This window comes from Bifidobacterium dentium JCM 1195 = DSM 20436, from assembly GCF_001042595.1.
GTDB lineage: Bacteria > Actinomycetota > Actinomycetes > Actinomycetales > Bifidobacteriaceae > Bifidobacterium > Bifidobacterium dentium.
Map to the genome: position 1 here is coordinate 403,701 of NZ_AP012326.1, position 115,343 is coordinate 519,043.

92 protein-coding genes, 8 tRNA genes and 1 pseudogene (2 of these 101 cut by a window edge) are annotated in these 115,343 nt (G+C 61.1%); 81 read left to right on the top strand and 20 right to left on the bottom strand.

Features of this window, described 5'->3' with window-relative positions:
- The 3 genes in view from BBDE_RS01560 to coaD are tightly spaced (at most 2 nt apart) and all read right to left on the bottom strand, a layout consistent with a single transcriptional unit that may run on beyond the window.
- Positions 1-370, bottom strand: partial view of a YceD family protein gene (locus tag BBDE_RS01560; protein WP_003837558.1) — the 5' portion only. It extends 251 nt beyond the left edge of the window; 370 of the gene's 621 nt are visible here — the first part of the coding sequence; it begins with the start codon at positions 368-370; its stop codon lies beyond the left edge, outside the window.
- Positions 371-372: 2 nt separating this feature from the next.
- On the bottom strand, positions 373-1,116 hold the full coding sequence (locus tag BBDE_RS01565; protein WP_003837557.1) for a hypothetical protein: 744 nt from the start codon (positions 1,114-1,116) through the stop codon (positions 373-375).
- Positions 1,113-1,607, bottom strand: a complete 495-nt coding sequence (coaD, locus tag BBDE_RS01570) for a pantetheine-phosphate adenylyltransferase (RefSeq protein ID WP_003837556.1) — start codon at positions 1,605-1,607, stop codon at positions 1,113-1,115. The genes BBDE_RS01565 and coaD overlap by 4 nt, the downstream gene beginning before the upstream one ends.
- A 164-nt stretch (positions 1,608-1,771) precedes the next feature.
- Between coaD and BBDE_RS01575 the strand changes: the two genes are divergently transcribed.
- A complete protein-coding gene (locus BBDE_RS01575; RefSeq protein ID WP_003837555.1) occupies positions 1,772-2,092 on the top strand; it encodes a DUF3039 domain-containing protein in 321 nt (106 codons plus the stop codon).
- Between the two features lie 147 nt (positions 2,093-2,239).
- Here the strand turns inward: BBDE_RS01575 and BBDE_RS01580 are convergent, their stop codons facing one another.
- A complete protein-coding gene (locus BBDE_RS01580) occupies positions 2,240-3,250 on the bottom strand; it encodes an aldo/keto reductase (protein ID WP_033489133.1) in 1,011 nt (336 codons plus the stop codon).
- Positions 3,251-3,406: 156 nt separating this feature from the next.
- On the opposite strand from BBDE_RS01580, the gene BBDE_RS01585 reads away from it, so the two are divergent.
- Positions 3,407-3,829 carry a MerR family transcriptional regulator gene (locus BBDE_RS01585; protein WP_012901853.1) on the top strand — a complete coding sequence of 141 codons (423 nt, stop codon included), beginning with the start codon at positions 3,407-3,409 and terminating at the stop codon, positions 3,827-3,829.
- Between the two features lie 182 nt (positions 3,830-4,011).
- Here BBDE_RS01585 and BBDE_RS01590 read toward each other — a convergent pair whose 3' ends face one another.
- Positions 4,012-5,334, bottom strand: a complete 1,323-nt coding sequence (locus BBDE_RS01590; RefSeq protein WP_003845120.1) for a nicotinate phosphoribosyltransferase — start codon at positions 5,332-5,334, stop codon at positions 4,012-4,014.
- A 281-nt stretch (positions 5,335-5,615) separates the two neighbouring features.
- Between BBDE_RS01590 and rph the strand changes: the two genes are divergently transcribed.
- Both rph and BBDE_RS01600 read left to right on the top strand, forming a co-directional pair.
- Complete coding sequence (gene rph, locus BBDE_RS01595; RefSeq protein ID WP_003837546.1) at positions 5,616-6,380, top strand: ribonuclease PH; 765 nt, start codon at positions 5,616-5,618, stop codon at positions 6,378-6,380.
- Between the two features lie 43 nt (positions 6,381-6,423).
- Entirely contained in the window at positions 6,424-7,113 is a 690-nt protein-coding gene (locus BBDE_RS01600) for a non-canonical purine NTP pyrophosphatase (RefSeq protein ID WP_003837544.1), read from the top strand.
- A gap of 60 nt (positions 7,114-7,173) precedes the next feature.
- Here the strand turns inward: BBDE_RS01600 and BBDE_RS01605 are convergent, their stop codons facing one another.
- From BBDE_RS01605 to BBDE_RS01615, 3 genes are all read right to left on the bottom strand, one after another.
- The gene (locus BBDE_RS01605) at positions 7,174-8,181 is read right to left on the bottom strand and encodes an AEC family transporter (RefSeq protein WP_003837543.1); all 1,008 of its coding nucleotides are present in this window, start codon (positions 8,179-8,181) and stop codon (positions 7,174-7,176) included.
- A 107-nt stretch (positions 8,182-8,288) separates the two neighbouring features.
- Positions 8,289-8,369, bottom strand: a tRNA-Leu gene (locus BBDE_RS01610).
- 42 nt (positions 8,370-8,411) lie between these two features.
- Positions 8,412-8,487 (bottom strand) — tRNA-Thr (locus tag BBDE_RS01615).
- Positions 8,488-8,635: 148 nt separating this feature from the next.
- Here BBDE_RS01615 and BBDE_RS01620 point away from each other — a divergent pair.
- The 7 genes from BBDE_RS01620 to BBDE_RS01650 all read left to right on the top strand — a co-directional run bounded on the left by BBDE_RS01620 (position 8,636) and on the right by BBDE_RS01650 (position 16,577).
- The gene (locus tag BBDE_RS01620; protein WP_003837542.1) at positions 8,636-9,784 is read left to right on the top strand and encodes a mannose-1-phosphate guanylyltransferase; all 1,149 of its coding nucleotides are present in this window, start codon (positions 8,636-8,638) and stop codon (positions 9,782-9,784) included.
- 239 nt (positions 9,785-10,023) lie between these two features.
- Positions 10,024-11,721: a glucose-6-phosphate isomerase gene (gene pgi, locus BBDE_RS01625; RefSeq protein ID WP_003837541.1), complete on the top strand. Its 1,698-nt coding sequence runs from the start codon at positions 10,024-10,026 to the stop codon at positions 11,719-11,721.
- Positions 11,722-11,991: 270 nt separating this feature from the next.
- Positions 11,992-12,357, top strand: coding sequence for a 50S ribosomal protein L19 (gene rplS, locus BBDE_RS01630; protein WP_003837538.1), 366 nt, complete (start codon positions 11,992-11,994; stop codon positions 12,355-12,357).
- 20 nt (positions 12,358-12,377) lie between these two features.
- A complete protein-coding gene (gene lepB / locus BBDE_RS01635) occupies positions 12,378-13,124 on the top strand; it encodes a signal peptidase I (protein WP_012901855.1) in 747 nt (248 codons plus the stop codon).
- Entirely contained in the window at positions 13,124-13,828 is a 705-nt protein-coding gene (locus BBDE_RS01640) for a ribonuclease HII (protein ID WP_003837535.1), read from the top strand. The genes lepB and BBDE_RS01640 overlap by 1 nt, the downstream gene beginning before the upstream one ends.
- A 398-nt stretch (positions 13,829-14,226) precedes the next feature.
- Positions 14,227-15,072 carry an ABC transporter ATP-binding protein gene (locus BBDE_RS01645; RefSeq protein ID WP_012901856.1) on the top strand — a complete coding sequence of 282 codons (846 nt, stop codon included), beginning with the start codon at positions 14,227-14,229 and terminating at the stop codon, positions 15,070-15,072.
- Entirely contained in the window at positions 15,069-16,577 is a 1,509-nt protein-coding gene (locus BBDE_RS01650) for an FtsX-like permease family protein (protein ID WP_003837530.1), read from the top strand. The genes BBDE_RS01645 and BBDE_RS01650 overlap by 4 nt, the downstream gene beginning before the upstream one ends.
- 19 nt (positions 16,578-16,596) lie before the next feature.
- Here the strand turns inward: BBDE_RS01650 and BBDE_RS01655 are convergent, their stop codons facing one another.
- The gene (locus BBDE_RS01655) at positions 16,597-17,541 is read right to left on the bottom strand and encodes an AEC family transporter (RefSeq protein ID WP_003837528.1); all 945 of its coding nucleotides are present in this window, start codon (positions 17,539-17,541) and stop codon (positions 16,597-16,599) included.
- Positions 17,542-17,682: 141 nt separating this feature from the next.
- Here BBDE_RS01655 and dapE point away from each other — a divergent pair, with 141 nt between their 5' ends.
- The 12 genes from dapE to rplA all read left to right on the top strand — a co-directional run bounded on the left by dapE (position 17,683) and on the right by rplA (position 29,902).
- Positions 17,683-18,888 carry a succinyl-diaminopimelate desuccinylase gene (dapE, locus tag BBDE_RS01660; protein WP_012901858.1) on the top strand — a complete coding sequence of 402 codons (1,206 nt, stop codon included), beginning with the start codon at positions 17,683-17,685 and terminating at the stop codon, positions 18,886-18,888.
- 307 nt (positions 18,889-19,195) lie between these two features.
- Entirely contained in the window at positions 19,196-21,976 is a 2,781-nt protein-coding gene (locus tag BBDE_RS01665) for an Rne/Rng family ribonuclease (RefSeq protein WP_012901859.1), read from the top strand.
- 144 nt (positions 21,977-22,120) lie between these two features.
- Positions 22,121-22,429, top strand: a complete 309-nt coding sequence (gene rplU / locus BBDE_RS01670) for a 50S ribosomal protein L21 (RefSeq protein ID WP_003837518.1) — start codon at positions 22,121-22,123, stop codon at positions 22,427-22,429.
- 40 nt (positions 22,430-22,469) lie between these two features.
- On the top strand, positions 22,470-22,721 hold the full coding sequence (gene rpmA / locus BBDE_RS01675) for a 50S ribosomal protein L27 (RefSeq protein WP_003807757.1): 252 nt from the start codon (positions 22,470-22,472) through the stop codon (positions 22,719-22,721).
- A 98-nt stretch (positions 22,722-22,819) separates the two neighbouring features.
- Positions 22,820-24,511 carry a GTPase ObgE gene (gene obgE / locus BBDE_RS01680; RefSeq protein WP_003845136.1) on the top strand — a complete coding sequence of 564 codons (1,692 nt, stop codon included), beginning with the start codon at positions 22,820-22,822 and terminating at the stop codon, positions 24,509-24,511.
- A gap of 107 nt (positions 24,512-24,618) precedes the next feature.
- Positions 24,619-25,752, top strand: coding sequence for a glutamate 5-kinase (gene proB / locus BBDE_RS01685; RefSeq protein ID WP_003837512.1), 1,134 nt, complete (start codon positions 24,619-24,621; stop codon positions 25,750-25,752).
- Positions 25,753-25,836: 84 nt separating this feature from the next.
- Positions 25,837-27,060 carry a pyridoxal phosphate-dependent aminotransferase gene (locus BBDE_RS01690; protein WP_003837510.1) on the top strand — a complete coding sequence of 408 codons (1,224 nt, stop codon included), beginning with the start codon at positions 25,837-25,839 and terminating at the stop codon, positions 27,058-27,060.
- Positions 27,061-27,291: 231 nt separating this feature from the next.
- Positions 27,292-27,367: transfer RNA gene (locus BBDE_RS01695), tRNA-Trp, on the top strand.
- A 32-nt stretch (positions 27,368-27,399) separates the two neighbouring features.
- Positions 27,400-27,627, top strand: a complete 228-nt coding sequence (gene secE / locus BBDE_RS01700) for a preprotein translocase subunit SecE (RefSeq protein ID WP_003842708.1) — start codon at positions 27,400-27,402, stop codon at positions 27,625-27,627.
- A 23-nt stretch (positions 27,628-27,650) separates the two neighbouring features.
- The gene (gene nusG, locus BBDE_RS01705) at positions 27,651-28,463 is read left to right on the top strand and encodes a transcription termination/antitermination protein NusG (RefSeq protein WP_003837508.1); all 813 of its coding nucleotides are present in this window, start codon (positions 27,651-27,653) and stop codon (positions 28,461-28,463) included.
- Positions 28,464-28,763: 300 nt separating this feature from the next.
- Positions 28,764-29,195, top strand: coding sequence for a 50S ribosomal protein L11 (gene rplK / locus BBDE_RS01710; RefSeq protein ID WP_012901861.1), 432 nt, complete (start codon positions 28,764-28,766; stop codon positions 29,193-29,195).
- 14 nt (positions 29,196-29,209) lie between these two features.
- A complete protein-coding gene (gene rplA / locus BBDE_RS01715; RefSeq protein ID WP_003837505.1) occupies positions 29,210-29,902 on the top strand; it encodes a 50S ribosomal protein L1 in 693 nt (230 codons plus the stop codon).
- Between the two features lie 130 nt (positions 29,903-30,032).
- Here the strand turns inward: rplA and BBDE_RS01720 are convergent, their stop codons facing one another.
- Positions 30,033-30,812, bottom strand: coding sequence for a PucR family transcriptional regulator (locus BBDE_RS01720; RefSeq protein ID WP_003837502.1), 780 nt, complete (start codon positions 30,810-30,812; stop codon positions 30,033-30,035).
- An 85-nt stretch (positions 30,813-30,897) separates the two neighbouring features.
- On the opposite strand from BBDE_RS01720, the gene BBDE_RS01725 reads away from it, so the two are divergent.
- Both BBDE_RS01725 and BBDE_RS01730 read left to right on the top strand, forming a co-directional pair.
- On the top strand, positions 30,898-32,961 hold the full coding sequence (locus BBDE_RS01725) for a DUF6020 family protein (RefSeq protein ID WP_003837499.1): 2,064 nt from the start codon (positions 30,898-30,900) through the stop codon (positions 32,959-32,961).
- 174 nt (positions 32,962-33,135) lie between these two features.
- Positions 33,136-33,993, top strand: a complete 858-nt coding sequence (locus tag BBDE_RS01730; RefSeq protein ID WP_003837498.1) for a biotin--[acetyl-CoA-carboxylase] ligase — start codon at positions 33,136-33,138, stop codon at positions 33,991-33,993.
- A 79-nt stretch (positions 33,994-34,072) separates the two neighbouring features.
- Here the strand turns inward: BBDE_RS01730 and BBDE_RS01735 are convergent, their stop codons facing one another.
- Positions 34,073-34,654: a biotin transporter BioY gene (locus BBDE_RS01735; RefSeq protein WP_003837497.1), complete on the bottom strand. Its 582-nt coding sequence runs from the start codon at positions 34,652-34,654 to the stop codon at positions 34,073-34,075.
- 166 nt (positions 34,655-34,820) lie between these two features.
- Here BBDE_RS01735 and BBDE_RS01740 point away from each other — a divergent pair, with 166 nt between their 5' ends.
- The 12 genes from BBDE_RS01740 (at position 34,821) to BBDE_RS01795 (ending at position 58,731) form a co-directional block, all read left to right on the top strand.
- Positions 34,821-36,683 (top strand): ATP-binding protein, encoded by a 1,863-nt coding sequence (locus BBDE_RS01740; protein WP_003837496.1) that lies wholly within the window; start codon positions 34,821-34,823, stop codon positions 36,681-36,683.
- Positions 36,680-38,281 (top strand): acyl-CoA carboxylase subunit beta, encoded by a 1,602-nt coding sequence (locus tag BBDE_RS01745; RefSeq protein WP_003837494.1) that lies wholly within the window; start codon positions 36,680-36,682, stop codon positions 38,279-38,281. Before BBDE_RS01740 ends, BBDE_RS01745 begins: the two co-directional genes overlap by 4 nt.
- A 66-nt stretch (positions 38,282-38,347) precedes the next feature.
- On the top strand, positions 38,348-47,701 hold the full coding sequence (locus BBDE_RS01750) for a type I polyketide synthase (RefSeq protein WP_012901864.1): 9,354 nt from the start codon (positions 38,348-38,350) through the stop codon (positions 47,699-47,701).
- A gap of 233 nt (positions 47,702-47,934) precedes the next feature.
- A complete protein-coding gene (locus BBDE_RS01755) occupies positions 47,935-48,390 on the top strand; it encodes a holo-ACP synthase (protein ID WP_003837489.1) in 456 nt (151 codons plus the stop codon).
- Positions 48,391-48,539: 149 nt separating this feature from the next.
- Positions 48,540-50,354, top strand: coding sequence for an alpha-amylase family protein (locus BBDE_RS01760; RefSeq protein WP_003837488.1), 1,815 nt, complete (start codon positions 48,540-48,542; stop codon positions 50,352-50,354).
- Positions 50,355-50,443: 89 nt separating this feature from the next.
- A tRNA-Gly gene (locus BBDE_RS01765) sits at positions 50,444-50,517 on the top strand.
- Between the two features lie 135 nt (positions 50,518-50,652).
- The gene (locus tag BBDE_RS01770; RefSeq protein ID WP_003837486.1) at positions 50,653-51,339 is read left to right on the top strand and encodes a hypothetical protein; all 687 of its coding nucleotides are present in this window, start codon (positions 50,653-50,655) and stop codon (positions 51,337-51,339) included.
- A gap of 147 nt (positions 51,340-51,486) precedes the next feature.
- The gene (rpsO, locus tag BBDE_RS01775) at positions 51,487-51,756 is read left to right on the top strand and encodes a 30S ribosomal protein S15 (RefSeq protein WP_003807806.1); all 270 of its coding nucleotides are present in this window, start codon (positions 51,487-51,489) and stop codon (positions 51,754-51,756) included.
- A gap of 230 nt (positions 51,757-51,986) precedes the next feature.
- Positions 51,987-54,629: a polyribonucleotide nucleotidyltransferase gene (locus BBDE_RS01780; RefSeq protein ID WP_012901865.1), complete on the top strand. Its 2,643-nt coding sequence runs from the start codon at positions 51,987-51,989 to the stop codon at positions 54,627-54,629.
- A gap of 172 nt (positions 54,630-54,801) precedes the next feature.
- A complete protein-coding gene (locus tag BBDE_RS01785) occupies positions 54,802-55,365 on the top strand; it encodes a LemA family protein (protein ID WP_003837481.1) in 564 nt (187 codons plus the stop codon).
- An 87-nt stretch (positions 55,366-55,452) separates the two neighbouring features.
- A complete protein-coding gene (locus BBDE_RS01790) occupies positions 55,453-57,738 on the top strand; it encodes a DUF2207 domain-containing protein (RefSeq protein WP_003837479.1) in 2,286 nt (761 codons plus the stop codon).
- Between the two features lie 129 nt (positions 57,739-57,867).
- Complete coding sequence (locus BBDE_RS01795) at positions 57,868-58,731, top strand: aldo/keto reductase (RefSeq protein WP_003845103.1); 864 nt, start codon at positions 57,868-57,870, stop codon at positions 58,729-58,731.
- A gap of 98 nt (positions 58,732-58,829) precedes the next feature.
- Here BBDE_RS01795 and BBDE_RS01800 read toward each other — a convergent pair whose 3' ends face one another.
- Positions 58,830-59,489 carry a LysE/ArgO family amino acid transporter gene (locus BBDE_RS01800; protein WP_003837477.1) on the bottom strand — a complete coding sequence of 220 codons (660 nt, stop codon included), beginning with the start codon at positions 59,487-59,489 and terminating at the stop codon, positions 58,830-58,832.
- A 228-nt stretch (positions 59,490-59,717) separates the two neighbouring features.
- On the opposite strand from BBDE_RS01800, the gene BBDE_RS01805 reads away from it, so the two are divergent.
- Both BBDE_RS01805 and BBDE_RS01810 read left to right on the top strand, forming a co-directional pair.
- A complete protein-coding gene (locus BBDE_RS01805) occupies positions 59,718-61,247 on the top strand; it encodes an aminotransferase-like domain-containing protein (RefSeq protein WP_003837474.1) in 1,530 nt (509 codons plus the stop codon).
- 105 nt (positions 61,248-61,352) lie between these two features.
- Positions 61,353-62,621, top strand: coding sequence for an APC family permease (locus tag BBDE_RS01810; protein ID WP_003837473.1), 1,269 nt, complete (start codon positions 61,353-61,355; stop codon positions 62,619-62,621).
- A gap of 42 nt (positions 62,622-62,663) precedes the next feature.
- Here the strand turns inward: BBDE_RS01810 and BBDE_RS01815 are convergent, their stop codons facing one another.
- Positions 62,664-63,629, bottom strand: coding sequence for a GlxA family transcriptional regulator (locus BBDE_RS01815; RefSeq protein WP_012901868.1), 966 nt, complete (start codon positions 63,627-63,629; stop codon positions 62,664-62,666).
- Positions 63,630-63,853: 224 nt separating this feature from the next.
- Here BBDE_RS01815 and BBDE_RS01820 point away from each other — a divergent pair, with 224 nt between their 5' ends.
- From BBDE_RS01820 to BBDE_RS01895, 16 genes and pseudogenes are all read left to right on the top strand, one after another.
- On the top strand, positions 63,854-65,398 hold the full coding sequence (locus BBDE_RS01820; RefSeq protein WP_012901869.1) for a peptidase U32 family protein: 1,545 nt from the start codon (positions 63,854-63,856) through the stop codon (positions 65,396-65,398).
- Between the two features lie 56 nt (positions 65,399-65,454).
- Positions 65,455-66,471: a polyphenol oxidase family protein gene (locus BBDE_RS01825; protein ID WP_003837468.1), complete on the top strand. Its 1,017-nt coding sequence runs from the start codon at positions 65,455-65,457 to the stop codon at positions 66,469-66,471.
- Between the two features lie 81 nt (positions 66,472-66,552).
- Complete coding sequence (locus BBDE_RS01830; RefSeq protein ID WP_033489419.1) at positions 66,553-67,404, top strand: IspD/TarI family cytidylyltransferase; 852 nt, start codon at positions 66,553-66,555, stop codon at positions 67,402-67,404.
- Between the two features lie 57 nt (positions 67,405-67,461).
- Positions 67,462-68,151 carry a pyroglutamyl-peptidase I gene (locus BBDE_RS01835; protein WP_003837464.1) on the top strand — a complete coding sequence of 230 codons (690 nt, stop codon included), beginning with the start codon at positions 67,462-67,464 and terminating at the stop codon, positions 68,149-68,151.
- Positions 68,152-68,295: 144 nt separating this feature from the next.
- A complete protein-coding gene (locus BBDE_RS01840) occupies positions 68,296-69,780 on the top strand; it encodes a hypothetical protein (RefSeq protein ID WP_003837463.1) in 1,485 nt (494 codons plus the stop codon).
- A 146-nt stretch (positions 69,781-69,926) separates the two neighbouring features.
- The gene (locus tag BBDE_RS01845) at positions 69,927-71,267 is read left to right on the top strand and encodes a C1 family peptidase (RefSeq protein WP_033489420.1); all 1,341 of its coding nucleotides are present in this window, start codon (positions 69,927-69,929) and stop codon (positions 71,265-71,267) included.
- A gap of 147 nt (positions 71,268-71,414) precedes the next feature.
- Entirely contained in the window at positions 71,415-72,551 is a 1,137-nt protein-coding gene (locus tag BBDE_RS01850) for a 3-deoxy-7-phosphoheptulonate synthase (protein WP_065468781.1), read from the top strand.
- 214 nt (positions 72,552-72,765) lie between these two features.
- A complete protein-coding gene (locus BBDE_RS01855; RefSeq protein ID WP_033489423.1) occupies positions 72,766-73,950 on the top strand; it encodes a 3-deoxy-7-phosphoheptulonate synthase in 1,185 nt (394 codons plus the stop codon).
- Positions 73,951-74,015: 65 nt separating this feature from the next.
- The gene (gene mtnN, locus BBDE_RS01860) at positions 74,016-74,723 is read left to right on the top strand and encodes a 5'-methylthioadenosine/S-adenosylhomocysteine nucleosidase (protein WP_003837455.1); all 708 of its coding nucleotides are present in this window, start codon (positions 74,016-74,018) and stop codon (positions 74,721-74,723) included.
- Between the two features lie 223 nt (positions 74,724-74,946).
- The gene (locus tag BBDE_RS01865) at positions 74,947-76,317 is read left to right on the top strand and encodes a sensor histidine kinase (RefSeq protein WP_003837450.1); all 1,371 of its coding nucleotides are present in this window, start codon (positions 74,947-74,949) and stop codon (positions 76,315-76,317) included.
- Positions 76,317-77,021 (top strand): response regulator transcription factor, encoded by a 705-nt coding sequence (locus tag BBDE_RS01870; protein WP_003837449.1) that lies wholly within the window; start codon positions 76,317-76,319, stop codon positions 77,019-77,021. The genes BBDE_RS01865 and BBDE_RS01870 overlap by 1 nt, the downstream gene beginning before the upstream one ends.
- Before the next feature lie 162 nt (positions 77,022-77,183).
- Positions 77,184-78,311, top strand: a complete 1,128-nt coding sequence (gene pstS / locus BBDE_RS01875) for a phosphate ABC transporter substrate-binding protein PstS (protein ID WP_012901871.1) — start codon at positions 77,184-77,186, stop codon at positions 78,309-78,311.
- Between the two features lie 147 nt (positions 78,312-78,458).
- Positions 78,459-79,412: pseudogene (gene pstC, locus BBDE_RS01880) on the top strand (phosphate ABC transporter permease subunit PstC).
- Complete coding sequence (pstA, locus tag BBDE_RS01885; protein ID WP_003837444.1) at positions 79,409-80,407, top strand: phosphate ABC transporter permease PstA; 999 nt, start codon at positions 79,409-79,411, stop codon at positions 80,405-80,407. Before pstC ends, pstA begins: the two are co-directional and overlap by 4 nt.
- Positions 80,408-80,478: 71 nt before the next feature.
- Positions 80,479-81,258 carry a phosphate ABC transporter ATP-binding protein PstB gene (gene pstB / locus BBDE_RS01890; protein WP_003837442.1) on the top strand — a complete coding sequence of 260 codons (780 nt, stop codon included), beginning with the start codon at positions 80,479-80,481 and terminating at the stop codon, positions 81,256-81,258.
- 340 nt (positions 81,259-81,598) lie between these two features.
- On the top strand, positions 81,599-82,504 hold the full coding sequence (locus BBDE_RS01895) for a metal ABC transporter solute-binding protein, Zn/Mn family (protein WP_003837440.1): 906 nt from the start codon (positions 81,599-81,601) through the stop codon (positions 82,502-82,504).
- 184 nt (positions 82,505-82,688) lie between these two features.
- On the opposite strand, the gene BBDE_RS01900 is transcribed toward BBDE_RS01895, so the two are convergent.
- Positions 82,689-84,077, bottom strand: a complete 1,389-nt coding sequence (locus BBDE_RS01900; RefSeq protein WP_003837437.1) for an NCS2 family permease — start codon at positions 84,075-84,077, stop codon at positions 82,689-82,691.
- A 460-nt stretch (positions 84,078-84,537) separates the two neighbouring features.
- Between BBDE_RS01900 and rplJ the strand changes: the two genes are divergently transcribed.
- From rplJ to BBDE_RS01930, 6 genes are all read left to right on the top strand, one after another.
- Positions 84,538-85,059 carry a 50S ribosomal protein L10 gene (rplJ, locus tag BBDE_RS01905; protein WP_003837432.1) on the top strand — a complete coding sequence of 174 codons (522 nt, stop codon included), beginning with the start codon at positions 84,538-84,540 and terminating at the stop codon, positions 85,057-85,059.
- A 111-nt stretch (positions 85,060-85,170) separates the two neighbouring features.
- Complete coding sequence (gene rplL, locus BBDE_RS01910) at positions 85,171-85,551, top strand: 50S ribosomal protein L7/L12 (protein ID WP_003836061.1); 381 nt, start codon at positions 85,171-85,173, stop codon at positions 85,549-85,551.
- Positions 85,552-85,799: 248 nt separating this feature from the next.
- The gene (locus BBDE_RS01915; protein WP_171843658.1) at positions 85,800-87,110 is read left to right on the top strand and encodes an MATE family efflux transporter; all 1,311 of its coding nucleotides are present in this window, start codon (positions 85,800-85,802) and stop codon (positions 87,108-87,110) included.
- 151 nt (positions 87,111-87,261) lie between these two features.
- Positions 87,262-88,731, top strand: coding sequence for an FHA domain-containing protein (locus BBDE_RS01920; RefSeq protein ID WP_228369740.1), 1,470 nt, complete (start codon positions 87,262-87,264; stop codon positions 88,729-88,731).
- A gap of 8 nt (positions 88,732-88,739) precedes the next feature.
- A complete protein-coding gene (locus BBDE_RS01925) occupies positions 88,740-92,363 on the top strand; it encodes a helicase (protein WP_003837427.1) in 3,624 nt (1,207 codons plus the stop codon).
- Between the two features lie 62 nt (positions 92,364-92,425).
- Complete coding sequence (locus BBDE_RS01930; protein ID WP_175279300.1) at positions 92,426-92,632, top strand: hypothetical protein; 207 nt, start codon at positions 92,426-92,428, stop codon at positions 92,630-92,632.
- 57 nt (positions 92,633-92,689) lie between these two features.
- Here BBDE_RS01930 and BBDE_RS01935 read toward each other — a convergent pair whose 3' ends face one another.
- From BBDE_RS01935 to BBDE_RS01945, 3 genes are all read right to left on the bottom strand, one after another.
- Positions 92,690-93,331 (bottom strand): flagella basal body P-ring formation protein FlgA, encoded by a 642-nt coding sequence (locus tag BBDE_RS01935; protein WP_003837424.1) that lies wholly within the window; start codon positions 93,329-93,331, stop codon positions 92,690-92,692.
- Between the two features lie 113 nt (positions 93,332-93,444).
- The gene (locus tag BBDE_RS01940) at positions 93,445-93,627 is read right to left on the bottom strand and encodes an FmdB family zinc ribbon protein (RefSeq protein WP_003842662.1); all 183 of its coding nucleotides are present in this window, start codon (positions 93,625-93,627) and stop codon (positions 93,445-93,447) included.
- A 130-nt stretch (positions 93,628-93,757) separates the two neighbouring features.
- Positions 93,758-94,402 (bottom strand): 5-formyltetrahydrofolate cyclo-ligase, encoded by a 645-nt coding sequence (locus BBDE_RS01945; RefSeq protein WP_003837419.1) that lies wholly within the window; start codon positions 94,400-94,402, stop codon positions 93,758-93,760.
- 95 nt (positions 94,403-94,497) lie between these two features.
- Here BBDE_RS01945 and BBDE_RS01950 point away from each other — a divergent pair, with 95 nt between their 5' ends.
- The 3 genes from BBDE_RS01950 to groES all read left to right on the top strand — a co-directional run bounded on the left by BBDE_RS01950 (position 94,498) and on the right by groES (position 96,895).
- On the top strand, positions 94,498-95,124 hold the full coding sequence (locus BBDE_RS01950; protein WP_003837417.1) for a GNAT family N-acetyltransferase: 627 nt from the start codon (positions 94,498-94,500) through the stop codon (positions 95,122-95,124).
- Positions 95,125-95,392: 268 nt separating this feature from the next.
- Positions 95,393-96,385: a hypothetical protein gene (locus BBDE_RS01955; protein WP_230454331.1), complete on the top strand. Its 993-nt coding sequence runs from the start codon at positions 95,393-95,395 to the stop codon at positions 96,383-96,385.
- 216 nt (positions 96,386-96,601) lie between these two features.
- Positions 96,602-96,895, top strand: a complete 294-nt coding sequence (gene groES, locus BBDE_RS01960; protein WP_003842657.1) for a co-chaperone GroES — start codon at positions 96,602-96,604, stop codon at positions 96,893-96,895.
- Positions 96,896-97,000: 105 nt separating this feature from the next.
- Here the strand turns inward: groES and BBDE_RS01965 are convergent, their stop codons facing one another.
- Positions 97,001-98,245, bottom strand: a complete 1,245-nt coding sequence (locus BBDE_RS01965) for a trans-sulfuration enzyme family protein (protein WP_003837411.1) — start codon at positions 98,243-98,245, stop codon at positions 97,001-97,003.
- 179 nt (positions 98,246-98,424) lie between these two features.
- On the opposite strand from BBDE_RS01965, the gene BBDE_RS01970 reads away from it, so the two are divergent.
- The 8 genes from BBDE_RS01970 (at position 98,425) to dapC (ending at position 103,332) form a co-directional block, all read left to right on the top strand.
- Positions 98,425-98,506, top strand: a tRNA-Tyr gene (locus BBDE_RS01970).
- A 1-nt stretch (position 98,507) separates the two neighbouring features.
- Positions 98,508-98,579, top strand: a tRNA-Thr gene (locus BBDE_RS01975).
- Between the two features lie 5 nt (positions 98,580-98,584).
- Positions 98,585-98,658: transfer RNA gene (locus BBDE_RS01980), tRNA-Met, on the top strand.
- 51 nt (positions 98,659-98,709) lie between these two features.
- On the top strand, positions 98,710-98,880 hold the full coding sequence (gene rpmG / locus BBDE_RS01985; protein WP_003807891.1) for a 50S ribosomal protein L33: 171 nt from the start codon (positions 98,710-98,712) through the stop codon (positions 98,878-98,880).
- 60 nt (positions 98,881-98,940) lie between these two features.
- On the top strand, positions 98,941-100,140 hold the full coding sequence (locus BBDE_RS01990) for an FAD-binding protein (protein ID WP_012901874.1): 1,200 nt from the start codon (positions 98,941-98,943) through the stop codon (positions 100,138-100,140).
- Between the two features lie 83 nt (positions 100,141-100,223).
- Positions 100,224-101,723 carry an amino acid permease gene (locus BBDE_RS01995; RefSeq protein ID WP_003837407.1) on the top strand — a complete coding sequence of 500 codons (1,500 nt, stop codon included), beginning with the start codon at positions 100,224-100,226 and terminating at the stop codon, positions 101,721-101,723.
- 32 nt (positions 101,724-101,755) lie between these two features.
- The gene (gene fdxA / locus BBDE_RS02000; RefSeq protein WP_003837405.1) at positions 101,756-102,076 is read left to right on the top strand and encodes a ferredoxin; all 321 of its coding nucleotides are present in this window, start codon (positions 101,756-101,758) and stop codon (positions 102,074-102,076) included.
- A 107-nt stretch (positions 102,077-102,183) separates the two neighbouring features.
- Positions 102,184-103,332, top strand: a complete 1,149-nt coding sequence (dapC, locus tag BBDE_RS02005; RefSeq protein WP_003837402.1) for a succinyldiaminopimelate transaminase — start codon at positions 102,184-102,186, stop codon at positions 103,330-103,332.
- On the opposite strand, the gene dinB is transcribed toward dapC, so the two are convergent.
- Entirely contained in the window at positions 103,329-104,621 is a 1,293-nt protein-coding gene (gene dinB, locus BBDE_RS02010) for a DNA polymerase IV (protein WP_187287359.1), read from the bottom strand. The genes dapC and dinB overlap by 4 nt on opposite strands.
- Before the next feature lie 135 nt (positions 104,622-104,756).
- Between dinB and BBDE_RS02015 the strand changes: the two genes are divergently transcribed.
- The 9 genes from BBDE_RS02015 to rpsI all read left to right on the top strand — a co-directional run bounded on the left by BBDE_RS02015 (position 104,757) and on the right by rpsI (position 113,429).
- Complete coding sequence (locus BBDE_RS02015) at positions 104,757-105,674, top strand: EamA family transporter (RefSeq protein ID WP_003837399.1); 918 nt, start codon at positions 104,757-104,759, stop codon at positions 105,672-105,674.
- Between the two features lie 181 nt (positions 105,675-105,855).
- A tRNA-Ser gene (locus tag BBDE_RS02020) sits at positions 105,856-105,943 on the top strand.
- A gap of 39 nt (positions 105,944-105,982) precedes the next feature.
- Entirely contained in the window at positions 105,983-107,512 is a 1,530-nt protein-coding gene (locus tag BBDE_RS02025; protein ID WP_003837397.1) for a CapA family protein, read from the top strand.
- A 78-nt stretch (positions 107,513-107,590) separates the two neighbouring features.
- On the top strand, positions 107,591-108,580 hold the full coding sequence (locus tag BBDE_RS02030) for a D-2-hydroxyacid dehydrogenase family protein (protein WP_003837396.1): 990 nt from the start codon (positions 107,591-107,593) through the stop codon (positions 108,578-108,580).
- 34 nt (positions 108,581-108,614) lie between these two features.
- Positions 108,615-109,253, top strand: coding sequence for an IMPACT family protein (locus BBDE_RS02035; protein ID WP_003837394.1), 639 nt, complete (start codon positions 108,615-108,617; stop codon positions 109,251-109,253).
- Positions 109,254-109,287: 34 nt separating this feature from the next.
- On the top strand, positions 109,288-109,959 hold the full coding sequence (locus BBDE_RS02040; RefSeq protein WP_003837392.1) for an AbrB family transcriptional regulator: 672 nt from the start codon (positions 109,288-109,290) through the stop codon (positions 109,957-109,959).
- Between the two features lie 77 nt (positions 109,960-110,036).
- On the top strand, positions 110,037-112,199 hold the full coding sequence (gene malQ, locus BBDE_RS02045) for a 4-alpha-glucanotransferase (protein WP_012901876.1): 2,163 nt from the start codon (positions 110,037-110,039) through the stop codon (positions 112,197-112,199).
- Positions 112,200-112,467: 268 nt separating this feature from the next.
- Positions 112,468-112,917, top strand: coding sequence for a 50S ribosomal protein L13 (gene rplM / locus BBDE_RS02050; protein ID WP_003837389.1), 450 nt, complete (start codon positions 112,468-112,470; stop codon positions 112,915-112,917).
- A gap of 20 nt (positions 112,918-112,937) precedes the next feature.
- On the top strand, positions 112,938-113,429 hold the full coding sequence (gene rpsI, locus BBDE_RS02055; protein WP_003837387.1) for a 30S ribosomal protein S9: 492 nt from the start codon (positions 112,938-112,940) through the stop codon (positions 113,427-113,429).
- A gap of 70 nt (positions 113,430-113,499) precedes the next feature.
- Here the strand turns inward: rpsI and glgX are convergent, their stop codons facing one another.
- Positions 113,500-115,343, bottom strand: partial view of a glycogen debranching protein GlgX gene (gene glgX / locus BBDE_RS02060; RefSeq protein ID WP_012901877.1) — the 3' portion only. Its footprint extends 607 nt past the window's final position; the window shows 1,844 of its 2,451 coding nt (coding positions 608-2,451); its start codon lies beyond the right edge, outside the window; it ends in the stop codon at positions 113,500-113,502.

Here is a 115,343-nt window from a genome sequence, read left to right on the forward strand (position 1 = left end):
CTTCGCCCGCAACGATGTCGACTTCCTCCTCGGAGGCCTTGGCGCCATTCTTGCCGCCCTTGACGGCGGTTTTGTCTTCATAGGGGAAGAAGGCGGTGACGTTCACGTCCCAGTTGCGCTGAATCGGCTTCAGGCAACGAGTGCACTCCGCATGTACCGGTGCGCTGATGCGCGCCGAAAGAATCAGACCGTCGACGATCGAATCGAAGGAGCCGACGACCTGCACATCCGCACCCTCGTCAACGCCGACGATTTCATCGCCGATGCCGCTGGGAGCGGGGAACATCGCGTCGAGCGGTTTGCTCTGACCTGCGCGGGATGCCACCTGCGCCACGGAAACCGCCCAAGGGGAGTCTTCGATACGTGCCATATTCAGCCTTCCGGATAGTCGTTCGATTCAAGGTGGGGCAGGTGCTCGCCGGCCTCGCGCTGGCGGTCGTACAGCACCCGCAATCCCGCTTGAACATCATGGTCAAGCTTGCCGAGCTGCTGCTGCAGCGACTCCATCACCGTGGAACAGTACTTGTCGGCGCCCTGCGTGAGATGATCCGCCTTCGCCTGCGCCTGGTCGAGAATATCACGCGCCTTCCGCCGTGCGATTTCGGTGACGTTCTCTTGCCCGGCCAGGAACTGCGCCTGCTCATTCGCCTCACGTACCGTATCGGCCGCTCGCGACTGCGCGGAGGCCACGATCGCATTCGCCTGCGTCTGCGCGCTCTCCAACCGACGTTCGGCCTCGCGCATCAGCGCCGATGCGCGCTCGAGCTGTACCGGAAGCATCTTCTTGAGCTGATCGAGCTGGTCGGTGAACATCTCACGATCCACCTTGACCACGCTGGGAGCGAACAGGCTCGGTTTGGCCTCCGTCAATGCGGCCTCCATATTGTCGATGATGTCGTACACCGTCGTGAACTCCTCACGACTGTGTCCGGTCGGGCCCTCGGCGGAAGCGTCCGGATCGAGGGTCTCGCGCAGATCCGGCAGATCCGACATCGAGAAGGACGGCTTGCCGGAGGTCCGTGCGGCTACGGAAGCGGCCTGCACCGGCTGCTGCGAAGTCTGGTCGTCATCATCGGCCTGCGCAACGTCATAGGGTTGCGTTTCGTCTGTCATCATGCTCTCTTTTCGTTCTTCAGCGCCTCGCCAAGCAGCGGAATCACGCAATCCGGCACCATGCCGGTGACGTCGCCGCCGTGACGCGCCACGTCCTTGACGATGGAACTGGAGATATGTTCCAGATCCGGCGCGGCCGGCAGGAACAGCGTCTCCACGTCGGCGAGCTTGCGATTGACCAAGGCCATGCCCAGTTCGGCCTCATAGTCGCCGTTCTGACGCAGTCCCTTGACGATGACCGTGGCTCCGACCCGCTTACAGTAGTCGGTGATCAGCCCGGTGGTCGAAGCGACCTTGATATTGCGGCAACCGCGCTCTTTCAGCGCCTGGCGGATGATATCGACACGAGTGTCTTCCGAAAACATCGGTGTTTTCGCCGCGTTCACCGCGACCACCACATGCACTTCGTCGAAGAAATGCGCGCACCGCTCGATAACGTCCAGATGGCCGGCGGTGACGGGGTCGTACGACCCGGGACATACTGCAATCGTCATAGTCTTAAGGGTACCGCGCGCGGGCGAAGAAGCTGAGCATCTCCTTTATATATGAACGGTGCGTGGTTTACGAGGTTATGATAGAGGACAGTTGATGGCAGCGTATTGCATGGGATTCCGGCTGCGGGGTCCGCTGCCGAGGTTTTGTAAGGACGGAGCACACCATGGCTTGGCATGCGATTGTTGATGGCGTCTATGATGACGCCGACCCGGTTTCGCCGCTTTCCGACCCGGATGCGGGCACCGGCACTGCGGTGCTGGAGCGTCCGGAGGAAAAGACGCAGCTTGATGACGGCGGCAACGGTGATGCCGACCGTTTCGCGCATTACGTGTCGCGCGACCGCATCCAGGAATCGAAGCTCACCGGTCGCCCGGTCGTGGCGCTGTGCGGCAAGGTGTGGGTGCCTAAGCGTGATCCTTCCCAGTATCCGGTGTGTCCTGATTGCAAGCGCATCTATGACGAGATGATGAATTCCTCCTTCTGACGAGCCTGTGGCGTCGGCGGATCCGCAGAGGTTCCGTGAAAGCGGGCAAAAGCGGGCGCATGCGGAGGACATATACGGGGGTTCGCGCAGTCTTGCGTGAGCCCCCGTATGCGTGAATCCCGTGTTATGCCGAGTCGATGTGGCAGATCAGCGTGACGAGATTTCGTCGATGCGACGTAGCTCCTCGTCGGTGAACGTGATGTTCCGCAGCGCGCCGATATTGTCGAGCAACTGTTGCGGGCGGGAGGCGCCGACCAGTACCGAAGTCACCATGCCGTCATGCAGCAGCCATGCGAGTGCCATCTCCGCGAGCGTCTGCCCGCGTTCGGCGGCCAGACCGTTCAGGTCGCGAATCTGCTGCAGCTTTGCCGGGGTCAAGGCATTCTCCTGCAGGAACCGCCCATCGTGCGCGATTCTGCTATCGGCCGGAATCCCGTTCAAATATCGGTCGGTCAGCAATCCTTGATCGAGCGGTGAGAAGGTGATCAGGCCCTTGCCGAGGCGATGTGCGGTCTCCTTCAATCCGTTGCGTTCCACGGTGCGGTCGAAGATGTTGTAGCGGTTTTGGTTGATGATGAACGGCACATGCAATTCGTCCAGGATGGCGGTGGCCTGTTCGAGCGTCGGGCCGTCGTAGTTGGACAGGCCCACGTAGAGCGCCTTGCCGCTGTGTACCGCGGTGGCCAGTGCGCCCATGGTCTCTTCGAGCGGAGTGTGTGAATCCATGTGGTGATGGTAGAAGATGTCCACGTAGTCGAGACCGAGGCGTTCGAGGCTTTGGTCGAGCGAGGCGAGCAGGTATTTGCGGCTTCCGAGGTCGCCGTAGGGGCCGAGCCACATCTCGTAGCCGGCCTTGGTGCTGATGATGAGTTCGTCGCGGTGATGGTGGAAATATTCGTGCAGCAGTCGTCCGCAGTTCTTTTCGGCTGAGCCGGGTTCCGGGCCGTAGTTGTTGGCCAGATCGAAGTGGGTCACGCCGTTGTCGAATGCGGTGAACACGATCTGCCGCATGGTGTCGTATGGGGTGATGTCGCCGAAGTTGTGCCAGAAGCCGAGGGAAACGGCCGGCAGTTTCAGGCCGCTTGCGCCCACGTGGTTGTAGGTCATGCTGTCATAGCGTGCAGGCGATGGCGTGTAGACGGTGGTTGGTTCGAGCAAGGTTCCTCCTTGAAAAAACGGGGCTGTTCGCCGCGATGCGTTGCGCGGCGCCGTTGAATCCATCGTCGCACTTCAAGTAAACTTGAACGCAAATCGTGGCAGGTGATGCACCTTCTGCCATGAGGGAATCTCAGGAAAAGGATTTGAGGAGGGGAGATGGGCTCGTACACGATTCGCGAGATGGCGAGGAAGTTTGGCATGCAGCCGTCCACGTTGCGGTACTACGAAGATCAGGGATTGCTGACCGACGTCGGCCGCGACGATGCGGGGCGTCGTGTCTATGGCGACGAGCATATCGGGCAGCTGGAGGCGATCGCCTGCTTCAAGCATGCGGGCATGAGTATCGACGAGCTCAAGCGGTTCTTCGCCTATGAAGGCGACGAACGTACGCATATTTCGGACATGGTGGAGCTGTTGGAGAATCGCCGTGACGTTATCGTCGAACAGCGTGCCTCGTTGGAGGAGGCGTATATGCACGTGTTGCGCAAGCTGCATCTGTACAAGGATCTGCAGAGCAGTTATGAGAATGGTACGCAACCCCCGGATTGGGCCGATTACGACGGCAAGGACTTCCGGTAACGCCTCTTCTCACCGTCGGCAGTTATAGGCACTTCCTCAATCTACCGACGCTGAATGGTTGTAGGTGTCGGTGGTTTGGTTGGTTGCTCAATCTACCGACGGTGAGTGGTTGTGAGCGTCGGTGGATTGGGTGGTTGCTCAATCTACCGACGCTGAGTGGTTGTGAGCGTCGGTAGATTGGGTTAGAGGACGGTGACCTCGGTCGGGATGACCGGATCGCCCTTCATGAGGCTCTGTGCGCCGATTGGCAGTTCGGCCAACGCCTTCGCACGGTAGTTGTGCGCGTTGACGATGGCGTCATGGCCCTGATATTCGGTGTGGTTCTCGCCATTGGTCACATAATCGACCAGCAGATCCTTCCAGCCTTCTTCCGGCTGGTAGGCGGCCAGCTTTTCTTCGGAACCGGAGATGACATGCTCGCATTCGGCCAGCGAGTATTCATAGGAACGATAGGCGAGCTTGCGGCCCGGAACAGTGGCCTTGTCCTTCGACTTCTTGGCGACCGGCTGCATGTCGCCCGCGGAATTCTCGCGCTCGGTGAGCTTGTAGACCATCGCGCAGGTCGGCGCGCCCGAGCCGGTGACGAGCATGGTGCCCACGCCGTAAGAATCGACCGGAGCGGTCTGCAGGGAAGCCAGCGCGTACTCGTCGAGGTCGTTGGTCACGGTGATCTTCGTATTGGTGGCACCCAGCGCATCCAATTGGTTGCGTACACGCTGGGCCAGGGAGGCGAGGTCGCCGGAGTCGATGCGTACGCCGCCCAATTCCGGTCCGGCCACTTCGACGGCCGTCTTCACCGCCTCTTCGATGTTGTAGGTGTCGACCAGCAGAGTGGTGTTCCTGCCGAGTGCGGCGATCTGCGATTCGAAGGCGCTGCGCTCGTCGTCATGCACCAGCGTGAAGCAGTGCGCGGCGGTGCCGATGGCCTTCAGGCCGTACATTTGCGCGGCCAGCAGGTTCGCGGTGCCCTTGAAACCACCGACCACCGCGGCGCGTGCGGCCGCGACGGCGGCCCATTCGTTGGTACGGCGGCCGCCCATGTCCATGCACGGACGATCCTTTGCGGCGCTGACCATGCGGGAGGCTGCGGAGGCGACGGCGGAATCATAATTCAGGATGCTCAGCAGCAACGTTTCCAGCAGCGTGCATTCGCCGAATGTGCCTTCGACCTGCAGGATGGGGGAGTTCGGGAAGAACATCTCTCCTTCGCGATAGCCCTTGATGGAACCGGAGAAACGGAAATTCTCCAACCATGCGATGGTTTCGGGGCTCACCACCTTTCGGTCGGAGAGAAACTTCAGGTCGTTGTCGTCGAGATGAAAGTGTTCAAGCGCATCGAGGATGCGGCCCTGACCGGCGACCACGCCGTAGTGACGGCCCAGCGGCAGATGGCGGGTGAAGATCTCGAATACGCATTTACGGTTGGCCGTACCGTCTTTCAGGCATGCGTCAAGCATGGTGTATTCGTACATGTCGGTCATCAGGGCAGGTGAATAATCCAGCATTTCCAAAGCCTTTCTTGACTTTTGGTGAAACTGACCATAAGTGTAGTCCGGACGGTGACCAATTACCGCTTGCATATCATCATACGTGCATCGTCTTGGCTCTCCGGTCCGAATCTTCGCTCTGACGGGACTGACCGACGGAACAAGCCGACGGACGGACACCATCTTGTCCCTGCCTCGGCAGGCTCCATCTGCGGCGTGACTCCAAGGAGGGCAAGAGGACGGATGGTGATAGTGTCTCTTGGTAGGAAATCCGAGATTATCGACACGAAAGCAGTGCAATGGTAGCGATTAAAGACATGCTGGGCGAGCAGACCGTGATTCGTGCGGACGGGCGCAAGGTGGACGAACTGCGTCCGGTTCGCATTACCCGCCGTTTCACGGACGTTCCGGAAGGTTCCGTACTCATCGAATGCGGCAATACGCGCGTGATGTGCACCGCCACCTTCACCTCCGGCGTACCGCGTTGGCGCAAGGATTCCGGCCTGGGCTGGGTCACTGCCGAATACGCGATGCTGCCACGTGCCACCGCCGACCGCACCGACCGCGAATCCGTACGCGGAAAGATCGGCGGCCGTACGCATGAGATCAGTCGACTGATCGGCCGCTGCCTGCGCGGCGTGGTCGACATGAAGGCGTTGGGCGAGAATCAGGTGCAGATCGATTGCGATGTGCTGCAGGCCGACGGCGGCACCCGCACCGCCTCCATCACCGGTGCATATGTGGCACTGGTGGACGCAATGCGTTGGGCCGAGCGGCACAGGCACATCAAATCCGCCGACAGGGTGCTCAAAGACTGCGTTTCCGCAGTCTCCGTGGGTGTGATCAATGGCAAGCCGATGCTGGACCTGCCGTATATCGAAGACAGCCAGGCCATGACCGACATGAACGTGGCCATGACCGGTTCCGGCGAATTCATTGAGATTCAGGGCACCGCCGAGCACCGTCCGTTCAGCCGTGCCGAACTCAACGCCCTGCTCGATCTCGCCGAACAGGGCAACAAGGAGCTGCAGGCCGCACAGCGTGCCGCACTCGCCTTGGATTGATTGAATCCTGGTCATTGATGAGGGCGCAGACTGAAAGGAAACCATGAAAATCATCGTCGCCACCCACAATGAGGGCAAGCTGGTGGAAATACGCCGCATTCTGGAGGAAAGGCTTGGCGCCGGCGCAGCCGATGCGGAGCTCGTCTCCGCAGGCTCGTTGAACCTGCCCGATCCCGTGGAAGATGGCGTGACCTTTCAGGAGAACGCGCTGCTCAAGGCCCGTGACGTGGCCGCACGTACCGGCTGCCCGGCAATCGCCGACGACTCCGGCCTGATCGTGGACGTAATGGGCAACGCTCCGGGCATCCTGTCTGCCCGCTGGGCCGGCAGGCATGGCGATGACAAGGCCAACAACGCGCTGCTGCTCGCCCAGATCGCCGACATTCCGGAGGCCAGTCGTACCGCGCGATTCCGTTGCGCCGCCGCACTTGTGGTGCCGGGCGCCAAAAGGGAAGACGATACGGCCGAATCCGCCGGCAAACCGTATGCCATTACCAGTGAGACCGTGGAGATCGGTGAGATGCCGGGTGTGTTGCTGCATGCTCCGCGCGGCGAGCACGGTTTTGGCTATGATCCGCTGTTCGTGCCGGACGACCAGCCGACGCGTGCCGTCGAAGCTGGCGTGAGGCTTACCTCGGCCGAGATGGAACCTGCCGAAAAGAATGCCATCTCCCACCGTGGCAAGGCCTTGCGTGCGCTCGTGCCGGCCGTGGAAGCCCTGCTCAGGCAGTAGGCGGACGGCTCGCTCCCCATAGGATCGCGCAGGATTACCGCGACATCACAAGAAGCGAATTCACGCGAGCGCTGTGACCAGAACATGGGTGCCGGTCATCATGATGAGGCTGATGATCGCGCTGATCGACAGGGAGAAGCCGGCAAGCTTCGCATTGCCGAGCACCTTGTCGGTGAACAGCGTGGAGAATACGGCGATCGGCGCCAGGCAGCACATGGCCACGGCTTCGCGGATCGAAGCGTCGAACGGCAGCATGAGCCAGGCCGCGGCCGCGAATGCGATGCCGAACGGCAGTCTCCAGCCGATCACCTTGAGCAGCTTCATGACGTCCGCACGACCGGCGGGCAGATCCATAAGCATGCCGACCATGAGCATCGCGCAGAACGAATTCGCGTTCGACAGCGGTTGCGCCAATGTGGCGATTACGGCGGGAATCTTCACGTCCGCAAGCGTCAGCACGATCATCAGCAGGTAGGTATCGAACGGTACCGAGCCGAAGAATCCCTTGAACACGTTCCGGAACAGGGCCTTGCGGGCGAGTCTTTTCGCGTCCCTGTCCTTCGGCTTTACGTAGGGCAGGGTAGGCGCATGGCCCTGATACTGCTCGCCAAGCGTCTTGCCGGGCTGAATGTGCAGCAGGGTCTGCGTCATGACGTTCGTGCCGGCGGCCACCATCACGCAATTGCCGATATCGAACATGGCGGCCGGGACGATCGCGGCCGTGCCGAGAAAGGCCTGTACCACGGGAAAACAGAAGCATCCGACATTGAAGCCGGAACCGTTGAGCATGGTGAAGGCGCGATCCTGCACAGGCCGTTTGCGTGATGTCAGAAAGATGATGACCGGCGGAATGAAGGCGACGACAAAGCCGAACACGGAGATCCATAGCATGCTGGAATCATGCGGATTCGTGGCGAACGAGTAGACGATTGCGCCCGGTAACACCAAATCGAACATGGCGGTCTGCAGAATGCGGTAATCACGATCCTTGAATCTGCCGGCGCGTTTGAACAGATAGCCGGTAAGGATGATCAGCAGCAGCGCAATGGGTTGAATCAGCGCGGACATGGGGCTTCGGACTCTCTTCGCTTCGTTATGTACTCACTCTCTGCATGCTATCTTAGAGGCTGGGGTGGCGGTCGCTCCTTCGCGACGCCACATTCTGGAGATCAAAGTGCGCGAGATGGGACTTGAACCCACACGTCAAAGACACAGGAACCTAAATCCTGCGCGTCTACCAATTCCGCCACTCGCGCGTGATATGCAAAACCCTAGACGTGCACACACATCTAGGGCAATGGAGCCACTTGACAGAATCGAACTGTCGACCTGCTCATTACGAGTGAGCCGCTCTACCGACTGAGCTAAAGTGGCGCAATGCCCGGGAAGCATACGCTAGCCGCGCACAAGACAGCAATCATAGCGGAGATGTTCGATTTGCACAAATCGATGAAGTCGGAAGTGTCACGGCCGGCGGCGACCTGCGATTTGCGAGACGGTCGATTTGCGAGACAATGGGCACATGAGCAGCGACACTGGTTTCGACGACTTCCATGCGATTATTCCCGCCGGCGGCACGGGCACAAGACTGTGGCCGCTGAGCAGACGTGACCGGCCGAAGTTTCTGTACGACCTGCTGGGGCAGGGGCGTACGCTCATCCAATCCACTTACGACCGGCTGGAGGCGATCGCCGGCAAGGGCAATGTGTACGTGAGTACGGGTGTCGGGCATGTGGGGGCCGTGCGCGAGCAGCTGCCACAGCTCGATGCGGACAATATTTTCGCCGAGCCGATTCCCCGGGATTCCACCGCGGCCATCGTACTGGCCACGGCGGTGATCGCGCGGCGTTGCGGCGAACGTTGCGTGGTCGGTTCGTTCGCCGCCGACCATGTGATTCGCGGGCGTCAGTCCTTCGCCGAATCGGTGCGTCAGGCGGTGGCGACAGCCCGTGCCGGCTACGTCACGACCATCGGCATCGCCGCCTCGCGCCCCTCGACCGCGTTCGGTTACATTCATCAGGGTCGTTCGTTGGCGGCCGACGTTCCGGACGCACCTGCGGCGCGGTTGGTGGAACGGTTCGTGGAAAAACCGGATGCCGCGACCGCGCAGGCCTATCTGTCGACGGGTGAGTACCGTTGGAATGCCGGTATGTTCGTGATGCGCGCCGACGTGCTGCTCGATCACATCAGGCGTGCGAAGCCGCTGATGTACGAGGCGATTTCGCGTATCGCCGACGCCTACGAATCCCCCGTGCGAACCCGTGGGGCGGCCGTTGAGCGGGCGATGGCGCGAGATTGGGCCGGCATCGAGAAGATAGCCTTCGATTATGCGGTGGCCGAACCGCTGTCGGTGGCGGGCGGTGTGGCCATGATTCCGGGCGATTTCGGATGGGATGACATCGGGGATTTCAATTCGGTGGCCGCCTTGCTGCCGAGCGCCAACGAGCGCAATATCAAAATCCTGGGGGATGCGGAATCCGTGGCGTATCTGGATTCCGCGGGCGACGTGGTCGTGCCGGAAAGTGGGCGTACCATCGCCCTGCTCGGTGTCAATGACATGGTGGTGGTAGATACGCCCGACGCGCTGCTCATCGCGCCGCGCGCCCGCAGTCAGGAAGTCAAAAGCATGGTCGCTCATCTCGACAGGCTCGGGGCCGAAGACATTCTCTGATCTTCACGTTGCGGATTGCATACGATTGCATCGTCACGGATTGGCGTGTTCGTGTATGGTGATGGCATGAAAACGGCAATATCAGGCGAATCCGTACGTGAGCGGCGGTCTTCGGATTGTTTTTGTGTTGTTCTGTCTGCTTTTGTGAGTATCTTGTGAGGTGAAGAGATACGGTGCGTCGCGCTGGAAACGGACGTTGCGCGCCGCTTCACAGTGATGATGAAAGGACCCTATCAACCATGGCCATCAATCCTCCCGTTGACGCCACCAAGACCCCGGAGTGGGCCGCCCTGCAGAAGCACTATGACGAGCTGCAGTCCGAAGGCATCAGCCTCAAGCAGTGGTTCGCCGACGACGCCGCCCGCGTCGAGAAGCTGAGCTTCGATGCCGGCGACCTGCATTTCGACCTGTCCAAGAACCTGATCAAGCCGGAGACCCTGCAGCTGTTCGCTGACCTCGCCAAGGCCGTCAAGCTCGACGAGCGCACCAAGGCCATGTACACCGGCGTGCATATCAACAACACCGAGGACCGCGCCGTGCTGCACACCGCACTGCGCCGCCCGATCGAGGACGAAGGCAAGTACATCGTCGACGGTCAGGACACCGTCAAGGATGTGCGTGAGGTGCTTGACCGCATCTACGCTTTCGCCGACAAGGTCCGTTCCGGCGAGTGGACCGGCGTGACCGGCAAGAAGATCGAGACCGTGGTCAACATCGGCATCGGCGGTTCCGACCTGGGTCCCGTTATGGTGTACGAGGCGCTGAAGCCGTACGCCGACGCCGGCATCGCCGCCCGCTACATCTCCAACATCGATCCGAACGACCTGGCCGAGAAGACCAAGGGCCTCGATCCGGAGACCACCCTGTTCATCATCGTTTCCAAGACCTTCACCACTCTGGAAACCCTGACCAACGCCCGCGAGGCCCGCACCTGGCTGCTTGAGGAGCTCAAGGCCTCCGGCGCCATCGACGGTTCCGACGAGAAGAACGCCGAAGCCATCAAGAAGCACTTCGTCGCCGTTTCCACCAACCTGGAGAAGGTCGCCGAGTTCGGCATCGACCCGAACAACGCCTTCGGCTTCTGGAACTGGGTCGGTGGCCGTTACTCCGTCGACTCCGCCGTCGGCACCTCCCTCGCCGTGGTCTTCGGCCCGGCCCGCTTCGAGGAATTCCTGCACGGCTTCCACGAGATCGACGAATATTTCGCCAGCACCCCGTTCGAGAAGAACGTCGTCGTGCTGCTTGGCATGCTGAACGTGTGGTACCGCAACTTCTTCAAGGTCGCCTCCCACGCCGTGCTGCCGTACGACCAGTACCTGCACCGCTTCCCGGCCTACCTGCAGCAGCTGACCATGGAATCCAACGGCAAGTCCGTGCGTTGGGACGGCACCCCGGTCACCTCCGAGACCGGTGAGATCTTCTGGGGCGAGCCGGGCACCAACGGCCAGCACGCCTTCTACCAGCTGATCCACCAGGGCACCCAGCTGATTCCGGCCGACTTCATCGCGTTCGTGAACACTCCGAACCCGGTCAAGGACGGCGATCAGGACGTGCATGAGCTGTTCCTGGGCAACTACTTCGCCCAGACCAAGGCGCTGGCCTTCGGCAAGACCGCCGAGGAAGTCCGCGCCGAGGGCACTCCGGAAGAGATCGTTCCGGCCCGCGTGTTCACCGGCAACCGTCCGACCACCTCCATCTTCGGCGTGGCTCTGACCCCGTTCGCGGTCGGTGAGCTGATCGCCCTGTACGAGCACATCACCTTCGTCGAGGGCACCGTGTGGGGTCTGGACTCCTACGATCAGTGGGGCGTCGAGCTGGGCAAGCAGCTCGCCAAGCAGATCACCCCGGCCATCTCCCAGGATGACGAGGCCCTGGCCGCTCAGGACGCTTCCACCCAGTCCCTGATCAAGTTCTACCGCGCCAATCGTGAGTTCTGATTTTCGATTGAGAGCGTAACCGAATACCTCATCCGTGTCTCGCGGATGAGGTATTTTTATTAATTGCTGTGCCGAAAGGCGGGACGCCGCATAATCCTGCTTTTCCTTGGGTCCAGCCGGAACAATCGCAAGATTGCATCTTTCCGGCGGATTGGCAATCCTGCGCAGGCAGACCTGCGCAGAACATGACAGGCTGATGTGGCAATCGCAAGAATGTCGCAAAAGCCCTTACCTGTGCGCTGATATGCGGCGGCGACTCGAGGAAACACAATGGTTAACGCTATTGAGGCATTTGACGCCAAGCACATGAAGCCGGCCGAGGAGATCCCTGCTTTCCGTCCGGGTGACACCGTTGAAGTCAACGTGAAGATCAAGGAAGGCAACAACTCCCGTATCCAGGCCTTCACCGGCGTGGTGATCGCCCGTCAGGGCGGCGGCGTCCGCGAGACCTTCGTGGTCCGTAAGATCAGCTTCGGCACCGGTGTCGAGCGTCGCTTCCCGCTGCACTCCCCGATCATCGACTCCATCAAGCTGGTTCGCAAGGGCCGTGTGCGTCGCGCCAAGCTGTACTACCTGCGCAAGCTGCGCGGTAAGGCCGCTCGCATCGTCGAGCGTCGCGACAACTCCGCCAAGTGAGTGCGATGCGCGAATAAAGCGTGAAATCGGCCCGGCAACTGCATGGTTGTCGGGCCGATTCCTATATTCGACGCTATGATAAAGGCCATTGCGTTCGTAACGAGACAACCGAAGGACCCAACATGAAGCATGCCGCAAACACAGGCGCCGATAACGGCTTCGATTGGCGCGATACCCTGATATGGTGCGGGGTGCCGGTAGCCATCGTACTGCTGGTCCGTATGTTCCTCGTCGGCTTCTATGTGATTCCCTCCGGCTCCATGATGGACACCATCGAACCGGGCGATCGCGTAATCACCACCAAGCTCACCCCGAAACTGTTCTCGTTGCGACGCGGCGATGTGGTGGTATTCAAAGATCCGGACCACTGGCTGCAGGAGGAGAACAGCGGGAGACTCGGCGGCGACTTTCTCATCAAACGTCTGATCGGGCTTCCGGGCGACACCGTGGCCTGTGAGGGGCCGGGCCAGCCGGTCACCGTCAACGGCGTGGCCATCGATGAATCCTCGTACATTCGCTCCGGCGTGGACCCGAGTTCGTTCGCTTTCAAGGTGAAGGTGACGGCCGGCCACATATTCGTATTGGGCGACAATCGCGCGAATTCCGCCGATTCCCGATATCATCAGGATGACTCCTCGCATGGTCTGGTGCCGATCGACGACGTGGTGGGCGTCGGCTTGGCCACCTACTGGCCGTTGAACCGCATCGGTGCGTTGGACGCGCATCATGATGTGTTCAAGGATGTGCCGGAAGGATCGGCGGGCTGATGGCGGTTTCCACGGTGCCTACGTTGCAATTGGAACGTGAGATTGCAGCGCGGGGGTACGATGTGATCGTCGGCTTCGACGAAGTCGGACGTGGCTCGTTGGCTGGGCCGGTCATGGTTGGTGCCGCTGCGATCCGGACGGCAGATCTGGACGGCCCGGATGCCTTGGATGTGCCGGAAGGCGTGGCCGATTCCAAAATGCTGACGGAACATCGCCGTGAAACCATCTTCGAATCCCTGAAATCATGGAGCGCCTCATGGGCCGTCGGAGCGTCCAGCAATGCGGAAATCGACGAATGGGGCATCTCATACGCATTGGGCGTGGCCGCGTTGCGCGCGCTGGATGAAGTGGAACGTGAGCTGGGAATCGCCGATGACGGGCGGCCGATACGGGTCGGTGCCATTCTCGACGGACCGAACGACTACATCACCAAGGCTTTGGGTACTTTCGATGCGCCCGACGTGCCGGTTCCCGCAACGGTCACCACCAAGGTGAAAGGCGACCGTTATTGCGCGACCGTAGCCACGGCTGCCGTCATCGCCAAGGTCACGCGAGACCGGCTCATGATTGAACTGGGTGAGCGTCCCGAATATGCGATCTACGAATGGCAGCGTAACAAGGGCTACGGTTCCGCTGCGCATCGTGAGGCCATCGCTGCGCACGGGCCGAGCGACCTACATCGGATTTCCTGGCATTTGGGGTAGGCGCATATCGGGTATGCCGGGCCTCCGCCTCGGATCGTCGGATGGGATTGGTTCGCCGTCAGTGAAATCTGCCATGCCTGTATGCCGATGAGCATGCACGACTGCATACGGCAATGGATTTTGGGAATCGTGCACGAGAACATCACCCAAGGGGGTATTGGCTCTTCTGGATTCAGGGTTCGAATGCGGGAATTAGCCCCCCTTTCCGTGGATTGCTCCGCACGATTCTTCAAACAGGTCTCTTTCGCATGTCGTGCATGAACGCAGGGGAGATGGATACGCCTGCGGAACGTTCGCCTGAAGCATGCATGCCCCTAATCCCTGCGGATGAGGACGATCGGAAGATTCATCCTGCCGCAGGATGGTCGTGACGGTGCGGTTTCCGTAGCGTATGAACCATGGAAACCACAACACATCATGTACTTAGGGCATCCGATCTGGTCATGGACTACGCAGCTCAGCCTGGCACTGCGAAACCCGTTGCCTCCGCCATGCATATGCTGGCGCTCAACCATGTGAACTTCGCCATCCGCGCCGGCGAAAGCATCGCCGTCATGGGGCCGTCGGGCTCCGGAAAATCAACCCTGTTGCACGTATTGGCCGGCATCGTCAGGCCGACTGCCGGAAACGTGAGCTTCCGCGGCACCGACTTGGCGAGGCTGCCCGATGCGGATTGCACCAAGCTGCGCCGCAGTGCCTTCGGATTCGTATTCCAGTCCGGCCAGTTGCTACCGGAATTGCCGGCCGTCGAAAACATCGCCCTGCCGATGATGCTGGGCGGTGCACGCTACCAGCAGGCCGCCGATACGGCCATGCTGTGGCTGGAACGATTGGGATTGCGTCAACTTGCGGCCCAACGTCCCGGTGAGATGAGCGGCGGCCAGATGCAACGCGTCTCCATCGCCCGCGCACTCGCCGTGCAGCCGGCCGTCGTTTTCGCCGATGAGCCGACCGGCGCGCTCGACCAGAGTACCGGCCGCGACATCATGGGTATCCTCATGGATGCCTCCCGCGCCAACGGAGCAGCCGTAATCGTGGTGACGCACGATCCGAACGTGGCCGCCTTCTGCGACCGTACGCTCATCATGCGCGACGGCCAGCTGTACGACGAAGGTCCGCACCCGCAGCCGACGCAGGCAGAGCTGGCGGCCGCACACGGCCCCGGTGCGCAATGGCCGCAACCGGTCACCGGTGCGCACGGCGTTCCGATGTACGGCAATCCTCCGCAGGGAGGCATGCGATGAACACGTTTGCGCTTTGGCGGCTATTCCACCGTCCCGGCACGCGCGGCACCGCCGGCCACACCTCGGTGCTGGCCGTGGTCGCCTTCGCGGCCGCGACCACGATCTTCCTCACCGTGCTCGGCGGCGTGCACGGTTTCATCTGGCGAGCCTCGGCCGACCATACCATCGGCTGTATGATCAACCCCGGTCCGAGCAATTGCGCGCCCGGTACGTATGAGGCCTGGTCGAAAACCCTGGAAACGGGCAACAGGCTCATGATTCATGGCAGCGGCCATTGGACGGCGGCACAATCCGCCGCCGTTATGAACACCTACGCCGGAGGCTACGTACTATTGGCCGGATTCGCCTGCATGCTGCTCATCGTGCCGTTCGTGGCGCTCGCCGGTTCAGCCGCCCGTCTGGCCGCCTCCCGTCGGGACGCCCGTCTGGCCGCACTGCGCCTGGCCGGTGCCACCACGGCGCAGGTCACGAAATTGACTGCGCTCGATGCGGCCTCCCAGGCTCTGCTCGGCTCCCTCATCGGCATTCTCGGCTATGTTGCGGTGATGCCGTTGATCATGCTGCTCAACTTCCAGAACAGGCGTTTCACCTTCGAAGAGCTGTGGGTCGGCTCGTTGGCCCTGATCGCCGTAATCGCAGGCGTTGCGGTACTGGCACTGGCCTCATCCCTGATTACCCTGCGCCGCGTCGCCATCACCCCGCTCGGCGTGATGCAACGTACTTCGCCGCCTCTGCCGACCAAGTGGCGTGTGTTGATCTTCGCGGTGATCATGGCGGTCGGGTATATGGTGCTGAGCAACCTGCAGTCATTCGCCCGTTTCGGTGAGGGCACGGTCTACGCGATGGTGTTCGGCATCATCTTCCTGTGCTTCGCCTTGGTGAATCTCGTGGGTACGTGGGTGGTGACGTTCCGCGCCAAGTTGCGTGCCCGCCGACCGAAGGATGCGGCGACCATGATCGCCATGCGCCGTATTCTCGACAATCCCAAGCGTGCCTGGCGTAACGTGTCCGGTGTGGCATTGGCGGTGTTCATCGCCGGCATGACGTCCGTGTGCGGATTGGTGGCCAGCGGCATCAACGGCAATGTCGACCCGCTTGACCCGAGCATGCTGTACGCACGCGACATCAGCACCGGCGGATTCCTGACCCTTGCTTTCGCGGCCGTGCTTGCCGCCGTCAGCTCCGGTGTGATGCAGGCCGGCAGCGTCTACGATCAGGTCGGTGAATACCGCATGCTTACGTTGGAAGGTACCGATAAGACCACACTCGACAAGGCGCGCATGATGGAAGTGATCACGCCGCTCAATACGGTGGTGGCCGTTTCCGGTGGCTGTTCGCTGCTGCTGCTGTTCCCGATCATGGCGGCGGCACTGTTCAGGCCGGCCACGCTGATGACGTTGGTCGCAGGAATCGCCTTGTGCTACGCCCTGATCGCCGTGGGGGCCATCGCCGCCAATCATGTGGCCCGTACCCTCAATCTCGCCGATTATCGCGCCGACGATTGAGTGCGGCCGGACATGACGATTAGCTGAGCAGTGCGGCGATGATTGCGATGAAAACCGGCGAGGTGAGCGTCGAGAAGAGGATGCCGTCACGTGCGAAGGAAAGGCCCACGTTGTAGCGTGCCGCATAGTTGTAGACGTTCTGACCGGTCGGCAGGGCGGCAAGCACCACGCACGCGTATAGCGTGGGGCCACGGAACCCCATCACGAAGTAGCTCAGCAGGAATGCGATGATCGGCATCACGATGTTCTTCAGCGCCGCCACCGTGAACGTCGCCGGAATGTCGGCCTTTTCCTGCAACGGCTTCGTGCCATGCAACGACATGCCGAACGCCATCAGGATCATCGGCACCGCGGAATTGCCGATCATGTTGATCGGATCGAAGATGCAGCTCGGCACTACGAAATGGCCGGCCTTCGCGGAGATCGCGGAGACGACGATGCCTAGCAACGAACCGATGAGCAGCGGTTGATGCAACGGCTGCTTGAGGATTTCCTTCGCGGAGACCCTGCCTTTCGTGGTGACGTCGAGTACGGTCAGCCCGATCGGGGTGAACACGGCCTGCTGCATGACCAGGATCGGTGCCACGAGTGCGGGGTTGCCGAGAATGTAGGTGGCGATCGGCAGGCCGATGTTATTCGAGTTGAGATACAGCGAGTTCAGTGCGCCGATGGTCGCATCCGCCGGCTTCATGTGGAAGAACAGACGGTTGAGAATCAGGAAGACGGCTCCGACGAGCATGGCCGAGAAGAACGCGACGATGATGGAGGAGTGGAAGATCTCGAAGATCTTCTCCTTCGACAGAATCGCGAACATCAGGCATGGGCTGGACACGAAGAAGCTGAAGCGGTTGAGCACCATCTGCGCGGTCGGCCCGCCGATACGCAACCGTGCGGCCGCATAACCGGTGCCGATCACGATGCCGATGACGCAGAAGCCTTCCATCGCGCTTAACAGACCCGGCATGCATTCGTCCTTTCCCTGCTTCCCGTGGTGATTGAGCCGTCAATCAAGCCAATCATCAGTGTGGCACTGTGCGGGCGAGATTCGCCGGTTCATCTCAAAAGCGGTATTCCGATGCCGTGATATCGGTCGGTCTGGCGGATAATGAGACGCATGAGTGAACTTGAGATTGGATTCGATGCCTCCGCCGGCAAGCAGGCCGCACTGAACACGTTGATGGAACAGATCATGGGCAGCTATTCCGTCAGTGATGACGAAGGTCCGCTGACCGATGCCGTTGAGACGTTCCTGACGATGCAACCGCACCTGACCGTGCATCGTCATGGCGATACGCTGGTCGCCTCCACGGATTTCGGTCGTGCGCAGCGGGTGATTCTCGCAGGTCATCTCGACACGGTGCCGGTAATCGACAACTTCCCGCCGAAATGGCTGGAACCGGGCGATCCGCTGATTCGTGAGGATGTCGCTGCCGGGCATGAAGGCGAACGCGTGATCTGGGGTCGTGGAGCCACTGACATGAAGGGCTCCGACGCCGTGATGCTCTACCTGGCAGCCACGTTGACGGACGCCAGATATGACCTGACGTATGTCTTCTACGACCATGAGGAGGTCGCAGCCGAGAAGAACGGCCTGCGCAAGGTGGTTGAGGCGCATCCCGACTGGATTGCCGGCGATTTCGCCATCATCGGCGAACCGACCGACTGCGGCATCGAAGGCGGTTGCAACGGCACCATGCGTTTCGATGTGGTCACGCATGGCGTGGCTGCGCATTCGGCGCGTGCCTGGATGGGCGAGAACGCCATCCACAAGGCGGCTGAGATCCTGAACCGTCTGAACGCATACGAGAATCGCGCCGTCGAAGTGGATGGGTTGACTTACCAAGAGGGATTGAACGCCACGTTGATCTCCGGTGGCAAGGGAACCAACGTGATTCCCGACGAATGCCGCGTGCACGTGAACTACCGGTTCGCGCCCGATAAGACGCTTGCCGAGGCGAAGGCGTTGATGATCGGCGTCGGCGCGGGTGCCGAACTCGGCAATGGCGAGCATATGGCCACCGGCGGCGTGTTTGCGGGCTTCGGCATTGAAATGAAGGACGAATCGCCTTCGGCGCGACCGGGACTGAACTCTCCGTTGGCCGCTTCGCTGGTGGACCTTGTCAGGGATCGCACCGGCCGCGACCCGCTCGCCAAGCTCGGTTGGACGGATGTGGCGCGTTTCGCCATCCTAGGCATTCCGGCCGTAAATCTCGGTGCCGGCAGTCCGCTGCTCGCCCACAAGCATGATGAGCAGCTGCCGGAATCCGATCTGGTGCTGATGGCCGACCTGCTCGAGGACTGGCTGCGCTGATGACGTATGTGCTCCGACGGGTTTCGCGCTCCTTCCTGTGGTGGGAGCGCGGGTGAATTCGGAAAATTTTCCGTTATGTCACGTCCCGTTGTTTTTTGTGTCATACTTGTAGACGGTGGTTCTGCAAACCGCCGACGCATCCGATGGCGTTGATCCCCTCGCGTGAGATTCCTTTGTGTCCGCGAGCGCCGGTGTCCGCCGTCGCATGATGAAGACTTTTGACGGAAGTTGCTTCCTACGGGCGCCAAGATGCGCGGTCACGGTGAGAGCGTGATGTGAGGACCGTACGAAGCCGTGTAAGCAGGCGATGCGATTGCAGCGTGTCGCAAGGAGCATAGTGCCCAGTAATACCAGTGAGGGCTTCGATGAGATCGAAGCCGTAGTGTCAGCAAATGCAGATTCCACCGTTCCGGCTCCGCGTCGCCGTCGTGGCGGCCGTCGTGTGGTGCGTGGCGTCGGAGCTGCGGGTGCCTCCCTTGAACTCAAGGTCGAGGAGCATGCCCCGGCCCCGTTGTTCGAGGAGCCGAAGCTGCCGACATCCAAGCCGGAGTCCGAGGATGCGGAGTCTCGGGACGAGGCCGAGCCGGTGCGTCCGGTTCGCCGTCGCCGTCGTGCCGCGGATGCCGAGGATGAGGTCGAATCCCGTCCGGTTCGCCGTCGTCGCGCGGATGATGACGATGAACGTGATGATTATGAGGCTCCGCGTCGTCGTGCCGTGGATGACGATGACGACCGTCCGGCCCGTCGTACGCGTGGCCGTCGTCGTGCCTCCGCCGACGTGGAATTCCGCGACTCGCGTGACGAGCATGGCGAGGAATCGACTGACGAACGTGCGCTGGATGCCGTTGAGATGTTGCCGGAGGGGCATGTGCAGCGTCGCGGTTCGCGTCCGATGACGTCGTTGCTGTTCCAGGAGCCGGTGCTGCCCGCCGTTCCCGCGCCCCGTGAGGATGCCGATCGGGATGATTCGCACGATGCAGATGGGTCCGTGGACGTTCAGGAGGAGCGTTCGTCGCGTCGCCGTCGCCGTCGCTCCCGTGATGCCGAGCAGGATGAGCAGAGCCGTCGTGACGAGGACGATCGCAATGATCGCAATGATGCTTCGGGAGACGATGAGGAGGGATCGTCCCATCGTTCCCGCCGTTCGCGCCGACTGAATGCGCAGGAACGTCGTGCCGCGGCGGAAGTCGAACAGATCGAAGAGGATCTGGTGCTGGATGACATCACCTACGCTCCCATCGATGACGAATCGCGCAGCGGCAAGGACGACGATGACGAGGGCGAGGCGCCGACGCGTACTCGTCGCCGTCGCCGTTCGCGCGGCAATCATGAGGATGCCGACGAACAGCAGGGTGCGGATGAGCAGTCGGGCAACCGTCGCCGTGTCCGTGATGAAGATGACGACGAGGATGGCGCCGTCACCCGTCGCCGTCGCCGTCGCCGTGGCGGGGCGAAGTCCGAGGACGCCGAGGAGCCGCTGGTCCGCCGTTCCCGCAAGCAGCAGTACATCGATGAGATCACCGATGTGGAGGGTTCCACGCGCCTTGAGGCCAAGAAGCAGCGTCGTCGCGACAACCGTCGTGAACGTAGCCGTCAGAGCCAGCTCATGGAACAGGATTTCCTGGCGCGCCGCGAGCATGTGGACCGTCTGATGGTGGTGCGTGAGCGTGAGCGCCATACGCAGATTTCCGTGATTGAGGACAACGTGCTGGTGGAGCATTACGTTTCCGACATCCAGGAGGTTGCGACCGTCGGCAACATCTATCTCGGCCGCGTGCAGAACGTGCTGCCGAGCATGGAGGCCGCGTTCGTCGACATCGGCCAGGCGCGCAACGGCGTGTTGTATGCCGGTGAGGTGAACTGGGATTCCGCCCGTCTGGAGGGCCAGCCGCGCCGTATCGAGCTCGCGTTCAAGTCGGGGGACCCGGTGCTGGTGCAGGTTACCAAGGATCCGATCGGGCATAAGGGCGCGCGCCTGACCTCACAGGTCACGTTGGCCGGCCGTTTCCTGGTGCTTGTGCCGTCCGGCGGCATGACCGGCGTGAGCCGTAAGCTCAGCGAGCGTGAACGTTCCCGTCTCAAGGGCATTGTCTCGAAGATCGCCCCGAAGGATATGGGCGTGATCATCCGTACCGCCGCCGAGGGTGCCTCCGAGGAGGCCATCACCAAGGATCTGGAAAGCCTGGTCCGCCAGTGGGAGCGTATCAGTGCCAAGCGTGACGAGTTCCTGCATGGCAAGCGTCCGAAGCTGCTGCAGGGTGAACCGGACGTGGCCATTCGCGTGGTGCGAGACATCTTCAACGACGATTTCGGCAAGATGATCGTCGAGGGCGAACGTGTGTACGGCCGTATCGAGGAGTATCTCGACACCATGGCTCCCGATCTGAAGGATAAGCTCGAGAAGTGGGATCCGGCCGAGCATGAGGGCAAGGATGTGTTCGACAAGTGGCAGATCGACTCCCAGCTTCGCAAGGGCATGGAACGTCAGGTCTATCTGCCGTCGGGCGGTTCGATCGTGATCGACCGTACCGAGGCCATGACCACCATCGACGTGAACACGGGTCGCTTCATCGGCCGCGGCAAGAGCCTCGAGGAGACGGTTACGCGCTGCAACCTCGAAGCCTCCGAAGAGATTGCGCGCCAGCTACGTCTGCGTGACATCGGCGGCATGGTGATGATCGATTTCGTCGATATGGTCATGCCGGCCAACCGCGATCTGGTGTTGCGCCGACTGGTCGAATGCCTGGCCCGCGACCGTACCAAGCATCAGGTGGCCGAAGTCACTTCGCTCGGTCTGGTGCAGATGACCCGAAAGCGTATCGGCCAGGGTCTGGTCGAGGCGTTCTCCGAGGAATGCCCGACCTGCAAGGGCCGTGGCTTCATCCTTCACGATGAGCCGACCGTGTCCGCCGACTATGACGACCCGTACGCCTTGAAGGGCGGCGATCCGTTCGTCAAGACGAACAAGCACGGTCATGGAACGGACGTACAGGTGCCGAAGGGCTCCTCGCCGGACGTGAAGGCCAAGCTCGCGCAGATCGCAGCGGCCGCCGTGGCCGCGAATAATGCGGAACCGGACGAAGAATAAGTGATCGCGCCGGTATGTCAACCTGACACGCCGGTGGCGGACTTGCGGTTGTACGTGGGTGTGTGTAAATTAGATTGCTGGTGTCTGGCCGCGAGGCTCGAACGTGCCGGGCAGTAAGCTTTCCAAGTTAATAAAGGAACGGATATGTACGCGATTGTGAAGGCCGGCGGCCATCAGGAAAAGGTCGAGGTCGGTGACGTCATCCTCGTCAACCGTCTCAAGGCTCAGAAGGGCGAAACCGTGGAATTCCCGGTTGCTCTTGTGGTGGATGGCGCCAACGTCATCCTCGGTGCCAAGGATCTCGCCAAGCTCAGCGTCAAGGCTGAGGTGATCAACGACGAGGCCAAGGGTCCGAAGATCAACATCATGAAGTACAAGAACAAGACCGGCGTTGCTCGTCGCAAGGGCCATCGCCAGCAGCTGACCGCTGTCAAGATCACGGCTATCGCCTGATTGACGCAGGGGTTGGAGTCAAGGACCGAAAGGAACAGACATGGCACATAAGAAGGGCGCTTCCAGCTCGCGCAACGGTCGCGATTCAAACGCGCAATACCTCGGTGTGAAGAAGTTCGGCGGCGAAGCCGTCGTGGCCGGCAACATCATCGTTCGTCAGCGTGGCACCAAGTTCCACCCGGGCGAGAACGTCGGTATGGGCAAGGACCACACCCTGTTCGCCCTCAAGGACGGCAGCGTGAAGTTCGGTGTGCGTCGTGACCGCAAGGTCGTCGACGTGATTGCCGCCTGAGATACGCGCAATTAACGCTTTAGGAAGCCGCGCCCATGTGGACGCGGCTTTTCTTTTTCCTTGCCAACCCTGTCCCGCGTAACAACGAAAGTAGATACATGAGTGATTTTGTCGATCGCGTGACCGTCCACGTCAAAGGCGGCGACGGCGGTAACGGTTCCGCCGGCATCCGTAGGGAAAAATACAAGCCGTTGGCAGGTCCGAACGGCGGTAATGGCGGTAATGGCGGCTCCGTGATCTTCCTAGCCGATCAGAACGCCAACAGCCTGTTGGATTATCGTTTCATGCCGCATCGCGAGGCGGGCAGCGGCACCATGGGTCTAGGCGACACGAAGGACGGCTCCAAAGGCGCCGACCTGATTCTGCCCGTGCCCGTCGGCACCGTGATCTTCGAAGCCAAGGGGCCGCAGGGCGCACGCAAGTATCCGGGCGAACAACTCGCCGATCTGCGTCATGTGGGCGACAGGTACGTGGCCGCCGCTGGCGGCAATGGAGGCCTTGGCAACGCGGCGCTGGCCAACCGCACCCGTCGTGCCCCGGGCTTTGCGCTGTTGGGTGAACCAGGTGAGGAACGCGACGTGATCCTGGAGCTCAAGTCCATCGCCGACGTGGCGCTCGTGGGCTTCCCCTCCGCAGGCAAATCCAGCCTCATCGCCGCGATGAGTTCCGCCAAGCCGAAAATCGCCGATTATCCGTTCACCACACTGGTGCCGAATCTCGGCGTGGTCATGGCCGGCGATTCGCGTTACACCATCGCCGATGTGCCGGGTCTGATTCCGGGCGCCTCGCAGGGCAAGGGACTCGGTCTGGAATTCCTGCGTCATATCGAACGCACGGAAATCATCGCGCACGTCATCGATTGCGCGACGCTTGAACCCGACCGCGACCCGATGAGCGATTACCGGGCGCTGGAACATGAATTGGCCGAATATGCCGACAAGCTGGAATTGCCGCTGGGCGCGATTCCGATTCCGGAACGTCCGCGCATCGTCATCCTCAACAAGGTCGACATGCCGGAAGCCAAGGAACTGGCCGAATTCGTCAAGCCGGAATTCGAAGCGCTGGGACTGAAGGTCTTCATCATCTCCACCGCCTCGCATGAAGGCCTGAAGGAACTCAACTGGGCCTTGGCTGGTCTGGTGGCCGATATGCGTAAGGAAGTGGCGAAGCGCGAGCAGGCCGAAGAAGAGGCGCGTGTGGTCATCAAGCCGCTCGAAGAGACAAAGAACCGCCGCCGTCGTAACGACGAAAGCGGCAGTGCGCTCGAATTCACCGTGGAACGCAAGGAATCCGGCAACGGTGACGTCTGGTACGAAGTGCTTGGCGGCAAGCCGGAGCGTTGGGTCATGCAGACCAATTTCGACAACGACGAAGCCGTGGGCTACCTTGCCGATCGCCTGGCCAAGCTGGGTGTGGAGGATGAGCTGCGCCGCAAGGGTGCCAAGCCGGGAGACGAAGTGCGCATCGGACGCGGCGATCGTGCGGTGGAATTCGATTGGGACCCGACCATCGCGGCCGGTGCCGAAATGCTCGATGGCGCGCAGCTGGGCGCTCGAGGCGTGGATCTGCGACTGCAGGGGCAGGACGGGCGGACACAGCGCCGTACGAACTCCGAGCGCCGTCGCCAATACCATGAGATGATGGACGCCCGTCAGGCGGTACGTGAGGCCATGATGGCCGAACGTGCGGCCGGCCACTGGGCCGATCCTTCCGTGGATGACGACCGCCACGACGAAAACAGCCTGTTCGGACGCGGCGAATCCGCCGATACGGACGACGTGAAAGAATAGAGACCATACCAAGCCCGCTGATGTGCCGATAGCAGCACATCGGCGGGCTTTTCAGTGGTATGCCAATGGTATTCGAATGACCGGTACGCATAGACCGGGAGGGACATATGAACACGCCATCGCAGGCACAGGTGCGCAGGGCCATCGCTGAGGCGCAGACCATCGTGGTGAAAGTGGGCTCCAGTTCGCTGACCGAACCGAGTGGCCACCTCGATCCGGAACGATTGAACGCTTTGGTGGCGGCTTTGGCGCGGGTGCGGCTGATGGGTGGGCGTGTGGTGCTCGTGTCCTCCGGCGCCATCGCCGCAGGCTTCGGTTCGCTGGGGTTCGACGCCCGCCCGACCGACGTCGCTGACCAACAGGCCTGTGCGGCAGTGGGACAGGGACTGCTGATGGCGCAATACGAAGCCGCTTTTGCACGGTACGGCTTGCGTGTAGGGCAGATTCTCATCACCGTTTCCGATACGATCGCCCCGCAGCAGTACCGCAATGTGCGCCGAACGCTGGAACGGCTGCTCGACCTGGGTGCCGTGCCGATCATCAACGAAAACGATTCCCTGGCCTCCAATGAGATTCGCTTCGGCGACAATGACCGGCTGTCCGCGTTGATCGCCAATATCGTGGTCGCCGATGCCCTGGTGCTGCTCACCGACGTGGACGCGCTGTATACCGCACCGCCGAGTGAGCCGGAATCCAAGCGCATCGCGTACGTGCCGAATGTGGAGGACGCTTTGGAAAAGGTGCAGGTCGGCGGAACAGGCTCGAACGTCGGTACCGGCGGTATGGTCACCAAGATGGAGGCCGCGCGCGTGGCGGCCGTCTCCGGTATCCCGTCCGTACTCACCTGCGCCGCCAATGCCGGACCGGCCATGATGGGCGATCCGGTGGGCACGGCGTTCGCGCCGATTCACGACCGCGGATCGTCGCGCCGACTGTGGATCGGCTTTGCGGCACATCCATTCGGCACGTTGGTGGCCGACGCGGGCGCCGCCAAGGCCGTACGCGGAGGAGCGGCCAGTCTGCTCGCCGCGGGCGTGTTGGAGGTCAGAGGCGAGTTCGCCGCGGGAGACGCCGTATGGATCGACGACGAGGCCGGCAACCATCTGGCCAAGGGTCTGGCCGGCTTCGATTCCGAGGAAATCCCACAGATGCTTGGACGCAATACCGCTCAGCTCAAGCGGTTCCTGGGAGAGGAATACGCGCATCCGCTCGTACACCGTGACAATCTCGTACTCGTCTGAAGCCGACCGCGCGCCGGGTATGCCGGCGCGGCCCCCGCATGACGCGTGTCGCGAGGGTTCCGTTTTTCGTGTGGCGGGTCTAGCATGACAGACATGACTATGGCTGACTGGCAGACTCTTTCCGACCGTATCAATCGCGTGGCTCCGAGCGCCACCCTAGCCGTCGATTCCAAGGCAAAGGCGATGAAGGCCGCCGGCATCGACGTCATCGGGTTCGGCGCAGGCGAGCCGAACTTCCCGACCCCCGCACCGATCGTCGCGGCCGCGGCCTGCGCGGTGCAGGATCCCAAGAACTATCGGTACACGCCGACTGCGGGCCTGCCGGAACTGCGCAAGGCAATCGCCGACAAGGTGTCGCGCGATTCCGGCTATGAAGTCGACCCGAGTCAGGTCGTCGTGACCAACGGAGGCAAGCAGGCCGTCTACGAAGCCTTCCAGATCCTGCTCGACGAGGGAGACGAGGTCATCATCCCCGCCCCGTACTGGACCAGCTATCCGGAGGCCGTGAAGCTGGCCGGCGGCGTACCCGTCGAGGTATTCGCCGGCGCCGACCGCAACTTCGAACCGGATATCGACGCCATCGAAGCGGCGCGCACCGAACGCACCAAGGCCATCATCGTGACCACGCCGAATAATCCGACGGGTGCCGTATGGAAGCCGGAAACCGTCAAGGCCATCGGCGAATGGGCCTTGGAGCACCATGTATGGGTCATCTCCGACGAAATCTATGAGCATCTCAACTATGACGGTGCGAAGACCACGTACATCGGTGCCGTGGTGCCGGAAGTGCGTGGCCAGCTGCTCGTGCTCAACGGCGTGGCCAAGACCTACGCCATGCCGGGCTGGCGTGTCGGCTGGATGGTCGCTCCGGCGGAAGTGGCCAAGGCCGCCTCCAAGCTGCAGGGTCATATGACCTCCAACGTGAACAACATCTCCCAGCGTGCCGCCATCGAAGCCGTTTCCGGCCCGCTTGACGCCGTCTATGACATGCGTGCCGCGTTCGACAAGCGCCGCCGGACCATCGTGACGGCACTGAACGACATCGAAGGCGTGAACTGCCCAACCCCGACGGGTGCGTTCTACGCGTTCGCCGATGTGACCGCATTGCTGAACAGGCCGCTCGGCCCGAACAGGACCGTGTTCGCCGATACCACCGAACTGGCCGCGGCCCTGCTTGACGAAGGCCATGTCGCCGCCGTGCCGGGTGAGGCGTTCGGTGCTCCCGGCTACCTTCGCTTCTCCTACGCCTTGGCTGACGACGACCTCGTCGAAGGCATGAAGCGCATGAAGGCATGGGCGGAGGCATAGGCGGACGGCCCGATACCGTTGACTGGAAAATGGATTCGCACCCCGGTGACATGCCGAGGTGCGAATCTTTTTTCGTTGGAAAATAGCGGTTTTTTGACTGTTGATGGAAAAACGATTGGACGAAGTCGCAATTACCCGCTATTATTTCAACTTGGCGGTTTTGCCGTTTACTTCTTGCGTGGTTTTTCGCATAAAATCCTCGCCGGCAAGTAGAAATGGCAGAGTACACCTAGGGAAGTGGCGCAATTGGTAGCGCAACGGTCTCCAAAACCGTAGGTTGTGGGTTCGAGTCCCGCCTTCCCTGCCAAGTTCTTACAACAAGCCAAGCGGAGGATCATAATGGCGAAGGCAAGCAATCGCGAAAAGGCCGTCAAGCCGAACATCTTCATGCGCATTGGTTTGTTCATCAAGCAGATTATCGACGAACTCCGCAAGGTAGTGACCCCGACCAGCAAAGAGCTGTTCTTCTGGGCCCTCGCCGTGTTTATCTTCGTGCTGTTCCTGATGGCACTGGTCACCGGCATGGACTTCGGTCTGGGCAAGCTCACGTTGTGGATCTTCGGCTGACAGACACGTGAAGGTGAAGGTGCATGACTGACGAAGTGATTTTCGACAACCTCGACGAAGCTCCCGAGGCTACCGAAGAGGCTGTGGCTGCCGTTGAGGCGTTGCCGGAGGCTGGGGAGACCGAGGTCTCCGAGGAACCGGCCGCCGAGGAAACCGCCGAGCAGGTCGAAACCGAAACCTCTGCCGATGCCGCCGTTGAATCCGAACAGGATGAGCGTGATGCAGGTACCAAGGCAGTCGAGGAATTCTCGAAGAATCTGCGCACGCTTGAGGGCAAGTGGTACGTGTTGCACACCTACTCCGGCTATGAGAAGCGCGTGAAGACCAACGTTGAATCCCGCGTGGCCAGCTTTGGCTTGGAAGACAAGATCTTCCAGATCGAAGTGCCGATGGAGGAGGTCGAGAAGCACACCGAAAAGGGCAAGAAGATCATCACCCGCGTGCGTGTTCCCGGCTATGTGCTGATCCGCATGCTTCCTGATGAGAACGCCCGTCGCATCGTGCGCGAGACCGAAGGCGTCACCGGCTTCGTCGGACCGACCAAGGAACCGGCGCCGCTGTCGCGCAAGGAAGTCGTATCCATGATGGCGCCGATGATCGCCTCCGAGGCGCTCAAGAAGGCTGGCGACAAGCCGGCCGCGGCCAAGAAGCGTACCCTCGAGGTCTCCTACGCCGTCGGCGATCAGGTCACCGTCACCGATGGTCCGTTCACCACCATGGCCGCCGTTGTCTCCGACGTGGAGCCGACCACCCAGAAGCTCACCGTGCTCGTGTCCATCTTTGGTCGTGACACTCCGGTGGAGTTGGGCTTCAACCAGGTCGAAAAGCTCGCCTGACGTCCCGTGACGGTGTGCCTTGACGTCACACATGTTCCGGAAGTCGGGAATCAATCGTGAGGAACCTGAAACTTCGAACCCCGCAGCGATGCGGGGTTCTTCGGTATTCACGCAATGTCGCGACGCAATGTCGTGGCGGGTAGGCATAATGGGAAAGCTTGTGTCTGGAGGGTTTCGTATGCCCGAAACGAGCTCGTGGCCCGCTAGCACAGCACAGCAATATACGTTGCGGAAGGAACCGGTTATGGGAAACCACATCCGGTGCCGCTAACACCGCTTCATAGAAAGAAGAACCATACAATGGCTCCTAAGAAGAAAGTCTCGGCGCTGATCAAGCTCCAGATTCAGGCCGGCAAGGCCAATCCGGCCCCGCCGCTGGGCCCGGCTCTGGGTTCCCATGGCGTGAACATCATGGACTTCTGCAAGGCATACAATGCCCAGACGCAGGACAAGATGGGTCAGGTCATCCCTGTCGAGATCACCGTCTACGAAGATCGTTCCTTCACCTTCATCCTGAAGACCCCGCCGGCGGCAGCTCTGCTGAAGAAGGCCGCGGGCATCCAGAAGGGTACCGAGAACCCGCTGACCCACAAGGTCGGCTCCGTCACCAAGGCTCAGGTCCGTGAGATCGCCGAAATCAAGATGGCCGATCTGTCTGCACGTGACGTCGAAGCCGGCATGAAGATCATCGAGGGCACCGCCCGCTCGATGGGTATCACGGTTACCGACTGAGAGGAGAAGGACAAATGGTAAAGCGTTCCAAGAAGTATCGCGAAGCGGCCGAAAAGGTCGATAGCAACAACCTTTACACCGCCAACGAAGCCATCGCTCTCCTCAAGAGCATGCCGGAGTACAACTTCGACCAGACCGTTGAAGCCGTGCTGCGCCTGAACGTGGATCCGCGCAAGGCCGATCAGCTGGTTCGCGGTTCCGTGAACCTGCCGAACGGCACCGGTAAGACCGCCAAGGTCCTCGTCTTCGCCCGTGGCCCGAAGGCCACCGAGGCTCTCGAGGCCGGCGCCGACATCGTCGGTGACGACGACCTCGTCGAGAAGGTCGCCGGCGGCTTCCTTGACTTCGATTCCGTCGTGGCCACCCCGGACATGATGGGCAAGGTCGGCCGTCTCGGCCGCGTGCTCGGCCCGCGTGGCCTGATGCCGAACCCGAAGACCGGTACCGTGACCATGGATGTCACCAAGGCCATCAAGGACATCAAGGGCGGCAAGGTCGACTTCCGTGTCGATAAGAACGGCAACCTGAGCTTCCTCATCGGCAAGCTCTCCTTCACCGAGCAGGCTCTGGAAGAGAACTTCAAGGCTATCGCCGACGAAGTCAAGCGTCTGAAGCCGTCCACCGTGAAGGGCCGTTACGTTACCAAGGCGACCATCACCTCCACGATGAACCCGGGCGTCCCGGTCGATCCGGCGATTCTCGCCTGATTGCACGCCTGGCTGTAATCAACGCCTGACAAGACCCGCACCTGTCGATTGACGGATGCGGGTCTTGTCGTATGCGGAACCATGCGGAATCAGGAGGGAGGGATTCCGAACAGCCGCAATCGAGTGCGGCTCAGTGCTCACGCATGCGGCCGATGGCAAGAGCGGTGGTGAGCACATAGGCGTCGCGCGGGTCGGTGGCATCCCAGCCGGTGGTCTCCGCGGCGCGCTTGAGTCGGTAACGCACCGTGTTCGGGTGCACATTAAGCTCCTTGGCGGTATTCTCCAACGAACTGCCGTACCTGAGGAACGTGGAGACCGTCAGATAGGTCGGGTCATCGGGATTGTCGCCGCGCAATACACGGTAAACGTTCCGATACAGTTCTTCGCGGGCGTAATCGTCACCCAGCAGCGCACGTTCCGGCAGCAGTTCATCCGCACGCAACGGGCGCGACTGCGTCGATAGGGCCGGTGCCGCCTGCAATGAGAACAACGTCTCCCGCAGGGCATGCGAGGCACCGGCGACACCGGAACGTACCGGACTCAGATACACGGGATCGGATTCGGCGAATGCCGGCATCACCGAAGTGCAGGTGACCTCCGGAGTGGCCGCGCCAATCTGCCGCACCAACATCAGCAGAAAACTGCCATATGTGCCAATAATCGCGTTCTCACCGCCTAAATCGCGTACGGACTTGCGGGCGGCCAGCGAAGCGGCCATCGGATTGGAAGCCGGCACCCCGCCGATGGCGAAGCAGTCGAATGCGCCGCGCCATGCGAGCACATTCAGCAACGAAGTGACGCGTTCGTCGGCGATGCCGTTCATCAGGCATTCGAACGCGAGCCGTTCGATGGTGGAATCGTCGGTATGACCTGACAGCAGGTCAAGAATGTCAGCCTGATCGGAATTCATACTCGTCAAGTCTAGTCGGTGACGCCATGAATTGCGGTGGGTCGCGTGCGACGGGTGCATCGCGCATTCGGGCCGTAACGGTAATATGCCGGATATGACCGAAGTACGAAAATCCAGGAGCCGCGGTGCGCGACTCTCCGGCTTTTGCCGTTGGACGCTGGCCGTATTGGCATGTCTGTGGCTGGCATGGTGCTGCGCCATCGGGCCGCTGTACTGGTACAACGTGGGATTGGACGGCTTCGGCTGGGCCAACATGCTGATTCTGGCGCTTTCCTTCGCCGTGTTTTTCGCCATCGTCGTGGCACTGGTCAGATTCGGACGGGGCCAGCGCGTACTGCCGAGGTATTTCACACGACGGCATGAGCGGTTGCATGAAGAAGTCGAGGGCACGCCGACCACCATTCTCGGCATCGTGCTGAAGCATGTGCACGATGCCACGCATAGCCGTCCGGGGCGTGCCGTGCATGCCGTGGTCATCTGGGTCGGACGCAAGCTGACGCGTTGCACCGACTGCTGGTGGAAGCTCATGCTGGTGTTCGTGATCGGCTGGCTGTGGATTCCGACCACATTGCTGGCTGCGTACGGTGCCGACATCCGTTCGCAGATCCGTGAGTTCAGCTGGGCCTGGAACCAGTGGACCGGGCTCAAACAGCCGTATATCGGTTTCTTCTCGTTCGTGCCGATGGACATCTATCCGACCGCGCACTACATGTGGCCTGCGAACCCGACCTATCTGACCGATCAGCACAATATCGTGCTGACGGTGTTCTACGGCGCAGTAGCCGCAATCTCACGCTATTTCACGGATTCCAATGATGCGGGCATCGTGACGCTGGCGGCGTTGCAGTGGCTGTTCGCCGCCTTCTGCTGCGCGGCCACCGCAAACCGTTTTTTCAACCTGCCTTGGCGCAGACTTGGCGTCGGTTCCTTCGATTTCTCCCATCCGGAACGTCATGACTGTTGGAATCAGCGTGATTTCATGCATCCGGAAGCCGGTGTGGTCGCGCGCCCCTCCCGTTTGCGCGCCGGTGCGAAGACGCGTTTCGTGATACTGCTGTTCTTCATGGTGTGCCCGTTGGCCGTGTTCGCCACGATCTCACTAACCAAGTCGCCACTGTTCGCCTTCGCGTTCGTATGGTGGTTCGGGGTGTGGTACGAACTGCATATGACACATATCAAGGCATTGCCGACCATCAACGGCAAGCCGACGCGACTGCGCAAGCGTTCCATGCTCGCATTCTTCATGTCGAGCGTGGTGATGCTGATCAGCGCGAAATACGCCTGGTACATCATCGTGCTGGCGTTGATTCTGGCGTTGCTGAACGACCGCAAGCGCTGGAAGACCTATGTGGTCACCCTGCTGCTGCCGACCGTGCTCATCCATGGCGGCATCGTATTCCTCGCGGATTCCGGTGCGATCATCAGCGGTGACCCCATCGAAAGCCGAGGCATTCAGCTGCAGCAGATCGCGCGCGTGGCGAAATACAATCCGCAGGGCATTCCGGCGGACGCGGCCTCGAAGCTCGAGCCGATCTTCAACCTCGACCAAATGGCCGACGCATATTACCAGCAGGACGCCGACCCGGTGAAATCCTCCGGCATCCAATCCAAAAAGGTGAGCTACAAGTGGCGCACCGTCACCAAAGAGGACATGGAGAACTTCAACAAGGCGTGGCTGGAAATCGTCAAGGCGAATCCAGTGATTGCGCTGGACGCCTTCTTCGCCGAATGCTTCGGCTACTTCGATGTGACCGACCTGCCATACGTCTCGATGGACTATTACGTGAACAACGATTATGTGCAGGAAGATAACGACTGGATTCACCTGTACAACCATGAGTGGCGCGACAAAGTGGCCGACTTCGCCAAACAGTGGGGGAAAATCCCGGTGTTCGGCTGGTTGGTGCATGGCAACCTGTATGTGACGCTCACGCTACTGATCGGTGCGGCCGAGGTGGTGCTGCGTCGCTGGCGTTCGTTGTCGTGGCATCTGCCGTTGCTGCTGCTCATGGGCGTGATGATCACCGCGCCGGCGAATAATTTCGAGCGTCACATGCTGCCCGTTGCCTTCGTGTTCGGGTTCCTTTGCTTGCAGTTCTGGCGTGAGTCGCGCCGGCAACGGCATACGGCGGTGCCGACCGGCTCCTGATGCCCCTTAAAGGGCTACCTGCCCGCTGTGTGAGCGCTTTCACGCGGTGAGGGCGTCGGAGGTTTGCCGCTGGGTGTGATAGCCGCTATTTTCCAACGGTCTGTTTTTGGGTTAGGTTTGAAGCCGTGCGAAGATGCTCACACGGCGGGCAGATAGCATGTCAGGGGGTATTGGATGGGATTGATGGATTCGGCGTTGACGATGCCGGGCACCTGTGTTGCGGCCGATTGCGTGTTGTCCTTGGATTCGGTGGGCTCTACCAACACCTACGCCGCCGATTTGGTGCGCTCCGGTGAACTGTACGGTGATGCTCGGCGTGGAGGTGAGATCGCCGTGGTGTGTGCCGATGCGCAGACCGCCGGCCGAGGTCGCCTCGACCACCGATGGACCAGTAGGCCGGGGGAGTCGTTCACCGTCAGTTTCGTGGTGAATGTGCCCGTGTCGATCGTGCGCGACGCATCAATCGGCGGTTGGTTGCAGATGATCGCCGGATTGGCCGTATTGGAGGCGATTCGCGGGGCTTGCCCGCACCGGAGCGCCGAGCCGCAGCTCAAATGGCCGAACGATATCGTTGTCGGCGGCAGGAAACTCGGGGGCATTCTCGCCGAAATGGTGCCGATTCCCGATTGCGGCGAACGTGTGGCGATCGTGTTCGGCGTTGGCCTGAACCTCAACGTTCCCGTCGACCGTTTGCCTACGGAGAATTCAATCTCCCTGCAGATGCTCACAAGCGACCTGCCGGACCCAACCGCCTTGCGGGATGAATTGGCCGCCCGAATAGTGCGAGATCTCAGGTTGCGTCTAACCGATTTCGAGGCCGACCCTCAGCGCGAGGCCAAACGTTGCCTGGAAGCCATGAATGTGGTCTGTTGGACTTTGGGCAAGCCCTGTGAAGCGCATTTCACCGACGGTTCCGCCCTTCAAGGCCGGGCGATCGCCCTTAACCCTGATGCCTCCCTCACCATGCGGGATCGATTTGGGGCGCTTCACCGAGTCACCACCGCCGACGTGGGCGTACTCCAAAACCGGTGATTCGACGAACGGAAGGCGTATCATGCCCTCACGGTGAGGCGAAGGGCGGCATGCGTCAATGGGTGATGCGTTCCGGTCCCTACCGAAGCTTCGCCAATCCGGCAGCCACTGCCGAGGCGACGACGGCCTTGATGACGTCGCCGAACACGAAGCCCATGGAAGCGACGGCCACGACCGGCAGGGATACGCTCGTGACGGCGGACTGAATGATGAATCCGAAGAGATAGTCCACGGCGACGCAACCCACCAAGGCCGCGCCGCAATACCGTGCCGCGGTCAGCATGCTGCCTTTGGCCGAGTCGGTGCGCGCTTCGCCCTTGAGCAGAGAGGTGATGACGGCGGCGGGCAGGAATCCGAGCAGGAACCCGGCGCTCGGTCCGACCAGCGCCAGGGTGGAGGCGCCACCGGCGAATACCGGCAGTCCGAGTGCGCCGGCGGCCAGATACAGGGCGATGGCTGCGCCGGCCTGCCGCCAAGGCAGCATGAGGGCGGCGAGCATGATCACAAAGGTCTGCAGAGTGATGGGCACCGGGGTGCCGGGTACGGGAATTTCGCCGGCGGCGGAAGCGGCCCATAGTAGGAGCGCAAACAGCACCGGTTTGAATATGGAGCCGAATTTGCCGTTGGACAGCGATTTGATGGTGAGGATTGCGTGGTACATGAAATCTCCTTGAAATAGCGACGAAAGAACGTGATTCGTCAACCGACGGGCTTAATCGTAGAAAAATGAAGTTACGACTACGTTTGTGGAGCCGTACAAAAAGACCGCGTCACTTTTGTGGAAAACGAGTGTTCGTGCAGCCGCAAAAGCGAGCAATGTTGACAACATGCCTAAAAACGTCAACACACTCTTGGTGGCCAATCGTGGTGAGATTGCGCTACGTGTAGTGCGCACCGCCCGCGAAATGGGGATTCCCACGGTGGCGGTGTATGCCGAACAGGACCGTCATGCGCAATATGTGCAGATGGCCGATGACGCGTATCTGCTGTCGGGCGACACCTACAAAGACACGTATCTCAACGAGGATCTGCTCATCGACATTCTGCACCGCAGCGGCGCCGATGCGGTGCATCCGGGTTATGGCTTCCTTTCCGAGGTGGCGAGTTTCGCGCAGAAGGTGATTGATGCCGGCGCGACATGGGTCGGCCCGAATCCGAAGGCGCTGGTCGATCTGGGAGACAAGATCACCGCACGGCGAGTGGCGACCTTCGCCAAGGTCCCGCCGGTGCCGGGCATCTCGCATTCGATTTCCGACATGCGCCTGCTGCTCGACTTCGCGCATACGCACGGCTATCCGCTGATGTTGAAGCGCACCGACGGCGGTGGCGGCCGCGGCATCACGCTGGTGCGCAACGACGATGAGCTTCGCGGATTCTACATGAATCATGACGCGCTGCAGGGCGGCGACCTGAACGAATACTTCGTGGAACGCTTCATCGACAAGGGCCGTCATGTGGAGACGCAGTGCGGCCGCGATACGCATGGCAACTTCACCGTGTATTCCACGCGCGACTGCTCCGTGCAACGCCGCAATCAAAAGCTGGTCGAAGAGGCCCCGGCGCCGTTCCTGCCCGACACCGTGATGGAACAGCTCGCCCGTTACTCCCGCAACCTGTTCGAAGCCGTGGGCTACGTGGGTCTGGGCACCTGCGAATTCATGGTGACCGAACAGGGCAAGGTGTACTTCCTGGAGGTCAATCCGCGTCTGCAAGTCGAACATACCGTCAGTGAGGAGGTGTGCGGGCTTGATCTGGTGCGCGAGCAGCTGACGATTGCGAACGGCGGTGAGCTGACGGTGGAGCATCCGATTCGAGGCCATAGCTTCGAGCTGCGCCTCACCTGCGAGGATCCGGCCAAGAACCTGACGCCGAGCTCCGGCACGCTCACCGCGTTGCGTTGGCCGTCCGGTCCGGGCATCCGCGTGGATTCCGGTGTGCTTGAAGGCGACACCATTTCGCCGAAGTTCGATTCGATGATGGGCAAGCTCGTCGTTACCGCCTCCGATCGGGCGAACGCCGTGGCCCGCGTGCGTCGTGCGTTGGAGGAGCTGAGCATCGAGGGCGTACCGACGCCGGCCAGCCTGTTCGAACGAATCTTCAACGATGATGAATTCACCGCCGAGCATGGTGCCGCGTATGACGTGAGCACGAAGTGGCTGGAACGTAAGTACCTCAATAAGGAGGCCGCCTCCTCGCACGGCGGCCAGCCGGCCTCGCTGAGCGGTGCCGCCGACGAAGGCAAGGATATCGAATCCAGCGAGACCTTCGTGATCGAAGTCAACAACCACAGGGTGTCGCTGACGGTACCGACCGACATCGTGGCGAACCTGACCGGTTCGGCCAAGGCCCGCGACGCCAAACGTGCCATCCAGCCGCTGCGCGGGCAGGGTCTGCATCACGTCAAACGGGGCCCGCAGGCCAGCGAAGGGCAGTCCGGCATCATTGCCTCGCCGATGCAGGCCGTGGTCACGCGCATCAACGTGGCCGAGGGGCAGGAGGTCGCCAAGGGCGATCTGCTGGTGGTGCTCGAATCCATGAAGATGGAGAACTACGTGTACGCGCCGGTCAAGGGCACGGTAACGAAGATCTTCGTCGGTCCGGCCAACGGCGTGGAGGCGGGGGAGACGTTGCTCACCATCAACGTGGCGGGCACAACCCCCGAATCCAAGGACGAGGAGGCCGAGCAATGACCGATATTCTCACCAGCCCGGCCGTGCAGGATGCCGTGGATCATGTCGAAGGCTCGCAGCCGATCCGTCCCGCGGTGTTGCGTGCCGCGCAGCTTGCGCACGAGGCGGAGGACCATGCCCGCGACCGTCAGCATGTCAAAGGCAAGCTGACCGCCCGCGAACGGCTCGATCTGCTGCTCGATACCGGCACTTTCGAGGAAATCGGCAGATTCTGCGGCGGCGACATCAACGGAGGTCAGGCGGGTGCCGCCGTCATCACCGGCTTCGGCGAGATCCACGGCCGCAAAGTGGCCGTCTATGCGCAGGACTTCTCCGTCAAGGGCGGCACATTGGGCGTGGCCGAAGGTCGTAAGATCTGTCGGCTGATGGATCAGGCACTGAATCTCAAGGTGCCGATCATCGCATTGATCGATTCCGGCGGCGCGCGCATCCAGGAGGGCGTGGCCGCGCTCACGCAGTACGGTCACCTGTTCACGAAGACCTGCGAGGCAAGCGGATTCGTACCACAGCTTTCGCTGATTCTCGGTCCGTGCGCCGGTGGTGCCGTGTACTGCCCGGCGTTGACCGATCTGATCATCATGACTCGCGAGAACTCCAACATGTTCGTCACCGGTCCGGATGTGGTCAAGGCGGCCACCGGCGAGGTGATCAGCATGGAGGATCTGGGTGGCGGCCATGTGCACAACACCACCTCCGGCGTGGCCCACTATCTGGGCGAGGATGAGGCCGATGCAATCGACTATGCGCGCACGGTGCTCGCCTACCTGCCGTCGAACTCCGATCTCACACCGCCGACCTACGCGTATGCGGCGACCAGGGCCGACCGGGACGTAGCCAGAAGGCTTGCCGACGTCGTACCGGAAAACGACCGGCAACCCTACGACGTGCTCGATGTGATCCGTTGTGTCGTGGACTATGGCGAATTCGTGCAGGTGCATGAGCTGTTCGCTTGTTCCGCAGTGGTCGGCTTCGCCTGCATCGACGGGCATCCGGTGGGAATCGTGGCCAACCAGCCGAATGTCAATGCGGGCATCCTCGATGTGGACTCCTCCGAAAAGGTGGCGCGATTCGTGCGTCTATGCGATGCGTTCAACCTGCCGGTCATCACGTTCGTGGATACACCCGGCTACAAGCCGGGTGCGCAGCAGGAGCATGCGGGCATCATCCGCCGTGGTGCGAAAGTGATCTATGCCTACGCCAATGCGCAGGTGCCGCTCGTCACCGTGATTCTGCGCAAGGCCTTCGGCGGCGCCTACATCGTGATGGGTTCCAAGTCGATTGGCGCGGATCTCAACTATGCATGGCCGTCCAGCCAGATCGCAGTGCTCGGTGCCACCGGTGCGGTGAACATCATCCATCGCAAAGACCTGCAGAAAGCCAAGGATTCCGGCAAGGACGTGGAGGCGCTCAGGGCCAAATACACGGCCGAGTACGAACGCACCACCGTCAATGCGAACCTGTCGCTGGAAATGGGCGAGATCGACGCGATGATCGATCCCGAGCAGACCCGCGAAACCATCGTCGACGCGTTGCGACTGCTCGCCAGCAAGAAGCGCGCCCGCAAAACCACCAAGCATCACGGCAATCAGCCACTCTGACCCCTGTAACGCTGCCCCTGGTAGGGGAGCATCAACGAAGTTTTTGCAATAGAAGTAAGGAACATCATGAACGCCTTTTTTCTCGATCGACTGAACAGCGAGCCGCACGCGCTCGCCTTCGCCGGCCAGTCCACGCCGTGGCCCGTGGCGCTTGCCGACCAGAGCACCAATCCGGTGCTCGACGGTGAGCTGCACGCTCATGCCGCTGCGGCACAGGCCCTGCTCTACCCGGTGGCCGCGGACCTGCTGGCCACCACGGGACGTCCGGTCGACCTGTTCGGCTTCGAGGCGAATCCGGCCCGTCTTGGCGACGCCGCATCCGCGGCGGCCAGCGTTCCGGGCATTGCGCTCACCCAGTTGGGTGCGCTGATCGACGCCGCCGAACTCGGCTACAATCCGGCCAAGGCCAAGCCGATCGCCGTGCTTGGCCACTCTCAGGGCGTGCTTGCCGTACATATGGTTCAGGCCATCGAACAGGCCGGTTCCATCGCGGCGGCCACCGCGCAGATCGATGAGATTCTTGCGATCGCTACGCTGATCGGTGTTGCCGGAACCCGCCAGGCCCGTCAGTTGGGGCTTGCCGCCCGTCATGGCGAGGCGACTCCGATGCTGTCGGTCAAGGACATCACCCGTGCCCAAGTGGATGCGCTGATCGCACGTGTTTCCGGCGTGCACGGTCCGATCGCCGTGGCCGTGGCCAATTCCGCCACGCATTACGTGCTGTCGGGCTATCCCGAAGATCTTGCCGCATTCGGCGTGGAGGTCGCCAAGGAGCATAGGCGTCAGGCCAAGCTGCGTGAGGAGAAGGTGCGCGGCGGTCGTGTGTTCGATCCGGTGCTCGAATATCTTGACGTGACCCTGCCATTCCACAGCCCGCTGATGGCCGAAGCTGTTTCACAGACTGTTTCATGGGCGCAATCCTGCGGCATTGATGCCGATCATGCCCGTGAGCTTGCCGCCGAGGTGCTGTTCAACCATGTGGATTGGGCCGCCCGTGTGAGCGCCCTGATGAAGTCCACCGATCCGAGTGCCTTGTGGGTACTGGACTTCGGTCCCGGCGCCACCGTGGGCAAACTGTTCTCCACCGTGGCCCAAGGTACGGGCGTCGGTGTGGTGGAAGCCTTCACCACGGCCGATCGCGGTGCGCTGTCCACCTTGGAGACCTCACCGGAACGCACCCAGAATTGGACCCGTTTTGCGCCGAGCGTCATCCATACCGCTGCCGGCGACAAGGTACGTACCGCGTTCACCGAGCTCACCGGCAAGGCTCCGGTGTTGCTCGCCGGCATGACCCCGACCACCGTGGAGCCGGAAATCGTCGCCGCTGCCGCCAACGCCGGCTACTGGGCGGAACTCGCAGGCGGCGGCCAGGTGACCGCCAGTGTGTTCGACCGCCATGTGGCCAAACTCGAGGAGGAGCTCGAGGAAGGTCGCACCGTCGAATTCAACGCCATGTTCATGGACCGCTATCTGTGGAACCTGCAGTTCGGTTCCCAGCGCATCGTGCCGAAGAAGCGTGCCAGCGGCACCCCCATCGACGGCGTGGTCATCTCCGCCGGCATTCCGGAATTCGATGAAGCCGTGGAACTCATCCACAGCCTCAATGCCGATGGCTTCCCGTATGTGAGCTTCAAGCCGGGCACCATCGACCAGATTCGTCAGGTCGTACGCATCGCCAAGGCCGTGGCCCCCACCAAGGTGCTGATCGAAGTCGAAGGCGGCTCCGCCGGCGGGCATCATTCCTGGGAGTCCCTTGACGATCTGCTGCTGAGCACCTATGCCGAAGTGCGTGAACAGTCCAATCTCGTGCTCGTGGCCGGTGGCGGCATCGGTACGCCGGAACGTGGCGCCGACTACATCACCGGTGAATGGTCCACCGAATACGGTCGTCCGCTCATGCCGGTGGACGGCGTGCTTGTCGGCACCGCCGTCATGACCGCCAAAGAGGCCCACACCAGTGCGGAAGTCAAGCGGATGCTCGTCAACACTCCGGGCATCGACGCCAAGGGAGCCGCCGGCGATCCGTTCGCCCCGCTGGGTGAGCAGTGGGTGCCGAGCGGCCAGGCCTTGGGCGGGGTGACCTCCGGACTGAGCCACCTGCATGCCGACATCTACGAGCTGGAGAACTCCTCCGCCCGCTGCGGCCGTCTGTTGGTGCGCGTCATGAAGCATCCCGAGGAGCTGGAAAGCCGTCGCGAAGAGATCATCGAAGCGCTGAACGCCACCGCCAAGCCGTATTTCGGTGATTTGAAAACCATGACCTACCTTCAGTGGGCCCAGCGTTTCGCCGACCTTTCCTTCCCATGGGCCGACGAGACCTACGCCGACCGTTTCCTGCACCTGCTGCAACGCATCGAAGCGCGCGTCACCGAGCAGGAAAGCGGTGAGTTCACGTCGCTGTTCGCCTCCCGCGCCGACGTGCAGGCCGATCCGCACGCCGCCATCGCCAAGCTGGGCGAAGCCTATCCGCAGGCCGATGAGCTGACCGTCACCCCGATGGACGAGGCCTGGTTCCCGACCTTGGTGCGCGAGTATCCCAAGCCCATGCCGTTCGTGCCGGTCATCGACAACGATCTGTTGCGCTGGTGGGGTCAGGACCAACTATGGCAGTCGGAGGACCCTCGCTACTCCGCCGATTCGGTGCGTATCATTCCGGGTCCGATCTCCGTTGCCGGCATCACCACCGTCGACGAGCCGGTGGCCGACATCCTTGGCCGGTTCGAATCGGCCATGGTGCAGCGTGTCGCCGCGCATGACGTTGCGAAAGACCTGAGTGCCTTCGCGCAGCTGGGTGCCGCGACTTGCGCCGAGGAGTTCATCCGCAAGTCGCCGAACATCTCCTGGGTCGGCCATCTTATGGCCAATCCGGCGTACGGCACCGATAACGGCGACGCCGATTATGAAATCCGTAAGGTCGGCACGAACGGCGACGTCGAACAGTACGATCTCGACATCCACCTCGACACCTACTGGGACAACGATCCGGACGGCGGCGCCTCCAAGCATGCCGTGCGTGACATCGTGATCCCGCTCAACGTCAACGGCACCGAAGCCGGTCTGTTCCCGGTCGTGGACCGCGACCGCCTGCCGGAACATGTGTATCGCATGCTCGCCGACACCGCAGGCATCGGCAACATCGCCATCACCGGCGACAAGCTCACCGCCATGCCGACGATCGAACGAATGGAAGACGCCGCCGACCGTCCGTTCGGCGAAGCGCACACGCAGTATACGTTGTCGGCCAACCTCGGCTTCGACCATGAAGCGGCCACCGGTGGTGCGCTGCCGAACGACCTTGTGCCGTCCCGCATCGCCCCCGATGCGCTTGTCGGGCCGGCATGGCCGGCCATCTATGCGGCCCTCGGTTCCGTATATGTCAAGGGCTTCCCGGTCATCGAAGGCCTGCTCAACGCCGTGCATCTCGACCATCTTGTGGAACTCGAAGTGAACGAGGACGAACTCCTCGAACACACCGGCGAAACGATCGCCCTCACCAGCTGGGCCGAAGACTACTTCGAGTCCGCTTCCGGACGTGTCGTGACCATCCACGTCACCCACACCGCCGAAGACGGCACCCTGCTGGCCAATGAAACCGAGCGTTTCGCCATCCGCGGCCGCGCATACTCCGACGCATTGCCGCCGGAAGCGCCGGATTACGGCGGGCTCGATGCCGAAATCGAAAGCACCCCGCGTCGTCTGCTACGCCGTGTCACGGTGACCGCCCCGCACGAGATGACCGCCTTCGCGCGCACCTCCGGCGACTTCAATCCGATTCACACCTCCCATCGCGGCGCCGCAGTCTCCGGCTTGACGGCCCCGCTGGTACACGGCATGTGGCTGTCCGCGACCGCGCAGTACGCGGTGCAGGCGCTCGACGACAAGGGCGCACATTATGAGATCGCCGGCTGGACCTACAACATGTACGGCATGGTGCAGCTTGACGACGAAGTGGAAATCTCCATTGAGCGTGTGGGTCGTGTGGCCCACTCAGGCATGGTGCTGGAAGTGACCAGCCGCATCGACGGCAACATCGTCTCCCGCGCGACCGCCATCGTGCGCGCGCCGAAGTCCGCCTTCGTCTACCCCGGTCAGGGCATCCAGAAGCAGGGCATGGTGCTCGATGAGCGTGCCAAGTCCGCTGCCGCCCGCGACGTATGGGAGCGTGCGGACAAGCTCACCCGCAGCAGGCTCGGCTTCTCGATTCTCGCCGTCGTACGCGATAATCCGAAGGAGCTGACCGCCAACGGCGTAACCTACCGTCATCCGGAAGGTCTGCTCAACCTTACCCAGTTCACGCAGGTGGCGCTCGCCACCGTGGCCTTTGCCCAGACCGCGCGTCTGCGCGAAGCCGGTGCCGATATCTGGCCGGCCTATTTCGCCGGTCATTCGCTGGGCGAATACAATGCGCTGAGCTCCTTTGCGAACGTGATCCCGCTGGAAACCGTGCTTGAGCTCGTGTTCCACCGTGGTTCTACCATGCACCATCTCATTCCTCGCGATGAGAAGGGCCGTTCCAACTACCGCATGGGTGCGCTTCGCCCGAATCAGTTCGGCGTGGGCGACGACGGCGTGCGTGAGTACGTCGAGTCCATCGCGAAGGCCTCGGGTGAGTTCCTTGAGATCGTGAACTACAACCTTGCCGGACAGCAGTATGCCGTGGCCGGCACCATCGCGGGCTTGAAGGCACTGCAGGCCGATGCCGCCCGCCGCGTCGCCGAATGTGGAGGCAAGCCGGCGTTCATGCTGGTGCCGGGCATCGACGTGCCGTTCCATTCCACGCTGTTGCGCAAGGGCGTGCCGGAATTCCGCGACAAGCTCGACGCATTGCTGCCGGCGCATATCGACTATCGCGGCCGCTTGGTCGGTCGCTATATCCCGAATCTGGTGGCTGCCCCGTTCGCGATGACGAAGGAATTCGCGGCCAGGATTCTCGAGGTTGTACCATCCGAACGGATCAAGGCCGCGCTCGACGATCCGCAGGTGTGGGATTCCTACGCCGAGGACGATCAGAAGCTCGGCCGACTGCTGCTCACCGAGCTGCTGTCGTGGCAGTTCGCTTCGCCGGTACGTTGGATCGAGACGCAGGCCCTGCTGTTCTCTTCCGTGGAGCAGGGCGGTTGCGGTATCGAGGAATATGTTGAGGTCGGTCTCGGCAATGCCCCGACGCTTGCCAATCTTGGTGCCAAGACCCTGCGACTGCCGCAGTTCTCGGGTCGTGACGTGACCGTCTATAACGTCGGTCGCGATGAGGGCCGCGTATACATGACCGATTCCGATTCGCTCGTTGCGCAGGATGATGCCGACGATTCCGCTGTTGCCGAGGCGGTCGTACAGACGGCCGCGCAGGCTGCCACTCAGGATGCTTCCCCGGCTCAGCCTGCCGCCGCACCTGCATCGGTTGCAGCCGCTCCGTCGGCTCCCGCCGGTGCCCCGTCCGGTGCGAACGTCGCCGACATGCCGTTCAAGGCGGCCGACGCCATCGCCATGTTGCTGGCCTATTCCGCCAAGGTGCGCCCGGACCAAATCGGCGATTCCGATACCACCGACACCCTGACCAATGGCGTTTCCTCTCGCCGTAACCAGTTGCTTATGGACATCAGCTCCGAACTGGGAGTGGCTTCGGTCGACGGTGCCGCCGAGGCGACCGTCAAGGCGCTGAGCGCTCTGGTGAACAAAGTGGCGCCGAACTATAAGGCTTTCGGGCCGGTACTTGCCGACATCGTACGCGACCGTGTCCGTGGCCTGTTCGGCGCGGCCGGTGTAAAGCTCGGTCAGATCACCAAGCGTGTGACCGACACCTGGCAACTCGGCGAAGGATGGGCCAGCCATGTGGTGGCCGCTCTCGTGCTCGAGACCCGCGAGGGTGCCAGTTCGCGCGGCGGTGATCTTGCCTCGCTGACGGCCGCCGCGGCTTCCAATGCCGCCGAGGCCAATGCGCTGATCGATGCGGCCGTGCAGAAGGTCGCCTCCGACAGGGGTGTGGCTGTGTCCATGCCGAGCGCCGGTGGTGCGTCCGGTGGCGCAGTGGTCGATTCCGCGGCTCTGGACGCATTCGCGGCCAAGGTGACCGGTGCCGACGGCGTGCTCGCCTCCACCGCCAGATTCGTGTTGGACCAGCTGGGTGTTGCCGCGCCGGTGGCCGACGAACCAGCTGATGAGGGTTCGGCCGTGGTCGCCGCCGTCGAAGCCGAGCTTGGCTCCGACTGGCCGAAGCAGGTCGAACCACGGTTCGATGCCCGCAAGGCCATACTGTTCGATGACCGTTGGGCCTCCGCACGTGAGGATCTCGCCCGTGCCTACTACGACAACGACGCTTCCATTCTGGACGGCGGTTTCGTCGGGCTTGGCAAGGCCATTGCCGCCGAAGCCGATTGGTATGCGGACAGGATCGCGTCCGAGGGGGAGACCACGCGGTCCGCCCTCGCCACGGCCTTCCGGCATGTGGCCATCGAAGCGCTCAACGGTATCTCCGATGACGCTTCCGCCAGCAGGTTCGCAGGCGATGTCGCCGTCGTGACCGGTGTGGCTCCGAACTCCATCGCCGCTCAGGTCGTCAACGGCCTGCTTGCCGGTGGCGCGACCGTCGTCGCCACTTCGCACAGTTTCAAGCCGAGCGTGAAGGCGTGGGCCAAGCAGACCTATCGTGAACATGCCGCAGGCGACGCCAGGCTGTGGCTGGTGCCGGCGAACCTCTCCAGCTACCGCGATGTGGACGCGCTCGTGCAGTGGGTCGGCAACGTGCAGAAGAAGACTTCCGGCGCAACCACCACCATCCTCAAGCCTGCCTACGAGCCGAGCCTGTTCTTCCCGTTCGCCGCGCCGCCGGTGCATGGCACTTTGGCTGACTCCGGCGAGTTGTTCGAATCCCAGGCCCGCCTCATGCTGTGGGGCGTGGAACGTGCGATTGCCGGTCTTGCCAAGATCGGCGCCGACACCGACGTGCAGCACAAGCTGCATGTGATTCTGCCGGGTTCGCCGAACCGTGGCATCTTCGGCGGCGACGGCGCGTACGGTGAGGTGAAGAGTTCGTTCGATGCGATCGTGAACCGTGCCCGTGCCGAAAAGGCGTGGTCCGGCCGGGTCACATTCGCCCATCCGAAGATCGGTTGGGTACGCGGCACCGGTCTGATGGGTGGCAATGATCCGTTGGTCGCAGTGGTGGAACGTCACGGTCTGAAGACCTATTCGACCGCCGAGATCGCGGTGAAACTGCTCGATCTGGCCACTCGCGAATCTCGTGAGGAAGCCGTCAGGGCTCCGCTCGACGTGGATCTGACCGGCGGCCTGGGTGCCGAACCGATCGACATCAGGGCGCTTCGTGCCGAAGCCATGGCCGATGCCGAGGCCAAGGCCGCCGAGCAGATTGGATCGCAGGATGCAGACGGTTCCACGCCTGAGGGAGCCATGCTGATCAAGGCACTGCCTTCCCCGCGTGCCCCGCGCCAGGCGGCGGTCGATCTGAAGGATTGGCAGAACGTCACCGCACGTCCGGAAGACGAAATCGTCATCGTTTCCGTGGGTGAACTGGGCCCGTGGGGCTCCGGCCGCACCCGCTTCGAAGCCGAACTCGGCATCCATGCCGACGGGCGGGTCGATCTGTCCGCGGGAGCGGTGCTCGAACTCGCTTGGAACATGGGTCTGCTGACTTGGAACGACAGTCCGAAACCGGGTTGGTACGATGCCGACGGCAACCTGGTTCCCGAAGAGGACATCGCCGAACGCTACCACGACGAAGTCGTGGCCCGTTCCGGCATCCGTCCGTTCGACGAAGGCATGGGCGGCGATTATCAGGGCGGTACCGACGAGGAGGAGGCCGAAGTCTTCCTCGATCACGATGTGACCTTCGCAGTGCCGACCCGCCAGATCGCCGAAGAGTACGTCAAGCTCGACGAAGCCCACACTTCCATCGCAGCCGATGCCGAGTCGGGCGAATGGAACGTGACCCGTCATGCCGGCTCCATGATTCGCGTGCCGCGGCGCGCAGCCATGACCCGTACGGTCGGCGGCCAGTTCCCGAAGGGCTTCGATCCGGTCAAGTGGGGCATTCCGGCCTCCATGGTCGGCGACGTCGACAAGATCGCCCTGTGGAACATCGTCACCACCGTCGACGCCTACCTGTCCGCCGGCTTCACGCCGACGGAGATTCTCGAAGCCGTACACCCGTCCATGGTGGCCTCCACGCAGGGTACCGGGTTCGGCGGCATGGCCTCCATGAGGAAGCTCTATCTGGATCGTTTCCTCAACCATGAGATTCCGACCGACATCCTGCAGGAAGCCCTGCCGAACGTCGTTGCGGCACACGTGATGCAGTCCTACATCGGTGGCTACGGCAATATGATCCAGCCGGTCTCCGCCTGCGCCACCGCCGCCGTCTCCTTGGAGGAGGGCGCCGACAAGATCGCCCTCGGCAAGGCCGACTTCGTGGTCACCGGCGCAATCGACGACATCGGTGTGGAATCCGTGATTGGATTCGGCAACATGAACGCCACCGCCAATTCAGAGGAAATGTACGCCAAGGGCATCGACGCGCGCTTCTTCTCGCGCGCCAACGACCGTCGTCGCGGCGGCTTCGTGGAATCTCAAGGCGGCGGCACCATCCTGCTGACCCGTGGCGACGTCGCGTTGAAGCTGGGCCTGCCGGTCGCCGGCGTAATCGGATTCGTGCACTCCTATGCGGACGGCGCGCACACGTCCATCCCGGCTCCGGGACTGGGAGCGCTTGCTGCCGGCATGGGTGGCAAGGATTCCAAGCTGGTGCACGATTTGGCCAGACTCGGCGTGACCCCGGACGACATCGCCGTGGTCTCCAAGCATGACACGTCCACCAACGCCAACGATCCGAACGAGTCCGAGCTGCATAACACACTGGCTCATGCCATCGGCCGCACGGACGGCAATCCGTTGTTCGTGATTTCGCAGAAGTCGCTCACCGGCCATGCCAAGGGCGGTGCCTGCATCTTCCAGGTCAACGGGCTGACGCAGCTGTTCAAGTCCGGCGTGGTTCCGGCGAATGCGGCGCTCGACTGCGTCGATCCGAAGCTCGAGCGCGACGATCACATGGTCTGGCTGAGGGAACCATTGAAGATCGGTGCCGTCAAGGCGGGTCTCGCCACTTCGCTGGGCTTCGGCCACGTGTCCGGCTTCGCCGCAATCGTGAATCCGGGCGCCTTCGAAGCCTCCGTGGCGTACACCGCAGGTCGTGAGGCCCTGAAGACATGGCGTGAGCGCGCCAACGCACGTCTGGCCGCCGGTCAGCGCCGCCTCGAGGAAGGCATGATGGGTCGTGCTGCGCTCTATGAGCCGATCGACAACCGTCGCTTCCATGAGGACGGCCGCGGTTACGACGCCCACGAGGTCGAAAAGGCCATGCTTCTCGACCCGAACGCCCGTCTGGGAGCATCCGGCTACTTCGAGGCGTGAAGGTCGGGCTGGCTTGCACAGGCAGGCCAGCCGTCCTGTCGAAATGATTGACGAAAGCCGCCGTCGGCGGGTCGTCCGAGCCGCATTGCGGTACCGTGACGACCCGCCGTCGGCGGGTTGCCGTATTGCGTAGGGAATCTCCCATTGGTTCGGCGATTGGGGGTTCCTACGATTGATGTGCGCAGGCAGCGGTCGTCGGAACGTTGCGGTTGAGGTATGAAAGGGATCGTTCAATGCTGGGCTTGGGACATGACGTGGTTGACGTGGGCGCGTTCGACGAACAGTTGGGCTTGTCCGGCTCGCGCATGCGCGGATTGTTCTCCGCGCGCGAACTACGCCAAGCGGCGCAACGTGCGAAGGCCAAGAACGACGGTGAGACGGTGCATCTCGCCGTCCGCTGGGCCGGTAAGGAGGCTTTCCTCAAGGCTTGGTGCGAGGCGTTGGCTTTCGTGGCGGAACGTGATGCCGCCACTCCCGCACGCCCCTACACCATTGACGCTTTCCCTTGGCCGGACATCGAAATCCTTGACGATTCGCATGGCGTGCCCCATGTCTGCCTGCCCCCGGAAGTGCGGTGCAAGTTGCGGGAATCCCTGGGATCGCCGCAATGCTATGCGATACACATCTCCTTGAGTCATGACGGAGCCATCGCATCGGCGGTGGCGTATATCACTGCCGACAGGGGGTGATGGGCGGCCATCAAACGTTTGAGAGTAAGTGAGAGCACGCGTCGAACCGGTTTGGTAAACGCAATGAGCCGCGCTACACTGAGTGGCAACGCAGCAACGGGAGCTGCGTAAAGACTCACAACAACGAAGTTTCCCAAAGGAGTCCGCCCATGGCCGCACGTTCCAAGTCCGACGAAGCATTCGCAAATCGTCTCGCGCAACATGGCGAGGAGCTGGAGGAACTGTTCACGAGCCTGTATGGCGATGCCGAAGCGTTGGAAAGCCTGCGAGAGCTCATGAATGAGGCCCATGCGGCCCGACCGGCCGATCTGAAGCGTCTCGACACCAAACGCGTGGCCGATCCGGAATGGTACAAGCGCGGCAACATGTTCGGCATGACCATGTATACCGACCTGTTCGCCGGAGATCTTAAGAATCTCGCCGAGAAGGTGCCCTATCTCAAGGAGCAGAAGCTTACCTACCTGCATCTGATGCCGCTGCTGAAAATGCCGCATCCGCAGAACGACGGCGGCTATGCGGTGGAGGATTTCGATTCGGTCGACCCGAGCTTGGGCACCAACGAGGATCTGGCTGCGCTCACCAAGAAGCTACGCCGCGCCGGCATCAGCCTGTGCCTCGACTTCGTGATGAACCATACCGCATCCAGCCATCGCTGGGCCAAGGCCGCACAGGCGGGCGACCCCGAATATCAGGGCTATTACTATTGCTACGACGACCGCACCGTCCCCGATCAGTATGACGCCGTCGTGCCGGAGGTCTTCCCGGCCACCGCACCCGGCAACTTCACATGGAACGAAGACATGCACAAGTGGGTGCTCACATCGTTCTATCCGTTCCAGTGGGACCTGAACTACCGCAGTCCGAAGGTGTTCATCGCCGTGATGAAAAGCGTGCTGGGACTCGCGAACCTCGGTGTCGAGGTATTCCGCATCGACGCCGTGCCGTACATCTGGAAGGAGCTTGGCACCAACTGCCGCAATCTGCCACAGGTGCACACCATCGTGCGCATGCTGCGCATCGTGCTCGAATGCGTCTGCCCGGCAGTGGTGCTCAAGGGCGAGGTGGTGATGGCCCCGAAGGAACTCGCCGCCTATTTCGGCACTCCCGAACATCCCGAATGCCACATGCTGTACAACGTGTCCATCATGGTGAATCTGTGGAGTGCACTCGCCAGCGGTGACGTGCGCCTGCTGAAGGACCAGCTCGACAAGCTCGACGCGTTGCCGGGGAACTGCTGGTTCGTGAACTATCTGCGTTGCCATGACGATGTCGGCTGGGGCCTCGACGAGCCGGAGGAGCTTCGCCTTGGCATCGATCCGCTGAAGCATAAGGAGTTTCTGTATCACTTCTATGAGGGTTCCGTACCCGGCAGTTGGGCTATGGGCGAGCTGTACAACTACGACGAGGCGTCGAAGGATGCGCGCAGCTGCGGCACCACGGCCAGCATGTGCGGCGTGGAACGTGCGCTGATCACGCACGACAGGCCGTTGTTGGACATTTCGATGAAACGCGATCTGATGATGCATTCGGCCATGGCGTTCCTGCGAGGCTTCCCGATGCTGAGTTGCGGCGACGAGATCGTGCAGCTCAACGGTTGGGAATACAAGGAGGATCCGGATCGCGTCGAGGACTCCCGTAATCTGCACCGCAGTCCGTTCAATTGGGAGAATGCCGAGAAGCGCAAGCAGGCCGGCACCCTGCAGAAGCGGATGTGGGACGGTCTGAAAGGCATTCGCGAGATGCGCGACGATCCGTGTTTCGGTCCGGATGCATGGGTTACGACGTGGGATGCGCACAATGATGCCGTATTGGCGATGGTGCGCCATGTGGAAGGACGCACGGTGCTGGGACTGTTCAACTTCTCGTCCGCACGCCAGACCGCCTACCTTGATTCCGACGGCGACATCATGCTGCCCGCCGAGGTTACCCTCGAACCCTATCAGGTCTGTGTGGCCGAAGCATAGGACAGACAGGGGAGACTTGCGATTGTTGGGGGAGTGTGTATAATGGCTCGAGTCGTTTCGTGTCGGCTCGGGCCGACGCAAGGCGGTACGCGGATGTAGCTCAATGGTAGAGCCTCAGTCTTCCAAACTGATTACGCGGGTTCGATTCCCGTCATCCGCTCCATAACGGGCTTAAGAGAAGAAGCAAGGCGTGCCTGATGGCACGCCTTTTGCATACCTGCCGTGCGATTGCGTGACGTGCCGGGTATGCTATAACTGCTGCGAGACGACGCGATGGTCGCAGGAATCGCATGTATAAATGGAGCGGAACATGGCACAGGCGAAAAGCAACAAGGCTGCGGAAGCCGTTGACGGCGCGGTTGAGACGGTCGACGTTTCCAAGCACCCGACCGCATCCATCGAACAGTCCGACCTGTCCTTGGCCGACATCGAGCGCCGCGAATCGCATCCGGGCCGTTGGGTGCTGTTCATCGTGCTGGTGCTGGCGGCCATGATCGCGCCCTACTGGTGGGGCCGCGCCATCGCGGTGAAGGACGCCACCTGGCTGGTCGCGCATCTGAGTTTTCTGAATCCCCGCGGCGTCGCGCTGATTTCGTGGACCGTCACCATCATGACGATGGCCGGCCTGGGGCTTATGGTCGCCGACGCGAAGAAATGGCTGTGGGGTACGATCTTCGTCATCGGCCTGGCCGCCGAACAGTTCGTGGCCGGCCTGTGTCTGCTGAGCTTCAACTTCTGGAATGCCACCTATGTGATGTACGGCAATGCCTCGGGGCTGGCGAATGCCGCCAATCTCGGCATCATCGCGGCCGGCTTCGGCGTGGCCGTCTATGCCGTGCTGTGGGTGGGGCTGCTGGTGTGCATCAAGAAGGAATCGAAGCTGAACGTATTGACGCGCAGCTGGGCCTCGTTCATCCTGTTTTTCGTGATCGAGCTGGTCGCGCTGGGCGTGGTGCTGTTCGGGGGGCTGCTCACCGCCGTCTGACATCGGTCCGTCCGATTCCGCGGATTCGCATCATGATGATTTGGTCCGGGCTTCGTGTATGATTGCCATTTGGCGTGTTTCGCCCGCGGATAGAGAGCGCGCCGGTATTGGGCCGGCAGCACCGCGCAGCAACATAAGGAGGATGCCGTGGCACTTACGGCTGAGGAAAAGCAGGAAATCATCAAGACTTACGCTACCCACGAGGGTGACACCGGCTCCCCGGAGGTCCAGGTTGCTCTGCTGACCAAGCGCATCGCTGATCTGACCGAGCACCTCAAGGAGCACAAGCACGATCACCATTCCCGTCGTGGTCTGCTGCTGATGGTCGGTGACCGTCGTCGTATGCTTGACTACCTCAAGCGCGTTGACATCAACCGCTACCGCTCCCTGATCGAGCGTCTGGGTCTGCGCCGATAGTATAATCTTCCGCCCGAGCGTCATACGGCGCCCGGGCGTTTTTGCATGACAGCCGCGATGAGGAAAGACAGTATGAAGGCCCAACGGTTTGGGGCGTAAGAGGTCTAGAATCAAGGATTGAGGAAAGCGACGAAGGTACCGTCGCGTCACGCATGTTGAAATCGGTGGACGTCCGCTGAAGAGGACAACCGATAGTTGGTTAAGTAAAGTACAGAAAAAGGAGGAACCCTATGGAGGGTCCCGAAATCAAGGCTGTAGAAGCCGTTATCGATAATGGTTCATTCGGCAAGCGCACGCTGCGCTTCGAGACCGGTCGTCTCGCCCAGCAGGCGGATGGTGCCGTCGCCGCCTATCTTGATGATGATTCGATGATTCTGTCGACCACCACCGCCGGTTCCAGCCCGAAGGAGAACTACGACTTCTTCCCGCTGACCGTCGACGTGGAAGAGAAGATGTATGCCGCCGGCAAAATCCCGGGCTCGTTCTTCCGCCGTGAGGGCCGCCCGAGCTCCGAGGCCATTCTCGCCTGCCGTATCATCGACCGTCCGCTGCGTCCGTTGTTCCCGCACACCCTGCGCAATGAGGTGCAGGTCGTCGAAACCGTACTCGCCGTCAATCCGGATGATGCCTATGACGTCATCGCACTGAACGCGGCTTCCGCCTCCACCATGATTTCCGGTCTGCCGTTCGAAGGCCCGGTCTCCGGTGTGCGTCTGGCTCTGATCGACGGCCAGTGGGTCGCCTTCCCGCGTTGGAGCGAGCGTGAGCGCGCCGTGTTCGAAATCGTGGTCGCCGGCCGCGTCGTCGAGAACGGTGACGTCGCCATCGCCATGATCGAAGCCGGTGCCGGCAAGAACGCCTGGCACCTCATCTACGACGAAGGCCAGACCAAGCCGGACGAGGAAGTCGTCGCCGGTGGTCTCGAAGCCGCCAAGCCGTTCATCAAGGTGATCTGCGAGGCCCAGGCCGAGCTCAAGAAGATCGCCGCGAAGGAAACCAAGGAATTCCAGCTCTTCCCGGAGTACACCGAGGACCTGTACAACCGTATCGACGAGATCGCGCACGCCGATCTCGATGAGGCTCTGTCCATCGCCGAGAAGCTGCCGCGTCAGGATCGCATCCACGAGATCAAGGAAGGCGTCAAGGCCACCCTCGCGGAAGAGTTCACCGACATGGACGACGCCGAGAAGGACAAGGAGATCGGCAACGCCTTCAAGGAGCTGCAGCGCCAGATCGTGCGCCGTCGTATCCTGACCCAGGATTACCGCATCGACGGCCGTGGCCTGCGTGACATCCGCACCCTGTCCGCCGAGGTGGACATCGTGCCGCGCGTGCACGGTTCCGCCCTGTTCCAGCGTGGCGAGACCCAGATTCTGGGCGTCTCCACCCTGAACATGCTCAAGATGGAGCAGCAGATCGACGCACTGTCCGGTCCGCAGTCCAAGCGTTACATGCACAACTATGAGATGCCGCCGTATTCCACCGGCGAGACCGGTCGCGTCGGTTCTCCGAAGCGCCGTGAGATCGGCCATGGCGCCCTCGCCGAGAAGGCTCTCGTGCCGGTGCTGCCGAGCCGCGAGGAGTTCCCGTACGCCATCCGTCAGGTCTCCGAGGCCATCGGTTCCAACGGTTCCACCTCCATGGGTTCCGTGTGCGCCTCCACGCTGTCCCTGCTCGCCGCAGGCGTTCCGCTGAAGGCTCCGGTCGCGGGCATCGCCATGGGCCTGGTGTCCGGTGACGTCGACGGCCAGCACATCTTCAAGACCCTGACCGATATCCTCGGTGCCGAAGATGCCTTCGGCGACATGGACTTCAAGGTCGCCGGCACCTCTGAATTCATCACCGCCCTGCAGCTCGACACCAAGCTCGACGGCATTCCGGCCGACATTCTGGCCTCTGCCTTGCAGCAGGCCAAGGAAGCCCGCACCACCATCCTCGAGGTCATCAACGAGTGCATCGACGGCCCGGCCGAGATGAGCCCGTTCGCGCCGCGCATCATCACCACCACCGTTCCGGTCGACAAGATCGGCGAGGTCATCGGCCCGAAGGGCAAGATGATCAATCAGATCCAGGAAGAGACCGGCGCCGAGATCGCCATCGAGGATGACGGTACCGTGTTCATCTCTTCCGAGGGCGGCGAGGGTGCCGAAAAGGCCAAGGAGATCATCGACTCCATCGCTAACCCGCACGTGCCGGAATCCGGCGAGACCTACAACGGCAAGGTTGTGAAGACCACCTCCTTCGGTGCCTTCGTGAACCTGACCCCGGGTACCGATGGCCTGCTGCACATCTCCCAGATCCGCAACCTGGCCAACGGCGAGCGTATCGACGCCGTCGAAGACGTGCTCAAGGAAGGCGACACCGTTGAGGTGATCGTGCAGGGCGTCGACGACCGTGGCAAGATCAGCCTCGCCATCCCGGGCTTCGAGGATCAGGAATCCTCCGCACCTCGCCGCGAGCATGGCGACCGTTCCGATCGTGATGACCGTCGTGGCGGCCGTGGCCGTCGTGACGATCGCCGTTCCGATCGTGACGACCGTGACTACGATGATCGTCCGCGTCGTCGTCGTTCCGATCGTGACGACCGTGATTATGATGATCGTCCGCGTCGTCGTCGCGAACGTGACTATGACGATCGTGACGACCGTGACTACGATGATCGTCCGCGTCGTCGTCGTTCCGATCGTGACGATCGCGACTACGATCGTGATGACCGTCGTTCCGACCGTCGCGGTGGTCGTGGCCGCCGTGATGACCGCAATCCGCGTTACGCCGCCGACGAGAACTACGACGAGTACCGCGCCGATCGCGAAGAGCGTTCCGAACGCCCGCGTCGCCGCATTCGTCGCGACTTCGATCCCTTCGAGGACTGATGGCGAAGGCTGATAGCTAGAGGCTTCATCGCAACGAACGCGTGGCAATCATGGTGCCGCCCTGCATATCGGAGTCGGATGCCATTTGGGATGAAATAGGCAAGATAGTACAATGTGTAGGGTCTATGCGAAGATAGTCAAGGAAATAATAAGCTAAAGGTAAGGATTGGCGATGAATATTGGCATTATTATCGCGGTCGTCGTAATTGTTCTTATTGTGCTGTGGGCCATTTCCGCTTATAACGGCTTGGTTACCTTGCGTAACCGCGTCAAGAACGGTTGGGCGCAGATCGACGTGCAATTGAAGCAGCGTGCGGATCTCATCCCGAACCTTGTCGAAACCGTCAAGGGTTATGCCAGCCACGAGTCCGAGGTGTTCACCCAGGTGACCCAAGCCCGTGCGGGCGTGGTGCAGGCGGCTCAGTCCGGCGACGTGGCACAGCGCATTCAGGCCGAAAATCAGCTCAGCCGCGCACTGGTCAACCTGCAGGCCACCGCCGAGGCATATCCGGAACTGAAGGCCAACGAAAACTTCATGGATCTGCAGTCCCAACTCAAGTCTCTCGAAGAGAAGATCGCCTACGCCCGTCAGTTCTACAACGATGTGGTACAGAAGTACAACACCCGGATCGAAGTCGTGCCGACGAACATCATCGCAGGCCTGTTCCACTTCGAGCAGGCGACGTACTTCCAAGTCGACGAAGCCGATCGCCAGACGCCTCAGGTCAAGTTCTGACCGATACCCCCTAAGCCTCATCCACATTACGGATGAGGCTTTTGCGTCCGTCCGGTTTTTCACGGCTTCACACGGAAAGGAGTGCCGATGAAGTTCAGACACATGCTTACCAGCGCCATCACCGCCATAATCATCAGCGTAATAGTGGTGGGTGGCATCATCGTGGTCTTCGAGGCCAACGGCGACGAGCCCGATATGAGCTACAAAACGCTTGATCTGGATGCGCAGATTACGGCCGACGGCGATTTGAGGGTCACGCAGCATATCGATGTGACGCTTCGCGATCGCAGCGATGACGACTACGAACGTCCATGGAAGCAGCTGTACCAGCAGTATGATCTTTCCGAAGATGCGATCACCAACATCACCGACATCAGCGTATCCGACCCGTTCACCGGCAAGGAATATCCGCAGGGAAGCATTGCCATTCCGAGCAACTATTCCAAGCTGGAATGGAACGAACAGCATGCCGGGCAGTGGTATATCGCCGACGTGACCCAGGGTGATTCCAATCCGCAACCCTATGACCCGCAGACGCAAGGGTTCACGGCGAAGCATTCCAACGGTAATGGCGAATCGACTACGGCCCGGGTGGAACGGGAGTTGAAATCCGATTCCGCCGCCACTTCCGCCCAGCATCGTACCGTGGAAATCGGCTGGAACATTCCCTCGATTTCGTCGGCCAGCGGCCTGAAGTTCGACGTCAGCATGACCTTCAAGAATGCGGTTACGAAATACAAGGACGTCACCGCCATGCAGTGGGAGCCGTTCGGCAAGAAGAACCGGATTCCGATCGGTAAAGTGACCGGTACGCTCACCTTCCCCGATGGCGCCACCAGCAAGAACACGTGGGGTTGGCTGCACGTCACGCGTGCGAATTCGACCGATCGCGGCAAGAATGGTTCGCTCGTGTTCTCCGCTGATGACATACGATCGGGCGATTATCTTGACATCGTGGCCATGTTCGATTCCACGTTGGCCGGCAATGTGGCGCGCACGTCGGGCAAGGACGCCAAGAGCACGTTCATGAAGATCGAAACGCAGGACGAGAAGGAATGGCGTGATGAACAACGTCACTCCGCCAGAATGCGCGTATTGAGCTGGGTGGTCACGGGCGCGCTCGGCATCATATTGTGCATACTGGGCATGATTGGCGCCATTCGCAGCATCAGGGCATCGCAATACCATGGTGGCATCGAGTATTGGCGTGACCCGCCGGACATGTCTCCGGCCAGCGCGGCCAAGCTGATGGGGGTGTTGGCCGGACCGTCCGGACTTGGCGGGAGGGACTCGAGCATTCGTAACCGCCAGATGAGTTCGACCGTCATGTCGTTGGCCTCAAAGGGGGCAATCGCCATCTATCCTGGACCTGCGGAGCTGTATGTCGGTTATGACATGTCCGCTACCAGCGCAACGACGTTGGCGGCGATGATCGCTTCGAACGGCAAGGAATCGGAGCTGCGCAAGTCCAGCACCGTGGTGATTTTGCCGGTAGTCTACGACAATGTCGAATCATTGAATCTCAGCCAATCCGAGCGGGCCGCACTGGACATTCTGGTCAAGGCCGCAGCGCTGACCGGCAGCAGGGTCTACGATCTCAAGGCCATGAAGAGCGCATTGGGGAAGTACAGCAAGGCCTACAAACTGCAGGAAGCCTTCGACAGAGCCTGCGACAAGGAATTCGGCAGGCTTGGTGCCACGCAGAGCACCGGTTACGGTGCGCGTATGTGCGGCGTGTTTGGCGTTCTGCTCAGTCTTGTCATGACGGTCAGGTTCGTCAGTTCGGGAAGCGAGTTGGCGTTGGCGCTCGTGGAATGCCTGCCGATCATGGTGGTGTCGATATTCATCATCAAGATCACGCGTTCCACCGCCATCACCGAGGCGGGGCAGCAGTATGCCGGTCAGGTGCAGGGGTTGAAGAACTACCTGGAGGATTTCAGCGATTTCACCGACCGCAACGTACTCGACCTGACCCTGTGGGGTCGTTACATGGTATATGCGACGGCGTTCGGCATTTCCGCGAAGGCCGCCGCGCAGTTGGCCAAGGCCTACCCTGAGGTGACCGATCCGGAATGGTTGGATCAGAACGCCGCGTCCTCGTACCTGTACTGGCCGTGCCGTTCGTATTCACTCACGTCGGGTTCCGCTTTCGCTTCGGCGGCCGGATCGTTCGATGCATCGGCGTTCAGCGCGAATTATGGCGATTTCGGAGCGCAGCTGAATTCCAGCTTCTCCGACATTCGCTCCACCATGGCCGCGACTGCGCCGTCATCATCCAGCGGTGGTTCCGGTGGCGGCTTCTCCGGTGGTTCCGGTGGCGGCTTCGGCGGTTCGTCCGGTGGCGGTGGCGGCGGCTCGTTCGGCGGACGCTGATCGGCCACTGAAGCCGCGTATGGAAAGCCTGCCTTTCGCCTAGGGCGATTGGTAGGCTTTGCTGTTGGAGGGCATGGATTTCCGTAGAAATCCATGCTGGTAAGACAAGGCTTCTTTGAAGGAGAAGACATGACCCTGTTCCGCAATCTCGGACCGTTCCGCACCACTGCCATCGGTCACGGTGAAATGCCGCTGACCATCGAAAACAACCGTGGCCATGACATCGGCATCGAAACGCTGCACGCCTCACTGGACGCAGGCTGCCGCCATATCGACACCGCCTGGGCCTACTACACTCCGGGCGAGGAGGAGCAGACCGGTGAAAAGCTGGTGCGTGAGGCCCTGGAAACCTGGCATGGCCCGCGCGACGAGGTCACCGTGGCCACCAAGGTCGGTCTTCGTCGTGCGTGGGAGGGCGACAAGCCGGTGTGGCCGCGCGATGGCAAGCCGGAGCATCTCATCGCATACGGCAAGCAGTCCGCGCAGGCGCTCGGCGTCGATTCGATTGACTTGCTGTACCTGCACCGTCATGATCCGGAAGTGCCGTACAACGAATCCTGCGAAGGCATCAAGGCATTGCTCGATCAGGGTGTGGCCCAGTGGGCGGGCGTTTCCAACGTGAGCATCGAGCAGTTGAAGATCGCGCAGGAGATTCTCGGCGACAAGCTCGTAGCCGTGCAGAACCAGTATTCCCCGATTCACCTGGAGACGCAGGATACGCTGGACTACTGCGCCGAGGCCGGCCTGGCGTTCGTATGCTGGAGCCCGCTCGGCGGGTATCGCCATCCGTATGATGAGCACCTGTTCGACCCGTTCCGTGAGGTAGCGGCCAAGCATGACGTGAGCTACCAGCAGGTAGTGCTCGCTTGGGAGCTTGCCAAGGGCGATCATATGTTCGTGATTCCGGGAGCGCACCGCCCCGAAACCATTCTCGACTCCCTGAAGGCCGATGAGCTTGAGCTCACCGATGAGGAGCTTGCCTTCCTCGGCTGAGCGTCTCCGTCGATCTGCCTTTTGACGTCTTTCGTGGCCGTAATCAGCATGGTTGCGGTACGGGTTTGCGGCGCCAAAGACGGCAAAAGGCAGCGGGCTTACAGGATGGCGATGGCAAAGTCCGCGAGGAGCTTGATGCCGTAGAGCATCACCACGGCACCGCACGCCCGGTTCATGAAGCCGATGACCTTCGGGCTGAACTTATGGCTGAACACCGAAATCAGCAGCGTAAGCCCGATGAACCATAGTGCGGAAGCGATTTCCACGCCCGTGATGAACGGCGTGGACTGCGACATGGTGAGCGTGGCGCTGAAGGCGCCGAGCATCAGCGTGCCGTCGATGATGGCCTGCGGGTTGAGCCATGTCACCACACCGGCGGTGATGATGGTGCTCAGCAGTTCGTTATCGCCGCCGAAGCGTGACGCCACCTGATGCGCCGTATTACGGGACTGAGCGATATTGTCGGAAGACTGGCCATGCTTTCTGGCGAACAGCAATCCCGCACCGATATGGAGCACGACCAGCCCGCCGACGGCCAGAACACCCAGGCGCAGCAGGTCGTAACGTTGCATCAGCTTGCCGATGCCGAAGAAGCATGACAACGACAGCGAAACATCAAAGACCAATACGATCAGGGCGGTCAGCAACGCACGTCGGCGCGGCTTGGTCAGCGCCGAATTGATGACGAACAGATTCTGCATGCCGATCGGTGCGGTATACGCCAATCCCAGCGTGAGACCCTGAAAAAACAATCCCATAACAACCTCAGCATTCTCACCCAAAAACGTTTGGCTGGTTTTCCTTCATCCAACCAATCTCAGCCAAATCGTCATCGCATAAAAAGGGTGTTTCATCCTTATATCGCAAAGATATGCGCTTAAACTAGTGATTATCTTAGAGGCATAATTACAGTAGACAACCAGCCAAAGTCTTGAAGTTGGTCCAACCAAGCGACCAACTTGGCCGAATCGACCGCAAGGAGGGTCATGGCACGTGTCGCCCCACTGAACATCGACTGGAAGCCGAGTCGTGAATCCGACAGGCCCATCACCGAGCAGATCGTCGACTACATGTGCGAACAGGTGTCGAGCGGCAACTGGGCCATCGGTTCGAGGCTTCCGTCGCAGCGTGCCCTGGCCGAATGGTTCGGCGTGAACCGTTCCACCATCATCGCGGCCATCAACGAACTGTCGGATTACGGCATCGTCGAAGGGCAGCATGGCGCGGGCACGAGAATCGTCAGCAATACGTGGTCGCTGATGCTGCCAGGCGCGCCGGACTGGGCCGATTATGTGGGCTCCGGCTTTTTCAGGGCGAACAATGCCACCATCCAAGCCATCAACCGCTACGAATTCGTGCCGAACATGACCCGCATCGGCACTGGCGAACTCGACCCACGGCTTTTTCCCAAAGCCATGTGGAAGCAGGTGCTCGGCGAGGCGGCGAACGAGATCGATTCGCTCGGCTACCCGCCGCCGGAAGGACTGCCCGCATTGCGTGAGGCGATCGCCGCACACATGTGCGCCACGGGCATCGAATGCACGCCGGCGCAGGTGCTGGTGACGAGCGGCGCATTGCAGGCGTTGCAGATGATCTCCATGAGCCTGCTGCCGGCGAACTCCATCGTCTATGCGGAATCGCCGAGCTACGTCAAGTCGTTGCAGATCTTCCAATCGGCCGGCATGCGTCTGAAAGGCGTGCCGATGGATGCCGACGGCTTGGATGTGGCCGCGTTGCAACGGCTGTTGCTGGGGCAGGAGACCGTAACGTCATCATCCGGCCTGCCATCCGACCATCTGCTGTCGGCCACAACGAGGAAGCATGCGGAGAACGCCATTCTGTACACGATTCCGACCAATCATAATCCGACAAGCATCACCATGAGCGAGCGGCGGCGGCATGAACTGATCGCATGTTGCGTGGCCAACCGTCTGCCGATCATCGAGGACGGTGCCTACCGCGACCTGGTATTCGACGGTGAAGCGCCACTGCCGTTGAAGGCGCTTGACGAGACCGGTATGGTGATTACGCTCGGCAGTGCGTCGAAGGCGCTGTCTCCGGGACTGCGCATCGGTTGGATCGTGGCGAACGAGCCGATCGTGCAACGCCTCGCCGACGTGAAGATGCAGATGGACTACGGCGCGAGCGTCCTGAGCCAGTGGACGTTCACCCGCTTCCTGAGTTCCGGTCTGTACGACGAATACGTTGCGGGATTGAAGATCGAGCTTCGTCGGCGGCGTGACCGCGCATTGGAGACGTTGCGCAAGACGATGTCGGGACTTGCGCATTGGACCACGCCGCATGGTGGTTTCTACATCTGGCTCACCTTCGACCGTTCGATGCGCATGAATCGCCTGTTCCAGGAGACCGCGGAACGCGGCGTACTGCTTAATCCGGGTGACATCTACGATTTCGCAGCCGACAATTCCCTGCGCCTGAGCTACTCCTACACCACGCCGGAGGAGTTCGCCGCCGCCGTGGACGTACTGGCGGCGGTCGCCCGTGAGTTGGGATGAGCCGATATGACGCGATTTTCCGGTTGATTGACGCATTTGCGGGTGTTGCCGCAAGGGAATCCATGGCGTAATGGGTCTTGTAGCCATACAAGAGAGGAGAACGTCATGGCTGGTCTTAACAAGGAAATCAATTTGCCACGCGGCGTCGCGCTGGCGGTCGGTATGGTGCTTGGCTCGGGCATGCTGGGCCTGCCCGGTATCGTGGTTGCCGCGGTCGGATCCCGGATGGCGATCGCCAGCTGGCTTGCCGTCATCCTGGCCATGGTTCCGATGGTCGCTATTTTCAGCAGACTCGGCAGTCGCTACACTACGGCCGCCGGGCTTACCGAGTACGCTCGCATCGCTTTCGGCCCTTGGGCCGCGGATGCGACCTCCGTTCTTTTGTGGGGAACGTATGCGATTGGCATTCCGGCATTGGCATGGGTCGGCGGCGCCTACGTGTGCAGCCTGTTCGATATTGCGCAATATCCATGGGGACTCGTATGCGCGTTGATGATTCTGCTGGCGTCCACCATCGTCAATCTGCTTGGTACACGCCTGACGGCATTGATCAATACCATCTCGCTGTGGATGATTGCGGCACTGATCTGCATATTGGTCGGCACGCATCTTGATTTGCTGGTCCTCGGCATCCGCGAGCTGCCGTCGATCACGACCGGATTCGACCTGTCCGGCCTGATTTCCGGAGCGGGTCTGATCGTCTGGGCGTTTCTCGGCTGGGAGAACATGTCCTTCAGCGCGGAGGAGTTTCGCAACCCCAAACGCAACATTCCAATGACCTATTGGATCAGTTTCGCAGTGGTATCCGCGCTGTATTTGGCGCTGGCGTTCGTGGTCAACGGTGCTGAAATCGCCGGTACGCACATCACAGGCGCTTCCGGCCTGACCTCGCTGCTGCCCGATGATTGGAAAGCCGTGATCACGGTGCTCATCGTCATCGCCATTCTCGCCAACGCGAACTCATGGGTTCTGGGAGCAAGCCGGCTCACCTTCTCGGCTGGGCGCAACGGACTGCTTCCCGGCATCTTTACGAAGACCAACCGCAATGGCGTGCCCGTCAATGCGCTGATCGCCATGCAGGTCATCTATACGGGCGTTATCGTCATCGCCGGGCTTCTGCATCTCAAGGCCGATAACCTGGTGGGCATCGTCAGCCAGGATTTCATCGTGCTGTACGTCGTGTCCATCATCGCATTCATCATCAGCGAGCGGAACGAAGGCGGGGTGTCAGGTGCCTCCTGGTTGATCGCATTGCTGTCGCTGGGCCTATGCGGCATTATCCTGACCGGCTTCACATGGTGGATCCTGTATCCGACGATGCTGGTGGCGGTGGGTGCCGCGGTTCATCGTCGCCGCATGCGACGGGGAAAATGACGATGGGCCGTCGGAAGGCTTAAGAACAAGGCGTTTTCGGGGCTATTGACGGAGTGTGCCGTTTGGTGGGTTTCCTGAGGAATCCGCCAAACGGCTCCGTTCGTTTCGGAGTTGGAATTGGTGGGGCGTCATGCCGAAAAGCCGGAGAAAATGACGTCTCATAAGGTCGGTATCCGAAAAACCGACGGCATGGGCAATCGAATCGATGCGCATGGTCGTGGATATGAGAAGAGACTGCGCCATAAGAAGTCGTTCGCGCAATATCCATTGATGGGGAGTGGTTCCCCATTCCTTGAATTTTCGTTCCAAGGTCCTTACGGACATTCCCAATGCCGCGGCGAGGTCGCCTGCTTTCCATGGATGCTCCGGATGCGCGAGGAACAGCATGCGTAGGTGGTCCAGATCGCTGTCGAACCGGTGTTGTGACGAAGAGGTGGCATCGGCGATCTGGATATGGCTTCCGCTGCGTTCCAGCGTCACCGCCATCTGTTTGGATACCGATTCGGCGATCGCGTCGCCGAGTAGTTGACGGGTGATGCTGAGACATGCATCCGTTCCCGCACTGGCGCCTGCGGAGGTCCAGATGTTGTCTTGCTGTACGTACAGGACATTGTGCCTCACATTGATTGCGGGGTACTGCTCGCCGAGTTGTTCGCAGTACTGCCAGTGGGTGGTGGCGATCCTACCGTCAAGCATGCCACAGGACGCCAGCCAGAAGGCTCCGGTGCATAGCGAGACCAATGTGGTTCCCTGGCTGTGCGCATGCTGAAGGAGCGTGATTTCCTGCTCTCTCGCTTGGGGGACCGTGCCGATTTCGAATGAGGAAAACCCCGGAATCACCAGAATCGAGCAACAACGGCAGGCCTCATCGAATGCGCATGTGGGTTGGGATCCGGTTATGCAACCGGATTCCATGGGCACGATGAAGACCTTGCCGTTCTCGTTCAGCGCCAAGGAAAACACTTCAAGGGCGGAGGCCATGTCGAAAGGCCTGGTGCGTCGCCACATAAGAATTCCCACATTCATGGAACGAACGTTACGGTTCCGGGGTACGGCGTTGGTGCCGTTCCCTTTTCGGGTATGTAAAATCTCCGACCGGAATCGAGTCCACGCTTCGACCCGTCATTTCTGCGATCCGCATGGCGTTTGCCGCCTGTCCCGTGAATCTACGAGAATGACAGACGGTCTGAATCGAAAGAAAACCGCGTAGGCGGCGAGTAAGAGGAACATTCGTGCAAAGAAGAAACAAGCCTGAGGTATTGGCTCCGGCGGGCAACCTGCGAGGACTCAAAACGGCCGTCGACTATGGTGCGGATGCCGTCTACTGCGGCGGCAAGGCGTTCGGCATGCGAAGCGCACCGAAGAATCTGAGCCTTGAGGATTTCGAAGAAGGCGCGCGCTATGCACATGAACGTGGCGTCCGCGTCTACGTGACCTTCAACGTGCTGCCGCGCAACAACGAGGTCGAGGCGATGCGCGAATATCTCGGCCAGCTGAAAGACACCGGCGTGGACGCGCTGATCGTCTCCGACATCGGCGTGATGCTCATGGCCAAACACATCGCGCCGAACCTCGAACTGCATGTGAGCACGCAGGCCGGCGTGACCAACTATCAGGCCGCGAACGCCTTTTACGAGCTGGGTGCGCGCCGAGTGGTACTGGCCCGCGAAATGGACTTGCAGGCCGTGCGCGACATCCGTGCACGCATCCCCGACGACCTCGACATCGAATGCTTCGTGCACGGTGCCATGTGCATGGCGTTTTCCGGCCGCTGCCTGTTCTCCAACTATCTGACCGGCCGCGACGGCAATCATGGCGAATGCGCGCAGCCATGCCGCTGGAAGTATTCGATCGTGGAGGAGAAACGCCCCGGCCAGTACTTCCCGATCGAACAGACCGAAGAGGGCGCGTACCTGTTCAACTCGCAGGACATGAACATGCTCGCCCATATCGACGATCTCATCGACTCCGGCGCGACGAGCCTCAAAATCGAAGGCCGCTCCAAGAGCGCGTATTACATCGCCGCAATGACGAACGCCTACAAGACGGCAGTCAACGAATACATGGTGCAACGCGGCTTCGAGGATACGGATGGCAATATGCTGGAACCCTTCCGCGATCGCGTGATCCGCCCCTCGGATCCGGAGTACGGCAAGCCGGAAATCAACGATGCGATCATGCGCAATGCCGACGGCGCATTCGCGGGTAAACCGGATATCGATGCCGTTCCGGTCGCCGGCACCATCACGACCGAGCCGGAAGACCTGAGCTATCACGCGCGCAGCACGCGCCGCAAGTCGAATACGGCGGCCGAAGTGCTGCCGGACGGCTGGTATCACGCCGGCGTGCGCCCGGCGGGGCACATCACGTTGCCGGACTGGCTGCTCGACGAACCTGACAAGGTGGCCCACCGCGACTATTCCACCGGATTCTACTATCCGGAACACAAGGTGCGGCAGAGCACCGACCGTTCCGCCTACTTCCGCGCATGGCTCGTCGTCGGCGAAGTGCTCTCCTGGAGTCCGGAAGACGGCGGACGCGTGACCATCATGAGCCGCAACAAGATCGAGGCAGGCCAGAACGTCGAATTCGTGCTGCCCGGGGCCGCGCCCCTCGCCTATACCGTGCCCGCGGGAGGATTCCGCGACGCCGACGGCCACTGGGTGGAGGCCATCAACAATCCGGCGCACGTCTTCTCCATGCCATGCCCGCAGGAAGTGCCCGTCAACGCCGCCATCCGCTCGCGTACGAAACAGCCGACGCTCAAAGCCGAATAATCGGCCGAAAAAAACGGTAGTAAGCCCAGCAATCGCAAGTAATCAAGGAATGTGACATGAGCAACGAACAGTACGATGACGCGATCCTCAATTCCAACGCCATCGACCCCACCGACAAAGACGGCAACCCGATTCCGGTGACCATCCCGATCATGCTGGCCCCCGGCATCACGGTGGTCTATACCACGCGACTCGGCGGTGCCAGCGAAGGTGACTTCGCGCACTTCAACCTCGGCGGCAAAACCGGAGACAACCCGGAACACGTACTCGCCAACCGCATGGCGCTCGCCGCCACGCTCGGCGCGAAGATCAGCCTCGTCAGCCAAGTGCATTCCGGCAACGCGGTGGACGTGGACGAGGCGTTCGTGCTGAACCGTCCGTTCGGATTCGACGTGTCCGGTACCAAGGCCGACACCGCGCGAACCGTTGACGACACCGCAGGGGAACCGGCCGTAATCGAAGCCGACGGCCAAGTGACCTCCCAAAAGAACGTGGCGCTCGGCATGTTCGCCGCCGACTGCCTGCCGGTACTCATGGCCGACCCCGAGGCCGGCGTGATCGGCGCCGCGCACTGCGGCCGCCGCGGCCTGCAGCAAGGCGTGATCGGCGCCACCATCGGCGCAATGGCCGCCAAAGGCGCAAAGCCGGAACGCATCGTCGCCACGCTCGGCCCCTGCATCTGCGGCGACTGCTACGAAGTGGGCGGCGACATCGCCGACGAATTCGACGCACAGTTCCCGGGAACGTTCACGCTGAGCCGTTTCGGGCAGCCGGGCATCGACATCGCCGCAGCCGCCCTGCAGGAGCTTGCCAAGGCGGGCGTGCCGGCCGACAACATCGTCTCCTCCCGCCCGCGCGTCAATGCGGCCACCCAATATCTGAGCGAAGACGAGGAACTCGCCATGCTCTGCCAGAGCGACGGCGAAGGAGAACCGCAACTGTCGGAACGCTTCAGGAACATCCGCCGCAGCCTGTGCACGCTCGAGAATCCGCTATGGTTCTCGCATCGCCGTGCCGCGCTCGCCGGCAAACGGCACGAAGGGCGCATGCTGGCGCTGATCGTACGCGAATAGTCGTCGCCGCTGTTGCGGATTGCGTGCAGAAGATGAATGGAGGGCGTTGCGGCAATGCCCCTTGGTTTTACGGTGGAATCTATGACAGAGAGAGAACAGAGGCAGGCGCAGTCCGCGCCCGTAGTGGCCGTGGTATTGGCCGCTGGATTCGGCACCCGTTTCGATGAAAGCAACCCCAAGCAGCTCGTATCGGTGGGTGGCAAGCCGATCGTATGCTGGAGCATCGAGGCCTTCGAGAACAATCCACGGGTTTCCGACATCATCGTCGTGGTGAATGCGCGGGTGAACGACATGGTCAACGCGCTGATCGACGAGAACGGCTACGGCAAGGTGAGGGCCATCGTCCCCGGTGGCGAGGAACGTGTGGACAGTACGCTGGCGGCGTTGGATCTGCTGAAGCAGGCCGGAATTCCGGCAGATGCGAAGATCCTGATCCATGATTCCGTACGTCCGTTCGTGGCCCAGCCATCCATCGACGGCTGCATCGACGCGCTTGACCGATTCGAGGCGGCCACCGTGGCCTTCGCCTCCACTGACACCGTGCTGCTGACCGAAGATCTCGGCGACCGCAAGGTGGTGCGCGCCGTGCCCGACAGGCCGGATACCTTCCGTGCGCAGACCCCGCAGGCCTTCCGCTTCGACACCATCAACAAGGCGTACGAACTGGCCGCGGCCGACCCCGGCTTCCATCCGACCGACGACACCCGAGTGGTCGTGGACTATCTGCCCGATACGCCGGTCGCCATCGTGGAAGGGTCCGAAACGAACCTCAAGATCACCACGCAGGCCGATATGCCGATTGCCGAAGGCATTGCGGCCAAGCTGACCGGACGCCCCGCAGCCATTGCGGGCGACGATACGGCCAAACAGGAGGCCAAGGCACGCATGCGTGCCGTGCTCGCCGAAGCCGCGGCCGAAATGCACCGTCACTGAGGGCTCCGGCCGTAGGCGAACAACACCGCACATCCGGAACACGTACACTTGAATACCATGCAGCAGATCAATATCGTCATCTCCGGTTTCGACCCGTACGAAGGCGTCGACGTGAACCCCGCCATGCTGGTGCCGCAGGCGCTTGCGGAACGGTGGCGGGATCCGTCCGCGGACGAGGCTGGCTGCGACGATCTCCTGCAGGACGTCGACGTGGCCATTTCGACCGTCGTGCTGCCGGTCAGTTTCGCCAATGCATGGCCCGCATTGCTGGACACCATCGAGAAGGCGCAGCCGGACATCATCATCGCAACCGGCCTGAAACGTTCGTCCCGGGGCATTCTGCTGGAACGTTGCGCCACGAATCTTATGGATGCGGCCAAGCCCGACGCCGACAATGTGATCCCGAGCCGCAGGCCGATCAATTCGGAAGGTCCGGCCGCCTACTGGACGCGCCTGCCGCTGCGGTCGATCCTCAAGGATTTCGCCAAACATGAGATTCCCGCGACCCTGAGCTCTGATGCCGGCACCTTCGTGTGCAACTCGCTGTTCTATCATCTGCTGGATTGGTCGGCACGGCAGGACAGGCGCATTCTGTCGGGCTTCGTCAGCCTGCCGATCGTCAACGAGCAGCCGCATCCGCAGCATGGGCTGTCGCTCGCCCAGCAGATCGCCGCCGGTCGCGACGTGATTCGCGAAACCGTACGGTACCATCTGCAACCCTCATCCGGCGACATTCTGTTGGGATGACATGGACGATTTCTGGGAGATTCCTGTTCTCTGTGTGAGAATTATGCGACTGCCGTGAGTTTCGTGTTCCGGGTGCGCTAAAGTGCAAACGGACAGGGCTCGGAAGGTGAGCGTCAAAGAGGGAATTCGCGAAAGGAAAGCACCATGGTGGACCAGTTCCCAATCGTGTTGAGGGGGTACGACAAAGATAGGGTCGACGAGGCGTTCGCCGCCGCTCAGGAGACGGTGAACCGTCTTCGCGAGCAGGTGCAGGCCGATGACCAGACCATTCTGCAGCTTCAGGCGCAGCTGCAGGAGGAGAAGAATCGCAAGGCCAATCCGAATTCGTTCGCATCGCTGGGTGCCAACGCGCAGCAGATGCTGAGCTCCGCCGAGCAGACGAGCGCCGAACTGCTTGAACGCGCCAAGAAAGACGCCGCAGCGGCCCGTGCCACCGTGCAGTTGCAGGCCGAAACCCTGTTGAACAACGCCAAGATCGATTCCAAGCGCATCATGGACGATGCCAATGCGAAGGCGACCGCCGCACTCGCCAAGGCCAAGGCCGACGCCGAATCCATCACCACCAACGCGCAGCGTAACGCCGACCGTCTACGCAGCGAAGCGCAGAAGACCGTAACGGCACAGCGTCAGACCGTTGATCTGGAGCTGACGAATTCCCGCGAGGAGCATGATAAGCGTCTGGCCTCCGAACGTGCTTCCCAGCAGCGTGAGATTTCCGATATGCGCGCGGAAGCCACCGAGCAGATCGCCGCACAGCGCAAAAGCGCCAATGAGGAGATCGCCCGACTCAAAAGCGAGACCAACGATCAGATCGAGGCCGCGCTGGCCGATGCCAACAAGAAGCTCGCCGATGTGCGCGAGCAGGTTTCCAAGATGATGACCGATGCGCAGCGTCGTGCGGCGGAAATCACGGACACCGCCAAGGCCAAGGCGCAGGAGATCACCGATGAGGCCGAAGTGCACCGCACCAAGACCATGAGCCAGGTGAACGCCGAGGTCGAGCAGATTCGCGCCGACATCTCCGCCCAGCAGGATGAGGCCACCAAGAAGGTCAATGAGCTGCTGGCCGATCTGGCCGAACGTCGTGAAGCCGCCAAGCAGCAGGCCGATGAGCTGATCGCCGAGGCGAAGAATACCCGCGAAGAGGCCGATACGTACGCTTCCGACAGGCGGAACACGGCCGATGCCCAGGCCGCAAGCATCGTCAAGCAGGCTACCGAGGACGCCGACGAACAGATCAACGAACGCCGTGAAGCGGCCAAGGCCGAGCTCGACGGCGTGCAGAAGCGCATCGCCGACCTGCAGACCCGCGAAGCGCAGATCACGCAGCGTGTGAGCGAACTGCGTGCCATGTTCGCCAACGCCTTCTCCGGATTCGGCGCATCCAACCTGTCCGTGGTCAACGCCGTGGACGGTGAGGGCGCTGACGACAATCCGGAGGAACCGGCCGCGACGTTCGATGAGGACGTCGCCGATGAGGCGCAGCAGGGCGACGAAGTCACGCAATCCGCCGAGTCCGTGGAATCCGCTGAATCTGAGGTATCTGCCGAAACTGTGGCATCTGCCGAATCCGTGGAATCCGCTGAGCACGCGGATGGTGAGACCGACGAGGAGCATGACGAGCGGTAATCGCTCGACGGCATCGAATCATCGACTAGACTCGATGGCGATGAAGGTACGGCACCTGTTCATGACGGCAGGTGCCGTTTATTCGTGGCATCGTCATGGAAATGGGAATCGGCACGGAGCCGATAACGATATGACTAAGGAGCATGATGGCTGAAATCACGCCGTTGAATAATGATGCATTGGCGTCGCTCGACGCCTCCTTTGAGGCAAGCGAACATAATCGTATGGCCATGAACGCCGTCACCGCAGCGGGCATCGACAAGGTGGCGCGCAACTATGATCGTGCACGCCTGCTGCAGCGCCGTTTCTCCACCATCGTGGATAACGGCACCGCCACGCATCAGGACCGTTCGGGCCGATGCTGGCTATTCAGCTCGCTCAACGTGGCCCGCTTCGTGGCCAAGAAGAACATGGGCCTGAAGGAGTTCGAGTTTTCGCAGAACTATGCCATGTATTTTGACAAGCTCGAGCGCGTCAACTACTTTCTGAACGACATGGCCGCGCTGATCGAAGCCGGCGAACCGGCTGATTCCCGCCTTGTGCAGCATCTGCTGCATGACGTGATGGGCGACGGCGGCCAGTGGACCATGGCCATGAACGTGTACAAGAAGTATGGCGCCGTACCGAAAGACCTGTTCCCGGAAACCGAATCCTCCAAGAACACCGGTGAGATGAACACGCAGCTGCGCCGCATGCTGCACACCGCCGTGGCGCACATGTACGCCGACCCCGCTTCGATCGAGTCGGTCATCGATTCGGCCACCGCCGCCGGGCACCGCATTCTGACGATTCATCTGGGCGAGCCGCCGAAGAGCTTCGACTGGGAGTGGACCGACCAGGACGGCGAATTCCATCGTGACGGCGAGATCACGCCGGTCGAATTCTGGAACAAGTATGTGGGTTCCGCCGATCTGGAGAGCTATGTGTGCCTGGTGGACGATCCGCGTCAGGAGCATGCCAAGGGCAGGAAGATCGGCATCGAGCATTTGGGCAATGTGGCCGGGGGAGACCCGACCGAATATCTCAACGTGCCGAACCAGTTCATGAAGGATTGCGTGCGCCGCATTCTCGAAGAACAGGGCATTCCGGTGTGGTTCGGTGCCGACTGCCATCCGATGATGGACCGTGAGAACGGTGCATGGGCTACCGACCTGTTCGAATACGGCAGGGTGTACGACGTCGATTTCGACCTCGACAAGGAAGCTCGCGTGCGCTACGCCGACTCTGCGATGAATCATGCCATGGCGTTCGTTGGCGTGGACGTGGCTGACGACGGTCGCACCACCCGCCGTTGGCGTGTGGAGAACTCTTGGGGCGACAAGATTGCCGACAAGGGCTACTTCACCATGAGCGACGACTGGTTCACCGAGTACGTCTACGAAGTCGCCGTGCCGAAGGCTCTCCTGCCCGACGAATACCTCAAGGCGCTTGAAGGGCCAGCCCAGATGCTCCCCGCATGGGATCCGATGGGCGCGTTGGCCCAATAAGCAAGACGCAAGGCGCGCAACGAGGAAACGCCGACTGTCCCACCATGCAGTCGGCGTTTTTCATATTCCGTTCCCATCCATTAATCTGACTTCGGTAACTCATATGAGTTCATGCATACGCAGATTCGTCAAGGAGGAGTGGAAGCGATGTCAGGTCTTCGCGGTCCGGATAGTTCACAGGATGCACGGCTGTTGGATGACCACGCCGTGTTTCCGGAGACCGTGGATGTCAACATTCGACAGCTTGACCCGATTCCCGCCCCTCGATATTTTCTCAAGGAACTGCCCCTCACCGACGAGATGAGCGATCTCGTGCTCACCTCCCGTCAGGAGATTCGCGACGTGCTGCATGGCCGTGACGATCGATTGCTCGCCATCGTCGGTCCCTGTTCGATTCATGATCCGAAGGCCGCGCACGAGTATGCCGAAAAGCTGGCCGCCGTCAAGCGAGAGCTTGAGGATCGCCTGGTCATCGTGATGCGCGTGTATTTCGAGAAGCCGCGCACCACCATCGGTTGGAAGGGCCTGATCAACGATCCTGATCTTGACGGCCAGTTCAATATTCGCAAGGGCATGTGGCTCGCACGCAAGGTACTCACCGATGTGCTGAGCCTCGGTCTGCCTGCCGCGACCGAGTGGCTTGACCCGATCACCCCGCAGTACATCTGCGATCTGATCAGCTGGGGTGCGATCGGCGCGCGCAACACCGAAAGCCAGGTGCACCGCGAACTCGCTTCCGGCATGTCCATGCCGATCGGTTTCAAGAACGCCACCGACGGCTCCATCAAACCGGCCGCCGACTCCTGTTTCGCCGCCGCGTTCGAGCATCACTTCCTATCCATCAACCTTGACGGCCGTGTGATCTCCGCCGAAACCAAAGGCAATCCCGACTGTCATCTGGTGCTACGCGGCTCTTCACATGGACCGAACTGCGATGCCGCATCCGTGGCGCAGGCGCTGGTCGATCTGAAGGGCTCCAAGGCGTCCGGTCCGAGCGAACATGGTCTGATCATCGATGCGGCCCATGGCAACTGCGGCAAGAATGAGGTGCGCGAGGCCGAGGTGGTTGAAGACGTTGCCGCGCGTATCGCGTCCGGCGAACAAGGCATTCTCGGCATCATGATGGAAAGTTTCCTGAAGGCCGGCAATCAGAAGCCGGCCCCGCTCAGCCAGCTCGAATATGGCAAGTCCATCACCGACGCCTGTGTGCCGTGGGAGCGTACCGATCAGCTGCTGCACACTCTCGCCGACGCCGTTACCGCCCGCCGCAATCTCACCAAATAACCCTTCCTCAATCCACCGACGCTGGGCCCCGCCTCACCGTCGGCAGTTTGAGAAGGCACCCAAACCGCCAACGGTGACAGCCGCCCACCGTCGGCAGATTGAGGAAACATCCAAACCACCGACGCTGAGGCGGGGCCCAGCGTCGGTAGATTGAGCATCCTGTTTTGCGCCGTGATTGCTATTCTTGGGGAAGACAGTGACCAAGGAGAGACACATGCAGCAGCAGCTGAATACGCCGGAGGAACTTCGCGCCATCCGGCAGGCGATGGACGAGGGCAAGAACCCACTAGTCGCCACGGACGTGCCACGTTGGGAGGATCAGGTCGGCATCAGCCGCATCGTGAACCGCCGTGTGCTTGAATTCGAAGTGCTGCCCACCCCGGCTCAGGTGCTGGGGGAGCTGCCGTTGAGCGAAAAGGCCCAGGAGATCGTCGCCTATTCTCGCGATGAGATTCGCGCTTGCCTGTATGGCCAGGACGACCGTCTGCTGGTGATTGTCGGCCCCTGTTCCGTGCACGATCCTGCGGCTGCGCTTGATTACGCCCGCCGTCTTGCCGGATTGAAGGACGAGCTGGGCGGTGAATTGTTGATTGTGATGCGCGTGTACTTCGAGAAGCCGCGCACCACGGTCGGTTGGAAGGGTCTGATCAACGATCCGGACATCGACGGCTCCTGCAATATCAAGAAAGGTCTGCTGTTGGCCCGCCACACCTTGCTCGGTGTGCTTGATGAAGGATTGGCGGCCGCGACGGAGTTTTTGGAGCCGACCAGCCCGCAGTACATTTCCGATGCGGTGAGTTGGGGTGCGATCGGCGCACGTAATACCGAAAGCCAGGTGCACCGCCAGTTGGCGAGCGGCCTTTCGATGCCGATCGGCTTCAAGAACGCCACCGACGGCTCGATCAAGGCGCCGACCGATTCCTGCTTCGCTTCCGCGCAGACGCATACCTTCTTCGGCATCGACCACTTGGGCCGGGCCGCCGTGGTCAAAACCCTCGGCAATCCGGATTGCCACGTGGTGCTACGCGGCTCGAGCAGCGGACCGAACTACGATGCCGCCTCGATCGCCAAGGCCATGGAGACCATTCGTGGCGAGATGCCGGCCGACTCCGCGGCCGCGCATGGTTTGATCGTGGACTGCTCACACGGCAATTCCGGCAAGGACGAGCATCGTCAGGCCGAGGTCGTGTGCAATATCGCAGGCCGCATCGCGCAGGGTGAGGAAGGCATCACCGGCATCATGATGGAAAGCTTCATCGAAGGCGGCAACCAGAAGGCGGCTCCGCTCGACCAGCTCGTATATGGCCGGTCGATCACCGACAAATGCCTGAGCTGGGACACCACCGAGCGGCTCCTGCGTGAACTCGCCCACGCCGTCAGCGAACGTCGCTGGAAGTAACTCGTCAGCCTCCTTCCTCTGCCATCTCCCGCGTCAGAGGGAGGCCCACATGGAAAGGAAGATACATGACCGCAATCGCCATCATCGGCGCCATGGATGAGGAAGTCGCGCACATCGCGGCCGCTCTGGACGACGTCGCCGTCACCGACGAAGCCGGCCTCACCATTACACGCGGCACGTTGACGACCGACAGGGGCGCCGAATGCGACATCATCGCCACTGTTGGCGGCATGGGCATGGTGAACATTGCGGCCACCACGCAGCATCTGATCGACGTCGGTCATCCGGATGCCGTGATCTTCTCCGGCATCGCCGGCAATCTCAACCCGTCCCTGCATGTCAACGACGTGGTGCTCGGCGGTACCTTGCGCTATCTCGACACCGATATGCGTCTGGTCGGCCAGTGGAAGCCCGGCACCGCCGATGCCCCGGTGCAGGAGTTCCATTCCGACGAACGTCTGATCGCGTTTGCCGACCAAGCTCTGACCGACCTCGGCATCACGCATATCGTCGGCATCATCGCCACAGGCAACTATTTCGTTGACGATCCGGCCAAGGTCGAGCAGGTCGTGCGTGAGACCGGCGCCGACGCGGTCGAAATGGAGGGTGCCGCCGTGGCGCATGTAGCCGCCCGTAACGACGTGCCTGCGCTGGTCATCCGTGCGCTGTCCGACAACGCCGACACGGACTATGAGGAATTCAAGGCCTTCGACATCTCCGAATACGCCGACACTGCGGCGAGGCTTACGGTGAACATCATCAGGCGCATGTAGCCGCCAATCCTTACGTACCGCCAATCCTTGGCATGGTCGCCAGGCCCGACTCCTGACCCGCATATCGGCAGGGGAGCCGGGCCATCTCATATTCCGGAACCGCCGATTCCATGAAGATGAACGATGGGGAAACTTCCGATGGCATGCGGGAATCGCATGCGCGAATGCACCCGTCAACCCGCTACTGTTGAAGAAGAATACTGGATTATCGGAGGGTTAACGCATGACGTCAGGGCAATGGGTGCTCCTCGCCGTTGCGGCGGTTATGGTGATCGCGGCCGTTGCGTCGGTCGCATACCGCTTCGGCCGGGCTTTCGAAGATGGCCCGGCGCCGAACGATCCAAGCACGTTCGGGGCTTCGAAGAACACATCGCTGTTCGGCCCGCGCGTGCCCGTGCAACAGACGGAGCGCCAGCTGATTGCCGTCATGCCGGAGGCGCTGATCGTCACCGACGCGCTCGCTACGGTGCAATACGTTTCGCCGGGTGCACAGCGTTTCGGCTTGATCGAAGACAGTGCGATGACGCTTGCCGAGATCCGTGACATTCTGAAGCTGGTTTCCGCGGACAGCGTGGTGCGCGAACGTGAGTTGGCGATTCCTCTCGACCGCGCCGCCCGCGCCGCCGCGAAGAATACGAACGGCAAAGGGCTGGAAGCCGGCAAGACCCTGCCCGCCGACACCCTGTACCTGCATGTGCGCGTCGGACAGATAGCCGACGACAGTTTCGCGATTTTCATTTCCGACATGAGCGAGCAGCGTCGTTTTGAAATCATGCGCCGCGATTTCGTCACGAACGTTTCGCATGAGCTGAAGACTCCCGCAGGTGCGATTTCGCTGCTTGCCGAAACGATTGGCGACGCCGCCGACGATCCGGATGCGGTGCGGTATTTCTCGGGCCGCATTTCGAAGGAATCCGAACGATTGACGGAATTGGTGCACCGTCTGATCGACCTGCAGAAGGCGCAGAGCGCGGCCGCGATGCTGAATGCGGAACGTCTTTCCGTGTTGCGGATCGCGCGCGAGGCGATCGGTGAGAACCAGGTGAAGGCCGAATCGAAGCGTATCGGCTTGGCTCTGTCGCTGAACGGCAGGCCGGTGCCGTTGCGTGCCGGCATGGCGGGTGACGCCACCGCATCATCAGGCGGGGAAGCGGACGTGTTCGTCGATGCCGACCACGAAACCATCAAAACCGCCGTGAAGAACCTAGTGGAGAATGCCGTCAACTATTCCCCGATGAACACCACCGTGGCGGTCGGCATAGGGCATGAGGGCGGCAAGGTCACCATCCGTGTGGTCGATCAGGGCATCGGCATTCCGGCCCCCTCGCTCGACCGCATCTTTGAACGCTTCTACCGCGTGGATCCGGCGCGCTCGCGCGAAACCGGCGGCACGGGACTCGGTCTGGCCATCACCAAGCATTGCGTGCAGGATTGCGGCGGCACCATCACCGTGTGGTCTCGCGAAGGGGAGGGGTCCACGTTCACCATCACGCTGCCGGAGGCCGGGGATGCGCCGGAATCTCGGGGAAATGCGGAAACCAAGACTGAAGAGAAGCATCCAAACACTACAGAGAACACGGAGGAGAACCACTGATGACACGTATTCTGATCGTCGAAGACGAGGAATCGTATCGAGAACCGCTGGTCTACCAGCCCACTCGCGAAGGCTATGACGTGTCCGCCGCAGCCACCGGCGAGGACGGGCTGGAACTGTTCACCCAGGGAGGCGTCGATCTGGTACTGCTCGACCTGATGCTTCCCGGTCTCGACGGTACCGCGCTGTGTCGCAGGATTCGTGAGCAAAGCCGTGTGCCGATCATCATGTTGACCGCCAAAAGCGCGGAAATCGACAAGGTGGTCGGTCTGGAGATCGGTGCGGACGACTATGTGACCAAGCCGTACTCCTTCCGCGAACTGCTGGCCCGCGTCCGCGCGGTATTGCGCCGCAATCAGATGGTCGCCGAATCCGACAGCGCCTCCGATGATGATATTCCGCTCGTGTGCGGCGACATCTCGATGAAGATCGGCCAGCATGAGGTGAGCGTGCGCGGTGAGAACGTGTTCTTCCCGCTCAAAGAATTCGAGCTGCTGGAATATCTCATGCAGAACAAGGGTCGCGTAATGACCCGTCACCAGCTCATCGACCGCATCTGGGGTTCCGATTACGTCGGCGACACCAAGACGCTGGATGTGCACGTCAAGCGTGTGCGTTCCAAGATCGAAGAGGATCCTGCGCACCCGAAATACCTGACCACCGTGCGTGGATTGGGATACAAGATCGATGCCCCGATCGAGTGAGGGACGAGTAGACGAATACTGTTCATCTACCGTTCACCGATTTTGGCATCCGGCACCGCAAACGGCCAATAGGCTTGAAATTGTCATGAAGAACGATGGCGACACCAGACAATGAACCTAGCAACGTACGCCATCAGAATGTTGACAGAGGGAAAAGAAACAATGCGTAACTCCATTCTCGTACGCTCCATCGCCGCCGTGTCCGGCATCGTGATGCTGGCTTCCGTCGCGGCCTGCGGTGACAACACCGCCGCCACCGATTCCTCCTCGGCCAAGTCCAGCACCACGACCGAAGCCGTGTCCGGCAACTTCCAGGGTGCAGGCGCCTCCTCCCAGCAGGCAGCCGTCGAGGCTTGGATCGCCGGCTTCCAGGGCACCAATCCGGACGCCAAGGTCGCCTACAACCCGTCCGGCTCCGGCGCAGGCGTCTCCACCTTCCTGACCGGCGCCACCGCATGGGCCGGCTCCGATGCCGCCCTGAGCGATGACGAGGTCGAGCAGTCCAAGAGCGTGTGCGCTTCCGGCAATGCCTTCGACATTCCGGTCTACATCTCCCCGATCGCCGTCGTGTTCAACCTCAACGGCATTTCCGGCAAGGGCAAGACCCTGAACATGGACGCCGAGACCATCGCCAAGATCTTCGACGGCAAGATCACCAAGTGGAACGATGACGCCATCAAGCAGCAGAACCCGAAGGTCGACCTGCCTGATCTCGACATCACCGTCGTGCACCGTTCCGACAAGTCCGGCACCACCAAGAACTTCCTGAGCTACGTCAAGGATGCCGCCGGCGACGCCTGGAGCTACGAGCTTGGCGAGAACTGGCCGAACGAGGTCGGCCAGGGCGCCAAGGGCACCTCCGGTGTGATTTCCACCGTGCAGCAGGCCGACGGCACCATCGGCTATGCCGATGCCTCCCAGGCCGGTGAGCTCGGCACCGTGGCAGTGAAGGTCGGCGACGATTACGTGCCGTTCTCCGCCGAAGCCGCCGCCAAGGTCGTGGATGCCTCCCCGCTCGACGAGTCCGCCACCGGCGACAACCGCGTGGTCGTCAAGCTCGACCACAACACCACCGAAAAGGGTGCCTACCCGATCGTGCTGGTCTCCTATGATGTCGCCTGCCCGGCATACAAGGACGCCAACACCGCCAAGTTCGTCAAGTCCTGGCTCACCTATGTGGTCAGCGACGAAGGCCAGCAGACCGCTGCCTCCGCAGCAGGTTCCGCCCCGCTGTCCGACACCATGCGCCAGAAGGTCCTCAAGTCCATCGACGCCATCGAGACCAAGTGAGCGAACGGTTCCGGTGACCGGCAACTGATCGCATAATTCAGGCCGCAGCCGCAGCAAAACGTGGCTGCGGCCTGAAGCGGTACTTACGGTATGCCGTCCGGAATCCAATCGCAAGGCTCGTAAACATACGCAAGTTAAGGAGAACCCGTGAGTTCGCAAAGCAAAACGGCTCAGCAGCCGGTAAGCGGCAAGAACGCGGATAAGGTGTTCAAGGGCGTGGCCTACGCCTGCGGCATCCTGATCCTCGTGGTGCTCGCCGCCGTCGCGCTGTTCCTGCTGTTCCGTGCGTGGCCGCTGATCGGCGGCGACCAGAAGGCCAACAGCGCCACCATCAGCAACTTCACCGGCGGCAAGGCCACAAACTTCTGGGGCTACGTCGGACCGCTGCTGTTCGGTACCGTACTGATCTCCGCCCTGGCACTGCTGATTTCCTTCTTCGTGTCGGTCGGCATCGCACTGTTCATCTCGCATTACGCACCCAAGAAGCTCGCTACGGCGTTGAGCTATGTGGTCGATCTGCTCGCCGCGATCCCGTCCGTGATCTACGGCCTGTGGGGCGGTCTGATTCTGGTGCCGGCCATCTACCCGTTCTGGAACTGGGTGGCCAAATATCTTGGCTGAATCCCGCTGTTCCAAGGCCCGGCCGCCAATCCTTCCCGTACCGTCGCCACTGTGGCCGTGGTGCTCGCCGTCATGATTCTGCCGATCATCACCTCCATGTCGCGAGACATCTTCATGCAGACCCCGCGTCTGCAGGAGGAGGCCGCTCTTGCGCTTGGCGCCACCAAGTGGGAGATGGTCAAGCTCGCCGTGCTGCCGTTCGGCAAGTCGGGTGTTGTTTCCGCCTCCATGCTGGGCCTGGGACGTGCGCTCGGTGAGACGATGGCCGTGCTCATGATTCTTTCCCCGGGGCTCAACTACTCCATCAAGCTGTTGCAGGCCTCGCAGAACCAGACGATTGCCGCGAACATCGCCGCCCAGTATCCGGAGGCCAACGATCTTGGCGTTTCCGTGCTGATCGGCACCGGCCTGGTCCTGTTCCTGATTACCTTCGTGGTGAACTTCATCGCCCGTAAGCTCACCGAGAAAGCGAGTGCATGATGTCTGCCGCGCAAAACAACGCTTCGCCGATGGACGGCGCTCCCGTCATCGACTTCGACAAGTTCAAGCCGACCCGCTCCTTCACCGCCGCACGCAAGCGCAAGGATCTGGTGATGAGGGTCCTCATCGCCCTCGCTTTCATCGTGGCCCTGATTCCGCTGATCTCGGTGCTGCTGACCACCATCATCAACGGCGTCAAGCGACTGAACCTGAACTTCCTGAGCTATAACATGACCGGCGTGGTCGGCGGCAATCCTACCCCGTCCGGCGGTTACGGCGGCATCCTGCACGCCATCATCGGCACGCTGGAGATCACGTTCGGCGCCATGGTCATCTCCATCCCGATCGGCCTGATGTGCGCCGTGTATCTGGTGGAATACTCCAACCGTGGCAAGCTCGCCCGCGTGATCACCCTGCTCGTCGACGTGATGAGCGGCATTCCGTCCATCGTGGCAGGCCTGTTCGCCTTTTCGATGTTCACGATCCTGATCGGACCGGGCACCATCAACGGTTTCGAAGGTTCCGTGGCTCTCTCGCTGCTGATGCTGCCGACCGTGGTCAAGTCCTCCGAAGAGATGCTCAAGATCGTGCCGCACGATCTGCGTGAGGCCTCCTATGCGTTGGGTGTCACCAAGCAACGTACGATCACGAAGATTGTGTTGCGTACCGCATTGCCGGGCATCGTTTCCGGCGCGATCCTCGCCGTCGCGCGAGTGATCGGCGAAACCGCGCCGTTGCTGATGACCGCAGGCTACATCGCCTCCACGAACGTCAACCTCTTCTCCGGCCAGATGACCACCCTTCCGGTGTACGTCTACCAGGAATATTCCAAGCTCAACGCGAACTGCCCGGCTTCCGCCGACGCCTCGTGCGTGACCACCATCCCGATGGAACGTGCCTGGGCCGCCGCTCTCGTGCTGATCCTCATCGTGCTCATCCTCAACCTCATCGGACGTCTTGTGGCGAAGGTCTTCGCCGTCAAGTCGGAGCGCTGATCCCGGAGCCGTCGCGCAAGGCGCGGCTGAGGGTAGTCTGAAACTTAGCAAATAAATCATAAGGAACTCAAATGGGACAACGTATTGATGTCAATCATCTGAACATCTACTACGGCGACTTCCTGGCCGTGGAAGACGTGAACATCAACATCGAAGCCAACAAGGTCACCGCATTCATCGGGCCTTCCGGATGTGGCAAGTCCACCGTGCTGCGCACGCTCGACCGCATGCACGAGATCATCCCGGGCGCTCACTGCGAAGGTGAGGTGCTGCTCGAAGGCAAGAACCTGTACGACAAGGACATCGACCCGGTGGCGGTGCGCCGTGATGTCGGCATGGTGTTCCAGCGTGCGAATCCGTTCCCGACCATGTCGATTCGTGAGAACGTGCTTGCCGGCGTGAGGCTCAACAACCGCAAGATCTCGAAGTCCGACGCGGACGATCTGGTCGAGTGGGCCTTGCGTGGCGCCAACCTGTGGAACGAAGTCAAGGATCGCCTTGACAATCCGGGCATCGGTCTGTCCGGTGGTCAGCAGCAGAGGCTTTGCATCGCCCGTGCCGTGGCAGTGCATCCGCAAGTGCTGCTTATGGATGAGCCGTGCTCCGCACTCGATCCGATTTCGACCCTGGCTGTCGAGGATCTGATCAACGAGCTGAAGAACGACTACACCATCGTGATCGTGACGCACAACATGCAGCAGGCCGCCCGTATCGCCGACTACACCGCCTTCTTCAACCTGAAGGCCGTCGGTCAGCCGGGTCATCTCGAGTACTTCACCGATACCACCACGATGTTCAACAACCCGCAGAACGAAGAGGCCGAACGCTACGTTTCGGGACGTTTCGGCTGATCGGCAAAGCCAATCTGCCGAAACGTAGCGACGGTCCGGCGGGCCGTCGCAAGCTAGCTTGAGCTAGTCAGCGGATTGTGCTTCGCGAAGCGAAGTTCCGTAATTGCACGTTTCGGCTGATCGGCAAAGCCAATCTGCAAGGCTCCCGCAGGAATCCCACCTGCGGGAGCCTTGGCATACGCGCCTCCTTCTCGTGGTCTCCTACTCCTGACCTATGGCGATGCCTATCCGATAATCGTTGGAAAGCAAGGACTCGGTCCCGGCGACACGCATTGTTGAGAATCATTCTCATTTTGCGCTATGATGATTGCGATGCATAGGTTTGAGCAGGAAGAACATCATGAAGCGTATGGTACAAAGGGCGGTCTCGGTGGTTGCGGCGATCACCATGCTTTCGGCATTGGGTGCGTGCGGCGGCGGTCAGTCCGCGAATGGTTCCGATGAGGACGCCATCAACGTGGTGGCCTCCGTCAATCAATGGGGCACCGTGGCGAAGGCCTTGGGCGGTGGCAACGTCAACGTGACCAGCATCATCAATTCCACGAATGTGGAAGCGCACGACTATGAACCGACCACCGCGGACATCGCCAAGTTGCAGAAGGCGCAGGTGATCGTCGTCAACGGCGCCGACTATGACTCGTGGGCCGTGAAGGCGGCGAAGTCCACCAAGGCGAACGTCGTCAACGCGGCCGAGGTGAGTGGCAAGAAGAGCGGCGATAACCCTCATGTCTGGTTCTCCGCGCAAGTGCGCGAAGACACGGCCAAGGCGATCACCGCGGCCTACAAGAAGGCCGTTCCGAGCAAGGCCGATGATTTCGACAAGCTGTATGAGCAATGGCAGTCCAAGGAGAACGATCTCGCCAAGAGCATCGCCGAGGTCAAGAAAACCGCTGATGGGCTGACCTATGCGGCGACTGAATCCGTGGCCGATTATCTGGCGAGTGACCTTGGGCTGAAGGACGTGACGCCGACCGGTTATGCACAGGCCACCGCCAATGAAAGCGAACCGACGCCAACCGACATCAAGCAGTTCACCGACGCATTGGAATCCGGTGAGATCAAACTACTGGTCGTCAATACACAGGAGGAGACCGATCTGACCGGCAAGATCACGGACGCGGCGAAGTCCGCGAACGTGCCGATGGTGGAACTCACCGAACAGATGCCGGACAAGTATGATTCGCTGACTGCGTGGATGGAGGGTCTGATCGACGAATTCAGCGCGGCCATTCAGCAGGCGGGCTGATGCTCGTCCCTGCCGCGGTCGGTTTGGGTCGGGTCGGCAAGTCCCCGCCGGCCGTACGCATGAACGCGTCGTGAATGCAACAGTGCACATAACGGTGCATATCAACATGGGCGACTCACCGCACGGTGGAGTCGCCCATGTCGTGTATTCGGAAGCGATCCGGACTTGGAACGCCCGAGGATGACTACAGAATCGCAGTCACTACGAAGTCCAGGATGAACAGGATCGCCACTACCCAGATCACCGGATGTACGTCCTTGGCCTGCTTCTTGCAGGTCTTGACGATGCAGTAGGTGATGAAACCGCCGGCGATGCCGTAGGAGATGGAGTAGCTGAACGCCATGAACACGGAGGCGAAGAACGCCGGAATGGCTTCGGAAATGTCGCCCCACTCGATTTCCTTGAGCGAGGAGGCCATCATGCAGCCGACCACGACCAACACGCCTGCGGTTGCGGCGCTCGGCACGGCGGAAATGACCGGGGACAGGAATGCGGACAGGGCGAAGCAGACGGCTACGACCACGGAGGTCAGACCGGTGCGGCCGCCGGCGGCGATGCCTGCGGAGGACTCCACGTAGGTGGTGGTGTTCGAGGTGCCGCAGATGGCGCCGATGGAAGTGGCGATGGAGTCGGCGAACAGGGCCTTATCCATCTTGGAGGAGAAGCCGGAGCCGTTCTCAAGGGCCTCTTCGTCAGCGGCGGAGAAGATGCCGGTGCGGCGTCCGGTGCCGATGAAGGTGCCGATGGTGTCGAAGGTGTCGGACATGGAGAACGCGAAGATGGTCAGAATGATCATCGGCAGCTTGGCCACGTCGGAGAACAGCGCCGGGAAGCCGTCGGCGGTGAAGATCACGCCGAAGGTCTGCGGCAGCTGGGCGAAGGTCTCGGAGATGGACACGGAGTTGGCCATGGTGGTCTGACTCATCGGGATGCCGATGATGGCGGTCAGGGCGATGGCGAGCAGCATGCCGCCGCGTACCTTGAGTACGGTGAAGGCCACGGCCAACAGCAGACCGATGAGGAACAGCCAGATGGTCGTATTGTTCATGACGGCCAGGCCGGGGGTGGCCTGTACGGTGTCGCCGCTCTTGGCGTCGGCCTTGGTGGTGAAGGTGAAGAAGCCGACGTTCAGGAAGCCGACGTAGGCCACGAACAGGCCGATGCCGCCGCCGATGGCGTTCTGCAGCACTTCCGGGATGGCCTTGATGATCATCTTACGGATTTTGGTGACGGTGATGATGATGTTGATCAGGCCGCACAGGAACACCATGCACAGCGTCTGCTGCCAGGAGAAGCCGAGGCCGAAGCACACGGTGTAGGTGAAGAAGGCGTTCAGGCCCATGCCGGCGGCCTGCGCGTACGGAACGTTGGCGAACAGGCCCATCACGAGCGTGCCGATGATGGCCGCGATGATGGTTGCCAGGAACACGCCGCCCCACGGCATGCCGGTCTGCGACAGGATCTGCGGGTTGACGATGATGATGTACGACATGGCGAAGAACGTCGTCAGACCGGCCACGATTTCCGTGGATACGGTGGTGCCGTTCTCCTTCAGATGGAAGAACTTTTCCATATTCTCTATCTCTATCTTTCTTGGGTTGGTAGGAGCGGGCCGGCTTGTGCGGGGCTTGCTCCGGCGAGAATCGCGACTCGCCTGGAATCATAGGATTCCGAACGAGCCCAACCGTAGCACTTCCATGAGTCATGCACATTGCGTGAATCTTCCGAGAGAGGCTCGGGAGGCTCCTTCGGTTTTCGCTGGATTCCGATTGTCGGCCGGACACGACACGCCCGGAGCGGGTTAGTCCAGCGTCATCCGTAAGTTGTTCATCTGTAAACCACAGACCGTTGGTTGGAGTGTGCAAACACTCACGAAGTTTGGTTCGCCAAGCCAACGCAGGTTGAAGAACATACGCCCGTCAAGGGTATGCCGCTTAGCGGTCGAATGTTGCTCTGCCTGCGTGCAGGGCTTTTTGTTGCCCGGCAAGACGTTCCGAACCTCACAGTCAATGGCCGACTAAGGAAGGAACGCCATGAAGAGGCCCGAAAAGGAAGCGGTGGTCGCCCAGCTTACGGATAAGTTCCGTGACGCTGATGCTATCTACCTGACCGAGTACCGCGGGCTTACCGTTCCGCAGATCTCTGAACTGCGTGAAAAGCTAGGCCGCGATACTTCCTACACTGTGGCTAAGAACACGCTGATTCGCATCGCAGCCAAGGAAGCTGGCATCGAAGGTCTCGACGAGATCCTCGCCGGCCCGACCGCTGTGACCTTCGTGAAGGGTGACTTCATCGAAGCTGCGAAGACCCTGCGTGACTTCGCCAAGACCAACAAAGCACTGATCATCAAGGGCGGCTATGCTGATGGCACCGTCTACGATGCCGAAGGTGCTCAGAAGCTGGCAGACCTCAAGTCTCGCCCGCAGCTGCTCGCCGAATTCGCCGGCGACATCAAGGCTACGATGTCCAAGGCCGCGTACCTGTTCAACGCTCTGCCGACCAAGGCCGTGCGTACGATCGATGCGCTGCGCGAGAAGCAGGAAAAGGCTGCCTGATTTCACTGCGGCTCGCCGCGTGAATCGACAACTGAAAAGAAAAGATACAAATTTTAGGTGACGGTTACCTCTTCAATTTGACCCCGTCGCCAAGAATGAAAGGAAGCCATTATGGCTAAGTACACCAACGATGAGCTGCTCGAAGCTTTCGGTGAGATGACCCTGGTTGAGCTCTCCGAGTTCGTCAAGGCCTTCGAAGAGAAGTTCGACGTCGAGGCTGCCGCTCCGGCCGCCGTCGCCGTTGCCGCTCCGGGCGCTGCTGCTCCGGCTGAGGAAGAGAAGGATGAGTTCGACGTCATCCTGTCCGCCGTTGGCGACAAGAAGATCCAGGTCATCAAGGCCGTCCGCGCCATCACCTCCCTGGGCCTGGCCGAGGCTAAGGCTCTGGTCGACGGCGCTCCGAAGGCCGTTCTGGAGAAGGCCAAGAAGGAAGACGCCGAGAAGGCCAAGTCCCAGCTCGAAGAAGCCGGCGCTACCGTCGAGCTCAAGTGATTCGCGCGGCTTGAAGCCGCAATCACCACGCTTGGAGAAACCCCGTTTGCTGTATGGCAATCGGGGTTTTCCGCTATATGCGCAACCTTGGCAACCGTTGGTATGAGGCGGATTGCACGCGGTGGCTGTTCGCCGGTCGGGGAAACACAGGGTCGTCAAAGAGTGGGTGAGTATGGTGTGGCGGCGTGAACAGCAAGCAATCTCAAAAAACCAAAACCAAGAAGGATGCCGATGCCGAATATGCGGAAATGACACAGGGTCCGCTCCGCTCACTGATCATCAGGCTCGCCGTCCCGGCAATCATCTCCAATCTCGTAACCACCATCTACAGCCTGTCCGACACGTTCTTCATCGGACGTCTCGGTACCGCGCAATCTGGCGCCATGGGCATCGCCTTCAGCGTGATGACCGTAATCCAGGCCATGGGATTCTTCTTCGGCAATGGCGCCGGTAATTCCATGAGTCGCGAGCTTGGCAAACACAACGACGCACGTGCGGCCAGACTGCTCTCCGTCGGGTTTGTCGGAGCCCTTGCCTCAGGCCTGGTCATCACCGTGGTCGGATTGGCCACGCTACACCCGCTGGTGCGCATGCTCGGGGCGACTCCTACGATCGAGCCATACGCCGTAACGTATCTGATACCGCTGCTCGTCGCAGCTCCGATGATGTGCGGATCCTTCGCCTTGAACTGCCTGCTGCGCTATCAGGGCCTCGCTTCGCTCGCCATGATCGGATTGGTCACCGGTTCGGTGCTGAATCTCGTATTGGAACCGGTATTCATCTTTCTGCTGCACATGGGCATGTTCGGCGCCTCATTGGCGACGGCGATCTGCCAGACCATCAGTTTCGTCATTCTTGCAGCGCTCGGCATGACATACGGCGTGGTACATTTCTCGTTGCGGCAATGCCGGATTACCGTTCCGCTCGCCCGCGAGATCGCCGGTGGCGGACTGCCTTCCATGATTCGCAACGCGGCCGGCACGCTCGCCGTCACCTGCGTGAACATCGCCGCCAATCCGTTCGGTGACGCGGCCATCGCCGGTATGGCCATCGTCATGCGCATCATGCTTGGCGCGAACTCCATCATGATCGGTCTTGGACAGGGCTTCCAGCCCGTTTGCGGGTATAACTACGGCGCCGGCCTCCATCAACGGGTGATGAAGGGATTTTGGTTCTGCGTGAAGGTCGCGACCATCGCGATGCTTGCCTTCGCCGCGATCATATGGATTACGGCACCCGATCTGGTGCGCGTCTTCCGTGACGATGCCGCAGTGGTGACGGTCGGTACCGCCGCGCTTCGGTTCCAATGCTGCACATTGGCGTTGAACGGATACAACATGATGGCCAACACCATGCAGCAGACCATCGGCAAAACCGTTGCCGCCTCCTTCCTTGCCTTCTGCCGTTTGGGACTGTTCCTCGCGCCGACCGTGCTCATCCTGCCGCATGTGTTCGGCATCACCGGAGTGGAATGCGCCCAGTGCGTCTCGGATGTGCTGACGTTGATCTGCACCATTCCGGTGCACAGGCGCATCCTTGACGGATTGAAGCAATCGTAAATCGCGCTCTGAGCGGTCCGGAGGGCGAAAGTCACCACTACAATGGGGGAAATAGGCGGAAGTTGTCAATTTGACGCGTCATAATCCTCCATAACATGGTGAAGCATGACACAATGGCAGTAGTGTTGTGTGCGAAAGGAAGGCCGGAACGGTGAGCGAAGATCAACGAACGGCGCAGCAGTGGATCGTCGGGGTCGGTGAAAGCGACCTGAAAACGGTGAAATCCGGCGAAAGCGTCGAACTTGGACGCAAACCGCTGCGGCCGCTGGCGGATGACGGATATTCCCGTCTCGATATCGCGGATTCCAACAAGTCGATGTCGAAGCGTCATGCGGTGTTCGCCGTGGACGATAACGGCACCGCGACCATCCGTGATCTGAACTCCACCAACGGTTCGTTCGTGGTACGTCCGAACGGTGAACTGATGCGCCTGCCCTCCGATGTCGATTTCATGTTGCCGAGCTCGCCGATCACCATGCAGTTCGGTGATGTGAAGGTCACGTTCCGTCGTGAGCGAGTCGCTGCCGATGCCGAAGCGAAGCCGGCGGTGGCCGATCTGTTCGATTATGCGCTTGCCGATGAGGGACCGCAGGAGCCCGATGCGGCCGACATGTCGGTGGATGACATTCTAAATCTGCGTGCCGGCGAACCGACCGCGCTGTTCAACGCCCGTAATGTGGCCTCTCGCGTGGACGCGCTGCATAAGGCCGAGCGGCAATCCTTTGCGCCGGTACGCGCCGGCGAGGCCGAATATGAAGTACTGCCGTCGGTATCGCTGGTGCAGCCGCAGGATGAGGCGCACGATGATGCTCCGCGCGATTTGTTCGCCGATGCGCAGGCGGAAGCCGATGCGCGAGCCGAACGGGATCGGGAGGACGTCGAGCTGACCGACGCCATCGACCGTGCCAAGGCGCAGGCCGCCACCGTACAGGGCGTCAATGAGGCATTGGCCGCCGATGCCGCGAAGTCGGATGCGCTCGCACAATTGAAGTCCGACACCATTGCCGTGAATGACCTGTTCGGTGCCAGGAATGCCGATCGGCAGCAGGATGAGTCCGATGCCCGGCAGGATTCGCTGAATCTGCCGGAACATGGGCAAGACGAAGAGCAGAGCGAACCGACCCAAGAGCGGCAAGAGGAGCCGGTCGAACCCGTCGAACAGTCACAGCCGGTGCAGGAGACGGTCGCCGAGCGGGCTGAGCAGGCCGAATCATCCGACCGATCCGACGATGAGCGGCCTCAGGTAAGCGCCGACGACGAACGATTCCGCCCGTCGGCGTCACAGAACGATATCGAGCCGTCCATCGACGCGACCGTGACGTTCACTCCGGTATTCGAACCGGGATCCGTATTCGATCGCGTGTCCAAAGGTGGTTTCGTCAAGCAGGAGCAGACCATCGAGGTCGACGGCCTGACCTCCGATGAAGCCAAACGTACCGATGACTTCACCGTGCAGTTCGAGATGGCACGCCATCCGCAGTTGTTGCCGTTCCTCGCCATGAACCCGTCGCTGTACGATGATCTGTACGCATGGCTGTCGGCATTGGGCAATCAAGATATCGACGCAGCCCTGTCTCGCAATCCTGGGTATGCGGAATACCGTAAAGCGGTAGGGAAGTGAGTCAACACATGAGCGAAAGCAATGAGCGGTCCACCACTGCGCTGGACCGCATTCGCGGCTGGCGTGAGCAGTACCGTCTGGGATTGTCGCCTTCCCCGCTTGAAGACGTGACGCAACTGACCGCGCAGCTGGACCTGACGCATGCCCACCCCTCCGGCATCGCGCAACTGTTCGCCAGCGGGCATGTCACGTTGGATTCGCTGTTTCGCGACAACGGCATGCTGCGTGCGGCCGGCCGCCGCGTGGAACGCGTGATTGACGATCGTGAGACGAAAAGCCGTATCAGCGGTGTGGGCGAACTGTCGCTGGTCGTGGGCGTGGCCACATGGAAGGGCAATCAGGTACCGGTGCTCATGTACCCGGTCGAAGTGCGCCGGACCGGCAAAACCGCCGAAAGCGGCACCACCATCGCCTTTACCGGCCGCGTACGCCTGAACGCCTCCTTCGCCGCCGTCATGCGTGAACATAACGTTGCCCTTGATGAGGCCAAGCTGTTCGATGGCTCCAACTACGAGAGCGGCACTCCCGAAACCTCGGCGGTGTTCTCCGCCATCACCGCGCGCGCGACTTCGGCATTCCCGGATTTCGAGATTGAGCGTCATATCATTCTCGGATGCTTCATGGATCCGTCCACACAGATGCTGGTGGAAAGCCAGAAGATCATCGACCAGTTGGCGCAGGGACCTACCGGCAATACCGTGCTGGACGCGCTCGCAGGAGACAAGGCCGCCCGTGACGCGCTGAACAATGCCGATATCGCCGAATACAGCCCGTTTGATGGCGATCCGCACGGTGAATATGAGGTCGGCGATGTCAGCAACACCGTTCGCTACGCCGCACAGATTGCCGCTTCCGGGCATTCGCTGTTCGTTGACAGTTCCATCGGCAACAACACAGCCGAACAGGCCGCAGCCATCGCCTCGCGTTGCGTGATGAGCGGCCGGTCCGTGCTGTATGTGCCGTGCGTCACCAATCAGCGGCGTCGTTTTGCGCAGGCCATCAACGCCAATGAGATGGGCGGGCAACTGCTCGACATCGCCGACGACGGCGCCAACGCGGCCATCGACCGCCAGCTGATTGCGGCGGTCGGATTCCAGTCGGGCGTCGCCACCTCTCGTTTCGATCAGTTGGCGGACGAACTGGTGGGCGTACGTTCCCGCCTGACCCGATACTTGGGCGATCTGCACGGGGTCAGCCAGGAATGGGGCGTTTCCGCCTACCAGACCATTCAGAACCTGGCACAGATCGCCGTGTTGCCCACGCGTCCGACCACGCATGTGCGCCTGAGCAAGCAGGCTGCCCACGCCATCAGCGACAAGATGGAGGATTGGGCCGTCAAGATGCAGCGCGCCGGCGAACTTGGCGAATATTCGATCACCGAAAAGGACACCGCCTGGTTCAAGGCCTCCATCTATTCCGAGGAAGAGGCCGTCAGTGCTCATCAGCGCGTGGTCGAACTGCTGCGCAAGGTGCTTCCCGCCACCCGTGAACAGGTGGCCAGCACCGTGCAGACCTGTGGTTTCCCGATTCCGACCACCGCGCAGGAGTGGGGCCGCCAGGTCATGGTGCTCAAGAATCTGCGCCGCGTGCTTGACGTGTTCCAGCCGGAGATCTTCGAACGTGACATCGTCTCCATGATCGAGGCCACCAAGCCGAAGGCCGAGCGCAAGGCCGAAGGCAGCTCCATGGGATTCTGGGAGCGCCGCCGCCATATCAAGGAAGCCAAGGGCCTGCTACGTGTCGGCGCACAGGTGGAGAACCTGCATGACGCCTTGCAGGTGGTGGCCAAGCAGTCGGAACAGTGGCACATGTTCGTGCCGCACGGTGGTTGGCCGGTGCTGCCCGCCAAGCTTGACGACATTTTGGAAACCCAGGACGAGCTGACCCGCGATATGACGGCCCTGAATACGATTCTGGCCACCACGCCGATGGGCGGCAGCTTGGAGACCGTGGACTTCAATCAGGTCGAGGAGCGTCTCAAAGCCCTGTACGACGATCATCAGTCGCTTGACACCCTGCCGGAGCGTGCCCGTCTGGAACGTGAATTCCATGACATCGGGCTTGACGAGTTGGTGGAGGATCTACGCAATCGCGGCATCGACGACAATGCCGTGGCCGGCGAACTGCAGCTGGCTTGGTGGACCACGGTGTTCGAAGACATCGTGCGTTCCTCCGCGATCATCTCCAACCAGGACGGTTCGGCTCTGCAGGCCGCAGCGGATCGATTCGCCCAGGTGGATGTGGAGCATGTGCGCTCCGTCGGGCCCATGGTGGCGCAGGAATCCATGCGCCGGCTGTGCGACATGCTGTTCTCCCGCACGCAGGAGGCCAATCTGCTGCATACCACGCTTGCCGGTTCCCGCAGCGTGTCGTTGAATCGCCTGCACAAGGAGCATGCCCAGATCCTCGCCGCGGCCAAGCCGATTCTCATGGCCACCCCAGCCACGCTTGCCGCGGTCACCGATCCCGCTCCTCTTGCCGATGTGGTGATCGTCGATGCGGGTGCGCATATTCCGTCCGTGGAATTGATGAGCATCGTCTGCCGTGCGCAGCAGGTCGTGGTGATCGCGCATCGCGAAACCGTCACCTCCGACAGCGTACGGTCGCTGATCGCACTGCTGCCGAGTGTGAAGATCGCCGACCGTCCGGTTCGTCGTGCGCCGAAACTCGGTGCCTTCCTCGAATCCGAAGGTTATGGATCGCTGTCGCTTGACGTGGCTCGTGAGGGTTCTCAGGGCGAAGTCGCCTACCATTACATCGAAGAGGCCAACGGCGTGCCCGTCATGACCTCCGGACTGGTGGAGAGCAGCCAGCAGGAGATCGACGAAGTGGTTCGCATCATCACGCAGCGTGCCGCCTCGTTCACCATCGTGCCCGCCTCCTACACCCTGACGGTGGTGGCGCTCACCCATACGTTCCGTACCCGATTGGGGGCCGAGCTCAAGGCGATGGCCACCAAGAACAAGGCGATGGGACTGTTCCTGCGCCATGTACGTATCGTGGACATCACCGATGTCGCCGGAGCCCACACCACCGACGCCATAGTGGCGATGTGCTATGCGAAGACCTCGCATGGCCGCCTGTTGCAGCAGTTCGGTGCGCTTGAAGCCGAAGGCGGCCGCGGCATGTTATTGGATGCGCTGGCCGTTGCCGATCGTCATGTCGATATCGTCTCCGCATTCTCCTCGACGGACATGGATGACGAGCGCCTGCACCAATCCGGTCCGAAGATGCTCAAGACCGTGCTGCGCTGGGCCGAGCAGCTTGACGATCGTCCGGTACGCCCGTCGGAGAACGAGTCCGGCACCAACATCCTGTTCAACGACTTGGCCGACCGTATTCGTGCCCGTGGCCTGAAGGTCGCCGTCGATTACGGATTCGATCGCGGTACCAGGCTGCCGCTGGTCGTGGGATTGCCCGACAAGCCGTTCTCGTTGGCCGTGCTGACCGATGATGCCCAGTTCATGGGACTGCAGTCCACCAGGCAACGCCACCGCGTACTGTTGCAGGACATCGAATCGTTGGGATGGTCCGTGATGACCGTGTGGAGCGTCGGCGCGTTCGTCAATCCCGATAAGGAAGTCGACCGTATCGTGGCGCGTCTGAGCGATATCTACCAGGAGGGCAAGTGAGCGAAGCGGCTTCCGACAAGGAGCGTTCCGGGCAGGAGTCCGTCGACGGTCCGGCCGTACGAGTGGTATCCGGATACTGCGCATCTCGTCGCACTCCGCGCAAACATAAGCGTGTGGTACGACAGGGCACCGAGCTCTTCGATGCCGATGGCGTAAAGCTCGAACCGTCGGACGTGCTCACCGACCGGCAGCGTGCGGCGGATGACGACAAACGCATCCTCACCGAACTGCCCCCTCACTGGGGCGTCTTCTCCGAACGCGGTCATTGATCCCGGTCGTCCGCCCAGGTCGTTCCGGACGGGCAAGACGCGGCGCGTGAGTCGAAGCTACCGGGTGACGGCAATGATGGCGGCATACTCCTGTACTTGCAGCACGGCCGCCGCTTCATCCGGCGACATGGCGAACGTCGCCGTGGCCATGCCATTGGCGTCTTTGGCGGGCTTGCCGATCACCGTCGCCCGTGACGCAAGCTCGCGCAGCGCTCCGCCATCATCGCCGGCATCTCCTTGCGCAGGCACGGCGCCGGAAAGCGTCACTTCATCGCCGACGTCGAGCTCGTCGATGGAGCTGGCCAATCGCACGTCGACCGCCGTATGGCCTTGCGGAATCATGGGAGAGGCGCGTGCCATCGTTGCCGTGACGATGCCGCCGTCGGGAATGTCGATTTGCGCGACCATGCCCGTAACGTCATCAATCGTATGGAATGCGTTATTCCAGGCGGCATCGTATGGGATGTCTCTTACGGCGACGACGGAGGCCGTGATCGTGTCGCCGCGGCGGATGCGTTGGGTCGTCACGACTGCGGGACGGGTTTCAACCGTCGACCGCAGGCACTGCAATCCCAGGAACACCGCCAATCCCGCGCATAATGCAGCCAACAGGCGGCGCAATCGTGCGCTCCGAAGCGGATTCCTGGCCAGGCGGCGCATGGACGGCTGATTCGTCAGATTATGCAAACAGGTCATCATGCGAGCATGATGACCTGTGGGAATATGATCGCGCAAGCCGGATCAGGGGTTGTGGTCGAAGGATGGGGGTTATCCACATCATCGGCGTGTCGCGCCTGGCTCCGGGGCCCTGTCTACTTGGATTTATCCGTGCGGTAGAAGCCGGAACCCTTGAATTCGATCGGAACGGCGGAATAGACCTTACGCACCTGCTCCTCGCCGCACTTCGGGCACACGGTAATCGGGTCGTCGCTGAACGACTGCTGTTCGGTGAAATCGTAATTGCAGTTCTTGCAACGGTAATGATAGGTAGGCAACGGTTTTCCTCCACAACTTCAAACGGGGTTCACACGGGTTTCGTAACGTGACCATATCCTAGTACGCGCCCTGAGACGGCTTGATGGGGCATTTCACAGAATGTGCGCAGGCGATGCGTGACCGTCGCGTTCATCGAATGGCCATGTACCCGTCCGGGGTGAGCGCCGCATCGACGGGAACGTCGTGCGGCTCGTGCGGTATCGGCGTGCTTGTGGTCTCCCACGGCCAGCAGATCGCCACTACTCGCGCCTTGGCCGCCTTGTATTCCAGTGCGCGGTCGTACCAGCCGCCGCCACGGCCTAGGCGAATGCCGGATGGGTCCACCGCGAAGGCCGGTACGATGATCAATTCGGCATCGCTGAGCGTGTCTGGCCCGCCGGAGGGACTATCCGGTTCCTGCGGACGGCGCGTATTCGGCGAACCGTCATCGCCGCGAACGCTGCGCAACCCTTCCAGATCGTCGAGTTCGCTCCATCCGATGGTCATGCCGGATCCCAATCGGGGCACCAGTACGCGGCATTGCGCGTCAAGCAACGCCTGCAGCAGCGGGGCCATCGCAATTTCGCTACCCATGGAAACGAAGGCGGCCACCGTGGCGAAAGGGTGAATCAGACCTTCGTCACAGGCATGCAGGGCTATGCGCCGGCCGGCCTCGAGGCGTTCCTCGGGTGTGGTGCGTTTGCGTGCGGCGATGGCCTGATGGCGCATGGCCTGTTTCATGGAGCGCAGTCGTTCGGCTGCCTCCGGGGGCTCGGTCGCTTCGGTCGTGTCCATATCGCCTGTTGTATCACGACATGTTGTATGGAACGTGACGGCGGGGCGGTGGGTGGCACAATAGGTGCGTGACCGTTTTCCAAGCATTCCGCGACATGATATGTCCCATACGGGCCAATGCCATCGCCGTGCCGCAGTTCATACAGTCGCAGGCACTGCAGGTACCGATCCGGCTGCGTCCGCTTACTGCGGATGATGACGACGAATGGAATGAGGTGCGCTGGCGCAACGATGCCTGGTTGCGTCCGTGGGAGTCGGGCGATCCGTTGCACGGCCAGTCGATGTCGTTCGATATGTGGATACGGCGGTTGCGCAGTAACGAGCGTGACGGCACCGGGGTGGTGTTCGTCATGGAACATCAGCGGCGCATCGTCGGCCAGATTTCGCTCGGAGCGATTTGCTACGGCGCGATGCGTACCGGCGTAGTCGGGTATTGGGTGGATGAACGTTGCGCTGGGCGTGGATTCGCGCCGATGGCAGTGACGTTGTTGGCGGATTGGGCCATGTTCGACCCCGACGGGCCGCACCTGCATCGGCTGGAAATTGCACTGCTGCCCGAAAACGCCCGTTCCAGACGTGTCGCCGTCAAGGTAGGGGCGCATTTCGAGGGGGTGCGCCGCGCCTACATGTATGTCAATGGGCGGTGGCGCGATCATGAGACCTACGCCATGACATCCGAGGACGCCCCCAACGGTTTCACGGCCAGGCTGATGACTGCGTAGGCCCGACACGCCCGAAACGGATGTGGCCAGATTGTCAGAAAGTCACCTATTCTTGTGACCTATGGGTTATGAGTCGTTAAGCACGGTGGTCGTGCTTGCGATTGTCGTGATTCTCATGGTTGGATGGCTGCCCCGACGGACGGTCAAAGGCATGAAGCGAGTGATCGAACATCGCGAAGACCGGTTTTCGCCGTCGTTGCATCTTGTGGATGCCGATAGCGGGACGAGGTTCTCCGACGTGAGCACGCCGCAGGCGAAAGGGGCTATAATGCAGTCTTCCGAGGCTCAGGGGGGCAGGATGTCCGAAGAGCATATCGCCCAAGTGCGCACCCTTCGCCGAGCTGCGATCCGGCGACGTCGAATCATCGTCGTTGCGCTGGCCGTGACGACGATTGCGGTGATCGTCGCAGCGGTTGCGTTGCATTTCAGCGCATGGTTCGCGCTTATTCCGGCGGTCATGCTGGTTGCGGTGATGGCCCTTGGCGTGCGTGCCGCCAAGCAGGCGAGGGATTGGGAGCAGAAAGTCGCCCGATATCGTTCCCGGATGAGGAAGCAGGCCGCCGCCGAACGTGAGCGTGCGCGTGCCGAGCAGGCGGAACGTAGGAGACTGCATGATGCGGAACTGGCCGAAGCGCGCAGGATTGCCGAAACGCAGGTTCCGACCGATGTGATGCCGGAAGGGGAGATTCGCCAGGCCGTCGAACGCGGCAAGGCGGACCGTGATCGTGCGTTGAACAAGCGCAAGCAGGAGGCCGCGGCGAAGGTCGAGGTTGCGCCGGAAGCCACTCCGGACCGGCGGAACGCCGGTCTGTCCATTCATGACGAACGTGACAAGCAGCAGGATATGGCTGAACATGCCGAGGACAAGCCGGTTTCCAAGGAGATTTCCGTACCGGACCAATCCTCACAGGATTTGATTTCGTTCTCGCTGGGAGCTCCGCGCAACGGTGTGGAGGTCAGGCAGGCAGTGCCGGAAAGCATGGAAATCAAGTCCACCAGGCAGGTCGCCAAGGCCATACCGCCGGTCAGGCCGGTTGAGCAGGCCGAACCCGTCGAACCGTTGATCGTGCCTTCCGATGCCATGAGCGACATGGATGAAGATGAGAGCGGGGCGCGTGTCGAGGCTGGCGTGCAGCTCAACGAGGTCAGTGTCAAGGACTTTCATGATACGGAGGTCAGTGCCGAGGTGACGGCTCCCGATGCCACCTCCGATTCGCTTGGCACCGGTTTGGAAGCCATTCTGGCCCGTCGTGGCGCGTGAGGCGCATAAACGTGTCGAAGCCTGAAACCGCATGGTTTCAGGCTTTTTCATAGGGTTTCTCTCTCAGCATTAGCACTCGAGTTGGCAGAGTGCTAATAATCGCGCTAGAGTATATCCCAGCGCGAAAAGGACGACGCCGTAAGTGATCGTCAGCCTCTTGCTAGCGGGTCCCGGCGCGGTAAGTATCGATTTCTCTTAAGAAAGAGGAGGTCCACAGTGTCGATCTCACTCACACCGTTGGAAGACAAGATCATCGTCAAGCAGGCGGAAGCCGAGACCCAGACCGCTTCCGGTCTGTTCATCCCGGACAACGCCAAGGAGAAGCCGCAGCAGGGCGAAGTCCTGGCCGTCGGCCCGGGCCGTCGTAACGACGCCGGCGAGCGCATTCCGGTCGACGTCAAGGTCGGCGACAAGGTGCTGTACTCCAAGTACGGTGGCACCGAAGTGCACTATCAGGGTGAGGATTACCTCATCGTGGCCGCCCGCGATATTCTGGCCATCCTCGGCTGAGCGTAGCGTAGCGCCGTTTGTTCATGGCGAAGCCCCGTTCCTGTGTGGGAACGGGGCTTCGCTCGTTTTGTGGCTTCTGTGTTGCGGTTTCTCGATCGGGAATCGCTATTCCATCAATCCGGCTTCCGTGAGTGCGTGGTCGATGTCTCGGATCAGATCGTCGGTGTCTTCGAGTCCGACTGCAAGGCGGAAGAAGCCCTGATGGAACTCCTGCGGGTACAGGTATTGGCGTTCGTCGTCCTCTCCGAGGAACACGATCAGGCTCTCGTCATGTCCGAGCGAGACCGCCGAGGTGATGACGTTGAGCTTGGAGACGAACCGGTTGTGGCCTTCGTGGTCCGTATTGAGCCCGAAGGCGAGTACGCCGCCGTATCCGGCCGCCGGGTGGGCCTTCTGGCTGGTTGCCACGGTGTGTCCCGGGTGTGATTCGAGTCCCGGATAGCTGACGAACCGTACCGCGTCGATCCGTTCGAGATGTTCGGCGATGGCCTGTGCCGAGGCGTTGTGCTGCTTCATGCGCAGCGGGAGCGTTACCGTGCCTCGGTTGATCAGCCATGCGTTGAACGGGCTGATGATGCCGCCGTAGTTGACCTGGGCGGTGAAGCGGATTTCGTCGGTTCGGGCCTTGGTGGTGGCTATCATGCCGCCGAGGGCGTCTCCATGGCCGTTGATGTATTTGGTGAGGCTCTCCACCACGATGTCCGCGCCGAGTTCCAGCGGGCGTACGTTGTACGGCGAATTGAAGGTGTTGTCCACGCTGACGAGGATGTCATGGCCAAGCCGTTCCTGCGCCTCGCGGGCGATTGACGTCACGCTCGCTATGTCGGTGACCTTCAGGGTCGGGTTGGCTGGCGTCTCCAGATGAACCAGCTTGGTGTTCGGCTTGATGGCGTTGAGTACGTTGGCCGGGTCGGAGGTGTCGACGATGGAGGTTTCGATGCCGTACTTCTCGGGCAGAATCTGGTTGAGGAGCCGGTATGCGGCGATGTATGTCGTGTCGGAGAAGATTGCATGGTCGCCCCGGTTGAGGAAGGTGGTGAAGGTGGCGGCGAGTGCGGCCACGCCTGAGGCGAGCACGACGGCGTCCTCGGCTCCTTCGAGATTGGCGAGTTTCGCCTCGAGATAACGCTGGTTCGGGTGTCCGTTGCGCGTATAGAGGTTCACGTCCGAGCTTGACCAGTTGATGTCGCTCGGGTCGTAGGGCAGTGCGTAGGCGTTGGCCAGGGTGATCGGCCGTCGGATCGCTCCGGTCTCCTTGTCCACGCCGTTGCCGAGGTGGATGGATTTGGTGCCGAAGCCGAGCGGCTGGTCGTCGAATGATTGTCCGTGGTGTACGAGTTCTGAAGTCATGGGAAAAGTCTTGCAGAGGCTCGTTTCGTTTTGGAGACGAACATGTTACGTAAAAAGCGCGGAATTCCAACGATTATGAGTGGTCCGGCCATGTGCGACACGCCGTATTTGCGTTTATCGGAGGGGTCGTGGCATACTAAACGGGTTGCCGGTTGGGGTTCAAACCAAACAGGCAGCACGGCGGATTTCCCAAGCGGTCAAAGGGAACTGACTGTAAATCAGTCGCCTCGTGCTTCAGTGGTTCGAATCCACTATCCGCCACGCCTCGATAGCTCAGTGGTAGAGCACTTCCTTGGTAAGGAAGAGGTCGTGAGTCCGATTCTCACTCGAGGCTCTCATGGCGGGATAGCTCAGCTGGCTAGAGCGTACGACTCATAATCGTAAGGTCAAGAGTTCGAGTCTCTTTCTCGCTACAAAGGCCGACGGCATGTCGGTATAGCAACGAACCACAAGAGGTGAACTAGATGGCAAGCAAGAGCGCCGACATTCGTCCGGGCATCACGCTGGCATGCACCGAGTGCAAGGAGCGTAACTACATCACGACGAAGAACCGCCGTAACACGCCGGATCGTCTTGAGCTCAAGAAGTTCTGCTCCCGCTGCGGCAAGCAGACCGTGCATCGCGAGACCCGCTGAGCGAGTTCAACACTTTCAAACCCGACCATTTCGGTCGGGTTTTTGTTATTCTGGAGCACTATGACAAGTTTTGCAGATCTCACCACCATCGGCGTTGGCGGGCCCATCGCCATCTTCCTTGAACCCACTTCGCGTGTCGGCGTCATCGAAGCCGTTGAAGATGCGGATGCCAAGGGACTGCCGTTATGCGTAATCGGCGGCGGCTCCAACATGCTGGTGGCCGACACGCCGTTCAACGGTGTGGTCGTTCGCGACGCACGCCGCAGCATCAACGTGCTCGACGAAGCCGCTCCGGTGGAGAACGGCGAGAGAATCGTACACGTCAATGCCGAAGCCGGCTGCAACTGGGACGATTTCGTGGATTTCTGCGTCGAACTCGGTCTGGAAGGCGTGGAGGGGCTGTCCGGAATCCCTGGAACCGTTGGCGCATCGGTGGTGCAGAACATCGGAGCCTATGGCCAGGAGGTCGGTTCCAGCGTGCGCAGCGTGGAGGTCTGGGACCGCAAGGAGAAACGTACCTGCGACCTCACCGCCGAAGATCTGCGCTTCGGCTACCGCATGAGTGCACTTAAGGCCAGCATGTATGCGGCTCCGGCTACGCCGGCCGACGAATTCTTCCCGACCCCCCGATATGTGGTGCTTTCCGTCACCTTCGCCCTGCACCATAGCGATACCGGAGTGGTCGGCTATGGTCAGCTCGCCAAGGCGCTTGGCGTCGAGGTCGGTGATCGTATGAATACCAAGGATATCCGCAACGCCGTGCTTGCGGTGCGTGCCGCCAAGGGCATGCTGGAGGATTCCCACCGCTACCTTGCCGAACCCATGCGCGGTACCAAGAAGGCCGGGCTGGTCGCCATCGCGCATGACGCGCAACGTACCCAGGCCGGCAATGACGAGCTGGATTTCAATCGCCATAGCTGCGGCAGTTTCTTCATGAACCCGATTCTGACGATCGAGCAGGCGGCCGCCCTTCCCGAAGATGCGCCTCGTTTCGACGCGACCCTGCCGGACGGCGAGCCGAGCGTCAAGACCTCCGCCGCATGGCTCATCGATCACGCCGGATTCCACAAGGGCTTCAAAACCGCCGCGACCGCGACCGCTGGCCTGTCCACGTTGCACACGCTGGCGCTGACCAATCGGGGTGGCGCCAGCGCGGCCGACATCGCCGACCTCGCCAAAACCGTGCAGGATGGCGTCGAAGCGGCTTACGGCATCCGCTTGGTACCCGAACCGGTCGTCATCGGCATGGATCTCAAGTGACGCCAATGTGACGGTATCGTTCTATACTTGCCCCTTGTCGAGAGCGGCCGGAATGACCGGCCGTATGGAGGAAGGGGATTGCGGTGAACGTATTCCGTAAGAAATCCGTCGAGCAAACCATTGCGGAAACAGGCGAGTCGGGGCGTTCCCTCAAACGTGACCTCACTTGGTGGGATTTGGCCATCATGGGCGTGGCCGTGGCCGTCGGAGCGGGCATCTTCTCCATCGGAGCCCAGGCTGCGGCTTTCCACGCCGGACCGGCCGTGATCATCAGCTTCCTGATCGCGGGCATCGTGTGCGGTGCGGCCGTAATGTGCTACGCCGAATTCGCATCGATGATTCCGGTGGCAGGTTCCGCCTACACCTTCACCTATACCACGGTGGGTGAGATCATCGCGTGGGTGATCGGTTGGGATCTGATTCTGGAAATGCTCATGGCGGGCTCCGTCGTCTCCAAATACTGGGGCGTGTACCTGAATGACTTCTTCCGGTTGATCGGCTGGAACATCAATACCAACATCGCCATCGGATCGTTCAACTTCGACGTGGCGCCGCTGATCATCGTAGCCTTCTTCACCGCGCTGCTCGTGCTCGGCACCAAGATCGGCGCCCGCGTGGATGGGGCGCTGACCGTGCTGAAGATCGCCATCGTACTGTTTGTGGTGGTCGTCGGATTCTTCTATATCAAGGCCGACAACTTCACTCCGTTCATCCCGCCGAGCGAGCCCGCCGCATCCTCTGATTCCGGCGTGAGCGCCGTGATGAACCAGCCGTTGTGGCAGTGGGCCACCGGCATGACCCCGAGCATCTATGGCGTGGCCGGCATCATTTCCGGCGCGGCGCTCGTGTTCTTCGCCTTCCTCGGTTTCGACGTGGTCGCCACCACGTCCGAAGAGGCCATTAACCCGAAACGAAACGTACCGTTGGGCATCGGCGTGGGCATGGGCCTGATCATCGTGCTGTACACGCTCGTCGCCATCGTCACCACAGGCATGGTCTCCTATAAGGATCTCGCCAAGCAGGCGAGTCCGTCGCTGGCCACCGCCTTCGAAATGGTCGGTGCCAACTGGGCCGCCAAAATCATCAGCTTCGGCATCGTGATCGGTCTGGCCACCGTGGTGATGGTGCTGCTGCTGGGGCTTACGCGCGTGGTGTTCGCCATGAGCCGTGACGGCTTGCTGCCGCGTGGATTGAGCCATACCGGCAAGCATGGCACTCCGGTCCGTCTGCAGGTCATCGTGGGCGTGGTCATGGCACTGATCGCCGCATGCTCCGACGTCGACGTGCTTGCCGACATGGTGAATATCGGCACGTTGTCGGCGTTTACGCTGGTCGCGATTTCCGTTCCGATCATGCGCAGAAAGCGTCCCGATCTGAAACGTACGTTCAGGATGCCCGGCAATCCGTGGATTCCGATTCTCATTGCACTCGCCAATGTGTGGCTGATGCTCAACCTGAGTGTGCTCACCTGGATCCGTTTCGTGGTATGGCTTCTGGTCGGTTTCGCCATCTATTTCGGCTACGGCTACCGTCATGCCTGTCTCGGCACCGGCGAATTGGATGTTGCCCGAGAGCAAGAGTAGTCTGGAACAGTCAAGTTTGTAAGGAGGTAACCATGCCGTACGTGATCGCTCAGCCTTGCGTCGATGTCAAAGACAAGGCATGTGTGGATGAATGCCCGGTTGATTGCATCTATGAGGGTTCCCGCTCCCTGTACATCAATCCGAATGAGTGCGTGGATTGCGGCGCATGCGAGCCGGTGTGCCCGACCGAGGCCATTTTCTATGAGGATGATCTGCCCGACGAGTGGGCTTGGTACAAGGATGCCGCCGTCAGCTTCTTCGCCGAGGTCGGCGATCTGGGCGGCGCTTCCGCAGCGGGTCCGATCGGTAAGGATCCCGAACAGGTGGCGGCACTGCCCCCTCAGAATCAGTGAGACTTTCCGTCTCCATTTGCTTTGTCGAAGGCCGTCACGTCGAGTGGCGGCCTTTCGTCGTATGCTGGAACGAGTATCGCAGCGCACTGACGTAAGGAGTTCCACGGATGGGTTTTCATGAGTTTTCGTCACCGTACGATTGGTCACGGATCGCCTCCTTCAAACGTACGGCGAAGGCCGCATTCGGTGGCATGGTCGACTTGTCCGTAGGCTCGCCGGTCGACCCGGTGCCGGATTCGGTGCGCAAGGCGCTTGGTGCGGCTTCAAACGATCCGAACGCCTACGGATACCCGGTCACCGCCGGCACCGCCGATCTGCGTTCCGCCATCGCCGAATGGTTCGCGGCGGCGCGCAATGTCGATCTGACGGCGATTGATGCGGACGTGGTGCCGACCGTCGGCTCCAAGGAGGGGGTGGCGCTGATGGCCTCCCTGCTGCACTTGGGTGCGGGTGACGTGGTGGTGCAGCCGAAGGTCTCCTACCCGACTTATGAGATCGGCACCCAGTTGGCCGGTGCCAAAGTGCTCAAGGTCGATGACGTGGCCGATGTGGAATCCTGGAAGGATGTGCCGGGCGTCAAGGCCATATGGGTGAACTCGCCATGCAATCCGACCGGTGCGGTGCTCGCCGCCGAGCAGATGGCCGCAATCGTGGCGGCCGCGCGTGGCATCGGGGCCGTGGTGCTTTCCGACGAATGCTATGCGTTGATGCAGTGGGGAAACGTGGACGTCGAAGCGGATGCGGACACTCTCGCATCCACGCCATGCGCCCTGCGCCCGGATGTGTGCGGCGGCTCCGCGCAAGGCGTGCTTGTGTTGTATTCCTTGAGCAAGCAGTCCAATATGGCCGGCTATCGTACGGCGTTCATTGCCGGTGACAAGTCGTTGATCGTACCGATGACCGCGTATCGCAAGCAGATCGGGCAGATCATTCCCGGACCGGTACAGGCCGCCATGGCCGTGGGACTTCGCGATCTGGAGTCGGTCAAAGCGCAGCGCAAACGGTATGCGAATCGTCTCGGCATATTGGTGAGTGCGTTGCGCGCCTACGGGTACTGCACCGATATGCCCGACGGGGCCTTGTACGTGTGGGTGAAGGCCAAGTCCGGCGACTGTTGGAAAGACATGGAGCAACTTGCCCGGATCGGCATCATCGCGAGTCCCGGCGAATTCTATGGGGCTCCGGAATATTTGCGGTTCTCCGCCACCGCCGGTGACGCCGCCATCGCTGACGCCGCCGAACGTCTGGCCCGCTAGATGCCGAAACTGGCGATGTCGTCGCCGTATTTGCGCCGGACCGCGTCCAGCGCCTGCTCGGCTCCACGCAGGCGTTCGGTTTTCGGCTCCTTCCTGCGGGCGTCGCAATCCTGCGCCGTGTCTTCTTCCTCCAGCAGGTCCTCCAGCGACGGCTGAATGATGGCGGAACCGGCTTCGACCAGTCCGCTGGCGCTCATGCCGGCCAAACGTATCGGACGGGGCAACGAAATCGCATGCGCCGAGCCGGACTCCATGCCCATCATCCGCAACAGCAGGTCGACGCATTGCGGATACAGCATGCTCGCCGTATCCGTCGGCCGTTCCATGGTGCGTCCCTTCGTGGCGTAGCTCAAATCCGGAAAGCGCAGCTTCACCATCACCTTGCGTGCCATCAGTCCTCGCCGACGCAACGTGCTCGCCACCTCATCGCAGCAATGCCGCAACATCGAACATACCTGCCGCATATCCTGCGTATCCGTGTCGAACGTACGCTCCGAGCCTATCGACTTTTCCGGTGTGTACGGCGTGACCGGGCGGTCATCCAAACCATGTGACGCCATATACAGCCCGTGCGCGGCAATCGTCGAACCCGTGGCCTCGGCCAAGGTCGTTTCATCCATCCTCGCCACATCGGCAACCGAATTGATGCCCCACGTACGTAGCCGTCGTTCGAGTGATGGCCCGATACCCGGAATGCCACGCAGCGGCATCATCTGCACGAATTCGGCATGCCGGGCCAGGGGAATCATCAGCATGCCGTTCGGTTTGGCGTTCGTCGACGCCATTTTCGCAACCAGTTTGTTCGCCGCGATACCGACGGAACAGGTCACGTGGTAGCGTGCGGCGACCTGTTCGCGAATCCACGCGCCGATTGCGGAAGCAGTGCGCCAGCGTAGCAGTGCGCCGGAAACGTCCATATAGCATTCATCCACCGACACCTGTTCGATCCGATCGGTGATTCGACTGAACACCTCGGTGAAGATGCGTCGTGACATCGCGCGGTAATACTGCATGTCGACCGGCAGAAAAATGCCGTTCGGACACAATTGATGCGCTCGCGAGCTCGCCATGGCCGAATTGATGCCGCATGCGCGCGCCTCATAGCTGGCCGCCGACACCACCGACCGGTTGCCGGTGCCGATGATGACCGGCTTGCCCGTATATTCCGGGTGCCGTGCCACTTCCAGTGAGGCGTAGAAGGCGTCCATGTCGATATGTAGCACCGTACAGCCGGTCTCATCGTGACCCCAGTCACGTTTGGCTGCTGCGATTCGTGGTGCCGTGCTCATGGTTCCATGATAGGCGATTTCCGCCGCTGATTGAAACAGATGTTCGAACATGGTGTGATCGTCACATCGTGTTGCGTTGCGTGTCGTTGTTCGGCTGTTCCGTGAGTACGCTGGTGCCTCGTGAAGAGAGTCATCATGACGGCGCTGAACCGTCTGCCGATCGTCGTCATCGCCATTTGCGAAGCGGTGATGATCTATACCGCCACCGGCGTGGCCAAAGTGGCGTTCACCCAATTGGACGCAGTGTACGCCGCATGGTACCGCGTCGGTTTCATGGCCCTGATGCTACTGGCATGGCGTAAGCCTTGGAAGGCCGACAGACGCGATTCATTGCCGGGAACCCGCAGGGACTGGACCCTGCTGGCGGGTTTCGGCGCGGCTTTGGTGTTGATGAACACCATGTATTATGTGGCGATCAGCAATATGGATATCGGCATCGCCACCGCCATCGAATTCATCGGACCTCTTGGCGTGGCCGTCATCACCGGGCATAGTTGGCGCGAGCGCGTCGGCATCGGCATTGCGGCCTGTGGCGTGGTGCTGCTGGCCGGCATCTCGCTTGGCGGCGAGAACGGCGGCAGCTTCCTGATCGGCCTGATCGCCATTCTGATCGGCGGTTCCATGTGGGGCTGCTATATCGTGCTCGGAGGCAAAGTCGCGACCAAGGGTCATCCAATCGACATGCTGTGCTGGGGTACCGTGCTTGGTTGGCTGATGCAGTCGGTGTTCCTGGCTCCGGGCGCCATCGCCCATCTGGCAAGGCCCAAGGCCGACGCGACCTGGGTGCACGCCTCGTGGGGCGTTGCGGCGTTGCTGGCATTGCTGTTCCTGGTGTCGCTGTTCGGTTCGTTCCTGCCGTATCTGACCGATCAGGTGGTGATGCGACGCATTCCGTCCGCACGCTATTCCGTGGTGCAGTCCATCAATCCCGCCATGGCCACGTTCATCGCCCTCGCTTTCGGTGAGGTCCCGACATTGGGGGAGTGTGCAGGCATCGCATTGGTGATTGTGGCGGTGATCGTCACGTTCTCCGGAGATGAGAATCCCGCGTAGAGGCCGGGTCGTCAGATGGTCGCGGGCCAATTTTTCGTGCCGATGTGGTGTCAGTGTGCGTCTCGTGTCGTGCGAAATCACGCCAACGGCTTACGATTTTTCCGGTTTCTGGTGTTTTGCCTCCAGATAGATGCTATAGTTACATGCTGTTGCGTCGTGACAACGTCACAGTCACAACAGTGGAGTCATGCCTGAGTGGCCGATAGGGGCACCCTGCTAAGGTGTTAGTCGTGTTTAGCGGCTCGAGGGTTCGAATCCCTCTGACTCCGCGATGAGGGTTTTCGGAGCAATCCGGAAGCCCTTTTTTCATGCCAAAACGGCGGAATATCAACGTTTTCAGGCTATGGAACGCAAGTGGTGACCGTCCGTCGCATTCCACCGAAGTCAACGTTTCAGGTACCCCAACACCGCGGTTCGCCGCGCTTTTCGATATTCTTGAACAAGAGAGAATATCGAAGAAGAAGGGTACGGCCATGCGTATCAGAAAAGATGCCTTGCATGCATCCAATCCGGAATTGCTGACAGCCGGCAGGCGCAGGATCGCAATGGTTGCGGCAATCATCATCGCCGTGCTGGCGGTCGGAGGGTGGTTCGTAGTACAGCAGGTGCGCTCGCAGGAGACGACTCATGTGGCGGATCCGGCAACGACGTCCACGAGGCAATCGCAGGCAAAGGCGACGGCGAAGCAGACCGAGGCGACGGAACATCACGGCAACTCCCCGGATTGCCCGGATACGGACTGCATCGCCATGCTCGTCAACGGCGACCTGCTGTTCCATGAGGGGCTGTGGAATAATTTTGCGAGTGCCAACACCGCGGCCACCGATGGCACGGCCTTCGATTTCACCAGCCTGTTTGAGCCGATGCGTAAATATATCGATGCCTCCGACATCGCGGTGTGCGAGTTTGAGACCCCGATCGCCCAACGCGGCGGTCCGTATACCGGCTATCCGGTGTTCAACATTCCGCCGGAGGTCGCCGATGCCGCCAAGAACGTCGGCTATCGTGCCTGCACGCATGCGTCGAACCATTCATGGGACCAGGGTGCTGATGGCATCTCGCGCCTGTGGGACACCTTGGAGGCCGACGGCATCGCGCAGACCGGCTCTTACAAGACCGAAGAGGATTCCACCAAGCCGCTCGTCATCGACTCGCCGACCGGTGGCGGCAAACTCGGCCTGATCTCGGGAACGGTGTCGTTGAATGCGCAGACTCCTGATTTCGATTGGCGTGTCGATCGGTTGCGTGAGGCGAGCGATCCCAATCATCAGGCCGATATCGACAAAGCCGTGGCCAAGGCGAAGGCCGCGCGCGAACAGGGAGCCGACGTGGTGGCCATCGCCATGCACTCGGTGCAGGAGTATCTGGATTATGCCGATTCGTGGCAACAGTCCGAAGCGCATGAACTGGCCGATACCGGTGCGTTCGACGTGATCTACGGCGCCGGATGCCACTGCGCGCAGCCCATCGAGAACTACAACGGCACCTGGATTATCTACGGCCTGGGCAATGCGGTGACCGTGACCTCCTACATTCCCGGCAACGAGGTCAACAATCAGGGTGTGACCGCCCGCGTGCAGTTCGCCGGCAAGAAAGGCGTGGCCGGTTCCTGGCGCGTCAGCCGCATCGACTGGATTCCGACCGCCAACATGCGGCAGGGGCAGTACCAGTGGTGCTCGCTCGCCAGCGACCATCCCGACGGCACATGCTGGAACGACGCCGAGGATGCGAACCAACGGCAACGCATATGGAACGTCATCTACTCCATGGGAGCCGACCAGAACGTTGTACGGGAATGGAACATCACCACGGAGCAGACGACTTCTTCCGGGAAATAGCATTGTGACAGAATATGCCACGTAATCGTAACGTCGTCATCGTAATGTCGCCGTAAGTTGCGTGGAAAGGAACCATATATGGTCGAAATCGTTGAGACCCAGCCGGAACGCACCGATCTGCCGCTGGTCGTCATGCCGGTGGTCGTTGCATCCATGATCGAACCGTTCAAGCGGTGTTTCGGACTGCTGGAAAATGTTGCACGAGTGCGCATGTATGAGGATTTCACATTGGATGAGGACACCATCGTGGCCCGTTGCGACGGAGCCGACGCCGTTATGGTGATCGGCTTCCACTGCACCGACTCGATTCTCGAACGCACCCATGCCAAGTGCTACGCGTTTGGCGGCACTGGCGTGGCCAGCTACATCAATCTTGAGAAGGCCAAGGCGCAAGGCATCCGTGTCTGCAATGTGGTGCATTACGGCGACCATGCCGTCGCCGAACACACCATGGCATTGCTGATGGAGCTCACACGTCATGTCGGACAGCTTGACCGCGAGGTCAAGGCGGGCGACTGGGCCGGCAACGACGGCTACGAACTGTTCGGCAAGAAGCTCGGCATCATCGGCCTCGGCGGCATCGGCCAGACTGTGGCCCGTATCGCAAACGCCTACGGCATGAAGGTCTCCGCATGGAACTCGCATGTGCCCGAACAGGTGCTTACCGACTGCAACGTCACTCCGGTCGACGACATGAACGAGCTGATCGCCGGCAGCGACGTCGTGTCCATCCACATGCCGCTGCTCGACTCCACGCGCGGCATCATCACCGCCGAAAACCTCGAGGCGTTAAGGCCCGGCACCTTGTTCGTCAACACGGCACGCGCCGAAATCCTCGAACCCGGAGCACTGCTCAAGCGTCTGGAACGCGGCGATATTCCCGCCGCACTCGACGTATTCGAACATGAGCCTCTCGGCGCCGATGACCCGCTGTGCCGGATTCCCGGCATCGTGCTCACCCCGCACACCGCATGGCGCACCGATGGCGCATACGTCGGCATCACCGAGCAGGTCGTGCAGTCCGTCGCCGCATTCTTCAGGGGCGAGGATTTCAACGTCGTCGTCTGATCGTCAGGTCGGCTGAATCGGGTAGGTTGAAGGCATGCAGACCATACTTGATTCCGCCGATCGGCCGGCGCATGACGCGTTCGTCGAAAAGAAGTCGGAATTCATCGGTGACGCCTGTCATATCGATTCGTTGGATGATGCGCTCGCCTTCGTCGCGATGATTCGTGAGAAGCATCCGAAGGCCCGTCATGTTGCCTATGCCGCGGTCTGCGGCGGTTCCGACGGTCGTCTTGCGGAACGGATGAGTGATGACGGTGAGCCGTCCGGCACCGCCGGCAAGCCGATTCTCGATGTGCTGCGCGCCAATGAGATGACCGACTGCGTGGTTGCCGTCACTCGCTATTTCGGCGGAATCCTGCTCGGCTCGGGCGGGCTTATCCGAGCCTATTCGACCGGCGCGTCCATTGCGGTGAAAGCGGCGAGCAAGGCGAGGATCGTACCGTGCGGGGAATACCGGATAGTGCTGGATTACCCGCAGCTCGGCAGCTTCCAGAATCTGCTGGCGTCAGTGCAGGGCGAGCAGGTCGACGCGCAGTATACGGATCGCATCGCAATGCGTGCGATCGTACCGCAGGAGCATGCCGCGACCTTTGAATCCCGCATGATTGAGACGTTCAACGCGGCCGTCACGCCGGAATTGGTCGGTACGACCAACCGTCCGGTCAAGCTGTGAGCTTTCGATTACGGTATGGCGTAAGGTGAAGACTATGACTGATGCCGAGAACATCGAACATGCCGAGCATGCCGGAAACGACACCGCCGAACGGGCGGATGTGCAGGCGGTTCCCGCCGATTTCGAACCGTTGACCGCCACGTATGAGCGTCTTCGCCACTCCACCGATGCCGCCGAGCTGAGCGAATTCGCCCGACGTCCGTTGCCGGACCGTGCCGAACAGGCCGCATTCTCGCGTGCCACCGCACTGCTGGAGGCCGTGGCCGGCAATCCGCATACTCCGTTGGAGGATCGCATCTTCCTGGCCGAAACCATGCCGTTCCCGAACATTCTGGTCAAACTGTCCACCGACGAATCCGTTGAGGTGCGCAAGGCCGTGGCGGGCAACGCCGATGACAAGAACTGGCTGGTAGGCCGCCTCACCAAGGACGAATCCGCGGAGGTGAGGGACATCGCCCTGCGGAACAAGCGCACATCTTGGAAGATGCGCCTTGAAGGGGCGCAGGATCCTAACATGGATACGCAAACCCTTGACTTTCTCGGCGCGCTCGGCACCGAACTCGAGCCGAAAGCCCCTGCGGTATTGGCTTCCATGGTGCGTAGGGCAGTGGCGCTCAACCCGAACACGTCTCCGGCGATGCTCGCCAAGCTTGCCGAAGATCCCTCCGGAGAGGTGGTCCGGGCCGCGCAATCGCGTCGTGCATGACGAATCGTATTGAATACGTTGTCATTTCGTGAGGAAAGTACGCGTGGCGCACGTTGAAAGGTTCTAGACTGTTGCTTATGACAGAACAGACCGAAAACGCAACGCGTCTCGCCCGGCCGCTCATTCGTCTGGCCAAGTTGGTCGGCGTCGCCACCAGCTATGTGGGCATGAGCCATGATTACCATGAAATCGAAGACGATGTTCTGGTGGCGGTGCTCAAGGCGCTTGGTATCGACGCTTCCAACGATGGGGCGATCGAACAGTCCATGGAATCCATTCTTCGCGACTGCCGTTCACGGCTGGTGGCACCCACGGTGCTGCACACGGTGGGCAAGCCGAGCAAGGTGCTGGTCAACGTCGGCGTCCTCGAGGCGCCGCAGGCCAGCATCACGTTGGAGGATGGCAGTGAATTCGCGGGGAAGATCGCCTATGGTGCCGGTGACGGCTCCATCCATGAGATTGACGACACGTTCGTCTCCACTTCTTCGGTGATATTGCCGGAGGGCCTACCGGCCGGATACCATACCCTGCATGTACGGGTGGGGGAGCGCACCCAGGATGCAACCGTTATCAGCGCTCCGGAAAAGATCGAACTGCTCGATGACATGAAGGAAGGCTCCCTGTGGGGTTGGATGAGTCAGCTGTACTCCATCCGTTCCAACGGCTCCTGGGGCGTGGGCGACTATGAGGATCTCAAGACCCTGCTGGTCGAATCCAAGAGAAGGACCGGTGCCGACTTCATGCTCATCAATCCGATGCATGCCGCCGAACCGGTGCCGCCGTTGACGCCGTCGCCGTACCTGCCGATCTCCCGTCGCTTCATCAACTTCAGCTACATTCGCCCGGAATCCGTGCCGGAATATGCCACGCTGAACCCTGATGGCAAGAAGCAGGTCGACGAGTTGCATGCGCGTGTCGAACCGCTCAACGGCGATGCACAGGTCATCGACCGCGACGCCATGTGGCGGGCCAAGATGCACGCGTTGTGGATCATCTTCACATCCGGACGTACCGCCGAACGTCAGGCGCAGTTCAAGGAATACCTGGCCGGTTGCGGCGACGAGCTCGAATCCTATGCCACGTGGTGCCTGTGCTACGACAAATGGGGCGCGCCCAATGGCAGGCCCGACAATTGGGAGCGTATGTTCAACCGCGATTCCGTCGAGATTCGGGAATTGCGCGACCGGTTCCCCGATACGCTCGAGTTCTACCGCTGGCTCGAATGGGTGGCCACCGAGCAGCTTCATGCGGCGCAGCAGGCCGCACGCGAGGCCGGCATGAAGATCGGCATCGTCGCCGACATGGCCGTGGGCGTGCATCCGTCCGGCTCCGACGTGTGGTGGAATCCGGAACGTTTCGCCAAGGGTGCCACGGTCGGCGCCCCGCCGGACATGTTCAACCAGCAGGGCCAGGATTGGAGCCAGCCGCCATTGAACCCGATCGCTCTGGAGCGGACCGGCTACAAAGTGTACCGGGACATGGTGCATGGCATGTTCGCCAATGCCGGTGCCGTGCGCATCGACCATATTCTCGGTCTGTTCCGTTTGTGGTGGATTCCGGAAGGCAAGAAGGCCACCGACGGCACCTACGTGTACTACGATTCCGACGTCATGCTTGGCGTATTGGCGCTTGAGGCTTCGCGCGCCGGTGGCGTGGTGGTAGGCGAGGACCTCGGCGTGGTGCCGCCGTATGTGTCCAAGTCGCTGTCCGCGCATGGCATTCTTGGCTGTGCCGTGGAATGGTTCGAGCAGTTCGATGGCGAGTTCCGTGCGCCGCATGATTGGCGCCCGTATGCATTGGCCTCCGTCAACACGCACGACATGCCGCCGGCGGCCGGCTATCTCGAATACGGCCACGTCAAGCTACGTGAGCAGCTGGGCCTGCTGTCCGGGCCGGTGGAGGAATTCCGGGCCTCCGCGACCGCCGAGCACAACGCCATGCTGAACATGCTCGTCGAGGAGGGGTATCTCGACAAGGCGGCCCTGCGGGATGAGCTCGCCAACGAAAACGAGATCGTCGATGCGCTGTACCGCGGGCTCAAGGGCTCGCCATGCAAGCTCATGGCCGCATCCATCGTCGACGCGGTCGGCGAAAAGCGTACGCAGAACCAGCCGGGCACGAACAACGAGTATCCGAACTGGCGTATCCCGTTGGCTGACGGCAAGGGCAATCTCGTGCCCTTGGAAGAGTTGTTCGACCAACCGCGTCTTCAGGAGATTGCCGCCATCATGCGCGGCTGATTCCGGACGGGTCGGGTATGGGGTGTCCGCCGGTGCGATGCCGGTGGGCACCCCTTGCATTTCGTGTTGCCGAATGTCAAGGCTGGCGATACACTAGTAGATTGTTGTGTTTCCCTACGGGGTCCTTCAAAGCGCTTTTCCCACTCGCCATCGAGGACTTTCAGGGAGCCCACGGATAATGAGACCCGAAAACGGCACCATTGCAACGCCTAACCAACGTTCGGCGCGGTCGGAGGGTCCGGAACACAATATATAGAAAAGGTACATCGTGAAAACTTTCACTCCGAAGCCAGCTGATCTGACTCACGACTGGTACATCATCGACGCCACCGACGTGGTGCTCGGCCGTCTTTCCTCCCAGGCAGCCATCCTGCTGCGTGGCAAGAACAAGCCGACCTACGCTCCGCACGCCGATTCCGGTAACCACGTGATCATCATCAATGCCGACAAGATCGCTCTGACCGGCAACAAGATGGGCAAGGAACTGTACAAGCACTCCGGTCGTCCGGGTGGTCTGCGTCGCGATAGCTACGCCGAACTTCTGGAAAAGGATCCTGAGCGCATCATCCGTTCCGCTATCAAGGGCATGCTGCCGAAGAACCGTCTGGCCAAGGTGCAGCTGGGTCGCCTGCGCATCTTCCGTGGTGCCGAGCATCCGCACACCGCACAGCAGCCGCAGGTTTTCGAGATCGCTCAGGTCTCGCAGCAGGCTAAGTGAACCGAAGGGAGATAAGAAACATGGCTGAAAACACCAACAACTCCGCGGTTCTCGAGACCGAAGAGGAGCTCACCTCGTACACCACCGAAACCAACGCTGGCGCTGGCACCGGCACTTCCGCCATCGCTCCGGGCTACGGCACCGGTCGTCGCAAGGAAGCCGTCGCTCGCGTTCGTCTGGTTCCGGGCACCGGCAAGTGGACCATCAACGGTCGCACCCTGGAAGAGTACTTCCCGGCCAAGCTGCTGCAGCGTGAGGTCAACTCCCCGATCGTTCTGCTCAAGCTCGAAGGCAAGTTCGACGCTATCGTCCTCGTTGATGGTGGCGGCACCACCGGTCAGGCTGGTGCAATCCGCCTGGGCGTTGCCCGCGCGCTGAACGCCATCGATCGTGATGCGAACCGCGCCACCCTGAAGAAGGCTGGCTTCCTGACCCGCGACGCCCGCGTCGTGGAACGCAAGAAGGCCGGTCTGCACAAGGCTCGTCGCGCTCCGCAGTTCTCGAAGCGCTAAAGCTTTACGGCTTGTACGAAGCCCCTCGAAGGATTCGTTCCTTCGAGGGGCTTCCTCGTTATGAGTGCGGTCAGTCGGCGGATATCTGCCGCATCACGCTGATGCTCAACGCCGGAATCGTCCATAGGGTCGGATCATCAGCGCCTTCGGCATCATAGATGTCTTCGGGCACGGCTCCGTCGTTCACGTCGGCATGCCAGTACATCATGTTCAGACGATGCAGATGATCGCTGAAACGACCCGCCGGCTTGTTTTCCGATTCCTCATTCAGTTCGGCCACACGGTCCACCGACGTACCTTGGCCGGGGTATTCTCCTGAAACTTCGGCGGAGGACCACACCATCTCCCACTCCTTGTCGGCCGGCAGATGGAAACGGGAGATTTCGTCGGAACCGTTGATCAGAATCATCAGGCTCGATCCATCGGGAGAGAGCAGCTGCATGGCAAAGGTGCGTACCGCTGGATTCGTCCAATCGGCGTCATGTGGGGCATGGCCGCTCGGCAGGAACCAGTGCACACGATCGGAACGCTTGAGCAGTCCGATCTTGCTCAATCTGGTGAAGAAATCCTCATGATCATACAGATCGCGGGATTTGCGCAACGCAATCAGACGCGACACCAGATCGAACTGCTTGAGTTCCGGTGTCTGCTCGGTGCTGTACAACCAGTCCCAATCCAGCCATGTGGTCGGATTGTCTTGCATGTAGGCATTGTTATTGCCGTTCTGCGAATTGCCGAATTCGTCTCCGGAGAGCAACATCGGCGTGCCCAACGACAGGAGCAGCATGCCGAGCATGTTCGCCATGGCCCGTTCGCGCTGCTGAATGATGATGGGGTCGTCGCTGGGGCCCTCATAACCGAAATTGACCGAATGATTGTCGTTCGTACCGTCGCGGTTGTCTTCGCCGTTGCGCTCATTATGCTTGTGGCGGTAGCGCGTAAGATCGGCCATGGTAAAACCGTCATGGCAGGCCACGTAATTCACGGATGCGGTCGAGCCACGTCCGGGATCGGTGGCGAATAGGTCGGCCGAACCGCACAGACGAGTGGCCATCTCCTGCATGGTCACCACGCCGGATTCGCCGCCTCGATTACGTTTCACATCGGTCAGCCAGAACTTGCGTGTGGTATCGCGGAACCGGTCGTTCCATTCGGCGAACGGAATGCCGAACTGGCCGGTGCGCCAACCTCCCGGACCGACGTCCCAAGGTTCCATGATCATCTTCAGATTGCCCAGCAGCATGTCGGAGCGCAGGGCGTACAGGAACGGGTGGTAACTGGTGAAATCGCCGTCGAGACGGGCCAACGTGGCCGCCAGGTCGAAGCGGAAGCCGTCGATGCCGATGCGTTTGGCCCAGTAGCGCAGGGAATCCACCGCGAAGGTGACGACATGCGTGTTGGTGAAGTCGAGCGTATTGCCGCATCCGGTGGTGTCGTACAGGCGACTGATCTTCTCCTTGTTGCGCCTGTAGTAGGAGAGGTTGTCGAGACCGCGCCAGCAGATGGTGGGGCCTTCCGGACCGGATTCGCAGGTGTGGTTGTAGACCACGTCCATGATCACTTCGAAGCCCGCTTCGTGCAGTGCGCGCACCATGTCGATGACCTCTTTGCGAACGGCGGCCGCTCCCGCCTCCTGCGCGGCCCTAGTGGCGTACGAGGGCTCCGGGGCGAAGTATCCCAATGTGGAATAGCCCCAATAATTGGTGCGGCCGCGTTCCTGCAGGAACAGTTCCGGTTGCTTGGCCTGAATCGGCATCAATTCGATGGAGGTCACGCCCAGATCCTGCAGATAGGAGAGCGTCGAGGGGTGGGCCAGGCCCGCATAGGTGCCGCGTAGCTCTTTCGGCAACCATGGTGCGTTGGCGGTGAAACCCTTGACGTGCAGCTCATAGATGATGGTTTTGCTCCAAGCCA

What these genes read in the sequence shown, in the direction of transcription:
- BBDE_RS01565 (WP_003837557.1), bottom strand. Translation starts at nt 1,116, where the DNA reads ATGATGACAGACGAAACGCAACCCTATGACGTTGCGCAGGCCGATGAT.
- coaD (WP_003837556.1), bottom strand. Translation starts at nt 1,607, where the DNA reads ATGACGATTGCAGTATGTCCCGGGTCGTACGACCCCGTCACCGCCGGC.
- BBDE_RS01575 (WP_003837555.1), top strand. Translation starts at nt 1,772, where the DNA reads ATGGCTTGGCATGCGATTGTTGATGGCGTCTATGATGACGCCGACCCG.
- BBDE_RS01585 (WP_012901853.1), top strand. Translation starts at nt 3,407, where the DNA reads ATGGGCTCGTACACGATTCGCGAGATGGCGAGGAAGTTTGGCATGCAG.
- BBDE_RS01590 (WP_003845120.1), bottom strand. Translation starts at nt 5,334, where the DNA reads ATGCTGGATTATTCACCTGCCCTGATGACCGACATGTACGAATACACC.
- rph (WP_003837546.1), top strand. Translation starts at nt 5,616, where the DNA reads ATGGTAGCGATTAAAGACATGCTGGGCGAGCAGACCGTGATTCGTGCG.
- BBDE_RS01600 (WP_003837544.1), top strand. Translation starts at nt 6,424, where the DNA reads ATGAAAATCATCGTCGCCACCCACAATGAGGGCAAGCTGGTGGAAATA.
- BBDE_RS01605 (WP_003837543.1), bottom strand. Translation starts at nt 8,181, where the DNA reads ATGTCCGCGCTGATTCAACCCATTGCGCTGCTGCTGATCATCCTTACC.
- BBDE_RS01620 (WP_003837542.1), top strand. Translation starts at nt 8,636, where the DNA reads ATGAGCAGCGACACTGGTTTCGACGACTTCCATGCGATTATTCCCGCC.
- pgi (WP_003837541.1), top strand. Translation starts at nt 10,024, where the DNA reads ATGGCCATCAATCCTCCCGTTGACGCCACCAAGACCCCGGAGTGGGCC.
- rplS (WP_003837538.1), top strand. Translation starts at nt 11,992, where the DNA reads ATGGTTAACGCTATTGAGGCATTTGACGCCAAGCACATGAAGCCGGCC.
- BBDE_RS01640 (WP_003837535.1), top strand. Translation starts at nt 13,124, where the DNA reads ATGGCGGTTTCCACGGTGCCTACGTTGCAATTGGAACGTGAGATTGCA.
- BBDE_RS01645 (WP_012901856.1), top strand. Translation starts at nt 14,227, where the DNA reads ATGGAAACCACAACACATCATGTACTTAGGGCATCCGATCTGGTCATG.
- BBDE_RS01650 (WP_003837530.1), top strand. Translation starts at nt 15,069, where the DNA reads ATGAACACGTTTGCGCTTTGGCGGCTATTCCACCGTCCCGGCACGCGC.
- BBDE_RS01655 (WP_003837528.1), bottom strand. Translation starts at nt 17,541, where the DNA reads ATGCCGGGTCTGTTAAGCGCGATGGAAGGCTTCTGCGTCATCGGCATC.
- dapE (WP_012901858.1), top strand. Translation starts at nt 17,683, where the DNA reads ATGAGACGCATGAGTGAACTTGAGATTGGATTCGATGCCTCCGCCGGC.
- BBDE_RS01665 (WP_012901859.1), top strand. Translation starts at nt 19,196, where the DNA reads ATGCGATTGCAGCGTGTCGCAAGGAGCATAGTGCCCAGTAATACCAGT.
- rplU (WP_003837518.1), top strand. Translation starts at nt 22,121, where the DNA reads ATGTACGCGATTGTGAAGGCCGGCGGCCATCAGGAAAAGGTCGAGGTC.
- rpmA (WP_003807757.1), top strand. Translation starts at nt 22,470, where the DNA reads ATGGCACATAAGAAGGGCGCTTCCAGCTCGCGCAACGGTCGCGATTCA.
- obgE (WP_003845136.1), top strand. Translation starts at nt 22,820, where the DNA reads ATGAGTGATTTTGTCGATCGCGTGACCGTCCACGTCAAAGGCGGCGAC.
- proB (WP_003837512.1), top strand. Translation starts at nt 24,619, where the DNA reads ATGAACACGCCATCGCAGGCACAGGTGCGCAGGGCCATCGCTGAGGCG.
- BBDE_RS01690 (WP_003837510.1), top strand. Translation starts at nt 25,837, where the DNA reads ATGACAGACATGACTATGGCTGACTGGCAGACTCTTTCCGACCGTATC.
- secE (WP_003842708.1), top strand. Translation starts at nt 27,400, where the DNA reads ATGGCGAAGGCAAGCAATCGCGAAAAGGCCGTCAAGCCGAACATCTTC.
- nusG (WP_003837508.1), top strand. Translation starts at nt 27,651, where the DNA reads ATGACTGACGAAGTGATTTTCGACAACCTCGACGAAGCTCCCGAGGCT.
- rplK (WP_012901861.1), top strand. Translation starts at nt 28,764, where the DNA reads ATGGCTCCTAAGAAGAAAGTCTCGGCGCTGATCAAGCTCCAGATTCAG.
- rplA (WP_003837505.1), top strand. Translation starts at nt 29,210, where the DNA reads ATGGTAAAGCGTTCCAAGAAGTATCGCGAAGCGGCCGAAAAGGTCGAT.
- BBDE_RS01720 (WP_003837502.1), bottom strand. Translation starts at nt 30,812, where the DNA reads ATGAATTCCGATCAGGCTGACATTCTTGACCTGCTGTCAGGTCATACC.
- BBDE_RS01725 (WP_003837499.1), top strand. Translation starts at nt 30,898, where the DNA reads ATGCCGGATATGACCGAAGTACGAAAATCCAGGAGCCGCGGTGCGCGA.
- BBDE_RS01730 (WP_003837498.1), top strand. Translation starts at nt 33,136, where the DNA reads ATGGGATTGATGGATTCGGCGTTGACGATGCCGGGCACCTGTGTTGCG.
- BBDE_RS01735 (WP_003837497.1), bottom strand. Translation starts at nt 34,654, where the DNA reads ATGTACCACGCAATCCTCACCATCAAATCGCTGTCCAACGGCAAATTC.
- BBDE_RS01740 (WP_003837496.1), top strand. Translation starts at nt 34,821, where the DNA reads ATGCCTAAAAACGTCAACACACTCTTGGTGGCCAATCGTGGTGAGATT.
- BBDE_RS01745 (WP_003837494.1), top strand. Translation starts at nt 36,680, where the DNA reads ATGACCGATATTCTCACCAGCCCGGCCGTGCAGGATGCCGTGGATCAT.
- BBDE_RS01750 (WP_012901864.1), top strand. Translation starts at nt 38,348, where the DNA reads ATGAACGCCTTTTTTCTCGATCGACTGAACAGCGAGCCGCACGCGCTC.
- BBDE_RS01755 (WP_003837489.1), top strand. Translation starts at nt 47,935, where the DNA reads ATGCTGGGCTTGGGACATGACGTGGTTGACGTGGGCGCGTTCGACGAA.
- BBDE_RS01760 (WP_003837488.1), top strand. Translation starts at nt 48,540, where the DNA reads ATGGCCGCACGTTCCAAGTCCGACGAAGCATTCGCAAATCGTCTCGCG.
- BBDE_RS01770 (WP_003837486.1), top strand. Translation starts at nt 50,653, where the DNA reads ATGGAGCGGAACATGGCACAGGCGAAAAGCAACAAGGCTGCGGAAGCC.
- BBDE_RS01780 (WP_012901865.1), top strand. Translation starts at nt 51,987, where the DNA reads ATGGAGGGTCCCGAAATCAAGGCTGTAGAAGCCGTTATCGATAATGGT.
- BBDE_RS01785 (WP_003837481.1), top strand. Translation starts at nt 54,802, where the DNA reads ATGAATATTGGCATTATTATCGCGGTCGTCGTAATTGTTCTTATTGTG.
- BBDE_RS01790 (WP_003837479.1), top strand. Translation starts at nt 55,453, where the DNA reads ATGAAGTTCAGACACATGCTTACCAGCGCCATCACCGCCATAATCATC.
- BBDE_RS01795 (WP_003845103.1), top strand. Translation starts at nt 57,868, where the DNA reads ATGACCCTGTTCCGCAATCTCGGACCGTTCCGCACCACTGCCATCGGT.
- BBDE_RS01800 (WP_003837477.1), bottom strand. Translation starts at nt 59,489, where the DNA reads ATGGGATTGTTTTTTCAGGGTCTCACGCTGGGATTGGCGTATACCGCA.
- BBDE_RS01805 (WP_003837474.1), top strand. Translation starts at nt 59,718, where the DNA reads ATGGCACGTGTCGCCCCACTGAACATCGACTGGAAGCCGAGTCGTGAA.
- BBDE_RS01810 (WP_003837473.1), top strand. Translation starts at nt 61,353, where the DNA reads ATGGCTGGTCTTAACAAGGAAATCAATTTGCCACGCGGCGTCGCGCTG.
- BBDE_RS01815 (WP_012901868.1), bottom strand. Translation starts at nt 63,629, where the DNA reads ATGTGGCGACGCACCAGGCCTTTCGACATGGCCTCCGCCCTTGAAGTG.
- BBDE_RS01825 (WP_003837468.1), top strand. Translation starts at nt 65,455, where the DNA reads ATGAGCAACGAACAGTACGATGACGCGATCCTCAATTCCAACGCCATC.
- BBDE_RS01830 (WP_033489419.1), top strand. Translation starts at nt 66,553, where the DNA reads ATGACAGAGAGAGAACAGAGGCAGGCGCAGTCCGCGCCCGTAGTGGCC.
- BBDE_RS01835 (WP_003837464.1), top strand. Translation starts at nt 67,462, where the DNA reads ATGCAGCAGATCAATATCGTCATCTCCGGTTTCGACCCGTACGAAGGC.
- BBDE_RS01840 (WP_003837463.1), top strand. Translation starts at nt 68,296, where the DNA reads ATGGTGGACCAGTTCCCAATCGTGTTGAGGGGGTACGACAAAGATAGG.
- BBDE_RS01845 (WP_033489420.1), top strand. Translation starts at nt 69,927, where the DNA reads ATGGCTGAAATCACGCCGTTGAATAATGATGCATTGGCGTCGCTCGAC.
- BBDE_RS01850 (WP_065468781.1), top strand. Translation starts at nt 71,415, where the DNA reads ATGTCAGGTCTTCGCGGTCCGGATAGTTCACAGGATGCACGGCTGTTG.
- BBDE_RS01855 (WP_033489423.1), top strand. Translation starts at nt 72,766, where the DNA reads ATGCAGCAGCAGCTGAATACGCCGGAGGAACTTCGCGCCATCCGGCAG.
- mtnN (WP_003837455.1), top strand. Translation starts at nt 74,016, where the DNA reads ATGACCGCAATCGCCATCATCGGCGCCATGGATGAGGAAGTCGCGCAC.
- BBDE_RS01865 (WP_003837450.1), top strand. Translation starts at nt 74,947, where the DNA reads ATGACGTCAGGGCAATGGGTGCTCCTCGCCGTTGCGGCGGTTATGGTG.
- BBDE_RS01870 (WP_003837449.1), top strand. Translation starts at nt 76,317, where the DNA reads ATGACACGTATTCTGATCGTCGAAGACGAGGAATCGTATCGAGAACCG.
- pstS (WP_012901871.1), top strand. Translation starts at nt 77,184, where the DNA reads ATGCGTAACTCCATTCTCGTACGCTCCATCGCCGCCGTGTCCGGCATC.
- pstA (WP_003837444.1), top strand. Translation starts at nt 79,409, where the DNA reads ATGATGTCTGCCGCGCAAAACAACGCTTCGCCGATGGACGGCGCTCCC.
- pstB (WP_003837442.1), top strand. Translation starts at nt 80,479, where the DNA reads ATGGGACAACGTATTGATGTCAATCATCTGAACATCTACTACGGCGAC.
- BBDE_RS01895 (WP_003837440.1), top strand. Translation starts at nt 81,599, where the DNA reads ATGAAGCGTATGGTACAAAGGGCGGTCTCGGTGGTTGCGGCGATCACC.
- BBDE_RS01900 (WP_003837437.1), bottom strand. Translation starts at nt 84,077, where the DNA reads ATGGAAAAGTTCTTCCATCTGAAGGAGAACGGCACCACCGTATCCACG.
- rplJ (WP_003837432.1), top strand. Translation starts at nt 84,538, where the DNA reads ATGAAGAGGCCCGAAAAGGAAGCGGTGGTCGCCCAGCTTACGGATAAG.
- rplL (WP_003836061.1), top strand. Translation starts at nt 85,171, where the DNA reads ATGGCTAAGTACACCAACGATGAGCTGCTCGAAGCTTTCGGTGAGATG.
- BBDE_RS01915 (WP_171843658.1), top strand. Translation starts at nt 85,800, where the DNA reads ATGACACAGGGTCCGCTCCGCTCACTGATCATCAGGCTCGCCGTCCCG.
- BBDE_RS01925 (WP_003837427.1), top strand. Translation starts at nt 88,740, where the DNA reads ATGAGCGAAAGCAATGAGCGGTCCACCACTGCGCTGGACCGCATTCGC.
- BBDE_RS01935 (WP_003837424.1), bottom strand. Translation starts at nt 93,331, where the DNA reads ATGATGACCTGTTTGCATAATCTGACGAATCAGCCGTCCATGCGCCGC.
- BBDE_RS01945 (WP_003837419.1), bottom strand. Translation starts at nt 94,402, where the DNA reads ATGGACACGACCGAAGCGACCGAGCCCCCGGAGGCAGCCGAACGACTG.
- BBDE_RS01950 (WP_003837417.1), top strand. Translation starts at nt 94,498, where the DNA reads ATGATATGTCCCATACGGGCCAATGCCATCGCCGTGCCGCAGTTCATA.
- BBDE_RS01955 (WP_230454331.1), top strand. Translation starts at nt 95,393, where the DNA reads ATGCAGTCTTCCGAGGCTCAGGGGGGCAGGATGTCCGAAGAGCATATC.
- BBDE_RS01965 (WP_003837411.1), bottom strand. Translation starts at nt 98,245, where the DNA reads ATGACTTCAGAACTCGTACACCACGGACAATCATTCGACGACCAGCCG.
- rpmG (WP_003807891.1), top strand. Translation starts at nt 98,710, where the DNA reads ATGGCAAGCAAGAGCGCCGACATTCGTCCGGGCATCACGCTGGCATGC.
- BBDE_RS01990 (WP_012901874.1), top strand. Translation starts at nt 98,941, where the DNA reads ATGACAAGTTTTGCAGATCTCACCACCATCGGCGTTGGCGGGCCCATC.
- fdxA (WP_003837405.1), top strand. Translation starts at nt 101,756, where the DNA reads ATGCCGTACGTGATCGCTCAGCCTTGCGTCGATGTCAAAGACAAGGCA.
- dapC (WP_003837402.1), top strand. Translation starts at nt 102,184, where the DNA reads ATGGGTTTTCATGAGTTTTCGTCACCGTACGATTGGTCACGGATCGCC.
- dinB (WP_187287359.1), bottom strand. Translation starts at nt 104,621, where the DNA reads ATGAGCACGGCACCACGAATCGCAGCAGCCAAACGTGACTGGGGTCAC.
- BBDE_RS02015 (WP_003837399.1), top strand. Translation starts at nt 104,757, where the DNA reads ATGACGGCGCTGAACCGTCTGCCGATCGTCGTCATCGCCATTTGCGAA.
- BBDE_RS02025 (WP_003837397.1), top strand. Translation starts at nt 105,983, where the DNA reads ATGCCAAAACGGCGGAATATCAACGTTTTCAGGCTATGGAACGCAAGT.
- BBDE_RS02030 (WP_003837396.1), top strand. Translation starts at nt 107,591, where the DNA reads ATGGTCGAAATCGTTGAGACCCAGCCGGAACGCACCGATCTGCCGCTG.
- BBDE_RS02035 (WP_003837394.1), top strand. Translation starts at nt 108,615, where the DNA reads ATGCAGACCATACTTGATTCCGCCGATCGGCCGGCGCATGACGCGTTC.
- BBDE_RS02040 (WP_003837392.1), top strand. Translation starts at nt 109,288, where the DNA reads ATGACTGATGCCGAGAACATCGAACATGCCGAGCATGCCGGAAACGAC.
- malQ (WP_012901876.1), top strand. Translation starts at nt 110,037, where the DNA reads ATGACAGAACAGACCGAAAACGCAACGCGTCTCGCCCGGCCGCTCATT.
- rpsI (WP_003837387.1), top strand. Translation starts at nt 112,938, where the DNA reads ATGGCTGAAAACACCAACAACTCCGCGGTTCTCGAGACCGAAGAGGAG.